This window comes from Chlorobium sp. (assembly GCF_021740465.1).
GTDB lineage: Bacteria > Bacteroidota > Chlorobiia > Chlorobiales > Chlorobiaceae > Chlorobium.
In genome coordinates this window covers 1-115,343 of sequence record NZ_JAIOZR010000006.1, presented here as the reverse complement: position 1 = coordinate 115,343, position 115,343 = coordinate 1, and the positions used below count along the sequence as shown (strand labels likewise).

Annotated in this window: 107 protein-coding genes, 1 pseudogene and 3 CRISPR repeat arrays (1 of these 111 running past the window's edge); of the genes and pseudogenes, 47 read left to right on the top strand and 61 right to left on the bottom strand. The window is 51.9% G+C overall.

Annotated elements, in window-relative coordinates; translation table 11 throughout:
- The 4 genes in view from K9G39_RS04570 to rsxA are tightly spaced (each overlapping or abutting the next) and all read left to right on the top strand, a layout consistent with a single transcriptional unit that may run on beyond the window.
- Nucleotides 1–469 carry the final stretch of an RnfABCDGE type electron transport complex subunit D gene (locus K9G39_RS04570; RefSeq protein ID WP_292003754.1) on the top strand. Its footprint begins 506 nt before the window's first position, so the window shows 469 of its 975 coding nt (coding positions 507–975); the start codon falls outside the window, past its left edge; it ends in the stop codon at nt 467–469.
- Nucleotides 466–1,011, top strand: coding sequence for an RnfABCDGE type electron transport complex subunit G (locus K9G39_RS04565; RefSeq protein ID WP_292003753.1), 546 nt, complete (start codon nt 466–468; stop codon nt 1,009–1,011). The genes K9G39_RS04570 and K9G39_RS04565 overlap by 4 nt, the downstream gene beginning before the upstream one ends.
- Nucleotides 1,008–1,613 (top strand): electron transport complex subunit E, encoded by a 606-nt coding sequence (locus K9G39_RS04560; protein ID WP_292003752.1) that lies wholly within the window; start codon nt 1,008–1,010, stop codon nt 1,611–1,613. The genes K9G39_RS04565 and K9G39_RS04560 overlap by 4 nt, the downstream gene beginning before the upstream one ends.
- Nucleotides 1,610–2,188 carry an electron transport complex subunit RsxA gene (gene rsxA, locus K9G39_RS04555; protein ID WP_292003751.1) on the top strand — a complete coding sequence of 193 codons (579 nt, stop codon included), beginning with the start codon at nt 1,610–1,612 and terminating at the stop codon, nt 2,186–2,188. The genes K9G39_RS04560 and rsxA overlap by 4 nt, the downstream gene beginning before the upstream one ends.
- A 55-nt stretch (nt 2,189–2,243) precedes the next feature.
- Here the strand turns inward: rsxA and mnhG are convergent, their stop codons facing one another.
- From mnhG to K9G39_RS04520, 7 genes are read right to left on the bottom strand one after another with little or no spacing between them, the layout of a single operon-like run.
- Nucleotides 2,244–2,591, bottom strand: coding sequence for a monovalent cation/H(+) antiporter subunit G (mnhG, locus tag K9G39_RS04550; RefSeq protein ID WP_292003750.1), 348 nt, complete (start codon nt 2,589–2,591; stop codon nt 2,244–2,246).
- Entirely contained in the window at nt 2,588–2,860 is a 273-nt protein-coding gene (locus tag K9G39_RS04545; protein ID WP_292003749.1) for a monovalent cation/H+ antiporter complex subunit F, read from the bottom strand. Before K9G39_RS04545 ends, mnhG begins: the two co-directional genes overlap by 4 nt.
- A complete protein-coding gene (locus K9G39_RS04540) occupies nt 2,857–3,330 on the bottom strand; it encodes a Na+/H+ antiporter subunit E (RefSeq protein ID WP_292003748.1) in 474 nt (157 codons plus the stop codon). Before K9G39_RS04540 ends, K9G39_RS04545 begins: the two co-directional genes overlap by 4 nt.
- Complete coding sequence (locus tag K9G39_RS04535; RefSeq protein WP_292003747.1) at nt 3,327–4,835, bottom strand: Na+/H+ antiporter subunit D; 1,509 nt, start codon at nt 4,833–4,835, stop codon at nt 3,327–3,329. The genes K9G39_RS04540 and K9G39_RS04535 overlap by 4 nt, the downstream gene beginning before the upstream one ends.
- Before the next feature lie 3 nt (nt 4,836–4,838).
- Complete coding sequence (locus K9G39_RS04530) at nt 4,839–5,198, bottom strand: Na+/H+ antiporter subunit C (protein WP_292003746.1); 360 nt, start codon at nt 5,196–5,198, stop codon at nt 4,839–4,841.
- Nucleotides 5,195–5,611: a Na+/H+ antiporter subunit B gene (locus K9G39_RS04525; RefSeq protein ID WP_292003745.1), complete on the bottom strand. Its 417-nt coding sequence runs from the start codon at nt 5,609–5,611 to the stop codon at nt 5,195–5,197. The genes K9G39_RS04530 and K9G39_RS04525 overlap by 4 nt, the downstream gene beginning before the upstream one ends.
- The gene (locus tag K9G39_RS04520) at nt 5,611–7,914 is read right to left on the bottom strand and encodes a putative monovalent cation/H+ antiporter subunit A (protein WP_292003744.1); all 2,304 of its coding nucleotides are present in this window, start codon (nt 7,912–7,914) and stop codon (nt 5,611–5,613) included. The genes K9G39_RS04525 and K9G39_RS04520 overlap by 1 nt, the downstream gene beginning before the upstream one ends.
- 239 nt (nt 7,915–8,153) lie before the next feature.
- Here K9G39_RS04520 and K9G39_RS04515 point away from each other — a divergent pair, with 239 nt between their 5' ends.
- On the top strand, nt 8,154–9,194 hold the full coding sequence (locus tag K9G39_RS04515) for an FAD:protein FMN transferase (protein WP_292003743.1): 1,041 nt from the start codon (nt 8,154–8,156) through the stop codon (nt 9,192–9,194).
- Here the strand turns inward: K9G39_RS04515 and pgi are convergent.
- Together pgi and K9G39_RS04505 are read right to left on the bottom strand one after the other, a co-directional pair.
- Nucleotides 9,179–10,828 carry a glucose-6-phosphate isomerase gene (pgi, locus tag K9G39_RS04510; protein WP_292003742.1) on the bottom strand — a complete coding sequence of 550 codons (1,650 nt, stop codon included), beginning with the start codon at nt 10,826–10,828 and terminating at the stop codon, nt 9,179–9,181. The genes K9G39_RS04515 and pgi overlap by 16 nt on opposite strands.
- 33 nt (nt 10,829–10,861) lie before the next feature.
- The gene (locus K9G39_RS04505; RefSeq protein ID WP_292003741.1) at nt 10,862–11,275 is read right to left on the bottom strand and encodes an ATP-binding protein; all 414 of its coding nucleotides are present in this window, start codon (nt 11,273–11,275) and stop codon (nt 10,862–10,864) included.
- A gap of 245 nt (nt 11,276–11,520) precedes the next feature.
- Here K9G39_RS04505 and K9G39_RS04500 point away from each other — a divergent pair, with 245 nt between their 5' ends.
- The 3 genes from K9G39_RS04500 (at nt 11,521) to K9G39_RS04490 (ending at nt 13,992) form a co-directional block, all read left to right on the top strand.
- Nucleotides 11,521–12,846 carry an ammonium transporter gene (locus K9G39_RS04500; RefSeq protein WP_292003740.1) on the top strand — a complete coding sequence of 442 codons (1,326 nt, stop codon included), beginning with the start codon at nt 11,521–11,523 and terminating at the stop codon, nt 12,844–12,846.
- 21 nt (nt 12,847–12,867) lie between these two features.
- Nucleotides 12,868–13,209, top strand: coding sequence for a P-II family nitrogen regulator (locus K9G39_RS04495; protein ID WP_292003739.1), 342 nt, complete (start codon nt 12,868–12,870; stop codon nt 13,207–13,209).
- Nucleotides 13,210–13,311: 102 nt separating this feature from the next.
- Nucleotides 13,312–13,992: a hypothetical protein gene (locus K9G39_RS04490; protein WP_292003769.1), complete on the top strand. Its 681-nt coding sequence runs from the start codon at nt 13,312–13,314 to the stop codon at nt 13,990–13,992.
- Between the two features lie 91 nt (nt 13,993–14,083).
- Here the strand turns inward: K9G39_RS04490 and K9G39_RS04485 are convergent, their stop codons facing one another.
- The 3 genes from K9G39_RS04485 to K9G39_RS04475 all read right to left on the bottom strand — a co-directional run bounded on the left by K9G39_RS04485 (nt 14,084) and on the right by K9G39_RS04475 (nt 16,588).
- A complete protein-coding gene (locus K9G39_RS04485; RefSeq protein WP_292003738.1) occupies nt 14,084–15,220 on the bottom strand; it encodes a GNAT family N-acetyltransferase in 1,137 nt (378 codons plus the stop codon).
- Between the two features lie 74 nt (nt 15,221–15,294).
- Nucleotides 15,295–15,498 (bottom strand): DUF2892 domain-containing protein, encoded by a 204-nt coding sequence (locus K9G39_RS04480; protein ID WP_292003768.1) that lies wholly within the window; start codon nt 15,496–15,498, stop codon nt 15,295–15,297.
- 28 nt (nt 15,499–15,526) lie between these two features.
- Nucleotides 15,527–16,588, bottom strand: a complete 1,062-nt coding sequence (locus tag K9G39_RS04475; protein ID WP_292003737.1) for a 3-deoxy-7-phosphoheptulonate synthase — start codon at nt 16,586–16,588, stop codon at nt 15,527–15,529.
- A gap of 296 nt (nt 16,589–16,884) precedes the next feature.
- On the opposite strand from K9G39_RS04475, the gene serA reads away from it, so the two are divergent.
- Nucleotides 16,885–18,465, top strand: coding sequence for a phosphoglycerate dehydrogenase (gene serA / locus K9G39_RS04470; RefSeq protein ID WP_292003736.1), 1,581 nt, complete (start codon nt 16,885–16,887; stop codon nt 18,463–18,465).
- A gap of 84 nt (nt 18,466–18,549) precedes the next feature.
- Here serA and K9G39_RS04465 read toward each other — a convergent pair whose 3' ends face one another.
- The 3 genes from K9G39_RS04465 to truA all read right to left on the bottom strand — a co-directional run bounded on the left by K9G39_RS04465 (nt 18,550) and on the right by truA (nt 22,693).
- Complete coding sequence (locus K9G39_RS04465) at nt 18,550–19,740, bottom strand: TRC40/GET3/ArsA family transport-energizing ATPase (protein ID WP_292003735.1); 1,191 nt, start codon at nt 19,738–19,740, stop codon at nt 18,550–18,552.
- Between the two features lie 196 nt (nt 19,741–19,936).
- Nucleotides 19,937–21,754 carry a LysM peptidoglycan-binding domain-containing protein gene (locus tag K9G39_RS04460; RefSeq protein ID WP_292003734.1) on the bottom strand — a complete coding sequence of 606 codons (1,818 nt, stop codon included), beginning with the start codon at nt 21,752–21,754 and terminating at the stop codon, nt 19,937–19,939.
- Between the two features lie 204 nt (nt 21,755–21,958).
- A complete protein-coding gene (truA, locus tag K9G39_RS04455; RefSeq protein WP_292003733.1) occupies nt 21,959–22,693 on the bottom strand; it encodes a tRNA pseudouridine(38-40) synthase TruA in 735 nt (244 codons plus the stop codon).
- Between the two features lie 138 nt (nt 22,694–22,831).
- Here truA and K9G39_RS04450 point away from each other — a divergent pair, with 138 nt between their 5' ends.
- From K9G39_RS04450 to cfa (K9G39_RS04415), 8 genes are all read left to right on the top strand, one after another.
- Nucleotides 22,832–24,745, top strand: coding sequence for an alpha-amylase (locus tag K9G39_RS04450; protein WP_292003732.1), 1,914 nt, complete (start codon nt 22,832–22,834; stop codon nt 24,743–24,745).
- A 57-nt stretch (nt 24,746–24,802) separates the two neighbouring features.
- Nucleotides 24,803–25,714, top strand: a complete 912-nt coding sequence (locus tag K9G39_RS04445; protein WP_292003731.1) for a PfkB family carbohydrate kinase — start codon at nt 24,803–24,805, stop codon at nt 25,712–25,714.
- Nucleotides 25,715–25,793: 79 nt separating this feature from the next.
- The gene (locus K9G39_RS04440; RefSeq protein WP_292003730.1) at nt 25,794–27,560 is read left to right on the top strand and encodes a sodium:solute symporter family protein; all 1,767 of its coding nucleotides are present in this window, start codon (nt 25,794–25,796) and stop codon (nt 27,558–27,560) included.
- A 7-nt stretch (nt 27,561–27,567) separates the two neighbouring features.
- On the top strand, nt 27,568–28,155 hold the full coding sequence (locus K9G39_RS04435) for a Maf family protein (protein ID WP_292003729.1): 588 nt from the start codon (nt 27,568–27,570) through the stop codon (nt 28,153–28,155).
- Between the two features lie 11 nt (nt 28,156–28,166).
- Nucleotides 28,167–29,123: a tRNA (adenosine(37)-N6)-dimethylallyltransferase MiaA gene (miaA, locus tag K9G39_RS04430; RefSeq protein ID WP_292003728.1), complete on the top strand. Its 957-nt coding sequence runs from the start codon at nt 28,167–28,169 to the stop codon at nt 29,121–29,123.
- Nucleotides 29,124–29,260: 137 nt separating this feature from the next.
- On the top strand, nt 29,261–29,875 hold the full coding sequence (locus tag K9G39_RS04425) for an STAS domain-containing protein (RefSeq protein WP_292003727.1): 615 nt from the start codon (nt 29,261–29,263) through the stop codon (nt 29,873–29,875).
- Nucleotides 29,876–30,092: 217 nt separating this feature from the next.
- Complete coding sequence (gene cfa / locus K9G39_RS04420) at nt 30,093–31,211, top strand: cyclopropane fatty acyl phospholipid synthase (RefSeq protein WP_292003726.1); 1,119 nt, start codon at nt 30,093–30,095, stop codon at nt 31,209–31,211.
- A gap of 74 nt (nt 31,212–31,285) precedes the next feature.
- On the top strand, nt 31,286–32,449 hold the full coding sequence (cfa, locus tag K9G39_RS04415) for a cyclopropane fatty acyl phospholipid synthase (RefSeq protein ID WP_292003725.1): 1,164 nt from the start codon (nt 31,286–31,288) through the stop codon (nt 32,447–32,449).
- 19 nt (nt 32,450–32,468) lie between these two features.
- Here the strand turns inward: cfa (K9G39_RS04415) and K9G39_RS04410 are convergent, their stop codons facing one another.
- Nucleotides 32,469–33,692 (bottom strand): DUF1343 domain-containing protein, encoded by a 1,224-nt coding sequence (locus tag K9G39_RS04410; protein ID WP_292003724.1) that lies wholly within the window; start codon nt 33,690–33,692, stop codon nt 32,469–32,471.
- A 430-nt stretch (nt 33,693–34,122) separates the two neighbouring features.
- Here K9G39_RS04410 and K9G39_RS04405 point away from each other — a divergent pair, with 430 nt between their 5' ends.
- Nucleotides 34,123–34,716, top strand: a complete 594-nt coding sequence (locus tag K9G39_RS04405; protein WP_292003723.1) for a YdcF family protein — start codon at nt 34,123–34,125, stop codon at nt 34,714–34,716.
- Between the two features lie 69 nt (nt 34,717–34,785).
- On the opposite strand, the gene K9G39_RS04400 is transcribed toward K9G39_RS04405, so the two are convergent.
- The 9 genes from K9G39_RS04400 to K9G39_RS04360 all read right to left on the bottom strand — a co-directional run bounded on the left by K9G39_RS04400 (nt 34,786) and on the right by K9G39_RS04360 (nt 41,421).
- A complete protein-coding gene (locus K9G39_RS04400) occupies nt 34,786–35,439 on the bottom strand; it encodes an undecaprenyl diphosphate synthase family protein (protein WP_292003722.1) in 654 nt (217 codons plus the stop codon).
- 32 nt (nt 35,440–35,471) lie between these two features.
- Nucleotides 35,472–36,350 (bottom strand): glycosyltransferase family 2 protein, encoded by an 879-nt coding sequence (locus K9G39_RS04395; protein WP_292003721.1) that lies wholly within the window; start codon nt 36,348–36,350, stop codon nt 35,472–35,474.
- Between the two features lie 278 nt (nt 36,351–36,628).
- Nucleotides 36,629–37,807, bottom strand: coding sequence for a hypothetical protein (locus K9G39_RS04390; protein ID WP_292003720.1), 1,179 nt, complete (start codon nt 37,805–37,807; stop codon nt 36,629–36,631).
- 13 nt (nt 37,808–37,820) lie between these two features.
- The gene (locus K9G39_RS04385) at nt 37,821–38,129 is read right to left on the bottom strand and encodes a hypothetical protein (protein ID WP_292003719.1); all 309 of its coding nucleotides are present in this window, start codon (nt 38,127–38,129) and stop codon (nt 37,821–37,823) included.
- Between the two features lie 58 nt (nt 38,130–38,187).
- Nucleotides 38,188–38,604 carry a hypothetical protein gene (locus K9G39_RS04380; protein ID WP_292003718.1) on the bottom strand — a complete coding sequence of 139 codons (417 nt, stop codon included), beginning with the start codon at nt 38,602–38,604 and terminating at the stop codon, nt 38,188–38,190.
- A 64-nt stretch (nt 38,605–38,668) separates the two neighbouring features.
- Nucleotides 38,669–39,058 (bottom strand): SDR family oxidoreductase, encoded by a 390-nt coding sequence (locus K9G39_RS04375; protein ID WP_292003717.1) that lies wholly within the window; start codon nt 39,056–39,058, stop codon nt 38,669–38,671.
- Nucleotides 39,059–39,099: 41 nt separating this feature from the next.
- The gene (locus K9G39_RS04370; RefSeq protein ID WP_292003716.1) at nt 39,100–39,786 is read right to left on the bottom strand and encodes a UPF0149 family protein; all 687 of its coding nucleotides are present in this window, start codon (nt 39,784–39,786) and stop codon (nt 39,100–39,102) included.
- A 162-nt stretch (nt 39,787–39,948) separates the two neighbouring features.
- The gene (locus tag K9G39_RS04365; RefSeq protein WP_292003715.1) at nt 39,949–40,578 is read right to left on the bottom strand and encodes a hypothetical protein; all 630 of its coding nucleotides are present in this window, start codon (nt 40,576–40,578) and stop codon (nt 39,949–39,951) included.
- A 123-nt stretch (nt 40,579–40,701) separates the two neighbouring features.
- Complete coding sequence (locus K9G39_RS04360; RefSeq protein WP_292003714.1) at nt 40,702–41,421, bottom strand: glutamine amidotransferase; 720 nt, start codon at nt 41,419–41,421, stop codon at nt 40,702–40,704.
- 122 nt (nt 41,422–41,543) lie between these two features.
- Between K9G39_RS04360 and K9G39_RS04355 the strand changes: the two genes are divergently transcribed.
- From K9G39_RS04355 to aroB, 3 genes are all read left to right on the top strand, one after another.
- The gene (locus K9G39_RS04355; protein ID WP_292003713.1) at nt 41,544–43,829 is read left to right on the top strand and encodes an ATP-dependent RecD-like DNA helicase; all 2,286 of its coding nucleotides are present in this window, start codon (nt 41,544–41,546) and stop codon (nt 43,827–43,829) included.
- A gap of 148 nt (nt 43,830–43,977) precedes the next feature.
- A complete protein-coding gene (locus tag K9G39_RS04350; RefSeq protein ID WP_292003712.1) occupies nt 43,978–44,553 on the top strand; it encodes a shikimate kinase in 576 nt (191 codons plus the stop codon).
- A 14-nt stretch (nt 44,554–44,567) separates the two neighbouring features.
- Entirely contained in the window at nt 44,568–45,668 is a 1,101-nt protein-coding gene (gene aroB / locus K9G39_RS04345) for a 3-dehydroquinate synthase (protein WP_292003711.1), read from the top strand.
- 303 nt (nt 45,669–45,971) lie between these two features.
- Here the strand turns inward: aroB and K9G39_RS04340 are convergent, their stop codons facing one another.
- From K9G39_RS04340 to cas2, 19 genes and pseudogenes are all read right to left on the bottom strand, one after another.
- Nucleotides 45,972–46,772, bottom strand: a complete 801-nt coding sequence (locus tag K9G39_RS04340) for a type III pantothenate kinase (protein ID WP_292003710.1) — start codon at nt 46,770–46,772, stop codon at nt 45,972–45,974.
- A gap of 17 nt (nt 46,773–46,789) precedes the next feature.
- Nucleotides 46,790–47,296 (bottom strand): hypothetical protein, encoded by a 507-nt coding sequence (locus tag K9G39_RS04335; protein ID WP_292003709.1) that lies wholly within the window; start codon nt 47,294–47,296, stop codon nt 46,790–46,792.
- Nucleotides 47,297–47,864: 568 nt separating this feature from the next.
- Nucleotides 47,865–48,668 (bottom strand): CRISPR-associated endoribonuclease Cas6, encoded by an 804-nt coding sequence (gene cas6 / locus K9G39_RS04330; protein WP_292003708.1) that lies wholly within the window; start codon nt 48,666–48,668, stop codon nt 47,865–47,867.
- 5 nt (nt 48,669–48,673) lie between these two features.
- Nucleotides 48,674–49,660, bottom strand: coding sequence for a type III-B CRISPR module RAMP protein Cmr1 (gene cmr1 / locus K9G39_RS04325; RefSeq protein ID WP_292003707.1), 987 nt, complete (start codon nt 49,658–49,660; stop codon nt 48,674–48,676).
- On the bottom strand, nt 49,657–51,096 hold the full coding sequence (gene cmr6 / locus K9G39_RS04320) for a type III-B CRISPR module RAMP protein Cmr6 (protein WP_292003706.1): 1,440 nt from the start codon (nt 51,094–51,096) through the stop codon (nt 49,657–49,659). The genes cmr1 and cmr6 overlap by 4 nt, the downstream gene beginning before the upstream one ends.
- A 15-nt stretch (nt 51,097–51,111) precedes the next feature.
- On the bottom strand, nt 51,112–51,786 hold the full coding sequence (cmr5, locus tag K9G39_RS04315; RefSeq protein ID WP_292003705.1) for a type III-B CRISPR module-associated protein Cmr5: 675 nt from the start codon (nt 51,784–51,786) through the stop codon (nt 51,112–51,114).
- Nucleotides 51,783–52,217 (bottom strand): type III-B CRISPR module-associated protein Cmr5, encoded by a 435-nt coding sequence (gene cmr5 / locus K9G39_RS04310; RefSeq protein WP_292003704.1) that lies wholly within the window; start codon nt 52,215–52,217, stop codon nt 51,783–51,785. The genes cmr5 (K9G39_RS04315) and cmr5 (K9G39_RS04310) overlap by 4 nt, the downstream gene beginning before the upstream one ends.
- Nucleotides 52,174–53,379 carry a type III-B CRISPR module RAMP protein Cmr4 gene (gene cmr4 / locus K9G39_RS04305; protein WP_292003703.1) on the bottom strand — a complete coding sequence of 402 codons (1,206 nt, stop codon included), beginning with the start codon at nt 53,377–53,379 and terminating at the stop codon, nt 52,174–52,176. The genes cmr5 (K9G39_RS04310) and cmr4 overlap by 44 nt, the downstream gene beginning before the upstream one ends.
- Nucleotides 53,367–54,947, bottom strand: a complete 1,581-nt coding sequence (locus tag K9G39_RS04300; RefSeq protein ID WP_292003702.1) for a hypothetical protein — start codon at nt 54,945–54,947, stop codon at nt 53,367–53,369. Before K9G39_RS04300 ends, cmr4 begins: the two co-directional genes overlap by 13 nt.
- 1 nt (nt 54,948) lies before the next feature.
- Nucleotides 54,949–56,016, bottom strand: coding sequence for a type III-B CRISPR module-associated Cmr3 family protein (locus tag K9G39_RS04295; protein ID WP_292003701.1), 1,068 nt, complete (start codon nt 56,014–56,016; stop codon nt 54,949–54,951).
- Between the two features lies 1 nt (nt 56,017).
- Entirely contained in the window at nt 56,018–57,841 is a 1,824-nt protein-coding gene (gene cas10 / locus K9G39_RS04290) for a type III-B CRISPR-associated protein Cas10/Cmr2 (protein ID WP_292003700.1), read from the bottom strand.
- Nucleotides 57,842–58,269: 428 nt separating this feature from the next.
- Entirely contained in the window at nt 58,270–58,695 is a 426-nt protein-coding gene (csx15, locus tag K9G39_RS04285; protein WP_292003699.1) for a CRISPR-associated protein Csx15, read from the bottom strand.
- A gap of 50 nt (nt 58,696–58,745) precedes the next feature.
- Complete coding sequence (locus K9G39_RS04280) at nt 58,746–59,591, bottom strand: hypothetical protein (RefSeq protein ID WP_292003698.1); 846 nt, start codon at nt 59,589–59,591, stop codon at nt 58,746–58,748.
- A 69-nt stretch (nt 59,592–59,660) separates the two neighbouring features.
- Nucleotides 59,661–61,196: direct repeats of the CRISPR family, unit length 35 nt; unit sequence GTTTCAATCCTCAGTGAGTGCAATTAGATATAAAG.
- A gap of 394 nt (nt 61,197–61,590) precedes the next feature.
- Nucleotides 61,591–61,917, bottom strand: a complete 327-nt coding sequence (locus K9G39_RS04275) for a helix-turn-helix transcriptional regulator (RefSeq protein WP_292003697.1) — start codon at nt 61,915–61,917, stop codon at nt 61,591–61,593.
- Entirely contained in the window at nt 61,917–62,237 is a 321-nt protein-coding gene (locus tag K9G39_RS04270; protein WP_292003696.1) for a type II toxin-antitoxin system RelE/ParE family toxin, read from the bottom strand. The genes K9G39_RS04275 and K9G39_RS04270 overlap by 1 nt, the downstream gene beginning before the upstream one ends.
- A 95-nt stretch (nt 62,238–62,332) precedes the next feature.
- Nucleotides 62,333–63,313, bottom strand: a complete 981-nt coding sequence (locus tag K9G39_RS04265; RefSeq protein WP_292003695.1) for a transposase — start codon at nt 63,311–63,313, stop codon at nt 62,333–62,335.
- 151 nt (nt 63,314–63,464) lie between these two features.
- Nucleotides 63,465–63,730: a CRISPR direct-repeat array (repeat unit 37 nt; unit sequence AGTTTCAATCCTCAGTGAGTGCAATTAGATATAAAGA).
- 485 nt (nt 63,731–64,215) lie between these two features.
- Nucleotides 64,216–64,401: pseudogene (locus K9G39_RS04260) on the bottom strand (hypothetical protein); the annotation flags it as partial.
- Nucleotides 64,402–64,548: 147 nt separating this feature from the next.
- Nucleotides 64,549–65,702: a CRISPR direct-repeat array (repeat unit 35 nt; unit sequence GTTTCAATCCTCTGTGAGTGCAATTAGATATAAAG).
- Between the two features lie 264 nt (nt 65,703–65,966).
- Entirely contained in the window at nt 65,967–68,162 is a 2,196-nt protein-coding gene (gene cas1 / locus K9G39_RS04255) for a CRISPR-associated endonuclease Cas1 (RefSeq protein WP_292003694.1), read from the bottom strand.
- 56 nt (nt 68,163–68,218) lie between these two features.
- Nucleotides 68,219–68,503: a CRISPR-associated endonuclease Cas2 gene (gene cas2, locus K9G39_RS04250; RefSeq protein ID WP_292003693.1), complete on the bottom strand. Its 285-nt coding sequence runs from the start codon at nt 68,501–68,503 to the stop codon at nt 68,219–68,221.
- Between the two features lie 394 nt (nt 68,504–68,897).
- Here cas2 and K9G39_RS04245 point away from each other — a divergent pair, with 394 nt between their 5' ends.
- Entirely contained in the window at nt 68,898–69,317 is a 420-nt protein-coding gene (locus tag K9G39_RS04245) for a secondary thiamine-phosphate synthase enzyme YjbQ (protein WP_292003692.1), read from the top strand.
- Nucleotides 69,318–69,378: 61 nt separating this feature from the next.
- Here K9G39_RS04245 and K9G39_RS04240 read toward each other — a convergent pair whose 3' ends face one another.
- Nucleotides 69,379–71,517, bottom strand: coding sequence for a glutamine synthetase III (locus tag K9G39_RS04240; protein ID WP_292003691.1), 2,139 nt, complete (start codon nt 71,515–71,517; stop codon nt 69,379–69,381).
- Between the two features lie 66 nt (nt 71,518–71,583).
- Nucleotides 71,584–72,111 (bottom strand): Lrp/AsnC family transcriptional regulator, encoded by a 528-nt coding sequence (locus K9G39_RS04235; RefSeq protein WP_292003690.1) that lies wholly within the window; start codon nt 72,109–72,111, stop codon nt 71,584–71,586.
- A 239-nt stretch (nt 72,112–72,350) separates the two neighbouring features.
- Here K9G39_RS04235 and K9G39_RS04230 point away from each other — a divergent pair, with 239 nt between their 5' ends.
- From K9G39_RS04230 to K9G39_RS04210, 5 genes are all read left to right on the top strand, one after another.
- Complete coding sequence (locus K9G39_RS04230; protein WP_292003689.1) at nt 72,351–72,545, top strand: hypothetical protein; 195 nt, start codon at nt 72,351–72,353, stop codon at nt 72,543–72,545.
- A gap of 125 nt (nt 72,546–72,670) precedes the next feature.
- Nucleotides 72,671–74,032 carry an FAD-dependent oxidoreductase gene (locus K9G39_RS04225; RefSeq protein WP_292003688.1) on the top strand — a complete coding sequence of 454 codons (1,362 nt, stop codon included), beginning with the start codon at nt 72,671–72,673 and terminating at the stop codon, nt 74,030–74,032.
- 258 nt (nt 74,033–74,290) lie between these two features.
- Nucleotides 74,291–75,346, top strand: coding sequence for an arsenosugar biosynthesis radical SAM (seleno)protein ArsS (gene arsS, locus K9G39_RS04220; protein ID WP_292003687.1), 1,056 nt, complete (start codon nt 74,291–74,293; stop codon nt 75,344–75,346).
- Complete coding sequence (locus tag K9G39_RS04215) at nt 75,334–75,969, top strand: TIGR04282 family arsenosugar biosynthesis glycosyltransferase (protein WP_292003686.1); 636 nt, start codon at nt 75,334–75,336, stop codon at nt 75,967–75,969. Before arsS ends, K9G39_RS04215 begins: the two co-directional genes overlap by 13 nt.
- Complete coding sequence (locus K9G39_RS04210) at nt 75,956–76,750, top strand: TIGR04283 family arsenosugar biosynthesis glycosyltransferase (protein ID WP_363319360.1); 795 nt, start codon at nt 75,956–75,958, stop codon at nt 76,748–76,750. Before K9G39_RS04215 ends, K9G39_RS04210 begins: the two co-directional genes overlap by 14 nt.
- Before the next feature lie 89 nt (nt 76,751–76,839).
- Here the strand turns inward: K9G39_RS04210 and K9G39_RS04205 are convergent, their stop codons facing one another.
- The 6 genes from K9G39_RS04205 to K9G39_RS04180 form a co-directional block, all read right to left on the bottom strand.
- Complete coding sequence (locus tag K9G39_RS04205) at nt 76,840–77,010, bottom strand: hypothetical protein (protein ID WP_292003685.1); 171 nt, start codon at nt 77,008–77,010, stop codon at nt 76,840–76,842.
- 168 nt (nt 77,011–77,178) lie between these two features.
- Nucleotides 77,179–77,469, bottom strand: coding sequence for a hypothetical protein (locus K9G39_RS04200; protein WP_292003684.1), 291 nt, complete (start codon nt 77,467–77,469; stop codon nt 77,179–77,181).
- A gap of 179 nt (nt 77,470–77,648) precedes the next feature.
- The gene (locus tag K9G39_RS04195; RefSeq protein WP_292003683.1) at nt 77,649–78,776 is read right to left on the bottom strand and encodes a glycosyltransferase family 4 protein; all 1,128 of its coding nucleotides are present in this window, start codon (nt 78,774–78,776) and stop codon (nt 77,649–77,651) included.
- A 498-nt stretch (nt 78,777–79,274) separates the two neighbouring features.
- Entirely contained in the window at nt 79,275–80,225 is a 951-nt protein-coding gene (locus tag K9G39_RS04190) for a DNA adenine methylase (RefSeq protein WP_292003682.1), read from the bottom strand.
- Nucleotides 80,226–80,227: 2 nt separating this feature from the next.
- Nucleotides 80,228–81,109 (bottom strand): NotI family restriction endonuclease, encoded by an 882-nt coding sequence (locus tag K9G39_RS04185; RefSeq protein ID WP_292003681.1) that lies wholly within the window; start codon nt 81,107–81,109, stop codon nt 80,228–80,230.
- 186 nt (nt 81,110–81,295) lie between these two features.
- Nucleotides 81,296–81,427 carry a hypothetical protein gene (locus K9G39_RS04180; protein WP_292003680.1) on the bottom strand — a complete coding sequence of 44 codons (132 nt, stop codon included), beginning with the start codon at nt 81,425–81,427 and terminating at the stop codon, nt 81,296–81,298.
- Between the two features lie 261 nt (nt 81,428–81,688).
- Between K9G39_RS04180 and csmH the strand changes: the two genes are divergently transcribed.
- Together csmH and K9G39_RS04170 are read left to right on the top strand one after the other, a co-directional pair.
- Nucleotides 81,689–82,285, top strand: a complete 597-nt coding sequence (gene csmH, locus K9G39_RS04175) for a chlorosome envelope protein H (RefSeq protein ID WP_292003679.1) — start codon at nt 81,689–81,691, stop codon at nt 82,283–82,285.
- Nucleotides 82,286–82,399: 114 nt separating this feature from the next.
- Nucleotides 82,400–83,881: a sigma-54 dependent transcriptional regulator gene (locus K9G39_RS04170; RefSeq protein ID WP_292003678.1), complete on the top strand. Its 1,482-nt coding sequence runs from the start codon at nt 82,400–82,402 to the stop codon at nt 83,879–83,881.
- A gap of 5 nt (nt 83,882–83,886) precedes the next feature.
- Here the strand turns inward: K9G39_RS04170 and dut are convergent, their stop codons facing one another.
- Entirely contained in the window at nt 83,887–84,333 is a 447-nt protein-coding gene (gene dut, locus K9G39_RS04165; protein WP_292003677.1) for a dUTP diphosphatase, read from the bottom strand.
- A gap of 73 nt (nt 84,334–84,406) precedes the next feature.
- Between dut and bshB1 the strand changes: the two genes are divergently transcribed.
- A complete protein-coding gene (bshB1, locus tag K9G39_RS04160) occupies nt 84,407–85,138 on the top strand; it encodes a bacillithiol biosynthesis deacetylase BshB1 (RefSeq protein ID WP_292003676.1) in 732 nt (243 codons plus the stop codon).
- 15 nt (nt 85,139–85,153) lie between these two features.
- On the opposite strand, the gene K9G39_RS04155 is transcribed toward bshB1, so the two are convergent.
- Nucleotides 85,154–86,095 carry an FAD-dependent oxidoreductase gene (locus K9G39_RS04155; protein WP_292003675.1) on the bottom strand — a complete coding sequence of 314 codons (942 nt, stop codon included), beginning with the start codon at nt 86,093–86,095 and terminating at the stop codon, nt 85,154–85,156.
- A gap of 95 nt (nt 86,096–86,190) precedes the next feature.
- On the opposite strand from K9G39_RS04155, the gene K9G39_RS04150 reads away from it, so the two are divergent.
- The 4 genes from K9G39_RS04150 to K9G39_RS04135 all read left to right on the top strand — a co-directional run bounded on the left by K9G39_RS04150 (nt 86,191) and on the right by K9G39_RS04135 (nt 90,619).
- The gene (locus K9G39_RS04150) at nt 86,191–87,873 is read left to right on the top strand and encodes an ABC transporter substrate-binding protein (protein WP_292003674.1); all 1,683 of its coding nucleotides are present in this window, start codon (nt 86,191–86,193) and stop codon (nt 87,871–87,873) included.
- A 116-nt stretch (nt 87,874–87,989) separates the two neighbouring features.
- A complete protein-coding gene (gene bchF / locus K9G39_RS04145; protein ID WP_292003673.1) occupies nt 87,990–88,466 on the top strand; it encodes a 2-vinyl bacteriochlorophyllide hydratase in 477 nt (158 codons plus the stop codon).
- A 26-nt stretch (nt 88,467–88,492) separates the two neighbouring features.
- Nucleotides 88,493–89,497 (top strand): chlorophyll synthesis pathway protein BchC, encoded by a 1,005-nt coding sequence (gene bchC / locus K9G39_RS04140; protein WP_292003672.1) that lies wholly within the window; start codon nt 88,493–88,495, stop codon nt 89,495–89,497.
- 12 nt (nt 89,498–89,509) lie between these two features.
- Nucleotides 89,510–90,619 (top strand): chlorophyllide a reductase iron protein subunit X, encoded by a 1,110-nt coding sequence (locus tag K9G39_RS04135; protein ID WP_292003671.1) that lies wholly within the window; start codon nt 89,510–89,512, stop codon nt 90,617–90,619.
- Between the two features lie 128 nt (nt 90,620–90,747).
- On the opposite strand, the gene typA is transcribed toward K9G39_RS04135, so the two are convergent.
- Nucleotides 90,748–92,574: a translational GTPase TypA gene (gene typA / locus K9G39_RS04130; RefSeq protein ID WP_292003670.1), complete on the bottom strand. Its 1,827-nt coding sequence runs from the start codon at nt 92,572–92,574 to the stop codon at nt 90,748–90,750.
- A 173-nt stretch (nt 92,575–92,747) separates the two neighbouring features.
- Here typA and ccsA point away from each other — a divergent pair, with 173 nt between their 5' ends.
- The 4 genes from ccsA (at nt 92,748) to K9G39_RS04110 (ending at nt 96,730) form a co-directional block, all read left to right on the top strand.
- A complete protein-coding gene (gene ccsA, locus K9G39_RS04125; RefSeq protein WP_292003669.1) occupies nt 92,748–93,632 on the top strand; it encodes a cytochrome c biogenesis protein CcsA in 885 nt (294 codons plus the stop codon).
- 101 nt (nt 93,633–93,733) lie between these two features.
- On the top strand, nt 93,734–95,005 hold the full coding sequence (gene hemA, locus K9G39_RS04120; protein WP_292003668.1) for a glutamyl-tRNA reductase: 1,272 nt from the start codon (nt 93,734–93,736) through the stop codon (nt 95,003–95,005).
- A 25-nt stretch (nt 95,006–95,030) separates the two neighbouring features.
- Nucleotides 95,031–95,972, top strand: a complete 942-nt coding sequence (hemC, locus tag K9G39_RS04115; protein ID WP_292003667.1) for a hydroxymethylbilane synthase — start codon at nt 95,031–95,033, stop codon at nt 95,970–95,972.
- On the top strand, nt 95,972–96,730 hold the full coding sequence (locus K9G39_RS04110; protein WP_292003666.1) for a uroporphyrinogen-III synthase: 759 nt from the start codon (nt 95,972–95,974) through the stop codon (nt 96,728–96,730). Before hemC ends, K9G39_RS04110 begins: the two co-directional genes overlap by 1 nt.
- A 103-nt stretch (nt 96,731–96,833) precedes the next feature.
- On the opposite strand, the gene K9G39_RS04105 is transcribed toward K9G39_RS04110, so the two are convergent.
- Together K9G39_RS04105 and hisN are read right to left on the bottom strand one after the other, a co-directional pair.
- Nucleotides 96,834–97,418: a hypothetical protein gene (locus K9G39_RS04105; protein ID WP_292003665.1), complete on the bottom strand. Its 585-nt coding sequence runs from the start codon at nt 97,416–97,418 to the stop codon at nt 96,834–96,836.
- The gene (gene hisN / locus K9G39_RS04100; protein ID WP_292003664.1) at nt 97,412–98,191 is read right to left on the bottom strand and encodes a histidinol-phosphatase; all 780 of its coding nucleotides are present in this window, start codon (nt 98,189–98,191) and stop codon (nt 97,412–97,414) included. The genes K9G39_RS04105 and hisN overlap by 7 nt, the downstream gene beginning before the upstream one ends.
- Nucleotides 98,192–98,369: 178 nt before the next feature.
- Between hisN and K9G39_RS04095 the strand changes: the two genes are divergently transcribed.
- Genes K9G39_RS04095 through K9G39_RS04080 form a run of 4 tightly spaced genes read left to right on the top strand, consistent with a single transcriptional unit; the run spans nt 98,370 to nt 101,858 of the window.
- A complete protein-coding gene (locus K9G39_RS04095; protein WP_292003663.1) occupies nt 98,370–99,911 on the top strand; it encodes an acyl-CoA carboxylase subunit beta in 1,542 nt (513 codons plus the stop codon).
- A gap of 14 nt (nt 99,912–99,925) precedes the next feature.
- Nucleotides 99,926–100,297 carry an OadG family transporter subunit gene (locus K9G39_RS04090; protein WP_292003662.1) on the top strand — a complete coding sequence of 124 codons (372 nt, stop codon included), beginning with the start codon at nt 99,926–99,928 and terminating at the stop codon, nt 100,295–100,297.
- 2 nt (nt 100,298–100,299) lie between these two features.
- Nucleotides 100,300–100,716, top strand: coding sequence for an acetyl-CoA carboxylase biotin carboxyl carrier protein subunit (locus tag K9G39_RS04085; RefSeq protein WP_292003661.1), 417 nt, complete (start codon nt 100,300–100,302; stop codon nt 100,714–100,716).
- A gap of 5 nt (nt 100,717–100,721) precedes the next feature.
- A complete protein-coding gene (locus K9G39_RS04080) occupies nt 100,722–101,858 on the top strand; it encodes a sodium ion-translocating decarboxylase subunit beta (RefSeq protein WP_292003660.1) in 1,137 nt (378 codons plus the stop codon).
- A 33-nt stretch (nt 101,859–101,891) separates the two neighbouring features.
- Here K9G39_RS04080 and K9G39_RS04075 read toward each other — a convergent pair whose 3' ends face one another.
- From K9G39_RS04075 to K9G39_RS04065, 3 genes are read right to left on the bottom strand one after another with little or no spacing between them, the layout of a single operon-like run.
- The gene (locus K9G39_RS04075; protein ID WP_292003659.1) at nt 101,892–103,985 is read right to left on the bottom strand and encodes a response regulator; all 2,094 of its coding nucleotides are present in this window, start codon (nt 103,983–103,985) and stop codon (nt 101,892–101,894) included.
- The gene (locus tag K9G39_RS04070; protein WP_292003658.1) at nt 103,985–105,301 is read right to left on the bottom strand and encodes an FAD-dependent oxidoreductase; all 1,317 of its coding nucleotides are present in this window, start codon (nt 105,299–105,301) and stop codon (nt 103,985–103,987) included. Before K9G39_RS04070 ends, K9G39_RS04075 begins: the two co-directional genes overlap by 1 nt.
- The gene (locus K9G39_RS04065) at nt 105,298–106,287 is read right to left on the bottom strand and encodes an AfsA-related hotdog domain-containing protein (protein ID WP_292003657.1); all 990 of its coding nucleotides are present in this window, start codon (nt 106,285–106,287) and stop codon (nt 105,298–105,300) included. Before K9G39_RS04065 ends, K9G39_RS04070 begins: the two co-directional genes overlap by 4 nt.
- 260 nt (nt 106,288–106,547) lie before the next feature.
- Between K9G39_RS04065 and hemB the strand changes: the two genes are divergently transcribed.
- Nucleotides 106,548–107,534, top strand: coding sequence for a porphobilinogen synthase (gene hemB, locus K9G39_RS04060; protein ID WP_292003656.1), 987 nt, complete (start codon nt 106,548–106,550; stop codon nt 107,532–107,534).
- 87 nt (nt 107,535–107,621) lie between these two features.
- The gene (gene aroC / locus K9G39_RS04055) at nt 107,622–108,815 is read left to right on the top strand and encodes a chorismate synthase (protein ID WP_292003655.1); all 1,194 of its coding nucleotides are present in this window, start codon (nt 107,622–107,624) and stop codon (nt 108,813–108,815) included.
- Here aroC and cysE read toward each other — a convergent pair.
- A complete protein-coding gene (gene cysE / locus K9G39_RS04050) occupies nt 108,806–109,624 on the bottom strand; it encodes a serine O-acetyltransferase (RefSeq protein ID WP_292003654.1) in 819 nt (272 codons plus the stop codon). The genes aroC and cysE overlap by 10 nt on opposite strands.
- 345 nt (nt 109,625–109,969) lie before the next feature.
- Between cysE and K9G39_RS04045 the strand changes: the two genes are divergently transcribed.
- From K9G39_RS04045 to K9G39_RS04035, 3 genes are all read left to right on the top strand, one after another.
- Entirely contained in the window at nt 109,970–111,247 is a 1,278-nt protein-coding gene (locus K9G39_RS04045) for a response regulator (RefSeq protein WP_292003653.1), read from the top strand.
- A gap of 65 nt (nt 111,248–111,312) precedes the next feature.
- On the top strand, nt 111,313–111,975 hold the full coding sequence (locus tag K9G39_RS04040) for a PAS domain-containing protein (RefSeq protein ID WP_292003652.1): 663 nt from the start codon (nt 111,313–111,315) through the stop codon (nt 111,973–111,975).
- 925 nt (nt 111,976–112,900) lie between these two features.
- On the top strand, nt 112,901–115,240 hold the full coding sequence (locus K9G39_RS04035; protein WP_292003651.1) for a PAS domain S-box protein: 2,340 nt from the start codon (nt 112,901–112,903) through the stop codon (nt 115,238–115,240).
- Nucleotides 115,241–115,343 lie beyond the last annotated feature (103 nt).

The following is a 115,343-nucleotide window of genomic DNA, read 5'->3' as shown; positions in this document are numbered from 1 at the left end:
TGCCGATTTCAACATGCTCGACGCCTTTTACGGCATAAGGCCTGGAAGCCTTGGAGAAACCTCGATACTGGCCCTGCTGCCCGGTGCGGGCTGGCTGCTCTACAAAAAGTATATAACCTGGCACATTCCGGTCACCTTTATCGGAGCGACGATGCTCTTTACCGGAATTTTTCATCTCCTTGATCCGCTCAGCTACGCATCACCGCTCTTTCACCTGCTTACCGGCGGCCTGGTGCTCGGAGCATTCTTCATGGCCACAGACATGGTCACAAGCCCCCTTTCGCTCAGGGGCCAGATCATCTTCGGTATCGGCTGTGGAGTGCTGACCGCCATTATCCGCCTCTGGGGCGGTTATCCCGAGGGGGTCTCCTTTGCCATCCTTATCATGAACGCCCTCGTTCCCCTCCTCGACAGATGGGACGTCAGCGAAATCAAGGCTAAAAAACAACAGTCCGTCAAAGCAGTATGAGACCCGTCATCTTTCTTACCCTGGCAGCCCTGATAAGCGCAGCGCTTCTGGCAACTGTAAGCGACTATACCCGTGAACCGATTGCTGCGGCAAAAGCCGAAATGAAACGCAAGGCAATCGAACAGATTTTCCCCTTCAGGGTTCACGGTATGAAAACCGTTACGAAGGGAAAAAGTGTTTTTTATGAGGTCTATGACAGCGAAAACACCCTCAGGGGCATTGCCGTCGAGGCCGATACCGACAAAGGGTACGGAGGCACCATAGAAATCCTGCTTGGCGTGTCGCCCGAACACCGGGTTATCGACTACAAGGTGCTTTCGCATCTTGAGACCCCCGGCCTCGGCGACAAAATAGACAAACCGAAATTCCGGAAGCAGTTTCATGAAAAAATTCTGGAGGGCAGCGTCTGGAAAGTAAAAAAAGACGGCGGGTTTGTCGATGAACTGACCGCGGCAACCATATCCTCACGAGCCATAACCGATGCAGTGCAGAACGGGCTCGAACAGATCAACGAACACTATTCCAATACTGCCGAACAATGAAAGAATCGCTGAATATTCTCACGCGCGGACTGATTCAGGAGAATCCGGTCACGAAAATGCTGCTCGGTCTCTGCCCCGTGCTTGCCGTCACCACCTCGGCGGTCAACGGGCTGGGCATGGGCCTTGCGACAACCTTCGTGCTGCTCGGCTCGAACATGGTCATCTCGCTAACCTCGAAGCTCATACCCGATACGGTACGCATCCCCTCCTTCGTGCTGATCATCGCAACCTTCGTCACCATTGTCGATATGCTCATCAAGGCATTCTCGCCCGAACTGAACCAGTCGCTCGGTATCTTCATTCCGCTGATCGTGGTCAACTGCATCATTCTCGGAAGGGCCGAAGCCTTTGCCAGCCGTTCGGGCCTCTGGCACTCGATGCTCGACGCCATCGGCATGGGAGCCGGCTTCACGCTCTCGCTGCTCCTGCTCTCCTCCATCCGGGAGATTCTCGGTGCGGGAACATTCTTCAATATCCCCCTTGTCGGTGAAGACGCATCCACGGTACTCGTCTTCGCCCTTCCGCCCGGTGCTTTTGCAAGCCTCGGAGCCATTATCGCCCTGATGAACGCCCTCGAAAAGAAAAAAGGAGCTGCAGCATGACCGAATATCTGCTTGTTATCGTCAGCGCGGTATTTGTCAACAATGTGGTTTTTGCCCGATTTCTCGGCATCTGCCCCTATCTGGGTGTTTCGAAAAAACTCGACACCGCTCTCGGAATGGGTTTTGCCGTCACCTTCGTAATGACCATATCGACGGCCATCACCTATGTGCTCTACTATGGCATACTCGTACCCTACAGGATCGAGTTCATGCAGACCGTCATGTACATCCTGGTAATCGCTTCACTGGTGCAGCTCGTCGAAATTGTCCTGAAAAAGGTGAGCAAGTCGCTCTACAGCGCTCTGGGCATCTATCTGCCGCTCATCACTACCAACTGTGCAATTCTCGGCGTGGCGCTGCTGGCAATCCAGGAGAAATACTCCCTGCTCCTTTCGGTGCTCTTCGCATTCTTTTCTGCCGTCGGATTCATACTGGCCATCGTCATTTTTGCAGGCATCCGCGAACGGCTTGAAGATGCCGATATTCCAAAGCCTTTCAGGAATGTGCCGATCGGCCTCATATCCGCGGCGATCCTCTCGCTTGCCTTCATGGGCTTTTCAGGTCTCGTGAAATAAGCCACCACGGCTTGCCTGCAAACGCCCCGCACAACCAGCCGGGGCATTTGCAGGTTCACTCCGAATCCTCACCCCTGTTTTTCATATCCTCGGCCAGTTCGTCGATTTTCGTGTGCTTCCAGAGCGGAACCCCGTCGTAATAGGCCGCCCTGCCGATGATATGAGCAGCAACGGGAGCGGTCAGGAACAGGAACACGATAATCGATATCGCACGTGCGGCTATGGCGATATCGAACCAGTAGAGAACCGTGCCCGCAAGCACGAGGCCGATACCGAGCGTCGAGGCCTTCGTCGTGGCGGACATTCTGGTGTAGAGATCGGGCATTCTGAAAATCCCGATAGCCGAAATCAGAATAAAAAACGTGCCCAGCAGCAGCAGTATGCCTCCGGCTGTCTCTCTCATTGTTTTTTCCCCTTTCCGAGATAAAAAGCGAACGCCACCGTTCCAAGAAAAGCGAGAATGGCGACGATGATGCCTACGTCAAGAAATGTTGTCGAATCGTTCTTAATGGAATAAACCGCTATGAATGCGATGGCGTTCGCCGAGAGAAGATCGAGCGCCACCACCCGGTCGGCTATCGAAGGGCCAATGACCAGTCGCATGAAAATGATCAGAATGGAGAGGCCGATAAGGGCCACCGCCGTATCCACCGACAGATCAATGATATTCATCTCAGCACATCGAGTAATCGTTTTTCAAGACCTTCTTTCAGCTCCTTGCGGAATGCATCGGCATTCCTGACGTACAGCGCATGAACATAGAGCGTTTTTCTGTCCGGAGAGACGTCGAGACTGAGCGTACCGGGAGTGAGCGTCAGCAGATTGGCAAAAAGCGTAATCTCCATATCCGTCCTGGCATCGAGAGGAAAAGCGATGATCCCCGGTTCCATGTAATCTTTCGGCGTCAGAATATCGAAAGCGACCTTGAGATTGGCAATGACCAGTTCCTTGATGAAAAAAAGCATGAACATGAAAACGAGCGGGATCTTTCTGAAGTACGCCTCCCCTCCCAATGCCGGACGCGATATCCATAGAAGCAGATAGCCGATGACCAGACCAGCGGTAAAAGAAGGAATGGTCGCTTCTCCCGTAAGCAGCGTCCATGCGATGGCCAGAAGAATGTTGTAAAGCAGATGGTTCATTCCATTCTCCCGAGTACAGGCGTGATGTATGCCTGCGTGTCAAGCAGCTGTGCTGCCGCAGTTTCTGCCAGGCGAAAAACCGGCTCGAAAAAGACTCCGAGAAGCACGGTCACGAGACCGAGCACGACAACGGGCGAAAAAAGAAGAAGCCTGCGTCCGAAGCCCATCGTTTCATAGCGGTTGCCTTCGACCTGAGGCTGCGGCAAATCCTTCCAGAAAGCTTCGTTCCAGATTTTCATCATCGAAAACAGCGTCAGCAGGCCGACCAGCAGCGCGATACCGGTAACAGCATACTCACCGGCCTGGAAACCCGCTTTTATGATGACGAATTTAGCCCAGAATCCCGAAAGCGGAGGAATTCCGGCAAGAGCGAGTGCGGGAATGAGAAACAGCATGCCGATGACCGGATGAGCGGCATACACCCCTCCGGCCTTTTTCAGGTCATAGGTCCCGGTGATGCGTTCTACGATGCCGCTGACGTAGAACAGGTTTGTTTTGGCTATGATGTTGTGCACGATATAGAACAGCGCGCCGGCAATGGCAAGCGGCGAATGCAGGGCGAGCCCGAAAATCATATACCCGATCTGGCTGATGATATGAAAGGAGAGCAATCTGCGGAAGTCGTACTGTGCAGCCGCACCGAGCACGCCACTGAGCATGGTCAAAGCCGAAGCGGCAAGTAGCACTTCATTGATGAAAACGGCTTCATGCGAAAAGATCGTCGTGAAAAAACGGATCAGGGCATAGACGCCGACCTTGGTGAGCAATCCGGCAAAAATCGCCGAAACCGCAACCGGCGGCGTGTGATAAGAGGCCGGAAGCCAGAAAAAAAGGGGGAAAACTGCCGCTTTCACTCCGAACGTTATCATGAACAGAACCGAAACGACGGCCAGCAGATTCTGTTGAGGAAGATACGGAGTTATCCGGGCAAGATCGGCCATATTGAGGGTTCCCGCCATACCGTACAGAATACCTGCCGCGGCAAGAAACACCGATGAGGAGAGCAGGTTGATGGTGACATATTTTATCGCACCTTCGAGCTGGACCGGAGTACCGCCAAGCACGAGCAGTACGAACGAAGAGATGAGCATGACTTCGAACCAGACATAGAGGTTGAAGACATCGCCGGTCAGGAACGCTCCGTTGATGCCCATCATGAGCAACTGAAGAAGCGGATAATAAAAAAACCTTTCGCGTTCCCGATCGATCGTGGCCAGGGAGTAGAGCACGGTGGTCAGCCCGATCAGAGCGGAAGCTGCAACCATGACGGCCGAAAGCAGATCAGCGGCAAGCGTGATACCGAACGGAGCCCTCCAGCCTCCGACCTGCAGCGTAAGCATGCCCTCTGATATGACGGCAGCGAGAAGCCCGCCCGCAACGGCAAGCAGCAGAAAGGACGACAGGATGCTGATAATGCGCTGGGTCGCTACGGAACGGCGGAAAAACAGCATCGTGATCGCGCTCAAAAGCGGAAAGAGTATGGGAATAATGAGAATCTGCTTCACCCCTCACTCCTTTGGCGGTTCATCGGTTGTCTTCATCATGTCAAGATCCTCGGTGCCAAGTGTCAGCCAGGTGCGCTTGAAAAGCACTATGGTGAATGCCTGAACGCCGAAGCCGATAACGATCGCCGTGAGAATCAACGCCTGGGGGAGCGGGTCGGCGAAACGGCCCGTCAGCATGCCGGACCCTTCGGGAACGAATGCAGGAATCCCCTTGGTCAGCCGGCCGACAGTGAAAATCAGGAGATTGGCGGCATGAGCGAGCAGAATAAGCCCGAAGATAACCTTGACCATATTCCTCCTCAGAATCAGAAAAATCCCGGCAGCATAGAGGCATCCTATTACAAGCGCTAAGAGCAACGTCATTGCAGGTCTCCCTCGGCAAGCGAAAAAATGATTTTCAGGGTTACTCCAAGCACAAGAAAATAGACCCCTGTATCGAAAACAAGCGGTGTGCCCACTTTTCCGAACAAGGCCGTACCCGTATCGAACCAGATACCCGTCATGACATTCATTCCGGCCGCAAGGGATGGCATCGTGCTCGATACGGCAAGCAGAAGACCTGCTGCGATCAGATAAAACGGATCGACTTTCAGCAGTTTCTCAGCCTCGGCGATGCCATTGGCGATAAAATACAGGGCATAAGCCGCTGCCGCCACAAGCCCTCCCACAAACCCTCCTCCGGGCTCGTTGTGACCCCTGAAAAGCAGAAACAGGGAAAACATCTGCAGAAGCAGAAGCAGATACCTGGAAGCTGTGGCGAGTATGATGGAATACATTATCGGCTCCCTCCTTTCAACGCAAGTTTCAGCATGGCGAACACCCCAATGGCCGCAACGGCAAGAACGGTTATTTCACCAAGCGTGTCGATAGCCCTGAAATCGACGAGGATGACATTGACGATATTCCGCCCCTTCCCTTCAGGCAGGCTCGCGCCTGCAAAATAACGTTTAAGACCGGAATCCAGCTCCCCTGAAACCGTAAACAGCACCATGAGCGCCATGAAAATGCCGAAAACAAAGGCTATTACGGCATCCCTCACCCGGGATGCCGTTGTGGAATACGATGTAAAACGGGGCAGCCGATAGAGTACCAGAACGAACAGGATGACGCCAAGCGTCTCGATGGCGAACGTGGTAAGAGCAAGATCAGGCGCCCCGTACAGGATGAAAATGATGCCTATCGAGAACCCTGTCACACCAAGAGTGATAACGGCTTTAAGTCTCGATGAGGAGGTGATCAGCACCAGAATCGATACCAGAATGATCGAGACGATGGCAACCTCATAGAAGGTGACATCGAGTGCAGGAATTTCAGGAAATGCGGAAAAACTTCCCGCAAGGGCCGAAACGCCAAGCGCAACCGCCGTAACGACAATGATCGTTATATAATTGCGAAGACTGCCGTTCTGCAGCATCCGGGTCTGCCACCTGGCAACCTTCAGCATGCCCGCAAGGGCGGCATCATACCATGAAGAGGGCTTCAGGACGGGCGGAATATGGCGTCCTTCAAGGTAAGGCAGCAATTTCACCCGGGCAGCGTAAAACAGCATGCCGCACAGCAGCGTCAGGAAACTCAGAAACAGCACCTCATTGAACCCGTGCCAGAGCTTGATCCTGAAGGTGAGCGTATCGGCAAGCACGCTGGAAGCGAGCCTGTCGAGCATCGCTCCCATGAAAAAATCAGGGAACAACCCGGCCAGCAGACCGAAAAAGGCAAGACAAGCCGGTCCGGCAAGCATGGCAAAGGGCGCTTCGTGCGGAACAGAGGGCAACCGGCGCATGGAACCGAAAAAAGGTCTTATACCTGCAACAAGGGTAATCATGACAAGCAGCCCGTTTGCGACGACTGCCGCGGCTATGAGATACCGGCCCCACTCCTCCAGTTCGAGAATCGAGGCATAGAGCGTCTCCTTTCCGATAAAACCTACAAGCGGTATGACGCCCATCATTGAAAATGATGCAAGTATTGCCGTAGCCATTGTGAACGGCATCGCCCTGCCCAGTCCACCCAGCACACCGGCGTCTCTGGTGCCTGCGGCATGGTCGATGGTTCCTGCAACGAGAAAAAGCGTGCCTTTATAGAGCGAATGCGCGATCAGGTAGATGAAAAAGGCTTTTATGGCCAGCCTGGATCCGATGCCGATCATCATGGTGAGGGTCCCGAGAACACTCAGGGTGGAATAGGCCAGCAGTTTTTTAAGGTCCATCTGATTGAAGGCGAGCAGGGCGGAACACACCATCGTAACCGCTCCGACAACAAGCAGGCTGTCCTGCCAGAGCGCAGTCCCGCCAAGCACATGGTTCATCCTTGCAAGAAGGTAGATTCCCGCTTTAACCATCGTTGCGGAATGCAGATAGGCACTTACCGGCGTCGGTGCCTCCATGGCATTGGGAAGCCAGAAATGAAAGGGGAACTGGGCGGATTTCGTGAACGCCCCGATCATGACAAGCAACGCTGCTGCAGGATAGAGCGGAGACGAGACGATCATGGCGTGCTGCGGGTAGAGTTCGGAGATCTCCATCGTACCGGATATGCCCGAAAGAAGAATAAGTCCGGCAAGAAGCGCCAATCCCCCTCCGCCGGTTACAAGCAGCGCCTGTATGGCGGATTTTCTCGACTGCTCTTTATGGTGGCTGAACCCGATCAAAAGAAACGAACTTATGCTGGTCAGCTCCCAGAAAACGAACATGGCCGCAATGTTGTCTGAAAGCACGAGACCGAGCATCGAGGTCATAAACAGACCTATATAGACGAAAAAGCGTGCGGCATGCTCATAGTGCTTCATATAGGTTCCGGCATACAGAAACACAGCCGCACCGACGAGGGTTATGATCAGAACAAACGTAAAACTCAGCCCGTCGAGAAGAAACGAAAGGTTTATCCCCAGGGAGGGAACCCAGAAAACGGTTTCTCTGAGCACCTCTCCTGCTGATATCCGCGGATAGAATGAAGAAAAGCTGAAAAACAGAAAAAGCGGAAACGAAACAGCAATCCATCCGAAAAAAGCGCGAAACCTCCTGTAAAAAAACGGAGCCGCGGCGGAAATGGCAAATCCGATCATCAAGAGGTAAAACAGCACGATTCCACTCCTGAAAATATGGGCTGCACACCGGTCGTATAATCATCAGATGCATAAACATAACGGCATCCGGCACAGCCGGATATATCTCCTGCTTTGCAGCCCGCAGGTTATTTTATCACCAACTATTTTTAATATAACAAGATACAATCAAAATAACCGTAAACCTGACATTGACCTGCATTTTTTCTTATTTTCGATCAACCGCTCTGTCGGACAACCATAGATACAATCTGTTCATGCTGACCCGTTCCACCCATCTTCGAACGATCCTGATTTTCTGCCTCCTCCCGCTCTTCTCCTGTGCCCCTCCGGAGGAAAATCTCCGCATGTACGAACAGGAAAAGGTGCTGATGGGCACTGCCATGAAAATTAAAGCCGAAACCACGAATATCGATGAAGAAAAAACCCGTGAAGCGTTCAACGCGGCATTCCGCAAAATTTCGGAACTGGAATCCGACCTGAGCGAATGGCGGGAAACAAGTCCGGTTTCAGAAGTCGCACAAAAAGCGGGAAAAGAGAAGGTTGCCGTTCCGCAACCGGTAGTAACCGTCACCCTTACCGCTCTCGATATAGCCCGGATCACTGATGGAGCTTTCGACGTCACCTTCCTCCCGCTCGGAAAGCTCTGGAACGTTAAAAACCGGAAAATTCCGCCTTCCGCAGACAGCATCGCCAAGGCAAAAGCAAAGGTCGATTATCGGCAGATTGAACTCGATACGCTAAGGCGAACCCTCTTTCTGAAAAAAGAAGGCATGAAAATCGGTTTCGGCGGCATTGCAAAGGGCTATGCCGCATGGCAGGCCGGTGAGGTGCTGCGCAGGCACGGCATCACGAACTTCATCATCAATGCCGGAGGCGATCTCTATGTCAGCGGTCGAAAAAAAGGGGGATTATGGACATCAGGAATAAAAAATCCTGATGCACAGGAAGAGAGGCCGGTTGTTGCCTTCAGGGTGAAAAAACCGTGCGGCATTGCCACAAGCGGCGACTATGAAAACTATTTCACCTGGAGGGGAAAACGGTACCATCACATCATCGACCTGAAAACCGGCTATCCGTCCGAAGGGTTGAAAAGTGCAACGGTTTTTTCCGATGATCCGGCAAAAGCCGACGCTTATGCGACGGCATTCTTCATCATGGGCAACAAAAAGGCCCTGCAGGTAATCCTGCAGGACCCTTCGGCAGCATTTATCCTGATCGACAGGGAGAACAGGTTACTCCGCAGCCCGAATCTTGGACACTACATCGAAGAATTCAGCGTTCAGGAAAGCTTCTGACGTTTTTCGCGATAGAGGTTGATCAGGGCGTTGGTTGAACCGTCATGGCCACACACCCCACCTTCTGCCTGCAGTTCGGGAAGAATCGCCCTGGCAAGCTGCTTGCCGAGTTCCACCCCCCACTGGTCGAACGAGTTGATCTGCCACACGACACCCTGCACGAAAACCTTGTGCTCATAGAGAGCGATCAGGTTGCCTATCGAGAAGGGATCGAGTTCGTCGAAAAGCAGCGTGTTTGTCGGACGGTTTCCCGGAAAAACCTTGTGCGGCACGAGCATCGCTATGGCATCGGCATCGAAACCCGCCCTTTCAAGCTCTTCGCGAGCCTCATCCCCGGTTTTCCCCCTCATCAGCGCCTCTGTCTGGGCAAAACAGTTCGCTATAAGCATATCGTGATGTTCCCCCAGCGGGTTCTGGCTCTTCAGCGGCACGATAAAGTCAGCGGGAATGAAGCCCGGGCCCTGATGCAGAAGCTGGAAAAAGGCGTGCTGGGAATTGGTGCCGGGCTCGCCCCAGATGACCGGACCGGTAGCATACCCTACAGTCATACCGTCGCAATCGACCCGTTTGCCGTTGCTTTCCATATCGAGCTGCTGCAGATAGGCTGGAAAACGGTGCAGATACTGATCGTAAGGAATCACGGCGTGAGAGCCGGCATTGAAAAAGTTGTTGTACCAGACTCCGAGAAGCGCCATGATGACCGGCATATTCTCTTCAAGCGGCGCATTGCGGAAATGCTCATCCATGGCATGAGCGCCCGCGAGCAGCTCCGAAAAACCTTCGAAGCCAAGATAGAGGGCTATGGAGAGGCCTATCGAGGACCACAGCGAATACCTGCCCCCGACCCAGTCCCAGAATCTGAACATGCTCGACAGGTCGATACCGAATTCCGCGACCTTCTCCCTGTTTGTGGACACGGCAGCAAAATGTCGGGCGATGTGCCGTTCATCCGCGGCAAAGGAGAGAAACCAGGCCCGTGCACTCAGGGCATTGGTAAGGGTTTCCTGCGTCGTGAATGTTTTTGAGGCAATAATGAACAGGGTTGTTTCGGGATCAACCTTTTTCAGGGTCTCGCTGATATGCGTTCCGTCGATATTGGAAACGAAATGCACAGCGATCTTTCCATGCGCGAACGGCTTGAGAGCTTCGGTAACCATATAAGGTCCAAGATCGGAACCCCCGATACCGATATTGACCACATCGGTTATCCGTTTTCCGGTAAACCCTTTCCATGTTCCGGAAATAACCTTTTCCGAAAACTCCTGCATCTGCCGGAGCACGCCGGTCACCTCTCCGGGCACATCGAGCCCGTCCACGACAAGAGTGTAACCCGGAGGCCTGCGCAATGCCGTATGCAGTACGGCCCTGTTTTCCGTAAGATTGATCGGCTCTCCCTCGAACATCCGCCGCCGCTTCTCTTCGACCCCCGCAGTACGGGCAAGGTCAACGAGCAGCTCCATCGTACGCGAAGTGATCCGGTTTTTCGAGTAGTCAAGAAGAAGCGAGCCCTGCCTCAACGAAAAACTCTCGAACCTCGACGGGTCCTCCTGAAACAGCATGCGCAAGGCAACCGGCTCAAGTTCCTCTCTGTGAAGCTGCAGGGCGTTCCATGCAGCGCTTTTCGAAATATCCATATCGTTGTAGTGTACCGGTTTAATTAAGAAAAATCAGCAGGGAACATAACGCAAGGTGAGTGAAAAGCCCGAAGCATCGGCTCGGGCATCCGCAATTTCGGCATAGCTCCGGATCAGGTGCACCCCTCGACCCGATGTTATATGCAGTCGATCGGGAGTTGTAGGATCCGGAAGATCGTCCGGCTGAAAGCCGGGGCCGCAGTCCCTGAAGGTTACCTCAAGCAGATTTCCGCCAGATTCGGCATTGAGGGATACGGTAACCGGAAGCGATTCGTTTTCATGGTTCCCGTGCATTACGGCATTAAGAAACGCCTCCTTGAATGTCAGCTCCAGCGTCGAGATAAATCCTGCACTGTATCCGGCTTCGAATCCGAATAAAACCAACGCCTGCTGAAGGGCGGCAAACTCTTCACCCCTGCTTTTCAAAACGACAGTATGGTTTTTCATCGAACGGACGACATGTGAACGAAATTCATGACACCTGCTGAATTTACCATTCTGCCCTGACCCCGGCAACTCCGCAACCACCCGATGTATAGGCTTAATTATTTAAGCTTATGCGTATTTTGAATTAAATAATTACTACTTATTTGTATATTTGCGTCATTATTTTATATTTAATCAGAAATTCAAAAAAGAATTTTCGTTGGAAACAGCAGTAACAGTCTTTCAAACAGTAAACAGTCATCGGTATGAAACGTCTTAAACTGAAGCCCAGGATGCTCCTTGCTGGCGCTCTTCTCGGTGCCGCGGTGTTCAGCCCGCCGCTTTTTGCAGCGGAGCCTTCGGCAGATGCCGTCAACGCCTATGCGATTGACAATTTCTTTCTCATGATTTCCGCCGTACTCGTCCTGTTCATGCAGGCGGGATTCGCGCTGGTTGAAACAGGCCTCAACGCAGCAAAGAACACCGTCAACATTCTCTTCAAGAACCTTATGGACATGGCGGTCGGCGCAATTCTATTCTACTTCATCGGCTACGGCCTGATGTATCCCGGCGAAATGTTCGCCGGCGGCTGGTTCGGATTCGGAGGAACAGGAATCAGTGCCGCGTCACCCGAAGTCGCCGGAGGAAACCTCTACCCGGCAGTTGACTTCCTCTTTCAGGTAGCCTTTGCCGCCACGGCAGCAACCATTGTTTCCGGTGCGGTTGCCGGGAGAATGCAGTTCAAGTCGTACCTGATTTATTCCGCAGTGATCAGCGGCCTCGTTTATCCGCTGAGCGGTTTCTGGAAATGGGGCGGCGGCTGGCTGAACACGCTCGGGTTCCATGACTTTGCCGGTTCCCTGCTGGTTCACGCGCTTGGCGGGTTCGCAGGTCTTGCCGGAGCGATCGTGCTCGGCCCGCGTATCGGAAGATTCAACGCCGACGGTTCTCCGAACGCCATGCCCGGCCACAACCTTGCGCTCAGCACGCTCGGTGTCTTCATTCTCCTGATCGGCTGGTACGGCTTCAACCCCGGCAGTCAGCTCGCCGTCGTCGGCGGTGACAACACCAATGCCGTCATGATGATTGCCACCAACACCACCCTTGCCGCGTGTGCAGGTTCGGTGATAGCCATGATGTTCGCCTGGATTCTTTTCAAGAAACCCGATCTGACCATGGCTCTCAACGGCATGCTGGCCGGTCTTGTTGCCATCACGGCGAACTGCGATGCCGTCACCTATAACGAATCTCTGGTTATCGGCGCCATCGGTGGCGTGCTGGTCGTACTCGGCATCAAACTGCTCGATATGCTGAAAATCGACGACCCTGTCGGTGCATGGCCTGTTCACGGACTGAACGGAATCTGGGGCGGTATCGCCGCATGGATTTTCGGCGGCAAGCCCATGGTGGCGCAGCTCATCGGCTCAACGGTTATTCCGCTCTGGGGATTTGGAACCATGCTTGTGCTTTTCCTTATACTGAAAGCGTTCGGCATACTTCGGGTCAACAAGGAGGACGAAATGAAAGGCCTGGATATTTCGGAGCACGAAGAGGAGGCCTACTATGGATTTGAAATCTTTACAACACAGTAACGTTAAAACCGGAGCTTACGCATGAAATACATTGTCGCAATGATTCAGCCCCACAAACTGCCCGACGTGAAGGCTGCGCTCGCGGAAGTAGGGGTGAGAAAAATGACGGTGACCAATGCTCTCGGGTGCGGCGCCCAGGGAGGATACACTGAAGTGTACCGCGGCGTACCAAGTGAGGTCAACCTTCTCAAGAAGGTGAAGATAGAGATCGGTGTCAATGACGAGTTCGCAGACAAAACCGTCAAGGCGATCGTCAAGGGAGCCAAAACGGGAGAGATCGGTGACGGAAAAATCTTCGTATTCGATCTTCCCCAGTGCATCCGCATCAGAACCGAGGAAACCGGACATGACGCCATAGGCTGAAGTTTTTTTTCACGCAACAACAACCAACGGGCAGCTCCGTTCCGGAAGAACGGAGCTGCCGGAAACAACATCACAACAACAGAAACAGGAGTACAAGGAATGATGAAGAAAACCGCAAAACTCGCAACCCTCGCCATAGCACTCTTTGCAGGACTGGGCAGCACCGCACAGGCTGAAGGATTCAAGATCGGTGCCGACGTGGTGAGCAGCTACGTATGGAGAGGCGGAGAGCTCGGTGACTCACCGGCAATCCAGCCTGCACTCTCCTACACCTTTCCCGGCATCGGTATCGTGGTAGGCGCATGGGGATCATACGCCATCTCCGAGAACGACGGCCAGAGATACAAGGAAGTGGATCTGTACCTCACCGTGCCTGTAGGCCCGCTCAGCCTGACGCTTACCGACTACTATGTACCGGTAGACGGCAATTCCGACAGCTTCGATTTCACCAGTGACGGGCCAAACACCCTTGAAGTCAGCGTCGGTTACAGCCATGAAAACCTGAGCCTCCTTGCAGCCATGTTCGTGGGCGGCAACGATTATGATAATGCCAAATATTTCGAAGCCGGCTATAAATTCTACGACAAGGACGGTTACAGTGCAAAAGCTGTTGTCGGAGCTGGTGACGAAGATTACTACGGCGATCAGTACGGTATCGAAGAAAGCGACGACATCGCACTGGTCAACACCGGCATCTCGGTATCGAAAGACCGCTACACCGCGTCATACATCTACAATCCCGATACCGAAAAGTCGCACCTCGTCTTCATGGCATCGTTCTGAACCGAAGGTAACTGTTCTTTTCTCCGTGTGTGTGTAACAGAAAAGGAGCCCGAAACGGCTCCTTTCTGTTTTTTTAATCCGGCAAGAAACGTCATGCAATCGTTTTCTCGTAGATCACATACTCCTTGTAGGGCTTTCCTCCGATCACCTTTGCGAGTTTGCTCATCGCCTCGTTGGACTTCAGCACCCAGCTCATTTCGCTGGCAAACACCCCGTGTTTGCCTCCATAATCGGCAATATGGGTGTTGAGAATGCTGTCGATTCCCTTGTTGCGATATTCGGGCAGCACGCCCATTGTTATGGTTCTGACGGTACTGATGTTGCGACTGTACCAGAGGTATTTGATAAATCCGGATAGCGAAAAGGGATTGCCGTTGACATGCTTCAGTGCCTGATTGATGTCGGGAAGCGAGAGTGAAAAACCGATAGTCCGCTTGTCGCGGTCTTCGACAAAGTAGATATAGTGGGGATTGGCAACAGGCTTGAGACTTTTTGCCATAAAATCGAACTCCCTGTCGGTCATGGGTACGAACCCCCAGTTCTTCTCCCACGCCTTGTTGTAGATATCCCTTACCCGTTCGATCTCCCGGTCGAAATCCTTCATATTCATGATCCGGATGGAGAGACCCTCGCGTTTCATGACATGAGCGGCGATCTTTCTGAGCCGCTGGATATCGATGATCGACTGGTCGATATACCAGGCCAGCAGCTCCTGCCCGGTATGGTGACCGGACTTCAGCACAAGATCGTTGTAATAGGGCGGATTATAGAGCATGAGAAACACCGGAGAGCTGTCGAAGCCTTTGACAAGCATGCCGCACTGATCGTTCATCGAGGGGCTGACCGGACCCCGCATGGTATCGAGCCCTTTCTTTTTCAGCCATCCGGCTGCGGCGCTGAAGAGCGCATCGGCAACCTGCTGGTCGTTGAAACACTCGAAAAAGCCCCAGAAACCGACACGGTCCTGATGCACTTCATTGTGACGAAGGTTTTCCACGGCGGCTATCGTCCCGGAAAGCTTTCCGTCCTTCCAGGCTGTAAACATTGCAAGGTCAGCATGATCGTAAAGCGGAAAAACCTCCCTGTCGAGGGTTTTCATGTAATCGGCAATGACCGGCGGAACCCAGTACCGGTTCAGTTCAGGGTCGTTACGGTAAACCTGCCAGGCAAAAGTGATGAACTGCTTTCGCTCTTTTCTGGTGCTGACCTGCCTGATTTCAATAGTCATGATGCTGTATGGTGCGATTGGAGAAAAAAAATCCCCCTCTAAAGGGGGATTGCAATTCTGCGGAACGAGACTCTTTATTTAAAGGCCTCTCCCGGCTGAACACCAGCAGCTTTCAGGATTTTGGCCAGCGGACAGAATCCGGTAAAGGCTGCCTGAAAAAGGTTGAGACCGACAAAGCCGGTAAACCAGAGCCAGTTCTGATTATGATAGACGGAAAGCAGGACGCTCACAAGCACAAAACAGCCGGCAAAAGCAAAAACAAGACGATCGATATTCATGGTTCTCATGGATTATATGTTAGGATGACTATACTTCTTTTGAAACGAGTTTTCCCATGACTTCAGCACCCTCGCGAAGCATCCGGGCTGTCTCCTCCCAGGAGATGCACTCATCGGTTATCGAAACACCGTACCGGAGTTTTTCAGGATCTTCAGGAAACGGCTGGTTGCCCGAACAGAGATTACTCTCGATCATGACACCGGCAATGCTCTTGTTGCCGACGGCTTTCTGTTCGAGGATGTTCTCCCAGACTTTCAACTGCTGGGCATGCTTCTTGCCGGAATTCGCATGGCTGCAGTCCACCAGGAGGGTTTGCGGCAGACCTGCCTTTTCAAGCAGCATTTCAGCACTTGCAATGCTTTGTGGGTCGTAATTCGGAACAGCTCCCCCCCTGAGCACAAGATGGCCACAAGGATTCCCTTTGGTGGTTATCACACTGCTGAAGCCATCCTGGTCAATACCCAGAAAACTGTGCGGGTGCATGGCAGAACAGATGGCATCGACGGCCACGCCAAGGCGGCCATCCGTGGAATTCTTGAAGCCGACCGGCATCGACAGGCCGCTGGCCATCTGACGGTGCGTCTGTGACTCGATGGTTCTTGCCCCTATAGCCGCCCAGCTCACCACATCGGCGACATACTGGGGTGTAATGGGATCGAGAAACTCGGTTGCCGCGGGAAGACCCAGGGCATTGATATCGATCAGAAGCTTGCGGGCGTAATAGAGACCGTGCTCGATATCGTATGAATCATCAAGATGAGGATCGTTGATGAAACCTTTCCAGCCTACCGTCGTGCGAGGCTTTTCGAAATAGACCCGCATCATGATACAAAGCTCGTTCTGCAGCTCCTTCCTCATCCCGGAAAGCTTCTCTGCATAGTCGAGAGCCGAATCCACACTGTGGATCGAACAGGGACCGACGATAACCAGAAGCCGCCCGTCCGTGCCGTTCAATATATGTTCAACTTCATGACGGCCCGAACAGACCGTCGAAGCAATATGATCGTCAACCGGCAACTGCTTCTTGAGTGCCCTCGGAGAAGGAAGCCGCTTGATCGTTGAGACTCTTAAGTCGTGTAACTGTTCCATCCGTAATACCGCGAAAATCTTTTTTTCTGTAATTTTATAGCTTTGGAAGATAAAAAAAACCCGAATATATAATCGGTAAATACACCAATAAATTCCAGCCCTCCCGGAAGGAGAGGGCAGTGCTTCCCGAAAAGCATTCCAGGGATCCCGGGAACCCTTCAGGCACCGATTTCCTTCGCCGCATAGCTGCAAAAAAACATATATTGACAAAAAACAGGCCCTTTTTTGGGAAGCCTGCATAAAACAAGAGAAAATCGTCTCTTACAGAGTTCCGTGAAATCTCAATCAGAAGCAAGATGAAAGTGCTGATCACTGACGGTGTTGACCGGCAATGCGCCGAAATCCTTGAACGAAACGGTTTTGATGTTACCGAAAAGCCGAAAATCAGCAAGGAAGAACTTAAGGAGATCATCGGAGAGTTCGACAAGCTCATTGTCAGAAGCGCTACAAAGGTGACATCGGAAATCATCGAATGCGGCAAAAACCTGAAACTGATAGGAAGAGCCGGGGCCGGAGTCGACAATATCGACATCGAAGCTGCTACCCGGCATGGAATCATCGTCATGAACACCCCGGGAGGCAACACTGTCTCGGCCGCCGAACATGCCTGCGGCATGCTCATGGCCGCTGCGCGCATGATCCCCCAGGCGACTGCGGAACTCAAGGCAGGACTCTGGAACAAGAAAAAGTTTACCGGCATCGAGCTCGAGGGTAAAACCATCTCCATCATCGGACTCGGCAAGATCGGGCGTGAGGTGGCATCCCGCATGCAGGCGTTCGGCATGAAAACCATCGCCTACGATCCCATGATCCCCGACGAGTATGCCGCGCATCTGAATATCGAACTGCTCCCCCTGCACGAGAATTTCAGCCGGGCGGACGTCATCACCATCCACTCGTCGCTGAACGAATCGACCCGGAACCTGATTTCCAACGAGACCTTCGCCCTGATGAAAGAGGGAGTGATCATCATCAACTGCGCAAGGGGCGGCATCGTCAACGAAGAGGATCTTGCCGACGCCATAACATCAGGAAAGGTCGCGGCCGCAGCTCTCGACGTCTTCGAGTCAGAACCGGTCAATCCGGATAATCCCCTGCTGAAACTCGAACGGGTTATTGTAACACCTCACATCGCCGCATCAACCAACGAGGCACAGCAGAAAGTAGCCGTTCAGATTGCCGAACAGATTGTCGAATGGAAACAGAAAGGCAAGCTTGAAGGCGCAGTGAATGCTTCGGCGGTCGAACTTGCGCAGGCTCCCGGGGTCGCCTCATATCTTATGCTGGCCGAAAAACTCGGTTCCACGCTTGCACAGATCACGCCACTCGAAGCCCACACCATGACCATCAGGACTTCAGGGGAGTATCTCCAGAAATACAGCGAAGTCATTGCCGCCGCCGCACTCAAAGGTTTTCTCGACGTACGTCAGTCAAGCGACACCAACTATATCAATGTCTTCACCATGGCCGCCGAAATGGGCATTACCCTCGAACAGAAATTCGAGAAGGAAAATCCCGACTACACCAATCTGATCCGGGTGGAACTTGAAAACGGAACGAAAAAACGCATGATCGGCGGAACCGTGTTCGGGGACAAGGCGATCAGGATCGTCATGATCGACCAGTTCCTCGTGGAGTTCAAACCGGAAGGAACTATCATCATCTACAACAACATCGACAAGCCAGGAGTCATTGCCAATGTAACCCAGCACCTCTTGCAGCACAACCTCAATGTCGCCTATGTGGCGCTGTCGAGGGACGAGGAAAAGCTGCTCGCCATGACGGCAATCGTTGTCGACGGCAATGTCGAGACAACCCTGCTCAATGAAATCAAACAGGTGGATGGCGTTTCCGAGGCCGCAGTCGTCTCGATCTGAAAATCTCTTCCTTACCAAAAAACCGCTCACAAAAAAACCTGCCGTGAAAGGCAGGTTTTTTTGCGTGTACCGAAAAGAGAACGACTACTGCTGTTTGGCAAAGTCGATGCTGAGCCACTTGTCTTCAAAGGAAGCGCCGGTGGATTCCATGCCGGCCAGAAAAATCGGCAAAGCCACGATTTTCTGATAATCTCCGATACGGATGGTAAGATCGTCGCCCATTTTGAGAATCTTGGGTTCCATGCCCATGTTCTCCATGAACGGCAGGCGGACACGAACCTTGTAGTGGCCTTCAGACACCTTGGTGATATTGATAGGATCCTCCTTGAAGAAAATGTCAAGGGGATTCTGGTCAGGATAGACCCTTGCGCCGACCTTGCGAAGCATCTCGAGACCGACGACCTCGTTTTCGAACAACGGCACTTCAGCAATCGGAATAGGTGCGAAAGCATCCTGAATCTGCTCGATATACTTCTGCTGGATACCGCGCCATCTCTGGAAATAGGGATCGCTGCTCTGGTCGGGCATAACCCGGTTGATGGTGATGCTGTCAACCGTGATACCGTAAAGATTGAGATAGGTCAATGCCCGCATAGACTCCTTGATGACCATTTTTTCCGGGTTCATGACCAGTCGAACCGTCGATTTCGAACCGTCGGCAAGAAGATCGATGATCCCTTCGGTTGAAGAGAACAGATTGTCTACTTTTTCGTAAACCTCCTCAGGAGCCACAAAATCGTCGATTTTCCTGATCTTTTTCGAAAGAGGCCTGATAACCGGCTTGACCATATATTTCTCGATATTGCGGATGAACTTGATGAACCATCCGAATGTTTCAGGCAGCGAAAGCAGTCGAAGGGTCTCGCCGGTAGGAGCACAGTCGACAACAAGAAGATCGTAGTCTTTCTGCTCCTCGTTGTACCTCTTGATGTAGGAGAGCGAAAAAAGCTCTTCCATGCCCGGAAGCACACCCATCTCTTCGGCATAGACGCCTTCAATTCCACGGGATGCCATCAGATGGGCAAAATGCTCCCTGACGACGTCCCAGTTCAGATTGAGATCACCGAAAACGCTGACTTCCTGAGCCCAGAGATTTTCCGCCACCTTGACAGGAGACGGGCCTAACTGAACATCAAGCGAGTCACCCAGGCTGTGCGCCGGATCGGTAGACATAATAAGGGTTTTGTACCCCATGTCCGCAGCTTTGAGTGCCGTGGCTGCGGCGACAGAGGTTTTGCCGACGCCCCCCTTTCCGGTAAAAATGATATTACGCATACGTTTTTTTTATTCTCATTTAGGATTGACAAAGCAATTCCGACAAACCACCCTTTTCCGTCAGTTAAGCAACCCGAAAAGGCTTAAGATAACAAAATTCTTGTTTAAAGGAACATGAGACCGGAACAATTAACACCCTGAAAAAAAAGCCGTCAAAAGCATAAATACCTTGCCGGAACGGAAGAGTAAAACCCTCTCAGCGCGAAGCCACCCTGAGTTTCTGACCAGGCTGAATTGCTCTCTTTTTTCCGATGCCGTTCCATTCCGCAAGGTCGCCGACACTGACTCCGTAACGATCGGCGATCGAGGAGAGTGTGTCGCCCTTCCTGACCTTGTGGTATTTCGCCTTCCCTGCCACAGTTCTCCGGGAAGAGGCTTTTCCTGCAGAGGAACCACTGACTCTCAGCTTCTGACCCGGAGCAATATTCATTTTGCCTTTCAGTCCGTTGAGAGCCCCAAGCTCCTCGACACTCACTCCGTACCGACGGGCTATCGAGGCGACCGTCTCTCCCCGTTCAACCCGATGCATCTCGATTTTTTCCTTCTTCCGTTCAGGCTTCCTCGCCGCCGGCGGTTCTTTGACCGCAACCGGAGCGGACAGGGAAGAGGGCTCAGGCGAAGCGGGAACGGATACCTGAACAGGCGTCTGGGGCTGGTTCATAACAGGAACAGGAACCTGTGCCGCTGCAACCTTTTCAGCACCCCCGTTTCCGGCAAAAACAACAAGCTGCTGACCAGGAACAAGAGCGGTACTTTTCAGATTGTTCCAGCGGATGATTTCGCTCGGCTCGCAACGGTAAAAACGGGCAATCATGCCGATATCCTGACCCGGACGGACAAAATGCACCTTGCGAACCTGACCTTCCGGAGTTGTCTGGCTGACAGCAGCAGGAGCGGAAGCTTCGATACTCTGCACCCTGGCAAGCAGCTGTTCGCGTTCGAGTACGCGTTTCGACTTGTATGCATAGATCTCCTTTTCACGACGCTGGAACTGGGAAACAAACCTCCGGGGAAGCCTGATCACATTCGGCGTGTAATCGGCAGCGGGTATGATACCGAGCTTGTACTGGGGATTGAGAAACTCCAGGTCCTGCATGGAGATACCGATAGTCTCATTGATCTGTTCGAAGGAGAGCATCTTCGATACCCTGAGCGTATCGACATCCTGATAGAGATATCCGGGTTCGACCGGACGGATATTATGTTCCCTGTAATAATTCATGATATAGTTCACCGCAATGAACGCCGGAACATATCCTCTTGTCTCTGCCGGAAGGTAGTCCCAGATAGCCCAGTAGTCCTTTGCGCCGCCTGCCCTTCTTATCGCCTTGTTGACGTTGCCTGGTCCGGAGTTGTAGGCAGCAAGGGCGAGGAACCAGTCGCCGTATATTTTATAGAGGTCGCGAAGATGCCGGCTTGCTGCAAGGGTCGCCTTGTAGGGATCGTAGCGGTCTTCGATAAACGACGAAGATTCGAGACCATACATCTTTCCGGTACCGTACATGAACTGCCACAATCCTTTCGCACCGGCCCGGGAAACTGCCGTCGGGTTCAGAGCCGACTCGACAATAGCGAGATACTTCATTTCCAGAGGAACGTTGTACTTGTCGAGATGCTCTTCGAAAAGGGGAAAATACAATTTTGAAAGACCGAGAATCTTGGCCGTACTGTTCCGTTTGTCAACAGCGTAAACCCTGATAAAACCCCTTACGTGCTCGTTATAGACAAGTTTGAAGGGTGTTTTACGGTCAAGGGCGGCAATTCGCGAGGCATAGACCGAATCGCTGAACTGCGGAACGAAGTGGGAGGTGAAAGCGCCCCGATCGGGCATTTTCGATGACGGAGAAAAATACTCGTCCTTGAAATAGGTCGCATAGACGAGGCTGTCGAGAATTTCCGCTACCGATGATTTGTCGGAGCGTGAGTCTCCGGCAAACGCCGGGTGAACGGAATTATGAACAAACAGCAATAAAAAGAGAAGCGTACCTACTCTATGGAAAAAACTGATTTTCACAGGAAATCCGGTATTAGGGGGGGATTAGAAAAAAATTCCATATCGGCAACAATACTCTTGTAAGAGGAACCGCTGTTTGGCAGCTCCTGGCGTTTCGAGGACGAGACAGAAGGAGCTCGCAGCAGATCAACAGCTATCCCCTGAAAAGTAAACATAAAAACAGTTCATGATTATTACAATAAATATCGGGGTATTTATACCCGATCAGTAGGTAACGTCCCACAAAAAAAGTCCGTTCGGTGCCGCCGGAACCTGCGGCACCCGATGCGGCACTCCGGATTCGAGAACTGCCCCGAACTCTTCCGGAGAGACGACTCCCCTGCCGACAGCAATCATCGCACCAACCAGATACCGTACCATGGAACGCAGAAAACGGTTTGCCCGTATCCGGAAAACCAGTGTGCCGTTCTCCCGCAGCCATTCACATTCCGTTATCCGGCACAAAAGGTCATCCTTGCCGGACGGCTCCCTGGAAAAAACGCGGAAGTCATGCACACCGGGAAGAAAGTCCGCGGCTCTCTGCATGGCCGCAAGATCGAGCACCCCGTTCGAACAGCCGGTAAAGCGGTAGCGTAAGGCTGAAGGCCGCTCGAGCAGAAAATACCGGTACTCCCGCTCTCTGGCACTGAAGCGCGTATGAAAATCGGGCGCAGCGACCTGTGGGTTGCTAACCCTGATTACAGAAGGAAGCAGCGCATTGCATGCGTGGGCCATCCGTGAAAGCTCCATTGCTGAGCAGGTCAAAAAGTTAACCACCTGCATCCGGGCATGCACCCCGCTGTCGGTTCTTCCTGCTGCCGTAAGCGCGATACTCTCCTGAAGAATCCGGGAGAGCACCCGTTCCAGCTCCCCCTGAACCGTAGGAATCACTTCGGACTGACGCTGCCAGCCGCAATAATCCGTTCCGTCATATTCAACATCCAGCCTTATGTTCTTCATAAAAGGGAAATCGCTATCTTAAGAGCGCCGCTGTCGGGGCGTGGGCGTGTAACATATATAATACAATTGCATGTGGCGCCCTTCCGTTTCTTTTCAAAAATGACAGGGGTTGGAAAACCCTTAAAGATAATACTACCTGTGCAGAGTACCCATCTCGAAACGCTCTTCGATCTCCTGCAGAAGCTCCCCTCCCTGCCTGAAGATCAGCCTTACTACATTCCGCAACTCTGGACCGGCAACCTCCAGGGGAGCGTCGCCGTGCAGCCGGGCACCTACTATGCCGGCATCATCGAGAGGATACTCGACCATCCGCAATCTCCCTCCGGAACTGAAAATGACCACCTGTGGAGCCGATCGGCAGTTGTCTACAACATGTTCGTCCGCCTGACCACGGCTTTCGATCACGACCTCGACCAGACCGTAAGTCCCGAACCGCTTGCCTGCGGCTTCAGGGAGACAGGAACACTCCTGAAAGCAATTGCACTGCTCCCCTATATCAGTTCCCTCGGAGCCAACACCGTCTATCTTCTGCCGCTGACCTCCATCGGCAAGGCAAACAGAAAAGGAAACCTCGGCTCTCCCTACGCCGTCAAGGACCCGATGGAAATCGATCCCATGCTCGATGAACCTGCGCTCGGGCTTACGTCGGATTTTCTCCTGAAGGCTTTTGTCGAAGCTGCTCACCTGCTTGGCATGAGGGTTGTCTTCGAATTCGTTTTCAGAACTGCAGCCATCGACAGCCGGTGGGTGAAAAGCCATCCTTCTTGGTTTTACTGGCTTTCCGGAACCGCAGACGGAAACCGATACGGACCTCCGGTTTTCGACACCGACACCCTGAACTCCATTTATGAAAAGGTTGACAAACATGACCTCTGTAACCTTCCGGCACCATCGCCCGAGTACACCGGCATGTTCGTTCCCGCTCCGGTATCCGTGGAAGAGCAGAGCGGAGCGATCGAGGGTAACGGCGAAAACGGAGAGCCCTGCCATGTAGCCAGCGCCTTTTCAGACTGGCCGCCCGACGACCGACAGCCGCCATGGACCGATGTCACCTATCTGAAAATGCACAACCATCCGAGCTTCAATTACATCGCCTACAACACCATCAGGATGTACGACACGGCCCTCGACAACCCTGAAACCTTCAATCGTGAACTCTGGGATACCGTTCTTTCGATCATCCCCCGCTATCAGGAAACCTTCGGTATCGACGGAGCCATGATGGATATGGGCCATGCCCTCCCTGGCCAGCTCAAGCGGATGGTTGTGGAATCGGCAAGAAAAAACAGGCCCGACTTCGCTTTCTGGGATGAAAACTTCGATCCCACACCCGAAGTGCGCGATGAAGGGTTCGATGCGGTATTCGGCTCCCTGCCCTTTGTCGTTCACGACACGGTGTTCATCAGGGGCCTCCTGAACTACCTCAATAAAACCGGCATTGCACTCCCCTTTTTCGGAACCGGTGAAAACCACAACACCCCGAGGGTATGCCACCGCTGGCCCGGCATGGAAACCGGCCGAAACCGTGCGCTTTTCGTTTTCACGCTCAGTGCAATTCTTCCCTCCATACCGTTCCTTCACTCGGGTATGGAAATCTGCGAATGGCACCCGGTCAACCTCGGTCTGAATTTCGAGGACAGCGACAGGACACGCTTCCCGGCAGAAAAACTGCCCCTTTTCAGCACGTTCAGCTTCGACTGGCAGAAAACCAACAACCTCGACCCCCTCAACGGGTATATCAGGAACATCCTCGCCATCCGCAGCCGGTATACGGAACTCATCGGGTGCGGCGATAAAGGATCGATAGTGCTCCCTTATGTCACCGAACCCGATCTTTTCGCAGTGCTGCGTAAAAACGGAAAACAGTCGCTGCTCTTCATCGGCAACAGCAACGGCGAGCAGCCGAAAACCGGCACCATCGAGTTCTCGTTCGGAGACGAAACGCTCTTCGAACTGATTGCAGGCGAGAACCACAAGGTATCGGACCATAAACTCACCGTTTCCTGCAAACCGGGGCAATGCATGCTTTTTGAACTCCCCCAACAGAATTGAATCCTGAATTCATTATCTTTGAACTTTTATCGTCAACCCTGAAAAACACTTACCATCATGTCAATTCTCGTCGTCGGATCCCTTGCATTTGATGATATCGAAACCCCCTTCGGCAACTCCCCCGATACCCTTGGAGGGTCATCAACCTACATCGCTCTTTCGGCAAGCTACTTCACCGACGACATCAATATGGTGGGCGTGGTCGGTGCCGATTTCACCGATGAGCACTTCAACCTGCTCCACTCCAGAAACATCGACACCAAAGGCATCCAGAAGGTCGATAACGGCAAAACCTTCCGCTGGGCAGGCCGCTACCATTACGATATGAACACCCGCGACACGCTCGACACCCAGCTCAACGTCTTTGCCGATTTCGATCCACATGTGCCGGAACAGTACCGGAAATCGGAGTTCGTCTGCCTCGGCAACATCGATCCGGAACTGCAGGTCAAGGTGCTCGACCAGATAACGGCTCCGAAAATGGTCATCTGCGACACCATGAACTTCTGGATCGAGGGCAAACCCGAAGAACTGAAAAAAACCCTTGAGCGCGTCGATATCTTCATCATCAACGACAGTGAGGCCCGCATTCTCAGCGGCGATCCCAACCTTGTGAAATCGGCGAGAATCATCCGCGCGATGGGCCCGAAAATCCTGATCATCAAAAAAGGCGAACACGGAGCCCTGCTCTTCACCGACAACGGCATCTTCGCCGCACCCGCATACCCGCTTGAATCCATCTACGATCCGACCGGAGCCGGCGACACCTTTGCCGGAGGCTTTATCGGCCACCTCTCGCGCTGCGAAGCCGTCACCGATCTCGAACTGCGCAAGGGGGTACTCTACGGCAGCGCCATGGCAAGCTTCTGCGTCGAAAAATTCGGCACCGATCGCCTTAACGCTCTCGACCTTCTGGAAATCGAGGACCGATACCAGAGTTTTCTTGATCTTTCGAGAATCGAGGGGTGAAGTGTCTTCGGAGAACCGATGACAACAGCGGGCGGCGGCGTATGCGCCGTCCTGCAGAATATAACCGCCGAAAACACCTATGGAACAGTTCACCGTTCTCGACTACGCGTTCATTGCCGGCTACCTGATTCTGACGCTGGCAATCGGCCTGATGTTTTCTTCGCGAGCATCGGAAAATGTCGGAGAGTTCTTCCTTTCCGGCCGCAAACTTCCCTGGTGGCTCGCAGGAACAGGGATGGTGGCAACCACGTTTGCCGCCGACACTCCTCTGGCTGTGGCAGGGTTCGTGGCCAAAAACGGTATTGCCGGCAACTGGGTATGGTGGACCTTCGTCTCGGGTGGCATGCTTACGGTCTTTTTCTTTGCCCGTCTCTGGCGGCGTGCCAACATCATGACCGACCTCGAATTCATAGAACTTCGCTACAGCGGCAAGGCTGCAGCATTTCTCCGGGGGTTCAAGGCACTCTATTTCGGCCTTTTCATCAATGCGGTCATCATCGGCTGGGTCAATCTCGCCATGTTCAAGATCATCCGCATCATGATGCCTGAACTGAACCCCGAACTCACCATCGTGGCGCTTGTAGTCCTGACCACCCTCTATTCCGGACTTTCCGGCCTCTGGGGCGTCTCGGTCACCGACGCCGTACAGTTTCTCATCGCCATGGCCGGCTGCATCATTCTGGCGGTTCTTGCCATGCAGCACCCTTCCGTCGCCGCCGCAGGAGGACTCAAGGGCGCACTTCCGGCATGGATGTTCGATTTTTTCCCGGCTATCTCCTCGTCCGCCGACTCACCCTCCATCGGACAAGGGGCATTCGCCCTGCCCTTTGCCTCATTTGCCGCCATGGCTTTTGTCCAGTGGTGGGCCTCCTGGTATCCGGGGGCGGAACCGGGAGGGGGCGGCTACATCGCCCAGCGCATGATGAGCGCAAAGGATGAAAAGCATTCGCTCCTGGCAACCCTCTGGTTCACCATCGCCCATTACGCCATAAGACCCTGGCCGTGGATCATTGTGGGACTGGCAAGCCTCGTCATGTTTCCGGACCTGCCGGCAGCCGAAAAGGAGGACGGGTTTGTCCATGTCATGAGAGCAATCCTTCCGCCCGGCCTGAAAGGATTGCTTGTCGCGGCATTTCTGGCCGCTTACATGTCGACCCTCGCCACGCACCTGAACTGGGGGACGAGCTACCTCATCAACGACTTCTACAAACGCTTCATCAGGCAGGAAGCCGATGCGAAACACTACGTCAGGGTATCGAAGGCCGTCACCGTGCTTACAGCGATCTTTGCACTCTACATAACCTTCTTCGTGCTCGAAACCATAACCGGGGCATGGGAATTCATCATCCAGTGCGGAGCCGGAACCGGCTTTGTGCTGATCATGCGCTGGTTCTGGTGGCGCCTGAACGCCTGGAGCGAAATCACCTCCATGGTTGCGCCATTCGCCGCATACAGCTGGCTGCACTTCATGACCGGCATCACCTTTCCGGTTTCGATTTTCATCATCGTCCTGTTCACCATATCGGCAACACTTCTGGTTACCTTTCTCACCCCACCAACCGAAGAGAAAACCCTCCAATCATTTTACCGAACAACGCGAGTCGGCGGAGTGTTCTGGAAAAAAATATCCGACACCATGCCCGATGTGGAATCCGACAAAGGATTCGCACGGCTTTTCGCCGACTGGTTCCTCGGCATCGTCCTGGTTTACTCGGCACTCTTCGGAACGGGAAAACTCATTTTCGGCGAACCCTTGCCGGCAGCGCTCTATTTCCTTGCTGCGGCGGTTTCCGGCTGGCTCATCTACATCGACATGAACCGGAGAGGCTGGAACAACCTGCAGTAACATGGCGATGGAAACACCCTTACTCATTCTGGCATCACAGTCTCCGAGACGCAAGGAGCTGCTTTCGCTGCTCGGCATGCGCTTCCGAACCCTGCCGGTCGATACCGAAGAAAGGTTCGATCCATCGAAAACCATCGAGGAGAATGTTGCCGCCGTAGCGCTGGAGAAAGCCGAAGCCGCATGGAAAATGCTGCACGATCCGCATGAGCGGGTAACGGTGATCGGCGCCGATACCGTTGTGGCTCTCAATGGGGAGATGCTCGGCAAACCCGACGGCTACAACAACGCCTTCAGCATGCTGCAAAGCCTGCAGAACAAAACCCATAAGGTTCATACCGGCTTCGCCCTGCTCTCTTCAGCCGGCGCCTACAGCGAATGCGTGACAACCAGTGTGGAATTCGAGCCGATGAACGACCGCGAAATCGCCGGCTATCTCGATCTGGTCAAGCCCTTCGACAAAGCCGGATCATACGGCATCCAGGATCCTCTCATGGCCTGTTATGTACGCCGGATCGAGGGGTGCTACTACAATGTTGTCGGCTTACCTGTTTCGCGCCTCTGCCTCGCCCTGAAGCGCATTTTCCCGGAAATCTGAATCCGGCTGCGATGTCATCCACTCAACCACAAAAACCGGTGCTGGTAATTCTGGGACCGACGGCTTCAGGAAAAACCTCCCTGGCACTGAATGTCGCCCGACGACTCGATGCCGAAATCATCTCCGCCGATTCCCGGCAAATCTACCGCGAGCTCACCATCGGTTCTGCAAAACCTCCCGAAAAGGAACTGCACGAAATCCCTCACCATTTCATCGATGAAAAAAACATCGGCGAATCCTTCACAGCGGGCGATTTTGCCGTTGAAGCGCAACAAAGAATCCTCGATATTCACCTTCGGGGAAAACGGGCAATCGTCGCCGGAGGTTCGACACTCTATCTCGAAGGACTCATCAGGGGCTTTGCCGACCTGCCTCCCGGTGATCCTGAAATCCGCGGAAAACTCTCCAGGGAGCTCGGCTCCCTCGGCAGCGAAAAGCTCTTCGAACGACTGAAAACGCTCGATCCCGTTCAGGCGGAGAGCCTCGATCCAACCAAAACCCGGCGACTTATCCGCAGTCTTGAAATTATCGCAATCACCGGACGTACCGTTACCGAGCTGCAGCAAACAAGGAAAGCCCCTGCCATCACCTTCCTCTCATACGGCCTCTCGATACCGCGCGCCATGCTCTACGAACGAATCGACGGAAGGGTCGATGAAATGATCCAGGCCGGACTGGTCGATGAAGCTGAATTATTGTATAAAAAGTATTATTCTCTCCTGAGGGAGGAAAAAGCCGACGCCCTGAAAACGGTAGGTTATCAGGAACTTTTCGATTACTTTGAAGGCCGAACGACTCTCGAAATTGCGGTTACGCTTATAAAACAGCATACCCGCAATTATGCAAAACGCCAGTTGACTTTTTTTAAAAATAGGCTTAATGTTAACTGGGTGGACGCTTCCGGAGATCCTGCTGCTATGGCGGCCCTTATCGAGGCCTGCTGCAGGGCGCCCGAAACACCATCCTGAACCACCGCACCACTTTCGTTCAGCTGCAACGCTCCGTTCCCGGCTGAACCTGACCGGAGGAGGCAGAAAACTGCCCCGTGATCGACAAAGGCTGCAGAGAGAACCGCTCTCTTCAAGACCTAACCAGAAGTACTGCCATGAAAAACTCGGTATCATCCCGCAAGGAGTTGACCATTCTGAAGATCGAGGAAGAAGTGTTCGATTTCCGGCACTCCAGCTGTTTCCGTCAAACCATTGAAGAACTCCTGCAGCACGAAAACAGCCGCAACCTCATCATCGATCTCTCCCAGGTCAAAGCCATCGACTCGAGCGGCATAAGCTCCATGCTCATTGCGCACCAGCTTTCGAACCAGAGTCAGGGGCTTGCGATCTTCGTCTCGCTCTGTCAGCAGATCAAGGACCTTCTCAAACTCACCAATCTCGACAAGCAGCTCTACATTTTCTCCTCCATCAACGAGGTCATGACCCTGATCGAACCCGCCATGAAAAACAAGCGGGGCAGCAGAGGCAAGGCGCATGTCCACGTCGATGAGGTTATCGACGACATCTGTGACGAAATAGTTTTGCTCGATGAGGTGATCCTCCCGGAGGACTCCATCGAGGAGGATCTTGCCGAAGAGGTGCATGACGGAGCTGATGTCGCCGAACGCGATCCCGATCAGGAAAGCTGCTGTTCCCAGAAAAAACGGGGGCGTCCGAAAAAAAACGAATCCACAGGAAAACCCAAAACAGGAAAAAAAAGCGCCGGCTGACCGATCACCGGAATCCCCCCTGCCCGATCAGAAAAAGTACTTTCGGCAGCATCCGCACACAAAACGTATCCCGCATCCCTTTATCCCCCTTCCGCTGAAAAGCACCCACTCCATTGGTAAATGAACTTTTTCACGGACTTTAACCGTTAAAGCTGACATATTCCCGTTCAGTACCGTCACATTGTCCAATATTCGTACAAGCGTACTCATTGCACTCATGGCGGAATCTTTTTTCAGGCGCAAGCTCCAAAGCCTTCTGGAAAGCGCGGGTATTCTTGTAGACGGCCCGAACCCCTGGGACATCCAGGTCCATGACGAGCGCTTCTATAAAAGAGTGCTTACCGAAGCCCATCTCGGAACAGGAGAGTCCTACATGGACGGATGGTGGGACTGCCCCGCCCTCGACGAATTTTTCTACCGTGTGCTTCGCAACGGTCTCGACAGACAGGTATCCGCAATGCCCCGTTTCATCGGCTCGATTCTCGGCAAGGCGGTAAACCTTCAAAACCCTGCAAGATCGTTCACCGTCGGCCAAACCCATTACAATATCGGCAACGACCTTTACCGGGTCATGCTCGACAAACGCATGATCTACAGCTGCGGTTACTGGAAAAACGTCCGCGACCTCGACGAGGCGCAGGAACGGAAGCTTCGTCTGGTATTCGGCAAACTCAGGCCGGAACCGGGCATGCACCTGCTCGATATCGGCTGCGGATGGGGAGGAGCCGCCAGGTTCGCCGCCGAAGAGTACGGAGTCAGGGTAACCGGCATCACCATATCGAGTGAACAGGAAAAACTCGCCAGAGAGCATTGCCGTGGCCTGCCGGTCGACATCAGGCTCATGGACTATCGGGCTCTCTCGGGAACCTACGACCGAATCTACTCCATAGGCATGTTCGAGCATGTGGGCCATAAAAACTACCGGACTTTCTTTCAGACCGTCCGCCGGGCGCTGGCGCCTGACGGCCTCTTTCTGCTGCACACCATCGGCAGCAACCGTACCGGCACCAATACCGACAAATGGACAAGCCGGTATATTTTTCCGAACTCCATGCTTCCGTCGGCCAACCATATCACCAGGGCCTCGGAAGGGCTTCTGGTGCTCGAAGACTGGCACGCATTCGGACACGACTACTCGATTACCCTGAAAGCCTGGAACGACAATATCGAACAGCACCGCCAGGCTCTCGGCAACGCATACGATGAACGGTTTTTCAGAATGTGGCGATACTATCTGCTCAGTGCCGCCGGCTCCTTCAGAGCCCGTCACGTGCAGCTCTGGCAGACTTTATACTCCCATAGCGGCATTGAAGGGCCGTTTGAAGTCCCCCGATAGACCCGAATTGTTGCACGGGGCGGAACCACTCCTGTTGTTTCTGTAAAAGGACAATCGATAACAATCCGTCAGCCATGGAATATCCATTGAACTCCATTCAGACACAGCATCGCACAGCAATGCTTGACAGCTTTTTTAAAAAGCAGCTTGAACTCATTTTCAATAACGCAGACATCCGTATCGACGGCAACAGGCCATGGGACATTCATGTCCATGACATCCGTTTTTTCCGTAGGGTAATCACGCAGGGAAGTCTGGGCCTTGGCGAGTCATACATGGAAGGATGGTGGGAGTGCGATGACCTCGAGGAGTTCTTTTTCCGCCTTCTCTCGGCTAAATGCGACAGAAAAGTCGTTACCCCCGAATGGTTGATCGGCAGATTGATCGGCAAAACCTGCAATCTCCAGCAACCTTCAAGAGCCTTTACGGTCGGAGAACATCATTACAATACAGGAAACGACCTGTTTAAATGCATGCTCGACAAACAGATGATCTACAGCTGCGGCTACTGGAAAGACGCAAATACCCTTGATGAGGCGCAGCAAAAAAAACTCCGCCTGGTCTTCGACAAACTCGGTCTCAGGGAAGGCATGAAGGTTCTCGACATCGGATGCGGCTGGGGGGGAGCGGCCGGATTCGCAGCTGAACACTATAACGTTTCCGTAACGGCGATAACGGTATCGTCCGAACAGGCCGCATTGGCCAGAGAACGATGCGCAGGACTGCCTGTCGCTATCGAGCTGTGCGACTACCGCAAACTGCAGGGAATGTTCGACAGAATATACTCGATAGGCATGTTCGAGCATGTCGGGTACAAAAACTATCGTACCTATTTCGAACTGGTCAGCCGTTGTCTCAAACCTGACGGGCTGACCCTGCTGCACTCCATAGGAGGAAACACGCCCACCACCAATGGCGATCCCTGGAGCTGCAAATACATCTTTCCGAACTCCATGCTTCCGAGTGCAAGCCAGATCACCGAAAACTATGAAGGACTCTTCAAGCTCGAAGACTGGCACGTTTTCAGCTACGACTACTCGCTGACGCTCCAGGCCTGGCATGAAAACGTCGAAAAACACTGGCAGCAGCTGCAATCCCGCTACAGTGAAACGTTTCACCGCATGTGGCGATACTACCTGCTCAGCTTTTCGGGAGCTTTCAGGGCGCGCACCATCGAGCTCTGGCAGATTCTGCTTTCAAAACAGGGTGTCATGGGGGAATACCGCGTACCGCGCTGAACACGAAAAGCGAAAAACACTACGGTTCAGGATAGATAAAACGTGCAGGATGCATTCGCCCGAACTCCCGCACATCCTTGCGGCTTGCCTCCAGAATAACCTCGATAGGCAGTTGTTCAAGAATCATCTCCCGGTAGCGCGGTGTTCCGGCAAGGCGGTCAAAAAAAACACCGCCATCCTTCATCAGTCCCAGACTCGACGGATAGAGCTTTTGCAGAGAGAGAAGCAGTGCCGCAGAGGTGGAAAACGGGGAGAACCGCTTCCTGTCCGAAACCCTCAGCCTCAAACCGGAACACTCTTCATTCCTGAATTTTCCGGACTTCGGAATAAACCGGACGGGAAAAAACTCAACACCCGGCAAGCGGAAGGCCTGAAGCTCCTCCAGAAGTCCGGCCGAATCGATGAACGGAGCGCCGAACTGCAGGAAAGGTGCGTCGGTTCCCCGGCCTTCGCTCACCACCGTGGCTTCGAGCATAACCGTTGCAGGATAGACAATCGCCGTCTCGACGTTCCTGATATTGGGAGAGGGACTCACAAAAGCGAACCCCGGAAGTTCGTCGCCGAACAGCTCCCTCCGGTATCCCTCCATCTTCACCACCTGAAGATCCAGCTTCGGAAAACGGCTCTTTTTCAGCAGCATGGCGATTTCGCCAACGGTCATGGCATGCAGAAACGGCACCTCGACAGCCCCTACAAATGATTCATACCCTTTCTCGAGCATGAACCCTTCCGGCGCAAGCGGAGAGAGCGGGTTGGGGCGGTCGAGCACCATAAAGGCCGTTCCGGCCTCCATGCAGGCCTCCATGGCAAGCTTCATGGTAGAAATATAGGTGTAGCAGCGGGCGCCGACATCCTGAAGATCGAAAAGCACGATATCGACGGTTTTCAGGAGAACAGCATCGGGTTTTTTCGATGATCCGTACAGGGAGTAGACCCTGAGGCTGTCTCCGATCAGCGTCCCCGCGGCTTTTTTTCCAGCCTCGACATTCACGGCAAACCCATGCTCGGGTGCCATGACGAACTTCAGGTCTAAGGCGTTCCGGAGAAGCATCGCGTAATTGCTGGCGCCTGTCGAAGTGAGGCCTGAGGCATTGGTAATGAGCGCAACCTTTTTCCCCTGCAGTTCACGGCATCCCGAATCCTCAAGTGCATCGATCCCCATTCTGAACGCCGCCCCCTGAAGCGGGCGGGCTGCAACAATGCAGAAGAGCAACAGCAATGAAAAAATCCTGTATCTTTTCATAAATTTACAACTGGGAGCCACGACACGATTAAAGAGCATCTCCATTTATTGTCATGAGCGGTTCGAACGCACGTGGAAAAGCGGGAACGGAGCCGGAGAACCCGGAGTCTGGATTACTGTCCATGAGGATTTCCTGGCACCGGAAAACGGGGCAGTCGGATCATGGAATAAACAAAAAGAGCTGTCCCGAAACACTCCCCGGCATTCCAAGGTAACATTTGCCTGAAAAAAGAAAAAAGATGCCGAAATCAGGTAGCGCTTCCCGCCAGAAAAAAAGGAATTCATGTATTTCCGTTACCGATTTTTTTTGCATGATATCGTAAAAAATGCCATCATCAACAAGCTTTCAGTGCCGGATACCGGTAGTTACCGTCTCTGAACCAGGATAGCCCACAATGAATCGGCGCATGAGCGATTTCCCGAAGCACGCATGATAAAAGCCTTTTTCCATTTCATCACGTTCGTCCTGCTCTCTCTTGCATCCCTTGCAGGAGTAGTATTCCTTTGCCTCGGCTTTGTGGTGTCCTTCCCTGCGCAGGAACCCGAAAAGGCCGACGTCATTGTGGTACTTGGCGGCGACAGCGGTCTGAGGGTGGAAAAAGGGGCTGAGCTCTACAAGGAGGGATTTGCCCCCAAAGTGCTCCTGACCGGCATCGACGCCCGCTTTTACCGGCCCGGACACCCCAACTGGAGGGAACGCCGCATGAGAGCGCTCGGTGTTCCCAAAAAAGCCATCAAGGTCGATACGGAATCCGAAACCACATGGGAGGAGGCCGTAAACGCATCGGAAACCCTGCATAAAAACGGATGGAAGAGCGCCATCGTCGTAAGCGATCCGCCACACATGCTCAGGATTCACCAGACATGGAGCAGGGTGTTCGAAGGTTCATCGAAAAAAATCATCCTCGTCCCGACCGAGCCCGACTGGTGGAACACGCTCCTTTGGTGGAAAAACAAAACCAGCTACCGCTTCGTCATCAGCGAGATCAAGAAAAACGCCTACTACTACGCCGTCTACCTCTGATACCCGGCCGCTGCGCTCCTGAATGACGACTCTTCATGGCAGGCAAATCGTATACGACCGGAACCCCTTTCACTCCCCGTAATTTCTTTTGATCTCCCTGAACGATGCCACGATTTGACGAATCTCGTCGACTTCCACATCATTAAACATCTTTTCCAGAAAGTACAAACGGGCAAAACCACTCTGCATCGGCAGAAAATTGCTCAACAGATTCGCTCCGCCAGTTCTGACAACAAGGTCAAGGGGTGTTTTTACCCACAAACCCTTCAATACATCGCTACACGTTCCGGCATGCCTCGCCGCATCAAAAACCTCTTCTACCGGATTATAAGCGACACAAAGATTGATCCGCCCCCCCGAGTTCCCTGCCGTCATCTGTTTTACGCGTTCCAGAGCATCCCGCAAATAACCGGGAATGATGCCCATATTTCCGACCGGCACGACTTTCAGACCAAAAGATTCAGCGATACCGGCCAGTAACGTTTCTGAAAAGGACGCCCCTGCCCGGCAAAACGCATCGACCTCATCGCCGGTTCTTTTGAAATTCTGCTCGCTGGACAAATAAATGCTGATTTCATGAACGCCCTCTTCAAGAAAACAGATAATGACTTCCTTCATGACAGTCCCCGCAAGCATATAAGCTCCGGCCGGGGAAACGTTGTTTGTCAGCGCCCAGCGACGTGTTCCGTCAGGAATGATGCCTGCATGGAAAGGCCCCGACATACCGGGATGGAAAGAGTTCCGGTCATATGGGTTCATGAGGCGCAGCTCCCATGTTCAAAACAGAGCACATGGTCAAAGCCGTCATAAAACGAAGCGTGCTGCTCCTGAAAAACGAACCCGTCATTTGCGACAAGGGGATGGACAACATACATTTCCTTGACCCGGGAATCATGCGAAAAGCAAACGGCAAAACGCTCAAGACCCTTTACCATGGCCCCTATCTGCCGTAATTTCGTCAAAACGGCAACATCCGGGCACCACTTTTCACAGATGCCGATCAAATCAAGCAATTCCCCTTTTTTTGTAAACCACAAATCCGATGCGTCATATCGGACATTGACAGGGCAACTGCCGATCGATCCTTGCTGCAAAACACAAAATATCATCTCATACAGGAAGCCGAAACCGGTGGTGTCGCCAAAGCGTTCGGTTATCGAAACATCGAACACTCTGAGTCCGCAGGCCACATCAGGAAGTGTTATGCCGGCTGCAATTTTCATCAGAGCCGCAGCAAACCTGTTCGCTGAAAGCTTGCAGCTTGGAATACCGGAAAAAGCATCACCATGCCATCTGTTCCCGATAACCATATCGACATTGTTCTTCATTTTCCACTCGATCATGCCGGGAATGTCTTTCGGGTCATGGGCGCCATCTGCGTCGAGCGTAACGACTGTCTGATAGCCGTTTTCCCTGGCTATGCGAAATCCTGCCTGTAATGCATGGCCAACCCCGCTGTTCCTGTCGATGGAATGAACCCTTACACCATGCAGCATGCAAATGCGCCGCGAATCATCAGTGCTTCCATCGTCAATCACAACAATATCGGCATCAAGCAATCCGCACTCATGCAACACCCGGCCCAGGCGCCTTTCGCCGTTATAACATGGAATGATGATGATACACCCGTTCATTCACGCCCCGTCAAGATTAAACGATCCATTACAACCGGCATACACTCCTTCTCGAACCGGCAGCCCGCACGGAGCACGATGACGATGCACTGCTGAAAATCCGCAACGACCTGTGCAGGGCCCTCGCATACGAAAACACTCGGCCCTCGCTTTGATGGATAGGTTTTCATTCGGCAAGATAAGGGATATGCAGAAGATATCTCCGGCTAAAACGGTTTCCCGTTCTGCAAAAAAGCGCGTCATGAAGCAGCCTTGATTCTGCCTGCCCGCTTTTTCTTTCAATACTTCACCGACAAGCCGAGGGTCAGTTCGTCCACCTGTTCAAAGGTAAGCGGCAGACGGCCTTTCCGGTAAGCGAAACCGATAGCATAGTTCCCTTTTTCATTCAGGGCGTAGCTGACATCGCCCTCGAACAGCCGCACATGACCGGGATAACCGCTGAAACCGTGCAGGTACTGCCAGTCGAACCCGATTCTTACGCGCTCAAGAAACAGCGGCCACAAATCGAGGTGCAGTTTCGGACCGGCCCTGAAAAAACCTTCGTCCCCGACAAGCCAGTATTTGTCGCCCCGTTCGATCACCCTGCCGCCTTCGGCATGCAGGATCGGCCTCCAGCGAAAATCGAAAAGTCCGCCGGGAAGCGATCGGCCGACACCCATGCCGATACCGGTATCGACTGGCTCCCATTGAGCCTCGAGGGCAAGTACTCCGCTTTCAAGATCGAAATCCGAAGCATAGGCGAGGTTCAGGCGCAAGTACTGGGCATCGAAAAATCCTCCGCCCATATATTCCAACTCTGAACCCAGCCGGAATGTCAGGGAGTTGACGTCCATACAGCCCGCATTGCTGTTTGAAACCCGGTCGAAAGAAACTCCGGGCACGAAGCTGTAGGCCGTCACGCCGCCCTTTTCCTCCGAAGGCGCCAAACCGGTTTCGCTCCGCAGCAGGTACATCGCCGAACCGCGTATCTGCCAGATATCGTTCCTGTTCTCGTAATCCTTCGTATAGGCCACCCAGGCCCCTTTCACGGTAGCGGGATCCTTGCTCTGGTCCATCACGCCGATATTCTCATAATCGCGGCGAACCAGCAGGCGCCCGTTGTCGGATACCGCCGGAGGAGACGACGCAGGCAGGCCACCGATGAAGCGCCTGACATCGGCAATCGGCATGCCTGCGGCATCGCCGATCAGCTCCCGGTACTCCTCGAGCCTGAAAGATATCTCCTCATCGAGCTTCCGGTCGAGCGCCTCCGACTCCTGGCAGTCTACCTTTCCGTCACGGTTCGTGTCGAGGCCGGCATAGGGAACCGTTATGGTACTCTTAAGCAGCGCGGTTATTTCACTGCCCTGTTCGATCAGGCCGTTTCCGTTGGCATCGAACTCCTCGACACTGCCGGCATAAACGGGAAAAGCGCAAAAAGACAGGCAAAACAAAAGAAAAACCGGACTCATTCTCATGATGCGATGCAATTTAACGGTTGGTTTTGAACTCTTCGGAAACGGCGTTCCAGATCAGCCAGGCGAGATCCTCGACGGTACGGCACCGCCCGACCTCTCCGGGAGTCAGGGCAAGAGAAAGCGGCCGGAAGCAATCGTTCAGGTCGGGAGTCAGAGCACGGACACCCGCGTCGGTAAAACGCAGATCCTCCCGCAGCCGGTGCTTCAGGAGAACCCCGGTGTGCCAGTTCGCAATGCCTTTCTTCCGGGCTATCAGCCTCTTCAGAACACCCGTCACCACACCCTTGGCGACAGGAACCGTATACGTTGCAGGACATGTCATAGGGATACTTGATTTGATTAACGAGAATCATGACCGGCACGAAGCCCGGCCTGCTCCATCACCGGTATGTATCTGCGGGATACTCCGTAACCACTATCACCCGAGCCGCAAACAGATAGAGGCACACAACGATCAGCGAGTAAAACGACACCCCGGAATAGAGGGCAAGTTGCCCGGAGAGCCAGTAGACGCTCCCGGAAGGACATGCGGAAGCGAAGGCGGAATCCGCAAGCAGGGTTTTCAGGCATCCGTCATAATAGAGGTATATGCAATGACGGCTCAACACAATCAGGAGAGCACAGCACGATGCCATGAAAAGAGCCGCCTGCAACACCCATTTTCTGAAGCAGGTCAGCATGAGCTTTGCATGGTCAGCAATAAAGAGATTCATGGATCCAACCAGCGCCACAGCCCACGTCTGTTCCAGGTATGCCGTTGCCATCCTCTCCTGCAAAAAACCTGCGACAGCGTCCATGGTTTTTTCCGGTTAGCCCCCCTGAAGATTCTATCGGAATGATTTCATTGCCTGCAAACAAAGTTCATCCCTTTTTCCCTGAAAATACGAACAAGAAGATAGCGCCGCAAACCGGAGGACGCAGGCCTGTATATCTCTCCACCGTTTCCGCATCGAGCTCCCAGGCCGGTCTGGTCTCGTGGCTGAGTCCTGCATTGTTGATCCAGATATCCACGCCGCCAAAACGGGCGAGCGCCTCCCGATGCAGCTGAAGCAGCCCTTCGCGTCGGCTCACATCCGCAGCCACGCCGCATACCCGGTCTCCGTAACGGCTGAACCGCTCGAGAGCCGCCTGGGTGGTAGCGGAAGAACTGCCGTTCACCATAACCCGGCAACCCCGCAAAAGAAACTGCTCCGCGAGCCCGAAACCTATGCCCCGAGAACTTCCGGTAATGACAACACTCGTTTCGCTCATGTCCGGGTATACATCATGGTTGAATCAGATCACTTGCAAACTTACCCTTTATCTTTATCGCGACGGCACTGACACTCCCGGCTGAAATCGTCATCCTGCCGGTCGTCAATCCCTTCCGATGAAGGACGCTCGACTGTTCCGGTTTTACCGCGGAACGGAGTCCAGAAGCGGTGTATCGCCCTGACGCATTCGGCAACGCCATCCCGGCACTGCAGCCACTGCACCTCATCGATATCGCGTTCATCCCCGATGTCGGCCAAAAGAAACACCGGCGCTATGACGGAGAACTCCGTATCCCCGTCGAAGAGCGGCTGCCAGGTTTCCCGAACCGGCCCGATGCCCAGAAGAAATCCCCTGGCCCAATTCTCGACCGCAGCCCTCTCCTCCAGGCTGTCGCTGAACGAACACCGCCCGAAAAGCGGCTGATAGCTTTCGGGATCAAGGAGAAGCACGCTTTCGACAAGATGCTTGTAGCGCACCATGAGCGAAAGCATTTTCTCCATCTCCTCTACAGAAGCGAAATCCGGGGGTGATTCGGCCTCAGGCCCCCACACCAGCGGAAGCCACTGCTCCGGCTGAAGTGGCTCAGGACCGGAAGCAAGGGCGGCAAAAAAACCGTCGAGCATGTCGAGATCCATAGCGCCCGATGGTGCCGACGCGGAAAGCAGGAAGGCCTCAAGTTCGCCAAGTTCGGCGCCGGTTACCGGTTTACTGGTGTTGTCTGTCATATGGCTGGAAAACCTGGCTTTAAAAAAAAAAACTGAACTTCCGGGGAGGACGGGCCATGATGCCCGGCATGTACCGCAGAGTATTCTGAAAACTAACGATTTGGCACCGAATTACCAGAAGCACTCCCCTGATAATGCCACCGGAACGGTTTGCAGGAACCCTCACCGGGGCAAAGCAGGGCGCATCGGGACATTCGGATCGGTAAAGCCTGAAAACTCGCAGATGAGAAAATAGAGCGGGCCGTTGAGGAGATATGCCGCCTGCATCCACCCCGGCACATGAATGCAGTTCACCAGAGGCAGGCCTGCGTAGTTTGCCGTGGCGATATTGCGGAAATGAAAATAGTTGTAAGCAAGTATTTCCGAACCGAAAAGCAGCGACCAGTAAAGCACCACGAAAAAAATCAGTTTGCCCCCCAGCGTGCAGTTCGGAAAAAGCCTGACCCAGTAGGAGTACATCAGGTAGACCCCGAACAGGCCTACAGCCCAGGCGAAAAGAGGATACACGGTATAACCCCCGATAAGCAGCATTTCACGGTTATAGCCGTACTGCCCTTTCGCGATGAAAAACCAGCAGCTGGCGACAAGCGAGGCGACCAGCAGGTGACGGACAGCCTGGCGCCTCCCGGTAACATAGAGATAGGGATAGAGCAGAAGGTAGACCGCAACCATCGTAAGATCGGCACGCACTCCGCTGAATCCCAGAGAGAGAAGTACTCCGGCACTGATAAGCTTGTCGGCAATCATGACGGGTTTACTGAAAGGAAGGGAGGCAGGAGGTGAACTGCGCATCGATGTTGATCCCCTTATAAACCGGGTACTAACCGGTTACTCAATCTGTTACTCCGAAATTTTTCAATTTAGCAAGCGAAAACGAGAAAACAGCTTGAAAGGGGCCTCTTTTTCCCGCAGACATCAGCAGTGCTGCCTCGCAATGGAGGCGAAATTGGTGAGCACCAGCCGCGCATCGGGAGTATCTCTTACCTGCAACAGCAGATCGTCGGAGCGGCTTCCCCCTTCGGCCCGGATATACTCCTGCATGACCGGAACCGTGTATTCGGGATGAAACTGTACGCCCCACGCACACAGCCCGACGCGGAACGCATGAACGGAATCGTGAGCGTTGCCGGCAAGAACGACGGCCTCCGAAGGCAGCTCGAGCACCGACTGCTCGTGAATGGCATGGGCATAAAAATGCGCCTCGACCCCGCTGAAAAGCGGATCGGCGGAGGCTTCTCCGGCAAGTGAAACCCGAACCGTGCCGATCTCCCGTCCACGAGGGTTATAGCCCACCCTGCCGCCGAGAGCACGACCGAGCAGCTGGTGGCCGTAGCAGATCCCGAGAAACGGCACCCCACCTGCAAGCAGAGAAGGAATCCAGTCCTCAATGGCTACACTCCAGGGAAGATTGTCGGTAACCATGGCATGCGATCCGGTAACGATCACACCGCAGCATTGATCGGGCGAAGGCAGCGGCTCGCCGCCTGCGACGTCTATAACCGCAACCGGCAGCCCGCACTCCCCCAGGGCCGCCCCTGTCCAGTCCTCGAAATCGCCGAAAGCCTGCAGGGTCGAACGGTAGGTCGTGCCTGCTTTTATGATGCAGAGGTTTTTCATGGCGCAATTGCTGTGCATGGCTGATGAAGCTGAAAGGGCGGAAGCTATGATTTTTCCGGTTACGGTACAATATGATACCGCTGCAGCATATTATTTTTGTACTATAACGGGTAAGCGAACCACCTTCATGCGAACGGCTTATGGAGATACACCCCAGAGAGACCGGTCAGGGCGAAACTCCCGGACATACCCTGGAACGGGTTTCCGGAACGGTTGAACGGATAACCTACCATAACGCGGAGAACGGCTTTTCGGTGCTGAAAATCCGGGCCAAAGGCAACCGCGAACCGGTTACGGTTGTGGGCACCACCCCGGCCGTATCGCCGGGAGAGCTTGTTGAGTGCGCGGGAAACTGGCAGAACAGCAAGGTGCACGGACTCCAGTTCAAGGCCGACCAGATTGCCGTGGTACCTCCAAACTCCGCCGAAGGTGTGGAAAAATACCTCGCATCGGGCATGGTAAGGGGGGTCGGTGCGTTCTACGCAAAAAAACTGGTTAAAAAATTCGGCACCGGCGTGCTCGACATTCTCGACAACGATCCTGAAAAGCTGCTCGATGTGGCGGGCATCGGCAAAAAAAGGCTCGAGATCATTACGAAATCGTGGGAGGAACAGAAAGCCATACGCGATATCATGGTGTTCCTCCAGTCGCACGGCGTAGGCATCGCGCGAGCATACCGCATATACAAAACCTACCGGGAGGAGGCCATCAGCAAGGTTTCCGAAAACCCTTACCGGCTCTCCCTCGATATCGACGGCATCGGTTTTCTTACGGCCGACACCATCGCATCGAAGCTCGGCATCGCCCACGACTCGCTTATCAGGGCCGAAGCCGGCGTCCGCCACGTGCTGCAGGAATTTGCCGCGAACGGACACTGCGCCGTACCCAGGGAGCAACTTGTGCGGAAAGCTGCCGAGGTGCTCGACATCGCCGTGGAGATAATCGAAGAGGCCATCGCCCTGGAAACGGGAAAGTTCAATCTGGTGCGCGAGGTAATCGACGCCGACGATGTTTTTTACCTTGCGCCTCTTCACCGGGCCGAAGAGCGCAGCGCCGCTGCGCTTGCCGCCCTTCTGCAGGGAAAGCCTCCGTGGAAGGAGATCGATTGCGGCAAGGCCATTCTGCAGGTTGAAAAGGAGACCGGCCTGCGGCTCTCCCCCTCCCAGAAAGAGGCTCTCTCCCTGGTGCTCACGAGCAAGGCCTCCGTCATCACCGGCGGACCCGGTGTCGGCAAGACCACGCTGGTCAATGCCATTCTGAGGGTTATCCGGAAAAAAACATCGAAAATCGCCCTCTGCGCACCTACGGGCCGGGCCGCCAAACGGCTCTCGGAATCGACCGGCATGGAGGCCAGAACCGTCCATCGCCTGCTTGAATTCGATCCGCTCACCGGCGGCTTCAAGCGAGGCCCCGGCAATCCGCTTGAAGCCGACATGGTGGTCGTCGACGAAACCTCCATGGTCGATATCGTACTGATGAGCCGCCTGCTCTCGGCCATTCCGGCAAAAGCCGCCCTGCTCATGGTGGGCGACTCCGACCAGCTCCCTTCGGTCGGCCCCGGAGCCGTACTTACCGACATCATCGCATCCGGCTGCGTTCCCGTAGTCACGCTTACCGAAATTTTCCGGCAGGCCGCCGAGTCGCAGATCATCGTGAACGCTCACCGCATCAACAACGGCGATATCCCGCTGAACTCCGAAGGCGATGCGCTCTCTGACTTCTATGTGGTAAGGGCGTCGTCGCCCGAAGAGATCCACCAGAAACTGATGCAGATGGTAACCGAACGCATTCCCGCACGCTTCGGCTTTCATCCGGTCAGGGATATCCAGGTGCTGACCCCCATGAATCGCGGCGGGCTCGGCTCAAGGGCCCTGAACGCCGAACTGCAGCAGGCCCTGAACGGCAGTGCCGAGCCGAAAATATCCCGCTTCGGAACCACGTTTTCCCCCGGCGACAAGGTTATCCAGATGGTGAACAACTACGACAAGGAGGTGTTCAACGGCGATATCGGCATGATCACCTCGATCGATACCGGAGAGAGCGAACTGGTTGCCGACTTCGACCGGCGTCCGGTGCGTTACGAATTCGGCGAACTCGACGAACTTGCGCTCGCCTACGCCACAAGCATCCACAAAAGCCAGGGCTCCGAATACCAGGCCGTGGTGATCCCTCTCGGCATGCAGCACTTCACGCTGCTCGAACGGAACCTGATCTATACGGCCGTCACGAGAGGCAAGAAGCTGGTGGTGATTGTCGCAGAGCCCAAAGCACTCGCCATGGCGGTCGCAAACAGGAAAGCCGGCCGACGCATGACAACCCTGGCCCGAAAGCTTTACCTGGCCAGGGAAAGCTCCGGAAAACAGCCTTCCCTGCCTCAGGCGGAGCCGCCCCTCCGACCAAACCGCCCGGATAGGCGGAACAAATAAACAGAGGTGCCTCGTAGCTTTCCCTTTTTTGCTATATTTGACGCATACGAAAACGTTTAAACTCTTTTTCAGAATGCCCCCGAGCCGGTTTTGGCGGTTGAAAACGCCGGAAAACGGCGGAAGGCGTTGCCGATAGCAGGCTTGAGTCATGAAGCATCACTCGCTTATCTTTCTCACCGGTTTCAGCGGTTCGGGCAAATCGACCATAGGGCCGCTGCTTGCCAACTCCCTCGGCTACGAGTTCCTCGACCTCGACCAGGCTATCGAGCAAAGCGCCCGGAAATCCATTACGAAAATTTTTGCCGAAGAGGGAGAACCGGCGTTCAGGATGATGGAACTGAAAACGCTGCAGCAGCTTGCCGTAAAGGAGGAGATGGTGGTGTCGCTGGGAGGCGGCGTACTTGAAAACGACGACTGCTTCGACTTCGTCCGGAAGCACGGAACGCTCGTTTACCTGAAATCAACCCCCAGGTCGCTCTCCAGACGGCTCTGCTTTAAAACCGACCGCCCCCTGCTCAGGGGAGAGAACGGGCGGAGGCTTTCGCGGGAAGAGATCGAGACGAAAATATCGGCCATTCTCGAAAAACGCGAACCGCGATACCTGGCGGCCGATTTCACCGTGCAGACCGACACCCGGCGAATCGGCTCAACGGTCGAGGAACTGACCAGAAAAATCAACCGCCATGTCCGCCAGGCAGAGCAGCAGGGCCGTAATAAACCGTAACCAGACAGACAATTGTGAACAGCAGTATCATCGTAGGAACCCCGGTACTTTCGGAAGCGGCAGAGCTGTACCGAAAGCACGGCCTTGCCCTGAAAACCGTTGTACTTTTCGACGAAAACACCCGACGCCTCTTCAGGGACAGGGTTATCGGCACCCTCGAGGAGCAGGGATTCCGGCTGCTCGAGCTTTCGGTACCGGCAAGGGAGACCTCGAAAAGCTTCAGTTCGGCGTACCGCCTCTACGGCGGCATGATCGAAGCCGGAGTCGACCGGAGCTGGAATCTTCTGGCCGTAGGCGGCGGCGTAGTGGGCGATCTCGGCGGCTTCATTGCGGCGAGCTACTACCGGGGCCTTCCGGTCGTTCAGTGCCCCACCACCCTTCTGGCCATGACCGACAGCGCCATCGGCGGCAAGGTTGCCATCAACCACCCGCTCGGCAAGAACCTCATCGGTTTTTTCCATATGCCCGAACTGGTGCTGATCGATCCATCCTTCCTCACGACCCTTCCCCGGCGGGAGGTGTTCGGCGGCATGGCCGAAGTGATCAAATACGGCTTCATCGCCGACAGCGTTTTTCTGGAATGGCTCGAAAAGCATTTCGACCGGATAACGGCTCTCGAGGAGCCCTTCATCAGCGAAGCGGTCCGGCGCAGCGCCTTCATCAAGGCCGATGTGGTGGAGAAGGATTTCAGGGAGACCACGGGGCTCAGGGCAACGCTCAATTTCGGCCACACCTTCGCACACGGACTCGAAAAGCTTGCAGAATACCGTCATATCCGCCACGGTGAAGCCGTCACAATCGGCATGGCCTGTGCGCTCTGTCTCTCGCACAATCTCGGCTACCTCCCAGGGGACGCCATGCGCTCCGGTCTCGAATTGATCTCCCGCTTCCGCTTTCCCCGCGGACTCCTCGAACGCCGCTTTCTTATGCACAGCGCGGAGGCCCTGCTTGAAAACATGTTCTCCGACAAGAAGAAACTCGACAGCAAACTGCGGTTCGTGCTGCTGAAAAAACCGGGAGAAGCCTTTCTTCTGGAGGAGAATGTCGAGGATCGCGAGGTGTTGCGGGCGATAGAGGATGCGCGCAGGTTCTTCACCACAGGGCGCCCGCAATAGCACAACTATTTATTGTCGTGAGAAGCACGAGCTCAAGCTCCGGTCAGGAGCGAGAGTGACAAAGCACGGACGGAGCCAGAGAAACCGGAATCCCGAATGCTTTCGGGATGAGGATTTCGAGTACCGCCCAACCAGAGCAATCATGCTTCGGAACAAGTAATGGGGCACCTCTATTTATTGTCGTGAGAAGCACGAGTGCAAGGCGGACGGAGCGCAGAAACCGGAATGTACACGTAGTACTTGAGGATTTCGAGTACCGCCCAACGCAGCAATCATGCTTCGGAACAAATAAATAGAGGTGCCCTAAAGGCAAGGCCGGTTAAGCTGGTAAAGATAGTGCGCCCCCCTGGCGACGGCATGCTCCACCAGCAGCGTCTCGACCCGGAGAAGCGGCGCGACCGCGGGGGCGTTGCCTCCCGTAGCCATCACGGCGGGCGCGACCTGGCCCTGATCCATGAGAGTCTTCATGATCCGGGCGGTCAGCCCGTCGATCTGCGACACACATCCCCAGAAAATCCCGTTTCTGATACACTCGGCGGTTGAACGGCCGAGAAGCTCCTCCGGAGGCGCAATCGCCACAAGCGGAAGCTGTGCGGTCCGCTCATGGAGCGAACGGGCCATCAGGTCGAGGCCCGGCATGATGAATCCACCGAGGTAGGATCCGCAGCCATCGAGCACGTCGAAGGTTATGGCGGTGCCGATATCGAGGGCGATGACGGCCTTTCCTGGAAAAAGTTGCCTTCCGGCGGCGCAGAGCGCGATCCTGTCGGCGCCGAACGATTCCGGAGAGTCGTACTGCAGGAGAAACGGCAGATTCAGGCGCGAGCCGACCTGCATCACGGTTCCGGGAAGCAGTTGCGCAAGCTGGCCGACAACGGCTGCGGACACCCCCGGCACCACGCTGCAGAGCACGGCATCCCGCATGCCGGGATAAGCGGCCCGGAAGGGATGGAGCAACTCCTGCAGCTGATCGGGCACAAAAAGGGAGTCCGTGGTAATCGTCACGGTATCGGCAACGAGACCGTCGAGAAAAACCGCAAAGGTGGTTGTGGTATTACCGGCTTCAACAACCAGAACCGCAGGCTCTTTACCCGAATGGAGCATATCGGATGAAGAGGAAATCAGGGCCGTTTGACGGGAACGCCGGTCTTCCCGGACAGCGCGGTCAGGAAAGCTTCGAAACCCTGAAGGTTTCTGGTCACGAAGAGCGAATCCTTCACCCTGGCCTTTCCGGCGACAACGAAAATTTTCGGCGGCGGGTTGTAGGTTATCGGCTCCTGGTAGATTGCCGTGATATCCTTGATCTTCAGCTTTTTCTCGTTGCCCCTGCGGTCGAGATAGAGCAGTTCCTCTCCGGCAATCCTTACGGAATCGCCGTCCTGGCCGTGCTCGCCGACAAAGCGGGTATTGTAGTAGTTCGGCCCTCCGAGCGCTATGGTCGTCAGGATGATCAGAAGCGTGGTTTTCCACAGGCATCCCAGATCGACCCCGTAGGTGAACTTGCCGTACCTGAAAAAAACAGCCCATCCGGCAGCGAGAAACAGCATGCCGAGCACCCAGGTGACGGTAAAGTAGGAGTCCATCCACCAGGAAGGATAGGTCATGGGGTAGTGGAAAACCTCGGGCATGGCGTTGGGCTTGATTTATTGAAAAATATCCTTCTAAAATAAAAAAAGCCGGTCAAATATCAGGAGATATTAACCGGTTATTCCAATTCCAATTCCAATTCCGATTCCTCAGGCACAATCCTCGGCCTCCCTCTTATCCCGACTACTGACTACCGGCTACTGACTTCACTCCCCCCTCCCTTTTATCCCGGCTACCGCCTACCGGCTACTGCCTACCTCTTCTGCCTTCTGCCTTCTGACTACCGACTACTGACTACCGACTACTGACTACTGCCTACCGACTACTGCCTACTGACTACTGACTACTGACTACTGCCTACCGACTACTGACTACTGCCTACTGCCTACCGACTACTGACTACTGCCTACCGACTACTGCCTACTGCCTACTGCCTACCGACTACTGCCTACTGCCTACTGCCTACTGCCTACTGCCTACCGACTACTGCCTACTGACTACCGACTACTGACTACCGACTACTGACTACTGCCTACCGACTACTGCCTACCGACTACTGCCTTCTGACTACTGACTACTGCCTACCGACTACTGACTTCCTCCCCCCGCTCACCGCCCACAATCTTCATCAACCTTCACCATACCGAACCCCTGCGAATTCCTTTCGCCGAATCCGCACTCGTAGCCCACTTCCATCAGCTCCGCCGGAGCTTCGAGACGGAAGGGCGCGAGCAGACCTTTCACTTTGGTTTCGTCGGGCCGACCCTCCTTGATGGTTATGAGCTTTTGAATCTTGCCGTTTTTGCGTTCCGCGTAGTCCTGATCGAGCGTGAAGCGGAAGGTGCTGTTGTCTGCAGCATAAGGCCTGCCGTGAAGCGCTTCATACTTGCGGCAGAGGTTCTCGCAGAGCACCCGTTCAAAATCTTCATCGTCGGGAAACAGATACTGGGCGTACAGAACGCCGGCACGCTTCGTGGCGCAGACAATGGGCGAGAGCGCAATAAAGCGCATGTCGCCCGATATTTCGGGAGCATCGAGCCGCCGGACGGTCTCGACCCTGAAGCGCTCTTTTCCTACAGAAACAAACGGCTCGTGCAGCAGCCCCACCACCAGATGCTCGATGAACTCGCTTTTCGGAGACGATATCGTCAAATGCAGCAGCCGCTCCCTCGTGCTCATGGTTCCATCCTGATGCATCTCCCACTTCCTCCGGTTGGCCGTGTACAGCGGCGAAAAGGTGAACAGCTTGAACGCCCTGTTCTGCAGCCGGTACCCTTCCGCATGCAGCCGTTCTGCATACTCGCTGGAGCTTTTATCGACGATGTTGTAGATGAGTGAGGATAGCAAATAGGAGTTATTGACCGGCAGCGTTATCGACGGATTGCGATGGGATAGTTCGAGGGTTATGCGCATTGCAATTAAGTTGTTACATCAACAGATGTTAAATAATGAGTAAGTAATCCAATATTTAGCTTATCTGTAACATCCTTATAAGCATTTGCGACTGTATCATGGCGATGCTTGTAAGGCAAAAACAAAATCCAACCATCATATTTATTATTATTTTTTGTAATACTTAAAAAATATTGCTTTGCATGTCTTTCAGTATGCCAGTCGGTTTTACTTTGAATAATCGGAGTTGCAATATATGCTCGTTTATCGTAATGATGCACATATTCCAATTTTCTTCTTTCAACAGCATAGGCTTCACCTATCACAGCAAGACATTCACTCCAAGTATTTTTAGAATTATTAGTTTTAAATAAACTAAAATCTTTTGAAAATGCCGTATATAAACAAGGCGAAAGAAAAGAAAAGTTTGGCGATAAAGATCTTAGAAAAACTGCAGGGTCATTTATTAAGGAAATACTTTTATCAGAACATTCTTTTATTCGAAATGATCCAAATCCATTTCTACATTTTGCTCCTAGACCGCCAAAAAATACAAGTGCATAAAAAGGATTCAAAATATCATTATTTACTGAAATCCTATCATCATAGGTAAATGTAATCTCAAACTCAATATCTATAGCTATAAATTTTCTTTTCTCTGCACCATACGCCAAATACTTAAATAGGTCTACGTTATGAATTTCACCATATTCATCATGATATTTTCTCAAAGGCATAGAAATCTTCTTTGTAGGGAGATTCCCTTGTAATGGCAAATTGGGATGAGAGACTCTGATATTTACTTTACTTCTCTCAGCATCATTACCACCACCACCAAATATTCTAGTCTCTTCATTTCTCAATTGCTCTATATTCATATTTCCATGCATAGCTCTCCACCAGAAACGGAGTGCTCCTTTGATCGATGGTGGTCGAAATTCAGGTTTATTACCATTCGCCCCGGCCAAAAACATAGGCGTCACAACTTCACACTTAAAGGTTACAGAGTTCATGATACTCCTCCAGTCTGAAAATCCTTCATATACCCGTATCCTACAGCTGTCTTCGCTCCGATACCATGCTGTTCAAGGGCTTTCTTTAACCATTCTTTTACGATAACTGATGGTTTACTGCCGGAAAACTTTCCGCGCCTTATTTCTTCATCATCTTTTTCTTTAATACCATAATGAAATTGAAAAACTGTGCCACTCTTGATAGTAAGAAATGGTATCTGTTTCGGATCGTGGTAATCGGCAGGAGGTTCATCCCCGCTATAATATGGCATATAGTGTGGGTTCATAATATCAACTTCTATCTTAGGCCTAGAAAGTAGAAATGCATCAAAGAACCAGACTCTACCCTGTCTATCCTCATTATAATGAGAATTGATTCCTTCAGTTTTTTTTGGACAGCCAAACACATCACAGAAGCTGTTATCCACAATCGCCTCCTTTTCATCCCGGCCAAACCTTTCTGTAATTATCCAACTTCTTACAATACCTTTTACTGCGCTTGCCGGAATATACGGTATACCATACACATGATGAAGAGTTATTGATGTATCATACACCGACTCATTGCCAAGCCCGACAATCAAGCGCCAGTCAATTTGGCCATCGTAACTTGATATAGAAAGATTCAATGCTTCAATGCTACGGCGATGGCGCTCAGCTATTTTCCCAAAATCAAGACTGCCGAAAAAAGAGGCCGGTTGATAGAGAAATCCATCTTTGTCAGTCTCACAAAATCTGAATTTTCGTTCTGCATATTTTGACTGCTCAAACAGTTTTTTTATCACACTCCTTTTCTTAATAGCGATTTTTTTTGCAGCATCATCTGTATTGCCCAAAACCTCTGGATTCAACTCTAACCAAACATTTTTTTCATGATCAGTTAATGGACGAGATATAGATAAATATTTTGCATTACCAGAAGTCACGATATTGCTACCTTCTTCATCTTCATAGCTCACTATATAACGCAAGTCATCTGTTATAGATGGCTTACAAAGCATATTCTTATAATCTTCAATTTTTACCCTACAATCAAAACGAGCCGCTTTATTTAGTTTTAGTGAAAAATTATCAAAAGCATTGTTTGAGTCAGCAAGAGCCTCTCGGGTATCTTTTGGAAGACATGTCTTGAGACGCACAGTCTGTTTGGTTACACAGTCTTGTATGCTCATCTCATTTTTTTGTTGAGAATCTTGAGTTTGTTGATGTGATTGAGATTTTACTCTCTTTTGGGATATCTTCTGCTTTAGCTTCCTATCTCGATATTCATCCAGATAAATTTGATTTTCTTCGACCCAGCAAATCTTGTTGTTATAGGATTGATTGAGATCATATCCTTTGTTGCAGATATCCCATACCTCTCCATCCTCAAATTTAACAGTGGCGACAATGATTTTACCAGATGAACTGATTATGGAAAACTTTCCTTTCTTCATATTACCCTATATTTATCAAGAGCTTAATCCCTTTGCAAACCGTTTTAAAAAAGCAAGATATGCAAACACCTCTCGTGTGACATCTCTGTATTGTTCCTGACCCACCTCGATTATTTTTTCTACCAACTCCTCATTATTTTCAAGTTTAATCAATTGTTTTTCATCATGCATGATCCAATCTGAAATATCTTCATATATAAAGGAAAGTGCATTTCTTGTTTTCTGAGTTCTCATATACATAAGTGCAGAACCCAACCCATTATGCCTGATTAGCATCGGAAGAGTGTTTATTTGCTCTGAGTACTTTTCCACACCATCACCGATTCTTTTGCATGCATGCCAATAAGCATACACTTCCCGATCATTAACATTGGGCGCTCTGCACTGCACTGTTTCCTGTCTTGATCTACCCTCATCCTCCTTAAATGCTACATCAGTGGGCATGTGTTGTTCATTCTTTTCTTGTAACTGCTCGGATTTTTTTTTAGGGTATTCTTTCCCGTCAATCAGCAACTTTATCACAGAACCGTGTTCCACAATCACCACACATTCTGTCCCGTGTAGCGATGTATCAGCAAACTCATAGGCAATAAGACTTATTGACTTGCCTCCTTCCATCAAAACACTGGAAAAAAAACGGTGTTCTGATTGAATTTCTTGCTCAATGACAAAAAGAGTAGCTTTTTTCATATATCGTCATCCTCCTCACCTTCGATCATGCCATCCACGAATCTGCGTAGCCATATGAGAAAAGCAAGCAGTTCATTGGTTGAGACTCGGTAGTCTGCTTTTTCCATTGCTATAACCTTAGCGACAAACTCCCCATCTTCAGCATCAACCATATCATTTTCACTGAGCCACTTCTCTAACTGATGATAGAACAAGAAATGCTGGTTCTCCCCTTTCTTCTTTGAAAACACAAATGCAAGAGTAGAACCCAAGCCGTTAGTCTTTATCCTCATAGGGGTTTTTCTCACCAAGCTTTTGTATTTCTTTTCAATATGCTTGTGCGACTCGGTAATCTCCCTCACATACATAAAAGCAGTTTCAGCCCTTTTTATAGCCAGTTCAAGCCTTCTATTCTCCGGCATCTTCTGTCCCTCCATTTTGAAGAACCCCACAATTAGCAGAGAAAACTCTTGTTCTTACCAAGCCCTTCCCAAGCGTCGCATTACCACCAATCTGAATTACTTCAGGCATTGCTGTTCTGAAAAACTCCATGACTTTGCTTTCCTCATCCGTACATCCTTCAAAGCAAGAACTACCATGGATCATGCTGAATATACCTTTCTCGTCCTCCTTTTCTTTAAAAATCGGACTTGCAAGTACAAGAGAATACAGTACACTTTCTGAAGGAAGATACTCTTCTGTGAAAAGCATGCCCTGCTCAACAGTCCCGGTCAAATTGCTGATTTTAGTACGGGTTATGACTTCTGTAGAAAGGTTTACGAAATCAGTAAAGTCCTCATTTTTCAGAACCACAACGTCAGTCATCAGTTTATTTCTCCAGAATGCATAACTGTCTGGTTCACCTTCGCATCTTGGCACAGGAAATAATTGTTCAGCAAGAAATTTCAACAGATACGCCAATTCCGGGTTCTCTTTATGCTCAATTTCAAAAGTATATTCTTCAAGTACAATTTTATTTGAGTCGTTTTTCAAAAACAAGCTGCAACGTCCTGACACATTTTCTGTACACTCCAAAGGAGTTGTTAATGCGTTCACCGCTAACGAATGGATGATTTCTTCACGATCTTTGAATTCCGTAAGCGACATATCGCGGTGAAACTGCTGTAAAACCTTCGGGCAGGTTACCCAGGCAAATACTCCTTTCATGGATTTTACAGGGAAAAGTAGCAGACGCGCATCCGTAAAACCTAACGCCCCCGCATGGCCTTCGCCAGCCGCTTCTTCTGGCCCAAAAATCAGGGAGATTGCCTTCTGATAATTTGTGAGTTTCACTGTTTTATCCTTATTTTTGCGAGGCTGACCCTTTTCATCCAGCCATACCTCATCAAGCAACAGACAAGATTCCTGCAACTTTTTCCCAGAATCATTTTTCATTACAAGCATGTATCTTTTGTCGCCATGAACCAGAACTGGAACAGAAAGATCCTCGAACGCCTGGCGGATAGCCCCTTTCAGGCTGGAGCCTTCAATTTTAGGAAACGACGTATGCCGTTCCCGCTGAATCGGCAAATCTACCACGCCGAGGCTATCACCACTACCGGCATGAAGCGGCGTTTCACATACGAGAAAAAGAGGATTCGCTATTTTATACATTGTTGTAATAAATTACTTTCTATGGGATAGATTTGCTTAATACTTTCATTTATGAATGCATGTGACTTTTTAGCAATTGTAACTGGATTTGAGCCAACGTCAACATAAAAGGCTTTTACTGGAATCTTATACTCCATAAAAAGACTATTGTGTATTTCATCAATGCTATTCTGAAGAGTTCTTTTTTGGTCATCGTTTAATGGAACCGCCGTAAACCCGTAGATATGAAGTTCATCAGGATATCTACCATTACACTCTTTAAGTCTCGCATCAAATTGTTCTCTTATATCCTTAAATGTATCAACTCTACGATCTATAATCTCATCCGTAGCGCACTGATGTTCCAGCACTTGATGTTGTCGCACAAGTTCTCTGCTTATTTTATAGGCATATTTTACTTCTCCAAGAATAAAACTTGAACGATCATCTGTCAGCATTGCAATATCTATCTGATTCCTGAAGTGAATATCTTCATTTATAACCAGTACTTCATTATCTGAAGAATGTGTTACATAGGAATATATTTTTCCCCCTGAGTTGTAAGGAAAATGCATTCTCCAGCCATTAAATATCAACTCCATAAGAGCCGAATTTACTTTAGAGCGATATCCTCCATCAGGAGTGTTCCGATCAACCTCAGCAAAGTCATCAATATCCACCCCCTCATAAAATGCCCTGAGCATTAAACCTATATCTGTAATCTTATTATTGCCTTTGCTGACTAGTTCAAGACCACAACCGCCAGCCCTCCTTAACTCACTCAAAACACACCACTCAAAACTAGATGTATCACATTGTTTTTTTACAGCAGAATCGATCCAATTTTGATCAAGATATGGGGCAACCTCATATATCATACCCCAGTCAAATCCGAAAGGAATCGGATCTATCTTAATTAATTCTTGAGTAATATTATCTTCATCGTCTTGATATTTATAATAAATAGGAAATTCGTATAACTGAGATATAAGAGTCAGAAAAGGTAGAACTCCCTTATATCCACCAGAAGCATTCAGAACTATTCTATGCTTACCACTCTCGCCATCAAACTGGGTTTTCCAAATCCTTCTAATTTCTACAACAAGATTTTTTAACCCTTCTGTCTTGAATCTTTTTGCATTATAAATCGATAAGCCTTTAATCATTTTCCCTTCAAAAACCTCTCCCACTTCATCATCGCCACTTAACACCTTTGTTTTCCCTTGCATAAGCGGACTATAGGCGGCTAAAAGCTCTGCGGCCAAGCGCGACAACACAGTATCCGTGCACAATAAATAAACTTCATAATCAGCCCCACAACCTATTTCCTTAATAATCCTTTCAAGAGTAGCCGTTTCAGCAGAACACTCTGCATTAGAAAAATGCAGCTGAAATCCGATTTTGGCAAAAAAAGCTCTAATTGAAGGAATGTCAAAATCTGTTCCTTCAGCATAACTACCCCCATATATCTCCCATGCATCACCAACTTCTTTTTTCAATGAAGAAAGAATTCCTCGAATACATTCGTCATATTTATTATCTAAATTTGAGAATAACGACAAACCAACCGTTGTAATTATACGCAGCATACTATGCTTCCATTGATAATTTTCCGATATAAGCAATCCCAAAACCTTCTTTTCCTCTTTCTTCTGAAATAGTTTTGCCATGATACTTGCCAATAGCATCAAGCATCTTCCCTTTACAGTAATAAACACTTCCAGCCGGAACCGCATATCGAAGCGGTTTGGGAAATTGCTTCCATTTCCCGTCTTCATACTTTGATTTCAAATTAAACCCACCAACAGGAACTGACCTCCCAACTGCTGCCGCAAGGATCTCGACATTTTCAAGTTTTGGATACCATCCATCTTTAAATATCGCCGGAGTCGCCAGATAAATCTTGAAGAACTCTTCACTTTCTTCGTTAACTTTCGGAAATGCAATACTAATACAACTATCTTTTGAACACGAAACCGATTTACCCTCCCCGCCTAATTTGATCAAGCTTGTCCTCGACAAATCTAGTCCCGAAAACTCGACAACCATCGAAAGCGAAGCATACAATGTGGCTGGACGACTCATATTAGTACGATACAGCTGCCCTGTATCAGCAGAAGAGGAGGTAAATCTGTCCCTGCCTATCCCGACTTTTGCCTCTTTACTGATAAAATCCTTAAGATGATAAGCTCGAATAATTTTTTCGCTTTGCAGATAACTCACCAGCTGCATCCTATCAAGCAACATATTATTAATACCCTCTAACGTTTTTCCTTTAGAAACTCCATCAGGCAGTGATAAAACATATTGGGTTGAGTTGTTCGAAACAGCGCAGTCAAAATCATTTACCTTCTTGCTCTCCAGAAGATGATAACTGTTTTTATCACGCCCATTTTCTTTCACACAATCCAAAGGCATAGGAAAAAGACTGTTTACATCAGACTTAAGGTAAATATTTTTTATCTCAAGCTTCAATGTAGGGTCATCTTTTTCTTGCCCAGCCTTTGCAAATTCATGATTATTAGCCGCGAAATAAGCCGTTCTTAATGCGCCATAAAAAACCGGTGGAAAAGGAGGAAATACTCCTTCCGCCCAAGATTCTTCCCCGATGGAAAAAGGCTTACCATCCCTGAAAAACAGGGTATCGAGAGCACTCAACCTAATTGCTTTGCACATCCTTCAGTTCTCTTTTAATAAAATCGCAAATATGGAGACACGAGAAAAAATTATCCATTTTAGCAGCATTCCTGTACAATCGGTTTATATCTTGAAAAAATATTTCAACATCGGTCTTTCTGGCTTCCCTCTCTTTTTTCCTCGAAGAATTTGCAAGCAATCGCCTCAACTCTATTCCCATTGCCTCTTTCGCATAATAAATCCCGTAGCTATCCAGCAATGGTCTGAACGACCTGTCTATATTTTTAATAAATGTATTAGAGTAACCGTCATCTTCGTCAAGAAGCCTCTTCACAACTGCATTCATTTTGTCGATTATTTGACCACCAACACCAGACTGATACCATTTATAGCGAATTGAAACTTTTTGTCCTGAACCTTTGAGTACCATCAAAGAAAACGCAGCTTTATTCTCGTCAATTTCTTTTGCCTCACGTTCTGCCTGTCGAGCGCACTTCAAAACCACACCCAGAGGTTCTTTATAATGAGCAATAGCGACCCCTGCTGAAAAAGTCAGTTTACTCTCACCATATTTTTCCTCAATCGGCGCTGAAACAATTTTATCGTATTCCTCACGAAGTTCACTCATCACCTTGAAAAGAGCGTTAAGGTTCACAAATCCCAGGAAGTCGTCCCCACCCGCGTAGACCGTTATACCTTTAGATGTATTGACAATCTCTTCTGCTTTGTTGGCAAATACCCCCAAGCGCTTTGCCAAGCTTTTCTGAAAAATTTCCAAATGAGCCTTATCCATAAGAAATTCACCTGACCAGACCTTGCCCATATCATCACCATCAAAGGTAATGAGGGCATAATATTTCTGAAACTTCTGATTGTGCTTTTTAAAAATTGCTTTTACCTTTTCATGCTCTACCTTGGCTTTCTCAAGTATAAATAGATCATAACCATGCTTGATAAAATAGTTTTCGGTCAGATTGTCCTCGTAAAAGAGCTGTTCATCAAACGCTTTTTTATCAAAAATACACTTGAATGCATCGAGCACCTTTTGATCTACGGGATATTGCTCTATTATTGCTAATGGTTGCGATAGAGATATTTTCGCAGTAGAAGGGAAACTTTTTTCTGTTTTGTAAAACCGCTTGACAAGGGATACCGCACTCAGCCCCTCTCCCGGATTTAGAAAATGTTCTTCTTTTGTAATCACCTGCGCTCCATCCTGAATAAATGTTGGCTTTACATTTTTAGCTGTTGAACGGTAAAAAAGAGCATTGCGCTCACCGTCAAGAGCACATTTTCGTGCTGCCAGCTCATTTATTTGTTTGAAATTGCGGGTATTTTTTACTGCTCCAAGCAGTTTTTGTATCTCATCATACTTTTCTTGATAATCATCCTCATGATCAAGTTTTAGCATAACCCAGTAGATTTCCAGAAAATCCTCGATCTGTGTTTTGGTTTCTGTTGGTTTGATCTGTCCAAGTTTTGTGCAATCAATTCGATGTTTTTGAACCTCATCAAAGCCGTTTGTCTCAGGTGCTTGACAAACACCTGCACTTGTGAATGATCGTAGTGCGATAGCTCTCCATTTGGTGCGTGCAGCTTCCTCAACTTCATTTGCAAATTTTTGGGGATCATCGCTAATGATCTTTGCGAGAAACCGGTTTGGCTTCGCCTGTAGGTCAGGATTGGGGATAATGATGTTTTTTTTACCTGCTTTCTCAACTGCTTCATCGATAATATCACCGAGAATAGCACTGCCAGCATAGAGATCGCGGGTTTTGCGGGCCTGGGCAATGAAGCTCTGGACGGGGCCTATAGTGAAAAGAAAAAGGTACTGCTGAGCGGACATAGCTTTCTGAGTTACGGGTTACTCCGAAAAGTCAAATACTGCCGGACAACAAAACGCGGGTAATGTGGGGGGAGGTATACCCTGAATATGCAGGTAGCGGAACTGATAGAAAAGTGCGGAACTGACGTAACAACGGGGCACGGTTCGTAATCAGTGTGTCAGCTTTATTGTACGTAACTTTTCAGTTAAAGGCAAGTGATCTGACGCACCTGAAGACAAAAAAACGTACTCTCATCGTTTTCTGCAGAGTTGCCGAGCTTTATTCATTCGGAAACAATCACCGAAGGGTCGAACTGCTCGATTTCTTCGGGACTGCATGGTATGATCAACCGATCATTGTCGTCATGATCGGAGGCTTGCAAGCGCTCGATGTCCGCCCAGAATATTTTCGTATTGAGGTGATCGAGCTTGTATCGCCCTATAGTGCATCAGCGCTTGTCCCTTGAATTATGGCGAACCTCTCGGAGGTTCATAATTTCGGCCACCTCGTATTTTTCCATCGAAGGCTTCGTTGACGGACACAGCCGCACCACATCAGGAAAATACCCCAACCGTCCGTGCAGTTCAGCCAGTACGACTGACCATATCAGGGAATATCCCGCAGGAACAACCACCAGAGGAGTTGTCTGCCATTCTTCCGGTGTCAGATCGATTTTTTCAAGAGCCTTCGCTATTGAGGGAACAAAATTTTCATCTTCGGGCACATTACCCAAAGAAACATCAAGCACCTCAACCGATTGCCAATGCATCAACTGTTCGATATTCTGCTTCTGTATCGGCAAAACTGGATGCCCTGAAAAATTCAGAACAAGTTGCCGGGAAACCGCTTTTACCTCTCGATTTAAGCTCATCATAAACTCCAGCCCATACCGTTCATCTCATTACATTGATTGAAAGTAGCCGCCTAATCCATGTACCTTACATCGAAAACACGAACATCCTTTGTCTCGGTGCTGATATACTGAAAATTTCTGCCGGTAGCGAGGGTGGCTATGGCTGCTGCAATACTGTTGGTTTTCTGCCCTCCTGTAATGTCAACGAGCATATCGGATTCTTTCACGTTTTCTTTTTCATTGCGCAGAAAAAAGTTTTCAACTGCTTTAAAAACTTCTTCAACATCTTCAAAATTCATCCCGCCCGACTTGATTTCATCAACCTGGATTGCAGGATAAAAAAACTGAACCACCTTGCGGAAATCACCGCTCATCGCCGAGGTTCCATGCGCTCCAGACGAAGTAAACAAAAGAACCTTTTTCAGACGACTCTTATGGTAAGAGATTGCCTTCAAGGGCATCTCCCACTTTTTACCGTCAAAAAATTCAAGAGCAAGTGATTTTTCATTGATTGATTTCGTGATTGCAGCAACTGCATCCTCCTGTTCTTTTGCCGTCGTTGCAACTGGACTGAGGAAAAGCCCAAGCACCTGTACTGGCTGGGGACTGCTCGGATTGACAGCAATAGTCACCTGATACCTCATAGCTTGTAAAATCCTCCATCTGAAAAAAGCTATGATCAGAAAAGATATCAGAATTTTGTATGAACATTCCAGGCAAACGGGCCAGCCACACCCACGCCATTGACAATTGAACAGGTCGGCAATACCATCAGGAATCCATCCGATTGCAAGCAGCAAAAGCGCAGCATACCCGAGGGCATACCAGCTCACATTTCTTTTTCCGAAAAAACTTTCAACTACTCGACCAAGCTCGTACGCCCGTATTCGTTTTTGAAACGGATTATCGTTTGCCATAAGCGATACTTTTTACGAATTCTTACCGGTACTGATTATTAAAAATGTCCATCCACACCCCCATAATCTACCAAAATCCTCAGTGAGTGCAATTAGATATAAAGAAGGGCAAGGCGAACCTGGTGAACTATAACACCCTGCGGTTTCAATCCTCAGTGAGTGCAATTAGATATAAAGTTCCTGCACCTCGAGTGCGGTGGCAATCTGGAAACGACCATGCGTTTCAATCCTCAGTGAGTGCAATTAGATATAAAGGCGGTGAATCCGCTCATTGATCTGATTTTATGACGAGGAGTTTCAATCCTCAGTGAGTGCAATTAGATATAAAGCTGCAGGATTCGTATCCCGAGCTCCTTCAGGCGTTAACCAAACGGGTTTCAATCCTCAGTGAGTGCAATTAGATATAAAGTGGGGAAAAAGCAGGATGACCGGAAGGTTTACCATCTGGCGGTTTCAATCCTCAGTGAGTGCAATTAGATATAAAGCTACAACTTTCCGAGCTGGGTGCCTGTCGTCGGTCTGTCAAGTTTCAATCCTCAGTGAGTGCAATTAGATATAAAGGTATCTCAGCCGGTACAGGTAAAAACTGAGGTCAGCCAGAGTTTCAATCCTCAGTGAGTGCAATTAGATATAAAGAGTGAAGCTGTTAAAAATCAATGGATTTCACCATTTGTTTCAATCCTCAGTGAGTGCAATTAGATATAAAGCGCACTTACTTTTTCGGCTATTGCGTTCGGCGGTCTTCTCCGTTTCAATCCTCAGTGAGTGCAATTAGATATAAAGATCCGGAAGAATTGCCGGTTCTGGGGAAACCGGAAGTATGAGGTTTCAATCCTCAGTGAGTGCAATTAGATATAAAGAAGGGCAAGGCGAACCTGGTGAACTATAACACCCTGCGGTTTCAATCCTCAGTGAGTGCAATTAGATATAAAGATTCGACCTTTGCTTTCCGCTTCCGTTTTTTAATGAAAGTTTCAATCCTCAGTGAGTGCAATTAGATATAAAGAACCCGACTCGATGGAACGATCGGGAACGGGAAAAATGTCCGGTTTCAATCCTCAGTGAGTGCAATTAGATATAAAGTTTCGGCGATGCCGGCACGCAGTTCGAAAATTACGCCGTCGGAGTTTCAATCCTCAGTGAGTGCAATTAGATATAAAGTTGCCGTGATAGTGGCAGCAGGAAATATCTCCACAGTGTGTTTCAATCCTCAGTGAGTGCAATTAGATATAAAGCTTAGCCAGAAGGTAGCTGGCAATTCTGCAGCTACGCAGTTTCAATCCTCAGTGAGTGCAATTAGATATAAAGTAAGGAGGTAGAAATTCTTTCCGAAATCGGGAAAGGCGTGTTTCAATCCTCAGTGAGTGCAATTAGATATAAAGGGATAAGCTTTTTTCGCAGGATGTTTTTGTTCCCCGTTTCAATCCTCAGTGAGTGCAATTAGATATAAAGTTGTGTGGATTTCAGCAAAGAGTACAAATCAGAGCAACACGTTTCAATCCTCAGTGAGTGCAATTAGATATAAAGTTCCATAAATCGGGGTGCTGTCATTTTTTATTAACCGCACAACGTTTCAATCCTCAGTGAGTGCAATTAGATATAAAGAGTGCCTCCGGAAACCCTTGACTGGCAAGGGCTGCCGGGGCCAAAATCGACGCTCATGGAAAAATCAGTGATGTCAAGGGACAATGGCCTGATTTTACTGCTGTACGGCACCTGTATCTTATGCATTTTTATTCAGTTATACAAAATCGACGCTCATTTTTTCGCACAAATCCCGTTAAACCTTTTTATATGTTCCCGAACAAACTCTCGACATACCGACGGAAGTTCAGCGCCCCCAATTCCGGGACGCTCCTTATTACGACAACTTTTCTCGCCCACGAATCAGAATCTGATTGACCGCCGATGCCGATATGCCGTCTTTAGTGCTAATAATAAGGAGCGTCCCGCTATTCCTACAGCACTTCCGAATCTGTGTTTTGAGAATGAAAACCATTCAGGCGTCAGCAGATTTCCGTTTTGGCTCCAACCTGATGACCAAATCACAACCGACGGCTTCAGCGTATTTCCTGAGGGTGGTAATGGACGGGGCATGTTTGCTGCCAGCCTCAAGTCTGGAGATTGCGCTCTTTGTCGTGCCTATTTTATTTGCTACAGCCTCTTGAGTCATTCCGGACTGCTTGCGTGCAGATAGCAATTCCCTGATCAGTGCGTACTTCGGCTCAAGGGCTTCATATTCCTTGCGGAATTCCTCATCTTCAAGATCCTTTCGTATAGCTGCCTCAACGTCATAACGTACCGGCTGATAGTTTAAGTCTTTCATTATTGTACCTCCTGCATTCTTTTTAGGGCAAGCCGCAGCTCTTTTTGCGGCGTTTTTTGGGTCTTTTTGATAAAGCTGTGCAGGATGATGATTTTTTTGCCTTTAACATAGCAGTAAAAGGCTCGACCGATACCATCCCGGCCTTTAGGCCTCATCTCAAATAACCCGCCGCCCATCGCTTTGGTGTGCGGCATCCGAACTTGTGGGCCGTATTCCATTACGAGCAGCGAAATACGCCTGTAATCCGCCTTGATGCTCGCAGGCCACTTTTCGATATCCGTCTCAATAGTTGGGTGAAAATATTCGATTTCGTAATGCATGAACAAAGTTAGCGAATATGGCAACTACTTGAAAGCGTTTTTCGAATAAAAAGTTCAGAAATCACAGCCCTCTCTCAATTCCGGGACGCTCCTTATTACTGCAACTTATTGCGACAACGCAGCAGAATCTGATTGACCGCCGATGCCGATATGCCAAGCAGACGAGCTGCTCCGGCGTACGACATGCCCAACTCCCCGACATACTCCCCTGCAAGCTGTTTGCGTACGGCTGAACACTGGCGAGTCCTGCTGCCTGCCTGCAAGGCCTGTTTCGATACCCCCTTCTCCCTGCAGAGAAGTTCCAGCCGTTCCCTGGCTTCCTGTTCCATTGGCACCGCCGGAAACTGCTCTTTCCGGCCGTCATCTACCTCATCGAGGATCTCCTTCACAAACTCGCCGCTGCCGAGTATCCGCTCATCGCTGAACTGTTTTTCGCCCCGCTTTCTGAGCGATTTCACTTCCGACCATCCTCCTATGGAGCGAATCAATCCTCCTCCGGTAAGTTCCGGCTGTCGCCCGAGACCGCTTTCGGATGCGACAAACTCGCGATATGCCTGACGGGCTGACGAATCTCTCTTGCCGAAGTACTCCAGCACGGCATTCCTGTTCTGCCATTCGTGACGGATACGGTTCAGCACCACCGCGTGACCGCTCCAGCGATACCTCTCCAGCTCTTCGATATTCCCGACCAGTCCCGCCCGTAACGGGTTGAGGTGGATATAGCTGACGAGACGCAGAAAATAGGGTTCTTCCTCGCAGATAATCGACTTGTAGCGGTTCTGGAACAGATGCCCGTGGCGTTTGTGCCTCCGGTTGAAGTAGGATGCATAGCCGGTCAGCAGCTTGCGCATGAAGGTTGACAGGCCTGCTGCTCCGCTCCGGAGCAGCATATGGGCATGGTTGCTCATCAATGCCCAGGCATAGACCGATGTTCCGGTTCCCGTTGCAACCAGCCCCAGTCGGGTAACGAAATACTCCCGGTCTTTGTCATCCTCGACAATGTTCATCCCTTCGATACCACGAACCATCACATGATGCAGCGTTCCCGGCGCATCAAGTCTCGCTCCTCTCGGCATAGCGCCTCGTGTCTAAGGTTATGCTGATTGCCTGCTCCCTCAGCAGCTTTCATACCTTCCGCTTTATAAATACAAATAATAAAGAGCGTCCCCTCATGCTGCGTGAGCATAAAGCTTCTGCGCCTGATGCCGAAAAGAAAACTGCTTGAAAGGTTTCAATCCTCAGTGAGTGCAATTAGATATAAAGGCTGAAATGCAGCAGCTTGTCGGTGAAAAGAGGTACGAAAGTTTCAATCCTCAGTGAGTGCAATTAGATATAAAGAATGGATTTAAATTAAAACCACTATGAAATTAATTAAAGGCGAGTTTCAATCCTCAGTGAGTGCAATTAGATATAAAGATCGGCAAGCAGAACGAACAGGACTTGCTTGATATGCGGGAGTTTCAATCCTCAGTGAGTGCAATTAGATATAAAGAGTGCCTCCGGAAACCCTTGACTGGCAAGGGCTGCCAGCGCAAAATCGAAGGCTCATGGAAAAATCAGCGATATCAACGGACAATGGTCTGATTTTACTACCGAACTTACTCTGTATCTTACGGAAATTACAGACGATATGCAATATCGAAGGCTCAGCATATCACAAAAAAAACCGGTAACATTATATACAACATAGCATTACGGCTAAAAAAACCGGTTTTTCAAAAACCGCATCCGGGAGCCTTCGACAAACCGGCACTTGTTCATATCGGCAGCTTGTAGGGATCGTACTGCATCCTCGTTCCGGCTATCACCTCCTGCATGATCTTTACCTGTTTCTCGATCTGCCGACGGAAGTTCAGGGCCCCCACCCATTCAGGGACGCTCCTTATTAATGTAACTTATTGCGACAACGAAGCAGAATCTGATTGACCGCCGAGACCGATATGCCGTCTTTAGTGCTAATAATAAAGAACGTCCCGCCATTCACATGGTTGCTCATCAATGCCCAGGCATAGACCGATGTGCCGGTTGCCGTTGTAACCAGCCCCAGCCGGGTAACGAAATACTCCCGGTCTTCGTCATCCTCGACGATGTTCATCCCTTCGATACCCCGAACCATCACATGATGCAGCGTTCCCGGCGCATCAAGTCTCGCTCCTCTCGGCATAGCTCCTCCTGTCTAAGGTTATGCTGATTGGCTGCTCCCTCAGCAGCTTTCATCCCTTCCGCTTTATAAATACAAATAATAAAGAGCGTCCCGCCATTCAATATAAAGTATACCCTGATGGCACGGCACGCGCTTTTGTTGAAGCAAGTTTCAATCCTCTGTGAGTGCAATTAGATATAAAGACCTCTTCGCGGTGGACGGGGAGAACTTCATCGTCGTGAGTTTCAATCCTCTGTGAGTGCAATTAGATATAAAGTTCCGCGGGTCAGACGAGCGCGCATGGAAACAACACAGTCTAAAAGGTTTCAATCCTCTGTGAGTGCAATTAGATATAAAGTAGAATCTAGCAAGAATAGCAGACTGAAGTATCATATAAGTTTCAATCCTCTGTGAGTGCAATTAGATATAAAGCATCAAAAAAATGCCGCGGTCCGATATCGCGACGAGTTTCAATCCTCTGTGAGTGCAATTAGATATAAAGAAGATTCTATCCCATGGTATTTACCTTCCTTATTGAGTTTCAATCCTCTGTGAGTGCAATTAGATATAAAGTTCTTCCTCCTTGGTCTCATGATCGTGCTGCTGGGTGCCTGGTTTCAATCCTCTGTGAGTGCAATTAGATATAAAGTGCCGCTCATAGGAGGGGCGGTTATCATGATTACTTTGGTTTCAATCCTCTGTGAGTGCAATTAGATATAAAGTTGCAAAAAAGCCGTCGCAGAAAAGGCGAAGCGGGAGCCTAAAAGTTTCAATCCTCTGTGAGTGCAATTAGATATAAAGGTAAAACTTTTTGTCGTGCCGGTATTATTTGCGGTTAGTTTCAATCCTCTGTGAGTGCAATTAGATATAAAGATATCACGAAGCTATCGGCGAACCAACTCCTGCATATGTTAAAGAGTTTCAATCCTCTGTGAGTGCAATTAGATATAAAGAGCAGCATCATCACAGTAGACAATCTCGCAACAGCAATCAGTTTCAATCCTCTGTGAGTGCAATTAGATATAAAGACTGAGCTGAGCCCTGCCTTAGAAGCTCTCTCCTCCAAGTTTCAATCCTCTGTGAGTGCAATTAGATATAAAGATGGCGCCAACGGCACCGACTAACGAAACGCCGCAAAGGTTTCAATCCTCTGTGAGTGCAATTAGATATAAAGCCGGCCTGCGACAGATGCGGAGGTGGCGGTATTCCAGGTTGTTTCAATCCTCTGTGAGTGCAATTAGATATAAAGATTGTATCCGGCACCGATGCATACGTCGAGGGTGTCATGTTTCAATCCTCTGTGAGTGCAATTAGATATAAAGAGTGCCTCCGGAAACCCTTGACTGGTAAGGGTTTCCAGCGCGAAATCGAAGGCTCATGGAAAAATCAGCGATGTCAAGGGACAATGGTCTGATTTTACTGCTGTACTGCATCTGTATCTTACGGAAATTACAGACGATATGCAATATCGAAGGCTCAGTATATCATCAAAAAACCAGTAACATTATATATAACATAGCATTACAGCTAAAAAAATCGCTTTTTCGAAAACCGCATCCGGGAGCCTTCGACAAACCGGCACTTGTTCATATCGGCAGCTTGTACGGATCGTACTGCATCCTCGTTCCGGCTATCACCTCCTGCATGATCTTCACCTGCTTCTCAATCTGCCGACGGAAGTTCAGCGTCCGGCCGGTGGAGCCGTCCCGCGATTCCTGCCACATGCGCGATTCGAATATTCCGATGTACTTCTTTCGGGCTTCGTTCGAAAGAAAACAGCCCGGCCTGTCCTTGCGGCAGTAGAAATCGCGTTCCTGCAGGAGACCTCGGTTCAGGGTATAGAGCACCAGCGAGTCGATTACCGTGCGGAACTCTTCGACCAGATCGCTGACCAGCGCCGGATTCCCTTTACGTTCGGAGTGCAGAAAGCCGATGTAGGGGTTCATGCCGCTCAGCCTGACCATGGAAAAAACGTTGGTGTGCAGCATCGAGTAGCCGAAACTGAGCAGGCTGTTCACCGGGTCGGTGGGCGGGCGGCGCACCCGCTGAAACGATGCGGTATGAAACGGCAGATCACGGCGGAAGAACAAGCCGTAGCACTCGAAGTAGAGCGCCGAAGCCTTGCCTTCAAGCCCGCGCAATACCTCGATATCCTCGCATGCAGCTGCTTTGACGGCAAGGTCGGCCATAATATCGAGATTCGAAGCCATTCTGGAGTGCGCCGCTCCGTCGCCATCCTGCAAGGCGTTCTTCCGGCGGCGGATCATGGCTCTGCTGTTCGAGATTTTCGCCTCGACGATGGCTTTGGCGGTTTCAAGCGCAAAGGGCTCGTCGATGGAGCGCAGGAACTGGAAGCGCTGCATCTCGGCATTGTCCGCCATGGTGGCTTCGAGCCTGCCGAAATAGCTGCCGTGCTGCGAGAGAAAGGTGACGGGAATCTCGTTCCGCAGGCAGTACTGCATGACCGGCGTGGTGAGGGCGACGTTGCCGAACACCACGACCTGCTCGATGCGGCGCACAATAACCTCGTTGACGACCGCACCCTCCTTTTCGATGCTGAACCGCTCTCCGTCCTTACGCATGATGCTCCCCTGCTCCTGCAGGTAGAGCGTGTTGAGAAAGGGCGAATAGAGCTTTTTGAGGGCCTCCCGCTTCTCTTTCAGCCGCTCCTCGTCCTGACGGGCCACACGATCGAGAAAGTCGTCAACACTCACCTGCTGTTTGTCGAGGCTTTCCAGCAGCTTTGCGCCGAACTCGGTTTGCAGCAGCTCGTTTTTCGACAGCTCGACCGTTTCACCCTGGTCGGTTTGCAGTTCGAACTGTGCGGCATCGTCAGTCATCGAATCGGGATCATCGGGTGCAACATGCAGGCTCTTTTTGCGCAGCCTGAACTTGCCGAGCTTGTCGTACCACTCCTCGGGATGCATTTTGGTTGGGATCACCAGCGAACGGATGAACAGGTAGCCAAGATACTTGAACCCTTCGGAAAAGGTGGTGATGCGGGTTTTCTCGTTGTTGAGTTCGAGCTGCAGCTCCGCAAGAGCGGTTTCGGAAAGCTTCAGGGCCGCCTCGGCTTTCGGACGGGTCTTGCAGAGCACCAGATAGTCATCGGCAAAGCGCACCAGCCTGAACCCCTCCTTTTCCATCTGTTCGTCGAACCGGTCGAGGTAGAGATTGGCCAGCAGCGGCGAAACCGGCGAACCCTGCGGCAACCCCGTCGTGTTTCGGATGCGGGGATTAAAGCCGTCAACAATTTCCGCCGTGAGCCAGCGGTGCAACAGGGCTATCAGTTCCGTGTCGTCAACCAGCTCCGCAAGCCGCTGGAACAGGAGGTCGTGGCGCACGCTATCGAAAAAGTTCCGGATGTCGGCATCGAGCACCCACTGGTACCCTTCGCGGTGCAGCCGTTCGATCTCGCGTGCAGCGCCCTGACGCGATATGCCGGGACGGTAGGCGAAGGTGCAGGAACCAAGTTCGGCTTCGATGATCGGGTTCAGCACGATGGCTGCGGCCGTCTGGGCAACTCGGTCCATCACGCCGGGAATGAGCAGCGTCCGCTCCCTGCCGTCGGGCTTCAGCATCACGAGTTTCAGGAGTGGACCCGGACGGTATGAACCGTCAAGAAGCGACTTCGAAAGCAACCTGAGGTTATCCTCCAGCCTGAGGGAGTAATCCTCGATGGATTTGTTGTCGTACCCCGGACGGCCGTCGTTCGAGGCTACCCTGTACCATGCCTGAAAGATGGTTTCGGGCATCGCCATCTGGTTGTAGAGCCATCCCATAAGCGTAAAGGGTCAACGTTATGAGTGCCGAGGGATACTACCCGGTCATCCCGGCATCAGGAAATGATGAACGGACTGGCGATTTCAAACGAGCGGTTGCCGTCTACATCGACAGTTTCAACACAATTCCGGCAGAGCCGGTAATACCGGATGCTGTCGAGCGGGTGCTTCGCATCCATCAGGCTCTGCAGCCGCTGACGAAGACTCGCATAATCCTCATCCGACAGAAAACATTCAAACACACTGTACTGCACGGATATGCCATACCCTTCGAGAACCTTGTGGATTTTCGTTCTCCTCCGGTCGTTTTCGATATCGTAGGTCACAAGTATGAATTGCATGGGCTGACGGAGTCAGGAATCAGTAGTCTGTAGTCTGTAGTCAGTAGTCAGTAGTCAGTAGTCAGTAGTTAGTAGTTAGTAGTTAGTAGTTAGTAGTTAGTAGTCTGAAAAAAAGAAAACTTTTCTTTACCGGCAGGATAGTTTGAAAAACTCTCTGAAAGAGCTGGAACACGAGTCGTTCATGACCATCAATAGAGGGTCCTTACAGTATTTATACATTTATATCCGAAGAAACAACATGTCCATCCCGCTCGAAACGAGACCGTAGCTCTCTTTCCCGGTCAGGATATACTCTCCCCCTACCCACCCAAAAGTAAATCGGTTTGCGTAACTTTAGGGCACCACTATGTTATGCAAGAGAAAATTTCCATGAACGACGATTCAACACACCGCGATGAAATCATACCACAAGGAACTCTGGATGCAGGTGCCGGCCAGAATGGACTTCGTCAACATTACCGGCGAGGTTGAGAAAGCGCTTCAGGAGAGCGGCATCCAGGAGGGGCTCTGCCTGGTCAACGCCATGCATATCACGGCTTCGGTGTTCATCAACGACAACGAGCCGGGGCTGCATCAGGATTACAAGCGGTGGCTCGAGGAGCTGGCCCCGCACGAGCCGATCAGCCGGTACCGCCACAACATGACCGGCGAGGACAACGGCGACGCACACCACAAGCGGCAGATCATGGGCCGCGAGGTTGTCATTGCCGTCACGAAGGGCAAACTGCATTTCGGGGCCTGGGAGCAGATATTCTACGGCGAGTTCGACGGGATGCGAAAGAAGCGGGTGCTGGTGAAGATTATCGGCGAATAGGGTAAAACAAGCGAGGGCCTGCAGATGCAGGCCCTCGCTTGTAGTATTGAACAGGTCTCTCTTAGTGCTCGAAAAGCATTTCCGAGTAGGTCGGCAGCTGCCAGCGGCTGCGATCGACCATCAGTTCGAGCCTGTCGGCAACCGCACGGACGGTGTTCATGAGCGGAAGCAGTTCGTCGGCACAGTAGTCGGCCTTGCCGAACTCGCTCTCGATGGTTTCAAGCATATCGACAGCCTCGTCAAGCTCGGCGGTAAGGTCGATCAGCGACGAGAGGTTCTCGGCAAGGTTCTTCAGGTGGTTTGCCTGGCTGGCAAGTGCCCCATCGGAAAGACCTATGGCCTCGGCTGCGGCAAGCAGGTTGTTGAACGAGCTGCCGATATCGCCCTGGTATTCCGAAACATCCGGAATGACGAGGGTTTTCAGCATGAGCTGCAGCGTACGAGCCTCGATGTCGATGCCTTTGACGTACCGTTCGAGACGGATGTTCAGACGCGATTCGATTTCCTGCTCGGTCAGGACGCCGTATTTGACGAACATCGCCCTGACGTCGGCTTTTTCGAGCGTGCGGAGAGCCTGCGGAGTGTTCTTCAGGTTCGGAAGGCCTCTCACTCTTGCGGCTTCCTGGAGAGCCTCGCTGTAGTTGTCGCCGGGGTAACGGATATCCTTCGTTGCGGTTATTCCTTCGCGGATAGCTTCGAGCACGGCGGAATCGCGGTCCTTTCCGGCTGCGATTTTCGCTTCGATGGCGTCGGTAAGCTCATCGAGAGCCTCGGCCATCAGGGTGTTGAGCACCATGTTCGGCACGGAAGCGGCCTGCGAGGAACCGACGGCCCGGAACTCGAACTTGTTGCCGGTAAAGGCGAACGGCGAGGTTCTGTTACGGTCGGTGTAGTCCTTGTTGAGCAGCGGCACCTGGGAAAGACCGAGGTTAAGCACCTGCTTTTCGGTTTTGAGGTCAACCTTGCCGCTTTCGATGGCATCGAGAACGGTTTCGAGCTGTTCGCCGAGGAACACGGTCACAACGGCAGGAGGCGCTTCGTTGGCACCGAGACGGTGGTCGTTTCCGGTGCTGGCGATGGACATTCTCAGTACGTCGGCCCGCTTGTGTACTCCCTTGAGCACGGCGATAAGGAAGACGAGGAAGTTTATGTTTTCGGTCGGCGTATCACCCGGATCGAGCAGGTTGATACCGGTATCGGTGCCGATAGACCAGTTGTTGTGCTTGCCCGAGCCGTTGATGCCTGCAAAAGGTTTTTCTGTGAGCAGGAGGGCGAAGCCTTTCTTGTCGGCGACCTTTCTCATAACCTCCATGACGAGCAGGTTGTGATCGACGGCGATATTGGCCTCTTCAAAAATCGGCGCAATTTCGAACTGGTGCGGAGCCACCTCGTTGTGACGGGTTTTGGCCGGAATGCCGAGAAGATAGAGTTCGTGCTCCACCTCCTGCATGAAGTCAAGCACACGGTCGGGAATGGATCCGAAATAGTGATCTTCGAGCTGCTGGCCTTTCGGAGGAAGCGCACCGAGAAGGGTACGACCGCACATGATCAGATCGGGACGCTCGGAGTAGAACTTCTTGTCGATAAGGAAATACTCCTGCTCGCAGCCTGCAAAGGTTTTGACGCGGGAAACGCCGGTGGAGCCGAGCAGTTCAAGAAGCCTGATAGCCGAATTGCTGACCGCATCCATCGAACGCAGGAGCGGAGTTTTGGAATCGAGAGCTTCGCCGTGGTAGGAAATGAAGACCGTCGGGATGCAGAGGGTAAGGCCGCTGCCTCCTTTCATGAGAAAAGCCGGGCTCGAAGGGTCCCATGCGGTGTAACCGCGGGCCTCGAAGGTTGTGCGCATGCCGCCTGACGGGAAGCTGGATGCGTCAGGTTCACCCTGAATCAGCTGCTCGCCCGAAAAACGCTCGATAGGGGTACCGTCGCGGTCGATCGACAGAAACGCGTCATGCTTTTCGGCCGTCGAGCCGGTCATCGGCTGAAACCAGTGGGTGTAATGGGTAGCACCCTGCTCCATCGCCCACTCCTTCATGCCGTGAGCGACCACACCGGCGATCTCGCCGGTAATTTTCTTGCCTGCACGAATGGTATCCTGCAGAGCCTTGAACTCATCCTTCGGCAGTCTTGCCCGCATGGCCTTCTGATCGAAGGTCATTGCCCCGAAATAACCTGAAACCGGCACTTTACTATCCATCTTCAAATGAACCTCCTTATTTTATTACCTTTTATACTATGAAGAGCGAAAATATAAAGCTAAAAACTATAATTTTCTTGATTTTTTCTCATCGAATGTAATCAATACCTGACGATCCTGCAGATTTTTCCGGACGATCTCGGCACTTATCTTCTTGTTTTTTTTCAGTTGCGACAGCACGAAGCTCGTGTTGGTTTCCAGAACTCCAGGCCAGCTCTGGATGCGCGAAAGAAACTGCTCGAGCGAACCCGTGTTGTGGGTCATGACCTTCAGGATGTGCGATCCTTCACCGGTCACGGAAAAACACTCCATAATCTCGTCCTCTTTCATGACATGCTCCATGAACGACTTGTAATGCTTCGACGAGTCGATCCGTACCCGTACAAACGCCTGAATGTCGAAACCCAGCGTCCGCTCGTCCACCTCCATGGTGAACCCGCGGATAATGCCGTTTTTCTGCAGTTTGTCGAGACGCTCGCTTACGGAGGGTATCGAAAGGCCGACGACTTCGGCCAGCTCGCTCAAGCGCAGCCTGCCGTTCTCTCCGAGAGATTCGATAATTTTAAGGTCGATCAGATCAAGATGTCCGGACATAACAGAACAGTATTTATTTCGCTTTTGTAGAAACTACACAAAAACAGGAAGTAACAAAAACTTTTTTCTTAAAAAATCACTGTTTTACCTCATATTTCCTAAAAAAATTAGGGAAACAGCTTTTTATAAAACACGAATAACCAACGCGACAGCAGTTATTTTAATCTTCTTGTCGTATTTTGTTACAATATACGGAGCAAAGGCGATCTCCCCTGCTGTAATTTGATTTTTTCCCGGTCATGACAGGCGAACAGAACGATACAAGAAATCTTCCCGAAACCATACCTTCCAAGCCGGTTGAAAAAACCGGATTTCCTCCCGTTCCACCGAGAGCGGCAATGGATGACCTGCGATTTATTATAAAGGAGTCCATCAGGCTCGGCGCAAGATGCATAACGGAACTGGACCGGCTGCTTTCAGAGCTTAAAAAATAAGCGGTCGAACGGTACTCTTTTCACATACCGGAAGGCCCTGTTATTCAGCGGAAAAAGTAATTTTTTATATTTGGCCTTTAATCCGGAGCCCCTTCATTATCCTTAACGATTAATATCTGAACACGGTGAAAATAGCAATCTTTGGTGCAGGTGTAGCAGGACTGAGCGCGGCCATTGAACTGGTAGACCGCGGACATACCGTAGAACTGTACGAAAAACGCAAGGTGCTTGGCGGAAAGGTCTCGGTCTGGAAAGACAGCGACGGTGATTCCATCGAATCGGGACTGCACATCGTTTTCGGCGGCTATCAGCAGCTTCAGCAGTACCTCAAAAAGGTCGGCGCTGCAGATAACTATATATGGAAAGAGCATTCGCTCATCTATGCCGAACCGGACGGAAAACAGTCGTTTTTCAAAAAAGCCAATCTCCCGAGCCCCTGGGCGGAAGTGGTGGGCGGCATGCAGGCGGATTTTCTCACCATGTGGGACAAGATCTCCCTTATCAGGGGGCTCTACCCCGCACTTGCCGGCAACGAGGAGTACTTCCGCAGCCAGGACCATATGACCTACTCTGAGTGGCACCGCCTGAGAGGCGCGTCGGAACACTCCCTGGAAAAACTCTGGCGCGCTATCGCGCTTGCCATGAACTTCATCGAGCCCAACGTCATCAGCGCCCGCCCGATGATTACCATATTCAAATATTTCGGCACGGATTATGCCGCAACCAAGTTCGCCTTTTTCCGTAAAAACCCCGGCGATTCGATGATCGAGCCCATGCGCCAGTATATCCAGACGAGGGGCGGCAGAATTTTTGTGGATGCGAAACTGAACCGTTTCGAGCTCAACAGCGACGAAACCGTCAAGCGGGCGGTGCTTCAGGACGGCCAGAAAATCGAGGCCGATGCCTACATCTCGGCCCTGCCGGTACACAATATCAAGAACATCGTACCGGGCGAATGGCTCAATCATGCCTACTTCCGCAACCTGCACGAGTTCGTCGGCAGCCCGGTCGCCAACTGCCAGCTCTGGTTCGACCGGAAGATCACCGCAACGGACAACCTCATGTTCTCGCAGGGCACAACGTTTGCCACTTTTGCCGACGTTTCAATCACCTGCCCCGAAGATTTCCAGAAAGGCATGGGCTCGGCACAGGGAGGAAGCGTCATGAGTCTCGTGCTTGCTCCGGCCCACCAGCTGATGGATCTGCCCAACGATGTGATCACGAAACTTGTGATGAAGGACATTCACGACCGCTTCCCGCTTTCGCGCGATGCGAGACTGCTCAAATCGACCATCGTAAAAATCCCCCAGTCGGTCTACAAGGCCGTGCCCGATGTTGACAAGTTCCGCCCCGACCAGGTGAGCCCCGTAAAAAACTTCTTTCTTGCGGGCGACTATACCTATCAGCACTACCTCGCCTCGATGGAAGGCGCAGCCCTCAGCGGCCGGCAGGTGGCCGAAAAGGTGCACACCCGCCTCGGCGCCTGAAGGCAAAGCGAATCAACCGGAACAGCATCCTTTTCGTCCCTTGAATCGGGAGATAAAGGGACGAAAAGGACAACAAGGACCCAAAGGACGAAACCCCGTTATCGGGGTGGTGCCCTATGCGCAGGGTTGCACCCTGAGCTACCGACATGTCGCTCCAATGAAGCTATCGTCTCCTGGCTCCCTGACTACCGACCCGAACGTTTTCGGACACTCCCGGCGTTACTGCAATGACAGTGCTGTAATCAAAACCATCCGCCCATGACCATACAACCATCCCTTCACAAACGCAAAAGCGCCCTTGCCGACGGCGGAGAACAGATTCGGGTGCTTGAAAAAACCGACTGCAGCATACCGGCTTTCGGCTCTAAACTTGCCGAAACCGGCCACGCTCCGCTCCGCCCCGATGGAACTGCCATTCTGCAGGTCAACACCGGATACCGCTGCAACCTGCTCTGCCGCCACTGCCACGTCGACGGAGGACCCGACCGGAGTGAAATGATGAACCGTGAAACCATGCAGTACTGTCTCGACGCGCTGAAAAAAAACAACATACAGACGCTCGACATTACCGGCGGGGCTCCGGAAATGAACCCCGAACTCCCGTGGTTTATCAGGGAGGCGAGAAAAATCATGCCCGAAGGCGAGATTCTGGTGAGAACCAATCTGGTAATACTCGTTTCAGGTGAAGAGTACCGGCAGTTTCCGGAGCTTTTCAGGCAGAACCGCGTTTCGCTCATCGCATCGCTCCCCTGCTACACCCGCGAGAATGTCGATGCCCAGCGCGGTAAAGGCGTGTTCGACCGCTCGATAGAAGCGCTCCGCATGCTCAATGCGATCGGTTACGGACAGGACGGAAGCGACCTTCAGCTCAACCTCGTCTTCAACCCCGGAGGCCCCTCCCTTCCCGGAGCGCAGCAGGCGCTCGAGGCTGATTACAAAAGCAGGCTCATGCAGGAATTCGGCATCAAGTTCAGCCATCTCTACACCATCACCAACATGCCGGTCAGCCGGTTCCTTGAATCCCTGCTCGAAGAGGGGCGCTACTGCAGCTACATGAACCTGCTCGAAGGACACTTCAATCCCGAAGCGGTAAAAAACCTCATGTGCCGCACCACGGTTTCGGTGGGGTGGGACGGCACCCTGTACGACTGCGATTTCAACCAGATGCTCGGACTGCCGATGCAGGATCCCGCGCCCGGCAACATCAGGGAGTTCGACGAAGAGCGGCTCCGCAACAGGCTGATCGCCATCGGACAGCACTGCTACGGGTGTACGGCGGGTGCAGGCTCGAGCTGCCAGGGATGCCTGTTATGATGCATGTCGGCAACAGCAGGCTGCTCATCGTTTTTACACGAAATCCGGTACCGGGTCGGGTAAAAACACGGCTCGCCGCCGAAACCGGGCCTGAAACCGCACTCAAGGTCTACCAAGTGCTCAGGGAGTACACCGCTGCGGTTACCCAGACGTGCAGCGCCGATCGAGCGGCGTTCTACTCGGATGAGATTCCTGATGCGGACTGTTTTCTCGAAGGCGAAACCCTCGCCTTTCTGCAGGAGGGCAACGATCTCGGCGAACGGATGCTCCACGCCTTCGAGCGCGGTTTTGCCGAGGGATTCACCCATATAGCGCTGATCGGCACGGACTGCCCGGACCTGCAGCGGGAAGTGCTCGAACAAGCCTTTGCCTCGCTCGAAAAAGGAGACGCCGTTATCGGCCCGGCGAAAGACGGGGGATTCTATCTTATCGGACTGAACAAAAGCCGGCCCGAGCTCTTCCTCGGCCGCTCCTGGAGCCACGGCAAAGTCCTGCAGGAAACCATCGACCGGCTGAACGAACACGGAGCGTCCTTCGAGCTGCTCCCTCAATTGCAGGATATCGACACCCTCGAGGATCTGAAACAAAGCAGGTTATGGGATTCAGCATATGAACTCCCTTGAGGAGGCGATGGTGGCAGAGTCGCAATGCATCAACAGAAAAGGTTTTCCAGCTCCGCAGGAGCAAAACAGTCATTATTTCAAAGCCATGTCCGATTCCGGCATCAGCATTATCATCCCCACCTGCAACGAAGAGGCCGGCATCGCCCGGACGCTGGAAACCCTGCTCGCCATCACCGGAAGATACGTAGACACGGAGATCATTGTCTGTGACGCGAGCAGTGACCGGACGAGGGAAATCGTCTCGACCTTCCCCGTCGTGCTCTGCCGGCCCGAAAAAGGGCGTTCCCGTCAGATGAACGCGGGGGCTGCCCTGGCCCGCCACGGCATTCTCTACTTCCTGCACGCCGACACCCTGCCGCCCGAAAGCGTTATCGACGACATTCTCGAAGCGGTTCGAGGCGGGAAACAGGCGGGATGCTTTCAGATGCAGTTCGACGACCCCCACCCCATCATGGCTCTCTTCGGGTGGTTCACCAGAGTTCCCCTTTCCATCTGCCGGGGCGGCGACCAGTCGCTCTTCATCACAAGAGAGCTGTTCCGTTCCATCGGAGGATTCAACCCGGACATGCAGGTTATGGAGGATATCGACATCATACAGCGCATCGAAAGCCGAAGCGCCTTTCACATCCTCGACAGCCATGTCGTCACCTCCGCCCGGAAATACCATCGAAACGGCATGCTCCGTCTCCAGGCGATTTTCGGCACCATCCATCTCATGTATGCCCTCGGCGCCGATCAGGAGAGCATTATCCGTTACTACCACGAAAATATCGAATGGTAAGCCAAGACGATGTGAGAGACGGAAGAACCGGGCAAAAAAAAAGCCCCGACGATTGTGCGGAGCTCTGTATGTGTCTAAACAGTAAAGGGTTATCTGTTTATGGAAACACCTGGTGAGTTCGTGCCTGCTGTATTCTGCACAAGGGATATTCCGTTTTTCGTCTCCTGCGGATTATAGGCTCCTTTTATGGTGCCCTTGTATGTGGTCGAGCAACCTGCCAGCGCCACCAGCATGACCATTAACAACGCATGGATCTTCATATTCGCCTCCTGTTTTATGTTGAAAAAAAAGTCAGACCGTGCACCAACGGCCTTGCACTCCTGTTCAAACCGGTTTATCGAATCCCCGAAAAACGCCCAGGACCGCCAACTCCCCTGCATCGTGCTGCTACTCGAAACACGCCTGAAACATCAGGTTTGGCTACAGGCTCATTCCTTAAACTTCTCGGCGGTATTACGGACAGTCTCACGCAAAGTACCCAGAGCACTTTCCACGCCATCCTTCACCTTTTCCCAGGCATCCTCTCCAGCCTCCCCAAGTTCCTTGAGCCTGACCTTTGCGGACGCGATCACATGCTCAAGTTCATCAACATGCCGGGCATATTTAAGACGGGTGTCGGCAGTAAAACTTTTGGCTTTCGCCTTGAACTCGACCAATCTGGCATGCGCAAGCTCAAGCTCGGCCTCGGCCTTCTGTTTGTATGCTTCTTTCAGGCTCATAATTCATCTCCTTTTGTCAATTGAATTGTTCCGGAAACATCAGACCTTCCTTATTACTCCTTTCTCCGGAAATTCAGAAGCGGACTGTTTTTTCCTCCGGTATAAAGTCATTCCGCCGATTCCGGTTATTTTCATGCATCGAGTCATCAGATAACCACAGGGTACGATCCGCCTCCGGATCAGCGAAAGACTATTGCCCTCTTCGGCTGTAAAGGGCCCGAAGTGCGTTTCAACTCCTTGTTCTGCATCTTTTCGGAAAAAGCGGAAAAATTCTTCTGGAGAAGGCTGTAGTAAAGCTCCTCGTAGTTACTCACCATCGTGTCTGCTGAAAAACGCCGTTCAAATTCCTCCTGGCAGGTTTTTCGCGACAGCTCCCCCACCTGATGAATGGCATTGATGAAGTCGAGCCTCGTATGGCAGATAAAGCCGGTTTTGCCGTGCGTAATCACTTCAGGTGCCGAGCCGCACCCTCTTACGATCACAGGAGTTCCGCAGGCAAGGGCTTCAATCATCACCAGACCGAAGGGTTCCGGCCAGTCAATGGTATTGAGCAGCGCTTTTGCGTTTTTCAGCAACTCAACCTTCCGGGTGTCGTCCACTTCACCCACATAGTCGATAAGAGGATGATCAAGCAGCGGCCTGATTTTTCTATCGAAAAAGCCCTGATCGGTCGGATCGATTTTGGCGGCTATTTTCAGGGGGATATTGCATGCCCTGGCAAGCATGATTGCCTGTTGGGGTTTTTTCTCCTCGGAAAAACGGCCCAGATAGAGAAAATAGTCCCCTGGCTTGTCGTTAAACTCGAAACCTGAGGGCGGATAGCCGTGATAAATGGTTTTTACCCAGTTGATATCCTCAACAGGACGGCGCTGCGAATCACTGATCGAGACATATGCCATATGCGGGTACAGGCCGAGCATTTTGCTGTAATCGCCTATATCAAGCCTGCCGTGCATGGTCAGAACGGTCGGCACCCGGACTTTATGGGCATAGGGAAGGGTCAGGTACTCGAGATGCGAATGAATGATGTCGAACTCCCGGAGCATGCTCTCATAAACCTTGCTGAGCATCATCATCGTAACAATGGTCGGCGAATGAGCTTTTCTTCCGAGACGAAGGCTTTCACTGATGGGGGCAACGAGCCTTGCCGTGGTTATGGAGTCACCCGATGCAAAAAGGGTGACGTCATGGCCTTTCGCTACAAGTCCTTCGGTCAAATGGTAGACAACCCGTTCAGTTCCTCCGTATTTTTTGGGGGGAACACGCTCTACAAGCGGAGCAATCTGGGCAATTCGCAGTTTTTTCATAAAACACCGATCCTTTCCCTTCAAACGGAGGGGGTTAACATTGTGTCTGTGTCATCAACAGGCGATTTGTGGTTCAGAACAACAATGACATCACAACTTCAGGCGATGATCCGGTTACTTCGGGAGTATCATGTCATGATGTTTGAAACCACAACTTCCGGATACCATTACCCGAAGGCTGAAGGGACAGAAGAAAAACTGCAGTGGTGTTGATAACATTGACTCACATTCGTTACCCCGACCTAACCGACTGCTGCAACAGATATTTCCACCTTCACGCAAAACTTGATTTTTTCATATACTTTGCACAACAAAGCAACAAAAAGAAACGTTCCATACTTCAGGAACACAGCATAAGTGTGCCTGGCGTCCCGGATCAGGAGACCCTGGGGTTATATTACCTGGAGAATATCGAGGGAAAGGAAAAACAGGAAGATCGTTCAGGTCCCGAAGGGGCGACTCAACTGCAGAACATCGCAATTCCCCAGCAAGCGGGTTTCAGTGTCCTCCCCCATAAACCACTTCCGGTTCATGCACTGCCGGATAGCTATCCATCCACGACAAATCCTTTCCGATAACCAGCTCCTCCATCGTCGCATTATGGGTATTGGTCATGGGAATAAGCCGCATCTGGAAACTGTGCCGCCTTGCCATCTGCTTGACTTCCTCGGCATTGTCGTAGGTCATGAGAAAATCACCTGCAACCGACTCGCAGATCTCGAATAATCGCTCATGGTCGATCTCCGAATGGCGGTAAAGCCGTTTCCCTGCTTTTTTGCCGCCTGCCGTATAGGGAGGATCGATAAAAAACACAACATCGCTCCTGTCCGCATATTCCTGCATGACCTTCAGACCATCTTCCTGCCGAAAATCGATACGTCCAGCAACTTCGTCGATGCCTGAAAAGCGTTTGGCAAGCGTTTGGGGATACCACCGGGAGCGGATGCCTTTTCCGTTTTCACCATGTTTGAGCAAACCCGATCCGCCGGCAAGAATACCGCCGTGAGAGGTACGGTTTCTGAGTATGGTATGGAAAGCTTTCTCCCTGATCTCCCCATTCTCTCTTGACAACTCTTCAAGAAGAGTCTCCCTGGTAAGATCGAAAGACTGTATGCGCCAGGCAAGCCATTCCGCCTGTCCGTCAACAACAGCCTGCCAGACTGCTGCAATATCTTCATCGAGCTCCACCATAACCGCTCGCTGCACAAGATTCTCGAACAACGCCGTCAGGCTGATGATGCCTCCCCCGGCAAAAGGCTCGACGAGAATAACGGGTTTGATCGGCTTTTGGGCAAACCAGTTCCTGAACACAGGAACGAACCATGTTTTACCTCCGGGATACCGGAATGGGCTGCGTTGAGGTATGGATGCAACATTGACCGGTTTCGGGTGTGCAACAACGGCATCCTGCATATTCGGGAATAAACTCTCCTGTCGGGTAAGGGTCATATTTAAAAGGGTTTATCCAGAGTTTTATTGCTCGGAGGAGTTTCAAGCTGATCGTCGAGCCTTTCCTGCAACAATTTCACAAAATCATCGACACTGCCCGGTACTGCCGTCGTTATCGAAAGCAATGCAGACTGAAACTCCGTGTATACCACATCGAGTTTTTTAAGCTGATAACGTTCATTTTCTCCATCAATTACCAGCTCAAGGTCATAAATAAACCAGGCAATATCGGCATCTTGCTTCTTGACCGGTTTCAGGGCAGGAAGCGTATCAAAAAAGCTCTTGTTGATGGCCACGGCCATTTTCTTACACCATGAATGCAGAATGCCTCCCTTAAACAACAGCTGCGGAGCAAGCCGTTTCCTCGATGACGAAAGAAAATCCGGACGAGGATAGTTCGGCTGCGCTGTCCAGTCCATTAAGGCATTGGCGTCCGGGTCTTTCATGTAGTATTCGAAAGGCTCCCGAACGTTTCCGGAAATATAGACAGCCTGAATCTCAAGAGCACCGAAGTCTGTCACCTTACCCTGCTTATCGTATGCGACAAGAACCACATCGATATTGCCTGCCGACTTTCCATTGGCATCGTTCAGGCGAACTTCCGTCAACGAACTCCATGACACGCCTTCCCCAAAAAAGAAAGATGCCGCATCATCGGTAATGATCCATTCGTCGCGAAAACGCACCGGACAGGTGATGACCGGTTTGCCGCTTTGCAGAATGCTGCAAACACCGAGAGGATTTTTTGCCTTGTCCTTGGTACAGTTTGGCACCTTGTTGTTGAAAGGGCAAAGGCGGTGTGAACGATACCGCCGCGCCCTGGCTGAACGGTCATCGACCCTGAAACCAAAAACCTCGGCAAGAGGGTGCAGAAATGTTTTCATGCTGTAAGTAACGTGATTGTTTTCTCTTGCAATATAGAAGCATCAAGCCTATAGATGCCACTTCTTTTTATTCCGAAAGCAGCGAGAAAAGTTTGCTCACTCCAATACTTTCGCAAGGTTGCAACCAGCGCAACCTGCATGCCGTCCCTCTGCGGAACTAAAAAAAGTAATTGCTGAATATGCCCGTCAGTAAACTATATCGAGGTTCTCTGCCGCCCGACTCTTCCGACGGCGAAAAAGGAAATTCACGAGGGCAAGCGCACCGGCGGCAAGAACGGGCGGCAAAAGCAGCAGTGGAAAACGTCGTATCGTGGTCATCGTATCGTATCGTTGGGTTCAGGTCAATTCCCGTAGATGGACTTTCAATTTGTTTTTTATATTACGGAAAAGGTACGGGATTATTGCGGGAAGCTGAAAAAGGATGGGCTTTATCCGCAAAGGGAAGGGCTTTGAGTTGACATACCGTGCCGGAAGATTAAATATTCAGTCTAATTGTCGTTTTTCTGAAACACGAGAATAAAGAGATTGTTATATTACAACAAAATCTAACCATACAATCCTTTAAACTCCTGACGAAATATGGCAGCAGAAGAACTGAACAAACCGGCAGCGGTAAAACCCGCTCCGCAAGAGAACCCGGCAAGCAACGCCGGCAATGGCGACATGGCAAGTCTTATAGGAAACATGGGAGTTCTCATAGACTCGACCATCGAATCGGTACAGGGCATGATAAGTTCGGTGAGCTCTGCTACCGGACAGATCATCGAGGGTGTTACCTCGACCATCAACTCGGAACCGGTCAAGGAGATCATCAACAACGTGAACTCGGTTTCCGGCCAGCTTATCGAAGGTGTAACGGCAACCCTGAAGTCCGAACAGGTACAGTCGTCGGTTCAGGAGATCGGAAAGCTCTGGAAGAACCTGCTTGAAAATCTCAACGCAACAGTAAGTTCCCTGAACGCCACGGTCAGTTCGGGCCAGGTGCAGCACCTGTTCGATAATGTAAGCGCGGGTCTCGGCCAGCTCGTCAATACGGTTTTTTCGCCGGGAATGTTCCCTGGTGCGATTTCGGACGAACGGCATAAGAAAGAGATCAAGCAGATTCCCTTCTCGCAGAAACCGGCAGCTCCGGCAGAAACTGCGCCTGCACCGGTAAAGGATATGCCGAAAGCCTGAGTACGCGGCTGATGTTCGAACCATTTGAAATCCCTGGTTGTTATAAATCTATCAGGGATTTCTCTGTCAGGAAATCGTTATCTCCCCACCCCTAAAGATTAAAAAGGATTTTTTGTGCAGACCGCAGAGAAAAGCAGCCGATACCCCGGTATAAAAGCGACCGGAACGAAAAAGTACCATGTACTTATTGCCGATGACGACGAAACGTCGAGAAGGGTAATAAGCCATTTTGTCAGCAAAATGGGTTATACCCCCCATGTGGTTTCGGACGGTGAAGAGTGTATCAAAAAAGCGGAAGAACAGGAGATGCATGTACTCCTGCTCGATATCACCATGCCGAAAAAAGACGGCTTCGATGTCACCATGCCGAAAAAAGACGGCTTCGATGTCATGAACCACCTGAAGGAGAACAATATCACCCTTCCGGTCATCATGGTAACCTCATCCCACGAAATTCCTCTTGCGGTCAAATGCATCAAGATGGGTGCGTTTGAATATCTCACCAAACCGGTCAGCATAGAACGTCTTGAAATCGTCCTGAGAAATGCCCTTTCAGGATCGCAGCTTCAGCATCAGGTGATCAAGCTGCAGAAAGAGCTGAAAAGCAAGGAGGTGTTCGGCCATATCATCGGAAAAAGCCAGACTATCCGCGATACCATGGAAGAAGCCATGCAGGTTATGGAAACCGACCTCAACGTGCTGATTCTCGGAGAAAGCGGAACCGGAAAGGAGCTGTTCGCCCAGGCGCTGCACAAGGGAAGCAAGAGAAAAAACGGCCCGTTCATATCGGTCAACTGCGCGGCTATATCCAACGATCTTGCCGACAGTCTTCTCTTCGGCCATGTGAAGGGATCGTTCACCGGGGCCAACAACGATCATACGGGATTTTTCGAACAGGCCGACAAAGGCACCATTTTTCTTGACGAAATCGGTGACATGAATTCCGATATCCAGGCAAAGGTGCTTCGTGCGCTGCAGGAGCATAAAATCCGGAAGGTCGGCGAAAAAACCGAAAGAACAGTCGATTTCAGGGTCATATCGGCTACCAACCGGGACTTTTCGGAAGCGATCATGAACAACCAGTTCCGGGAAGATCTCTATTTCCGTCTCGAAGAGTTCCCGCTCTTCATCCCTCCGCTCCGCGACAGGGGTGAGGATATCAAGCAGCTGGCGAAACACTTTCTCGACGAATTCGCAAGCGCCAACAACCTCGAACAGTTGCAGTTCAGCGAAGAAGCCCTTGCAAGCCTCATGGAATACAGTTGGCCCGGAAATATCCGGGAGCTGAAAAATGCCGTTCAGCGGGCCGCGGTAACCAGAAAAAGCAACATAATCGAGCTGCTCCAGACCCCCCGCATTCACGGGAAATCACCTTCCCAGCATGCCATCCTGCAGAAAAAGACGGAAGAGTGCCCCGCTCCTGTCGAATCCGCGCCGCTGCTCTCCCTTGAAGACCATGAGCGGGAAGCGATTCTGAAAGCCTGCGACGCATCGAAGGGAAATCTTACAAGAACCGCAAAGATGCTCGGTATCGGAAGGGCCACGCTGTACAGGAAGCTCGACAAGTTCCATCTGCAGCACCTGAAAAACGGATAGACGCCCTATACGGTTGAAATACCGGTATGGCCAAATCCTCCCTCGCCCCGCTGCGAACCCGAGAGCGAGTGAACTTCATCGAAGTCCACTCTTTCAACCCGTGCAACAACCATCTGGGCAATGCGGTCGCCATGACCGACACGGAAAGGCTCCTTGCCGTAATTGACGAGAATCACCTTTACCTCCCCGCGATAATCGGCATCGATGGTCGCCGGACTGTTCGGAAGCGATATCAGATGCTTCAGCGCCAGTCCGCTTCTCGGCCTGAGCTGGGCTTCATACCCTTCGGGCAGCTCGATGGCGAGTCCTGTCGGGACAAGCGCCGTCGAAAAGGGATCGACACAGAGCGGTTCGTCGAGACATGCCGAGATATCCATTCCGGCGGCATGTTCCGTAGCATAGACCGGCAGCACCGCGTTTTTGTTTACCCTGACAATTTTTACTTTCAGCATCGATACGGATTATTTTTATTGCTATACAATAGTCACTCTTGAGCCTGAATATAACATCCTGACGGAAGGAGTTTTGGAACAATCATCTGAAAAAGTCTATGCACTGGCATTCGGCGCGCATCCTGACGATGTCGAACTTGCCTGCGGAGCCACCCTGCTGAAAATCATGAACGAAGGGCGGCGTGTTGCGGTCTGCGACCTCACAAAAGGAGAGCTCGGCACACTCGGCAGCGTGGAAACCCGCAAAACCGAAGCGGAAAAGGCACGGCGTATCATGGGGTACACCGACCGCATGGGGCTCGATCTCGGTGACGGAAAACTGTTCTACAACGAGGAAAATCTCCATGCCGTCATCAGAATCATCCGCCATTTCAGGCCCGAGGCGGTTTTCGCCAATCCTCCCGACGAGCGGCACCCCGACCATATGAAGGCCTCGAAGCTGGTTGCCGATGCAGTCTACTACGCCGGCCTCAGGCAGCTCGTCACGGAACATAACGGCAGAAAACAGGATGCGCACCGCCCGCCACACCTCTTCTACTATCTGCAGTTCAAGCACGTGAACCCCGATATCATCGTCGATGTCAGCGAAACCTTCGCCCGGTCGAGAGCCGGCGTGCTTGCCTTCGGCTCCCAGTTCCACCGGGAAGGAGCCGAGCCGGAAACCCTGATCAACCGGAAGGAGTTCCTGACCGGGCTTGAAGCCCGTGCGCGCTATTTCGGCGAACAGATCGGCACCCTTTACGGCGAGGGGCTGTTGACCACAAAAATTCCGGGTGTGGGAAACTTCAGCGCCCTGTTCCCTTAGCCGGGCCTCCCTGCCCTAATTGTAGTCGGACTTCGGTTTCAGGGTTCCGCGAAGAAACCTGCCGGCATAGAGGGCAGCATGGCAACCTTCGGCAGCCACGATTACCGCCTGCTTGATCTCCTTGCAGAGCATGTCGCCCGCGGCGAAAACTCCCGGAGCGGACGTCGCGAACTCCCGGTCTACCTTCAGGCAACCGCACCCCGAAATCTCAAGAAGACCGCCGATAAAATCGAGAACCGGGGAGGAACCGCTGAGATAGATGAAAAATCCCTCAACCGGAAGCGGATCGGCAACGCCTTCAAGAGTGAGCGACTCGACCCCCCTCTCTCCGTTGACGGAAAGCACCTTGCTGTGATAGCGGATCTCCACGTTTTCCGCCTTATTGAGCAGTTCAGCCTCATCCTCCCTCACGGCAAGTTTCCCGCCCGGACAGAGCAGCATAACCTTCGAGGCGAAGCGGCAGAGGACGAGAGCTTCTTCGACAGCCTCCCGGTTTTTTCCGTAAACCGCAACAACCCTCCCCTTGTAGAATGCGGCGTCACAGGTTGCACAGTAACTTACCCCAAGACCCACAAGTTTTTTTTCTCCGGGAATCTCGCTGCTTTTGCCCATGGCGCCGGTCGCCAGAATCAGGGATTTCGCCCGGTAGAATTTTCCCGAAACCGTAAAAACCGTTTTTTCAGGCCCCTCGGGATCGATGCCGGTAACCTTGTCGCGCAGATAGAGGGCTCCGAACGATACCGCCTGACGCTTCATCAGCTCGAGAAGCTGCATTCCCGTCAGGGCATCGGGAACTCCCGGATAGTTGGCGATAGAGTGAGCCATGCCGAGCGCACCGGCATGCGGGTCCTTGTCGATAACCAGCGTCCTGAGTGCAGCCCTTGACGTATAGAGCGCAGCCGAAGAGCCTGCCGGTCCGCCGCCGACTATGATCACATCGTAGAGTTCGGTTTGCATAAGGCTTTTGGTTTTTCAATGAAGGATAGATTCTCTACATTTATTTTTCTGTTGAGAACACCCTTGGGCGACAACTTATTCCCGGTATGATAATCATGCGTAAAATACTTTTTTCAGCGCTTTTCCTGCTGCTCATCGTTACAGGAATTTCAGGCTGCCGGCAGGAGGGCAAAAATCTCCGCAGCGACCATATCGTTACGGGAATCTCCGCCGATTTCGATTACCTCAACCCCCTGCTGATCCAGCTTTCGCTCTCCCGGGAAGTCTGCACCCTTATCTATCCGTCGCTGGTCAAGCCGGAATACAATGAAGAAAACGGTTCGATAGCATACAAGCCATGGGCGGCAAAAAGCTGGGAGTTCTCCCCTGACGGGAAACGTGCGCTCTTTCACCTGCGTTCCGATGCGGTATGGGAAGACGGCAAAAAAGTGACCTCCGGCGATTTCAAGTTCTCCTACGGCCTCTATAAAAACCCGAAAATCGCCAGTTCACGCCAGCACTATCTCAACGACCTGCTCCTGCTTCCCGACGGCACCCCCGACATCGAACGCGCAGTCGAAACACCCGACGACTCGACCCTTGTCCTGCATTTCAACAAACCGCTGTCGAAGGATATCGTACTCGACCATTTCAATGACCTCATGCCTGTGGCCCGCCACATCTTTTCCGCAATACCTGCAGACGAAATCCGAAGCCGGGCGTCGGAACTTCCGGTAGTCGGCGCAGGACCTTTCAGGGTCAGGGAGTGGCGCCGTCAGGAAAAACTGGTGCTTGTCGCGAACCCCTCATCGGTGCTGCCCCACCCGGCCGCAACAGGAACCCTGACCTTTCTTGTGGTGCCGGAATACACCACGAGACTTGCCATGCTGAAATCGGGGCAGATCGATGCCCTGATCTCTGCCGGAGGCATTACCCCGAAGGACGCCGGGGAGCTGAAAACAACCAACCCGGATATTTCCGTCAAACCCGTCCATAACCGTTATTTCGACAGCATAGTCTGGCTGAATATCGACGGCGACCGCTACCGGAACTCCAGGGCAATCGCTCCCAACCGGTTTTTCGGCGACAGGATGGTGCGCCGCGCCATGACCTACGCCATCGACCGCCAGTCCATCATCGACGGATTCATGGGTCCCGACCATGCCGTTATCGTCAACACCTCACTCTCTCCGGCCTACAAGACCATCGCAAACACATCGATGGAGCCGTACGATTTCAACCCCGAAAAAGCACGGGAACTGCTCAGGGCTGCGGGCTGGGCGCCGGGACCGGACGGCATCCTGCAGAAAAACGGCCTGCGATTCTCCTTCGAGCTGGCGGCTCCCGTCGGAAACCCCCGCCGCAACTATGCCGCAACCATCGTACAGCAGAACCTGCGGGATATCGGCATCGACTGCCGACTGCGGTTCGACGAAAGCCTGATATTCCTGAAAAACCAGAACGAGTTCCGCTACGAGGCCGCGCTCTCGGGCCTGGCAGCCGAAACCCTCCCCTTCCAGCTCATCATCTGGGGAAGCGACTTCGCCAACCGGCCGTTCAACTCTTCTGCCTTCAGGAATCCCGAACTCGACCGTGTTATCGATGAGCTCAGCCGCCCGCTTGAAAGCGCCAGACAGGCGACTCTCTGGAAAAGCTATCAGCAGATACTCAATGACGAACAGCCGAGAACCTTTCTCTACTATTACGACGAACTCGAAGGTTTCGGCAAACGGCTCGACAATGTGAAGGTCAACCTGCTCTCGACCCTCTACAATGCCTACGACTGGAAACTGAAATAACTGCACTTCCGGCGTGGTGCGGCGGTTTGCCGCACCACTCTATTTTGCTATATTCGACTACTTTTTTACAAGGAACCTGGAACGAACCTGACCAGCAAAAGCTAAATCACTGTTTTATGCCCCGTTATACTCCGGAACAGCTTGCCAGAAGAAACGCTTCGCCCTGGACGAAATCCCAGGCAATTCTCGCCCCGATACAGTTCCTCATTTTCCTTGCCGGCCTTACGGTCACCTACCTCTACTCCCAGGGGCTATGGATCACCGACTTCTGGTGGGTGACCTTCTTCGTCGCGCTCAAGACCTTCATGCTCGTGCTGATCTTCGTGACCGGCGGTTTTTTCGAGCTTGAGGTGTTCGGCCACTTCGCCTTCGCCCCGGAGTTTTTTTGGGAGGATTTCGGCAGCGCCATCGCCATGATCGTGCACCTCTCCTACTTTATCCTGTTCTTCTGGGTCAAACCGGCCGAACATATTCTCATTCTGACAGCCTACCTGGCCTACCTCAGCTATCTTATCAATGCCGCACAGTTCGTGATCCGCCTGCTGCTCGAAAAACACAACGAGAAAAAACTCAAACAGCAGAAAATCGCCTGAAGCGGCGGCAACAGCAGCAATACACTATGAAATCAAAAGCCATTGTTTTCAGCGGCGTGCGCCAGGTCTCCCTTTCGGAGGTAACCCTGAAACCGCTCTCCTCAACCGATGTGCTTGTCGAAACCTACTGGTCGTCGATCAGTACCGGTACGGAAAAAATGGCCTACAACGGCCTGATTCCATCACCACCGTTCATCTATCCCTTCGTTCCCGGCTATGAAACCGTCGGCAGGATCATCGAGGCCGGAGAGCACGTCAACCAGAGCCTGATCGGCAAATTCGCCTATGTCGCCGGCTCGTTCGGATACACCGATGTCAACGCGGCGTTCGGCGGAGCTTCGCAGTACATCGTCTGTCCGGTCGACAGCCTCACCGTTCTCGATGCAATCGCAAATCCCCAGTGCGGCATTGCGCTGCCACTCGGAGCGACCGCCCTGCACATCGTCGATCTGGCGAAGGTCAAAGACAGCAAGGTGCTGGTGCTCGGCCAGGGAGCCGTCGGCATTCTGGCCACGGAACTGGCCCGCCATATGGGCGCAAAACTTGTTGCCGCCACCGAGCCTCACCAGAACCGCCTCCAGCTCTCCTCCGCCCACCTGAAAGTCAATCCCGACACCGAGGACGTTTCGGCCGCGCTTGCCGGTCACGAATTCGACGTCCTGATCGACAGCACCGGCATCATGAGCGCCATCGACACAGGCCTGCGATTCCTGAAATTCCACGGCGTGGTGATTTTCGGCGGCTACTACCAGCGGATGAACATCGACTACTCCCAGGCATTCCAGAAGGAGCTCTCCTTCATTGCGGCCCGTCAGTGGGCACAGGGCGATCTGGAAAGGGTACGCGACCTCATTGCCGGAAAAAAGCTCAACGCCGAAAAAATATTTACCCACCAGTGCCAGGTCGATGAAAACATCACCTCGGTTTACCTGCAGGCATTCAGCGACCCCGACTGCCTGAAAATGATTCTGCACTGGAAACCGGAGGCCGAAGAACAGGAAAACGCCTGTTATCTGGCCGGCAATACCTGAGGAAGTACCATCATGGCTGCAAGAACCATTGCGATCTACGGCAAGGGCGGAATCGGAAAAAGCTTTACCACCACCAATCTCAGCGCAACCTTTGCGCTGATGAACAAAAAAGTCCTTCAGCTCGGCTGCGACCCCAAGCATGATTCGACGACCTCCCTTTTCGGAGGCATTTCACTGCCCACCGTTACCGATGTATTTGCCGAAAAGAATGCCCGTAACCAGCCTGTAGCCGTCAGCGATATTGTATTCAGACGCAATATTGCAGGATTCAGCCAGCCCATCTACGGCATCGAACTCGGAGGCCCGCAGGTCGGGCGCGGCTGTGGAGGCAGAGGGATCATTTCCGGGTTCGACGTGCTCGAAAAACTCGGCATCTTCAAATGGGATATCGACATCATTCTCATGGACTTTCTCGGCGACGTGGTCTGCGGCGGCTTTGCCACGCCGCTTGCCCGTTCGCTCAGCGAGGAGGTCATCCTGGTCACCAGCAACGACCGGCAGTCGATTTTCACGGCCAACAACATCTGCCAGGCCAACAACTACTTTAAAACCGTGGGGGGCGAGTCGCGCCTGCTCGGCCTGATCGTCAACCGTGACGACGGCAGCGGCATGGCTGAAAAATATGCCGAGGCTGCAGGCATTACCGTACTGATGAAAATCCCCTACAACAGTGACGCCCGCGACCGGGACGACAGCTTCAATTTTGCCGTGGAACTGCCTGAAATCCGCGAAAAGTTCGACCGGCTGGCCACCCAGATCCTTGAAAACAGCATCACGCCATGCGAAGCCGCCGGGCTCGATTTCGAACAGTTCATCCGGCTTTTCGGAGACGTAAGCGAGGATGACCCGCTCCCGGCCACAGAGGACGAGCTGTTCGGACGGATCGGAGACGCGGCGACAGAAAAACAGGCTGTGGAGGAAAAACCGGGCAATGAAGACCTTCTCCTGACAGCCTGCATCGAGAGGCTTCCTGAAGCCGAGCGACAGGTCTACCGGATGACGGAGCTTGAACAGCGGAGTACCGCAGAGATCGCCGCCTTGAGCGGAATCGATGAAAGCGAGGTACTCGAACGGCTTTCACGTGCCCGGACTCTCCTGAAAAAACTCTTCTTCGAGCATTAAAAAACCATCAGGAAACTTCCTTTACAAGCGGAAGGGCTGCCTTTTCGGGGCAGCCCTTCCGCTTGTTTTCCATTTTCAGGGCGGCATGCTCACCGCGCCAGGAAAAGACCATCGAAAGGCTCGGCCGATCAGGCGTTTGCCTTTTTGGTCGCCTTCGCCCTCAGGTTCGAATCGAGGATTTTCTTTCTGAGCCTGATGCTCTGCGGCGTCACTTCAAGAAGTTCGTCATCGTTGATGAACTCGAGCGCCTGTTCCAGCGAAAGTATTTTCGGCGGAGTGAGACGAAGCGATTCATCCGTTCCGGAAGAACGCATATTGGAGAGCTTTTTCGTCTTGCAGACATTGAGCGTGATATCCAGACCCCTTGTGGACTCGCCCACAACCATGCCTTCGTAGACCCTGGTGTTGGGTGAAATGAAAAAAGTACCCCGATCCTCGAGATTGCTGAGCGCATAGGCAACGCAGGTACCGGCTTCGGAGACCACCAGCGCACCCGTCTCGCGTGAAGGCAGCTTGCCCTTGAAGGGCTGGTAGTTGTAGAACACGTGGGAAAGAATACCCTCTCCCTTGGTATCGGTGGTAAACTCGAGGTTGTAGCCGATCAGGCCCCTGGTGGGAATTTCAAACTCGAGGCGCACCATACCGCCGCGAAGGGTGCCCATGTGCGTCATCTCGGCCTTTCTGCGCCCCATTTTTTCGATGATCACGCCGGTATACTCGTCGGGAATATCGATGGTGACATGCTCGATCGGTTCGAGCAGCGTGCCGTCCTCGTCATGATGCATGATCACTTCAGGCCTTGCGATGGCAAGCTCATACCCTTCGCGTCTCATGGTTTCGATCAGTACCGAAAGGTGAAGTTCACCCCTGCCCGAAACGCGGAAGGTATCGGCACTGTCCGTCTCCTCGACGTCGAGGGCCACATTGGTCATAACCTCCTTCATCAACCGCTCGCGAATCTTGCGGCTTGTAACCTCCTTGCCCTCCTGACCGGCAAAAGGAGAGTCATTCACCGAAAAGAGCATGGAGAGCGTCGGCTTGCTGATTTCAAACGACTCGAGCAGTTCGGGAGCGTCAACTGCGGCAAGCGTCATGCCGACCGTGGCATCGGCTATGCCTGCAAGGGCTACAATGTCGCCCGAAGCGGCTTCCTTGACCTCGAATTTCTGCAGCTTGTCGAACAGGAACGCCTTGGTCACCGAACCCTTGCCGACAACCCCTTCCGGGCTGACGACGGCAAGCTGGTTGCCGGGGCTGACCTTGCCCCTGCGAATGCGGCCAATCGCTATCTTGCCGATATACTCGCTGTAGTCGAGACTGGTCACCAGCATCTGGAACGGGCCATCGTCATCCGCCAGCGGCGGAGGAATTTCCCTGATGATGGTATCGAGCAGAATGCTCATATCATGATCCTCGTCATCCATGCTGTACTTGGCCACACCGTTTTTGGCGGAGGTGTAGAGATAGGCGAAATCAAGCTGATCCTCCTCGGCGCCAAGGGCGATGAACAGATCGAGCACCTGATCGTGCACCTTCACGGGGTCGGACTGCGGGCGATCTATCTTGTTGATCACCACAATCGGCTTAAGGTGCAGCTCGAGCGCCTTGCGCAGCACGAACTTGGTCTGCGGCATAGGGCCTTCAAAAGCATCGACAAGCAGGAGAACGCCATCCACCATCTTCAGAATGCGTTCAACCTCGCCGCCGAAATCGGCATGACCGGGAGTATCGACAATATTGATCTTGTGGTCTTTGTATATTGCAGCAGCATTTTTCGAGAAAATGGTGATTCCCCTCTCCCTTTCCTGGGGATTTGAATCAAGCACGCGTACGTTTACCTGCTGGTTATCCCTGAATGCTCCCGTCTTCTGAAAAATCGCATCGACAAGCGTCGTTTTTCCATGGTCAACGTGAGCTATAATGGCTATATTCCTGATATTCTTTTTCCTGCTCATCTTTTTTCCTTGTAAATAAGTATATTTATCCCCCGAAGCGGCCCGAATATACAATTTTTTCTTTGTTTTTCTTCCATATTCTTCAGCCTCCGGCATGGGCCGGTGCGGGTTATCTCAAAACGAAGTTATCCCGCATTTTAACCGGAAATAAATTTCGATCGCAACCCAAGTACATGGACAGTATCGTTCTCAACAATATACCGCTGTTTATCCTTATACAGCTTGTATCCCTGCTCTATATCGTCACCACAGTCCTGTATGGTGCGCATTTCTTCAGGGACACCAAACTGGCCACGCGCTTCAAACAGCCCGCCCTGGCCCTGACCGTTCTGTCGCATGTGGTCTATCTCGGCCTGCTTACCTCTCTGGAAGGTTACAAGCTGAGCTATTCGACCTTCAACATCATGAGCATGGTAGCCCTGACCCTCGCTATCACCTATATCTTTATCGAGTTCACCACCAAAAGCGATAAAACAGGATTTTTCGTGCTCTCCTTCTCGGCGGGAGCCCAGCTCATCTCCTCGATCTTCACCGCGCAATCCTCGGGAGAGGGGCCTGCGTTCACCGGCCTCGGCATCGGAGTACACCTCATTGCGGCCATCTTCGGCTTCAGCGCCATCGCCATCGCAGGACTCTACAGCTTTCTCTACCTTCTGCTCTTCCGTCAGATACAGAAAAACCGTTTCGAGCTGCTTTTTCAGCGCCTGCCGAACCTTGAAGTGCTCGAGCGCCTTACCATGCACGCCGTCGCTTTCGGATTCATCTTTCTCTCGATCACCCTGTTTGCCGGCATCCTGGAGCAGAAAGCCTCAGGCGAAGCCATTACCCTTTTCGAGCCGCGTCTTTTCTCGCTGGTAATCATCTGGCTTATCTACGGAACCAGCATCTTTATCCGGCCTATCACAGGATGGGATCTGAAGCATATGGCTTATCTCTTTATCGCGCTCTTTGTCTTCATTACGGCGCTTATCCTGTTGATGACCTTTTTTTCGCCCTCATTCCATGGACTGACCCTGCAGAACGACCTGCAATATTTGCCGGAGCTTCACTTCATTTGACAATTATCGGCGTTTACGGTATATTAAAGTTTTACAGGTTCTTACTGCGACACAGATTTTCTTGCTTTACCACTTAATCTGCTCATTTAAACAAGCCTGCTATGAACATCATTTCAGTCGGTGTCAACCACAAAACTGCACCCATTGAAATTCGCGAAAGAATTGCTCTTTCAGAAGTTCAGAACAAGGAGTTCATTACCGACCTCATTTCAAGCGGTCTTGCTCACGAAGCGATGGTGCTGTCCACCTGCAACCGTACGGAAATTTATGTCGTACCGGCAATGTCGGAAGTGACCGGAGAGTACCTCAAGGATTACCTGATTTCCTACAAGGATGCCCGCAAGGAAGTCCGTCCCGAACACTTCTTCAGCCGTTTCTACTGCGGCACCGCCCGTCACCTCTTCGAGGTTTCCAGCGCTATCGACTCCCTGGTTCTCGGTGAAGGCCAGATTCTCGGCCAGGTGAAGGATGCCTATCGGATCGCCGCCGAAGTGCAGGCTGCCGGTATTCTCATCACCCGCCTCTGCCATACGGCTTTCAGTGTAGCCAAGAAGGTGAAAACCAAGACCAAGATCATGGAGGGGGCCGTGTCGGTCAGCTATGCGGCCGTCGAACTTGCCCAGAAGATCTTCTCGAACCTGTCGATGAAGAAGATCCTCCTCATCGGCGCAGGTGAAACCGGAGAGCTCGCCGCAAAGCACATGTGCCAGAAAAACGCACGCAACATCGTCATCACCAACCGGACCCTCTCCAAGGCCGAAGCGCTCGCCGAAGAGCTCGGAACCGGAAAAGTGCTGCCTTTCGAAAGCTACAAGGAGTACCTGCACGAATTCGATATCATCATAACCGCGGTCAGTACAAAGGATTACGTTCTCAGGGAAGCGGAAATGCACCAGAGCATGCAGAAACGCCGTCTCAAACCGGTCATTATCCTTGACCTCGGCCTCCCCCGCAACGTCGATCCCGATATTTCAAGACTGCAGAACATGTTCCTCAAGGACATCGACGCACTCAAGCACATCATCGACAAGAACCTCGAGCGGCGCAGGGCCGAACTGCCGAAAGTGCAAAGCATCATCGAGGAGGAACTGGTTTCGTTCGGACAGTGGATCAATACCCTGAAAGTCCGTCCAACCATTGTGGATCTCCAGTCGAAATTCATTGAAATCAAGGAGAAGGAGCTCGAACGGTACCGTTACAAGGTTAGCGAAGAGGAGCTGCGACGCATGGAGCACCTGACCGACCGTATCCTGAAGAAGATCCTCCACCATCCGATCAAGATGCTCAAGGCCCCGATCGATACCTCCGACTCCATTCCGAGCCGCGTCAATCTTGTCCGCAATATTTTCGATCTCGAAGAACCAAATCAATAACTTTCAATACAAATCTGTAACTGCTTTGAAAAAACAGCTTATTATCGGTACCAGATCCAGCCCTCTTGCCCTGTGGCAGGCAGAATTCACCAAAGCCGAGCTTTCGAGGCATTTTCCGGAACTTGACATTACCCTGAAGCTGGTCAAGACCACCGGCGATGTACTCCTCGATTCACCGCTCTCCAAAATCGGTGATATGGGTCTGTTCACCAAGGACATTGAAAAACATCTGATTGCCAAAGAGATCGATCTTGCCGTCCACAGCCTGAAAGATGTCCCGACCAGCACTCCCGAAGGACTCATCATCACCTCGTTTACCGATCGTGAGGATACAAGGGATGTCATTATCTCCAAAAACGGCGTCAAGCTTCTCGATCTGCCTCAAAATGCAAAAGTTGCAACAAGCAGCCTCCGCCGTATGTCGCAGCTGAAAAGCATGCGGCCCGATTTTGAAATCTGTGATATCCGGGGCAACCTCAACACAAGGTTCAAGAAATTCGACGAAGGCGAATTCGATGCCATGATGCTTGCCTATGCGGGAGTCTTCCGTCTGAATTTCAGCGACCGCATCTCGGAAATCCTGCCGCACGAAATCATGCTTCCGGCTGTAGGCCAGGGCGCGCTGGGTATCGAAACCCGTGTCGACGACGAACAGACAAGGGAGATCGTACGAATTCTCAACCATTCTACCACGGAGTACTGCTGCAGGGCGGAACGTGCGCTGCTGCGCCATCTGCAGGGCGGCTGCCAGATCCCTATCGGTGCGTATGCATCGTTCAAGAACGGCACGCTCAAACTCCTTGCCTTCGTCGGTTCGGTAGACGGCACCATCGGCCTTCGCGACGAGATCACCCGCACCGGCCTCACCTCTCCCGAACAGGCGGAGGATGCCGGTATTGCACTTGCCGAAGAGCTGCTCAAACAGGGTGCTGACAAAATCCTCTCGGAAATCCGTAAAACCTGCTGATGAAGAGTGTTCTCGTAACCCGACCCAAACATCAGGCGAAGTCGTTTGTCGAAGAGCTGGAACAGTATGGTCTGAACTCGGTTGTCTTTCCGGCAATCGAGATCAGGCCGGTTCCCGGCTGGCAGGTTCCCGATCCTGCATCTTTCAGCGGTGCCTTTTTCACCAGCCCGAACAGTGTTCAGTTTTTCATGGAACGCCTGCTTGCCGAAGCACCTGAGCAGCTTGAAAAGCTGCGGCATATACGGGTCTGGGCCGTAGGCAAAACCACCGCAAAGGATCTTGCCGTTCACGGTATCGAAACGGAACCGGTCCCGAAAATCGCCGATGCCGTCAACCTGATGGCCGAAATCGACGGCGAAGTGATCGAAAACCACTCGTTTCTTTTTCTCAGAGGCACCCTTTCGCTGGGCACTATCCCTGCCGTCATCAGGGAGCGGGGAGGAAAGTGCACGGAAATAACGGTTTACGAAAACATCAAGCCTTCAACAGAAGACACCGAAACCGTAAAACAGCTGCTCAAAGAGGGAAAACTCGACTGTCTGTCGTTTACCAGCCCCTCCACAGCCATTAACTTCTTCGAAGCCATCGGCTCCACCGCACTTCCCCAGGGAGTGCTTGTTGCCGCCATCGGAACAACAACGGCAGCAGCACTGGAAAAACTTGGCGTCAGGGTGGATGTCATCCCTCCCTATTTCGACGGCCCGAGCTTTGCGAAAGCCATTGCCGAAGCGCTTGCCGGGCACGCTGAACAGCCCTGAGAGCCTCAAATCCGCGCCTTCTTCAAAAAAAACCTCTTCCTGTCCGTACCCTTTTTTTCGGCGACCTGCTGCACTTCAAAAAAAAGATGCCACGCCAACCCGCTCAGGGGCGCCTTTGCGAAGGGCTCCCGGCCTGAACATCAGGGTCGTAGGGCGGATCGAGATCGGGATCGAAATCGGCGGCAGGAACGGAAAGATATTCCACAGCGTCGGACCTATCGGCCGACGGGATGCAGGCTGCGATTCCGGAGGACTCATCAGGAGAGAACAGCGCAAACTGGCGCTGGAAAAGCAGAGGATTTCTTCCTGCGACAACCCTTTCTGTCTGCCCGTAACCCCCCTCTTCAGGATCGCTCCCCTCACCCCGCCATTCGTCCGTGCCCTGCTTCAGGTTTCTTTTGCGTGCACCGGCAGCAATGGCATGAAGAAGCGTTATGGCCTGCTCAACACGATTGAGCAGCAAAACGGCTTTCTCATCGGCGCCATCGCGTAACAGCGATTCGAGTTCGACCTTCAGCTCATGCAGGCCACGGGCCGACTCGGCTCGCTGCCCTGCCAGTTCGCGAAGGAGCTCCCGCCTGAGCCGATCGGCATCGTTCGGGCGGACGGCCGGCCATCCGGTCGCCTGCATGACGATCACGAGAACCAGCAGCACGACTATGAGAAAAAGCAAAAGGAGATTCAGCATGGCTCTACACCCCTCCCCCTGAGGGTCTCCAGCAAAACGCTGCCGAGCGCTCCATTGCTGCTTACAAGTCCCTCGCCGTCGATAACGGTATCCCCCCGGTAATCGAAACAGCAGCCACCGGCTTCGGTAACGACAGGAATCACCGCAGCGCAGTCCCAGGGGCTCATGATTTTATCGACAGCGACTTCCGCCCTGCCGGAAGCGACCATCATGTGTCCGTAACAGTCTCCCCAGCCACGGACAAGCCCTGCCTGCAGGCGGAGCCGATCGACCGGATGATCTCCGGGAGGGTCGAGAAGGTACTCTTTTTCCGTAAAGACAACCGTAGCCTCCCCGATCGACGCAATTGAAGACACCGACACCGCCGAACCGTTCATCAATGCGCCGCACCCCCTTTCAGCATAAAAAAGCTGACCGAGAGCGGGAAAATTGATCACTCCGATTCTCATGGCCCCCTCCTCTTCAAGGGCGATCATAACCCCGTAAAGCGGAACACCATGAATGAATGAGCGCGTGCCGTCGATCGGATCGATAATCCATCGGCGACGGTTTGCCGAAGGCTTTTCTTCAAGCTCCTCTCCAAGCAGGCCGTCCTGGGGAAAACGGGATGCGATAGCTGAACGGATGAGCGCTTCGGCTGAGCGGTCGGCCTCCGTAACCGGGGTTGCATCTCTCTTTGAAAACACCTGAAGCGATTTCCGATTGAAAAAGCCGAGGGTTAACGTACCGGCGCGCTCGGCGGTCTCAAGCGCAAGCTGAAGCTCTGGAGTCATCGTTGAGGGTTCCTGTGGGGTAACATGTTTGAAAAAATAAAAATACATTCCTTGCCGGAGGACTGCAAAACTATCACAACTTATTTTCTATCTTGCGCATTGTTCGGTTGCCCTGCCGCAGGCGGAGTGACCCTGAAAAAAAATTCCGGTCCATTCACTATCCCGTTTTAAGCAGCACATGAAACGATTACTTGCCGAGCGAGAGCACGCTCGACTCGGAGGAGGAGAAAAGCGGATCACCGCGCAGCACAAGAAAGGCAAGATGACTGCCAGAGAACGCGTCGACCTCCTGCTCGACGAAGGCAGCTTCGAAGAGTACGATATGTTTGTCACCCATCGGACAACCGATTTCGGACTTGGAGACGAACACTATCTTTCCGACGGGGTCATCACCGGACACGGCACCATTGCCGGACGCCTTGTCTATGTCTTTTCCCAGGACTTCACCGTATTCGGAGGGTCGCTTTCGGAAACCAATGCAAAAAAGATCTGCAAGGTGATGGATCAGGCCATGAAGGTCGGCGCTCCTCTGATCGGCATCAACGACAGCGGCGGTGCGAGAATCCAGGAGGGCGTGCGCAGTCTGGCCGGTTACGCCAGCATTTTTCAGCGCAACATCATGGCCTCCGGCGTTATCCCGCAGATTTCGGCAATCTTCGGCCCCTGTGCAGGAGGCGCGGTCTACTCGCCCGCATTGACCGATTTCGTGGTCATGGCTGAAAAAACGAGCTATATGTTCGTAACCGGGCCAAAAGTCGTCAAAACCGTTACAGGGGAGACCATTTCCGAAGAGGATCTCGGAGGAGCTTCGGTGCACGCCACCAAATCCGGTGTCACCCATTTTGTCGGCGCCGATGAGCAGGAAGGCATCCTGCTCATCAAGAAACTGCTCAGCTACCTGCCGCAGAACAACCTCGAGGAAGCGCCCCTCTCCTTCTGCGACGATCCTCCCGACAGACTGGTCGATGAACTCAACACCATCATTCCTGAAAAACCATCCATTCCCTATGATGTCAAGGACGTCATTCACGCCATTGCCGACAATGGGGAATTTCTCGAAGTACAGCGACAGTACGCCCGAAACATCGTAACCGGCTTCGTCACCTTCAACGGCATATCAACCGGCATCGTCGCCAATCAGCCCAACTATCTTGCCGGCTGCCTGGACAACGACGCATCACGCAAGGCGGCACGGTTCGTCCGGTTCTGCGATGCATTCAACATACCGATAGTCACGCTGGTCGACGTTCCGGGATTTCTGCCCGGAAGCGCCCAGGAGTTCAACGGCATCATTACCAACGGAGCGAAACTGCTGTTTGCCTACGGCGAGGCGACCGTACCGAAAATCACGGTCATCCTCCGCAAGGCATACGGCGGCGCCTACTGTGTCATGAGTTCCCGTCACCTCAGGGGCGACATCAACTATGCATGGCCGAGTGCGGAAATCGCGGTTATGGGGCCGACAGGAGCCATAGAGGTGCTCTACAACAGGGATCTGAAAGCCTCGACGTCCGACGAACAGAGAGCGGCTTTCGTTGCCGAAAAGGAGACCGAGTACCGCGATAAATTCGCCAATCCCTATGAAGCCGCCCGATACGGGTATATCGACGACATCATCGAACCCAGAAACACGCGTTTCCGGATTATCAGAGCCCTGCAGACACTGGCCACAAAAAAGGACAGCAACCCTCTGAAAAAACATTCAACGCTGCCACTCTAAAACAGCTTTGCACCATGAATCTTTTTCTCTGGATAAACCTTGACCCCGGAGCGATCAGTACCGATCACCTGATGCTTGCCGTTATCGGGTACTCGGTTGTATTTCTCGCCCTGCTGCTGCTTTATCTGTTCTTCAGGCAGCTTCCGAAGCTGCTGGCCTTCAACCTGCGCAGAAAACTGCGCAAGGAGGGGGAACCCGAAAAGGCGGCAATGGCCGGAAGCGCCATACCGGGAGAGGTCAATGCGGCCATCGCCACGGCGATCTATCTCTATCTCAGTGAACTCCACGACCACGAAACGGCGGTATTGACCATTACAAAAGCCGCCAAAACCTATTCGCCGTGGAATTCAAAAATCTATAACGTTACTCATTTCAGACGTTTTTAACGATGAAGCACTACTCCTTCACCATCAGCGGGAACACCTACAGTGTTGACATAAAATCACTTGAAGAGAATCTTGCCGAAATAGAGGTTAACGGAACCCTCTACGAGGTAAAGCTCGGCAAGGAGATTCAAACGCCGAAAACCCCGAAACTGGTACGGTACACACCGCCCAAAGTGAAAGCCCCTGAACCGCTCACCACTCCGGGACTCAGCCTCATCAAGGCTCCTCTGCCGGGAACCATCATTGCTGTTTACGTACAGCCGGGCGCACCCATCAAACGCGACGCGCCGGTTCTCGTACTCGAAGCCATGAAAATGGAAAACAACATTTATGCGGAAAAAGACGGAATCGTGAAAACCGTTAAAGTCACAACCGGCGATACCGTCATGCAGGGCGACGTCCTGATCGAAATAGAATAAACATTATGGAAGGAATTCTCAGGTTTCTCAGTTATTCCGGCTTTGCAAATGTCACCGCCGGCCATGTCATCATGATTCTTGTCGGACTGGTTTTTATCTACCTTGCCATCCGTTACGAATATGAACCGTTGCTGCTTGTCCCTATCGGTTTCGGAATCCTGATAGGCAATACCCCTTTTCTGGAACATGCCGGACTGCAGCTTGGCATCTACGAGGACGGGAGCGTCCTGAACTATCTCTATCAGGGTGTGCTCAAGGGCATTTATCCTCCCCTGATCTTTCTGGGAATCGGCGCGATGACGGATTTTTCGACCCTTATATCCAATCCGAAACTCATTCTTCTCGGAGCCGCCGCCCAGCTCGGCATTTTCACCACCTACCTCGGAGCGCTGCTTCTCGGCTTTTCCAATCCCGAATCCGCATCCATCGGAATTATCGGGGGAGCCGACGGCCCGACGGCCATTTTCCTCTCTTCGAGGCTGGCTCCTCACCTTATCGGTTCGATAGCCATCGCCGCCTACTCCTACATGGCGCTGGTACCGATTATCCAGCCGCCGATCATGCGGCTGCTGACAACCGAAGATGAACGGAAAATAAAAATGAAGCCGCCGAGATCGGTTACGAAACAGGAAAAAGTCCTGTTCCCTATTTTCGGGCTCCTGCTGACCGGCTTTCTTGCCCCCGGCTCGCTTCCCCTGCTCGGCATGCTGTTTTTCGGCAACCTGCTCAAGGAGTCGCTGGTAACGAAACGGCTTGCCGATACGGCAAAAAACGCCATGATCGACATCGTCACCATAATCCTCGGCCTGACCGTCGGAGCCTCTACGCAAGCCACGACATTTCTCACCGGGCAGTCGATGCTTATCTTCGTTCTCGGTGCGCTCTCCTTCATGGCCTCCACGGCCGGAGGCGTGCTTTTCGCCAAAGTCATGAACGTTTTTCTTTCCGAAGAGAACAGGATCAACCCGCTTATCGGAGCCGCAGGCGTTTCGGCTGTCCCGGACAGCGCGAGGGTCGCCCAGATGGAGGGACTTAAAGCCGATCCTTCGAACCATCTCCTGATGCACGCCATGGCGCCCAACGTCGCCGGAGTTATCGGCTCGGCGGTGGCAGCCGGCATCATGATGAGCTTTCTGATGTAACACGGCGAGGCGCTGCAGGGAAAAAAGAAGCGCTCAGACGAACTGCATGATTTTCTGCCGGATGAGCAGGCGATCGACAGGCTTGACGAGATAGGCGTTCATACCGCGCTGAATCGCCTCCTCGATAATGGCGCTGTCCGACTCACCGCTCATGGCTATAATAGGAACCGAACGATTGATCGAACTGCCAGTCCGGATACGCTTGGCGACCTCGAGGCCGTCAAGCACGGGCATCTGGATATCGAGCAGGATCAGGTCCATCGGCATTTTTTCAAGAATTTCCAGCGCATCGATTCCGTTGGAAGCCTCGACCACACTGGTGATGCCGAGATGCCGCAGCATGCCTCTGACCGCGGTACGATTGACCGACGAGTCGTCCACCAGCAGGACGCTCTTGTCGGAAAGGTCCTTCTTCTCGAATCGATTGTTCTTTAAAGAGAGTGCGGCTGAAAGAGCGGAAACCAGCGGCTGGAGCATTAAAGGAAGGGAAAGCAGCTCCGCTATACCTGATTTTTCAGCCCTCCCGAAATACAGATAGGAGGGTTCACCCGAATAGGCGACAACAGGCAGGGAGGCATTGACCCCGTTGTAGCCGTTCAGAAGGTTGATCAGCCCGGAGCCGTCGTTAAGGGATAAATCCATCTCGCAAAGCAGCAGATCATAGTGCACGGCCGATATTTTTCCGAGCACCTCCCCTCCGTCTTCAGCTTCTTCCGTCTCTACGCCAAGCGGTTCGAGCAGAGTCGTAACCCTCTTTCTGTGTTCGGCGTCATGATCGGCCAGAAGAATGCGCTTACCCTTGAAATCCGGCCTGTTGTCGCTGTAGAGCTGCCCTTCGAACCGGGCCAGTTCGTCCTCGTTGATAACCGGAAAGCTCAGGGTGAACTCCGTATACTCGCCCTGAACCGATTCGCAGGCAATATCACCCCTGAACAGGCGCATGACCCTCCTGCAGTAGGCAAGCCCAAGCCCGGTGCCCCCCTTTTTACCGGAAGTAAAGAACGGATCGAAAATCCTTGTGAGATTATCCTTTGAAATACCGGGGCCGGTATCCTTGACGATAACGCTGTTCATGCGTTCACCCCTGCGGGTTTTAATGAAAATCCCCCCTTTGGGATCGAGCCGCAAAAAATAGAGGGCATTCATGACAAGGTTGAAGATCACAAACACATACATCGCGTCAACTCCCCTGAACATGAAATCCTCCTCGCTTGAAAAATGCACCTTGCGACGCTCTTCATCGGATTCATACCCATACTCATCAAGTGCCTTGCGGGTGACTGTCGCAGCCGAAAGGTAGGTGCTTCCGCTCCTGAACGGGTCTTCATTTCTGACCTCTTCGAGAATCATATCGATGACCTGCACACCCCTGTTCACCGCCATCTGCCCCTGCGCTATACCCGCATAGATCTTTCCAAGAACCTCTTCGCTGATCTCGCCGGCAGCTCTGCCGGAATAGCATGCCGGCAGCTCGTCCTGTATTGCATCGAGGTTATAGCGCACCTGCCCCAGCGGGTTGCGCATTTCGTGCGCAATGCCGACGGCAAGAGCCTGAAGCGCAGCATTTTTCTCCTGTGCAAGCTGTCCCTTGCGGTTACTGTAACTGAACATATAACCTGCTACGATGGTAAAAAAGATGACGATGGCGTATAAGGGAATATTGAACTCGGGAGCCAGCTCAAATCCGGGAGAGGCCAGAACAAAGAAAAGCAACGCCGCAGCAACACCGATGAACAGATCGATAGCGAAAATGAGCCAGTTCGGCACGAAGGTAATGAGAACGAACAGCATGAATATTTCCCAGTACAACCACAACTCATGAAAATTATTCATGAACAGGTAGACCGTAAAAATAAACGGGAGCACAAAGATGATAGTGAAATGCCAGTAATAGGGGAACAGTGGTTTTACCTTTGTCGGCAGCCGGTTACGGAAAACCACCGAAAGGGAGAGCAGGGTTGCCGCCATGCGCAGATAAAAATTCTCATAGGGGAGATGAAATCCGTACTTGAACAGAAAAAAAAACAAAAAATGGGCAGGAGCACCGAGAAGCGCCGCAGAACGAAGATTGAAATCGGATATCATCGTCCCCTCTTCGAATGCATTTCTGAGGTAAGAGCGGATCATCAGAACAACTCTCCTGTCATGAGGTGTTTTACGCTTTCTTCAGCTGCGGCGAAACACGCCTCGATGGAGGCACCCCTCCGAAAATCACCAGTAACATAAAGACCGGAAAAAGAGGCGAGCTTGTCCTGCAATTCGGAAAACAGCCTGAAATGGAACGGCGAATAAGCGCATAAACCGGGCGAAAGATACTTGTAAATCATGGATGTACGGATATTCTCCGCAATAGAAAAGAATGGCAATACTTTTTTTTCCGCCTGAAATATAACATCTTCGGCTTTCGATTCAGGATTTATTTGCGCTCTTGCCGCTTTTCCGCTGAAGGTATAGCGGACAAGATCGAGGTCCAGGATGCCGTAGGCCCCGGCATTGCTCAGGGGGGAGGTGCCGTCAAAAACCATGGCTCGCTGCTCTTTGCGGAAAACATTATCGCGATATGCCGCAATGGCAACCGAGACCGGATAGTATCTGACACGATCGAGAATCTCCGCCGCCTCCGGAAGAGAGCCGCCGAGCAGTGCCGACAGCTGCACCGCCGGAAGCGCCGTGATCACCCGGTCGTAGGAAACCGATCCGCCCGAACCGTTGCATGTATAGGCGACATCAACTCCTCCCCCTCTATCGCAGCGGGAGAGCCGCTCCACCCGGTGGCCGGTACGGATGGCGAGAAGTCCCGACCGGTCGGCGGCAAAAGCCTCCAGAAGCTGATGCATTCCGCCCTTGAGCTGCTCGTAGCTGTCGAGGACAAGAGCAAGATTCGACCCGAAATTACCCGGATAGCACTCATCGGGTTCGGCACCGTTCATTCTCACCGTTACGGGGCGTATAAGATGATTGGCACATCGAGGCGGAAAACAATCCGCAAGCGAAAGGTGATCGAGCTTCTGCGAAACATCGTTGAAAAAAGGGGTTCGAAGCATCCCCTGCGAATTATCCTTCATCACCGCCCTCACCCAGGGATAGAGCACGGATACACCCCTCAGACCGGCCAGTTTCAGGAATCCGAAAAGATTCGAAAGCTGCCGGCTTTCCTTGGTCATGCTCACCACCTTTCCGTCGATGACCTGCGAGGTGTTGAATCCGAAATACTCGAAGGGGAAATCGCCGGTATCTCGAACAAACCCGCGAAACCGGCGGTATTTCCTTCCGATATTCTTGCCGCCGAAATCAACCCATCTGCCATCCATGCGTTCACTGCCGATTCTGCCGCCAATTGCAGGCGCCGCCTCGTAAAGATCAACAGGAATACCGGCCTTATTGAGATAGTAAGCCGTTGCGATACCTGAAATACCGCCCCCGATAACAGCAACCCTGCTCATTGACGTACACCCTGAATGAGATCGACTTTCGCATCGAACTGCCTTTTGATTCTTGTCCCTATTCTGCCGGACCTTATGCGGTGAGTCGCATAACCCTCCTTGCTCATGAATACACAGGCTTTCAAGGAAGCTTCGGCACAGAGTTTTCCCCACTGATAAATCTGGCAGATGGCGTACGATGACTGTTCATCGCTCTGGCCGGTCCAGGCGAAATCGCTGTATGCCCTCAAAATAACCGGAGAGGTCGATTCGATATAATTGTAGAAACGGGTATCGTAGGAGAGCAGCGTCATGCCGCCGTCAAGAGGCAGTTTCCCGGCGATATGCGTCGTTGCAATGGCAGCCTGCCGCATCGCTTCAAGAATCAGCATCCCCTGAACATGATCGGATTCATGGTCGAACCTGAACTCATCGATACCTTCAAACATATTGAAATAGAGAAATCTTCCATCCTCCCAGGGTATTGAGAGCAGGGAGTTTTTTTCGGTTTTCTTGTGGATGCAGCGGATATCGAGAGATCCGGGAAGATGATCGCCGTCCGATACGGCAAGCGGACTCTGGAGAAGCCCCCGCAGGTTCATGGGCAGTTTTCTGATCAGCGCCGCCGCTGTCTCCATGTCCGGCAGCGAAGAGTGCCTTCTGGAATTGAGGGTGCCCATCAGTTGCAGTTTACCTGCAATATCCGGGTGAACACCTGCATAGGCACCCGAAAGATACATTTCACAGGAGCGACCGAGAAGAAAGTGATAACCCGCAACCTCCTCCAGCGAAGAGACCCTGACGGCCTGCACCGAGGCAGTGTCGGGTGGAAGCTCGTCGTCTTCAAAAACAAGCGTATATGGTTTAAGTCCCGGTCTGTCGGTTAAAAACGACTGCCGTCTGTTTTTGCGTTCGATATTGAGCAGTGAAGGACGACCCTTCAACAAAGGCCTGAACGGGAGCATCTGGCCTTTCCCGGAAAACGATTCGATAACTGGCTTGTTCATGGGGTATTAATTATTATTTATTTGTTGCTGTTTGTTGCTTTTGAGTGAAAAAAAAAGAATACTCAATCTTCTTTACAGAAGAATAAAGAATATATAAGTCCGAAAAAAAACGGTTCCTTTATTAACAATGGTTTAATAAAATATAACGATTCATGAAGCCGGGAACAGCGGAGTTACCCAGGAATTTACCTTGCGACCTTTCCTGAAGTTCACGGTTTTTCGTATTTTAAGGCTTTTTCAAACCAAACCTGACACAGACCATGAGCCAGCTCGATCTCCTCAATATTGTCCACCGCCCCAGAAGGCTTCGCAAATCCGCGGCAATCAGAAACATCGTACAGGAGTGTACCCTGTCGGTAAACGATCTTGTTTTCCCGCTGTTCGTCTGCCCCGGCACCAATGTTGTGGAAGAGGTGGCGTCCATGCCCGGAAGCTTCCGTTACTCGATCGACAATGCAGTCAAGGAGTGCCAGGAACTCTGGGATCTCGGCATCCAGTGCATAGACCTCTTCGGCATTCCGGAAAAGAAAACCGAAGACGGCAGTGAATCCTACAACGATAAGGGAATCATCCAGGAAGCCATCAGGGCCATCAAGGCAAAGCTGCCCGACCTCTGCATCATGACGGATGTCGCACTCGACCCGTTCACTCCGTTCGGGCACGACGGTCTGGTCAGGGACGGCATCATTCTCAACGACGAAACCGTGGAAGTACTCTGCAAAATGGCTGCATCGCACGCCAATGCCGGAGCTGACTTCGTTTCGCCCAGCGACATGATGGACGGTCGTATCGGAGCTATCCGCGAATCTCTCGACGATGCCGGATTTTCCGATGTCGGCATCCTTTCCTATGCAGCCAAATACGCATCGAGCTTTTACGGCCCGTTCCGCGATGCCCTGCATTCCGCACCGCAGTTCGGCGACAAGACCACCTACCAGATGAATCCCGGCAATACCGACGAAGCCATGAAAGAGATAGAACTCGACATCATGGAAGGCGCCGATATCGTCATGGTGAAACCGGGCCTTGCCTATCTTGACATCGTTTACCGCACCAAGGAACGTTTCGATGTGCCGGTCGCAATATACCATGTTTCAGGAGAGTACGCCATGGTGAAGGCTGCCGCGGAACGCGGATGGATCGACGAGGAAAGGGTGATGATGGAATCACTGCTCTGCATGAAACGGGCAGGCGGCGACATGATTTTCACCTACTACGCCAAAGAGGCCGCAAAAAGACTGCGCTGAAACCTCCCGGGCGGGAAGATTGCCCGCATCTCTATCAGGAAGCCCGGCTGTCCAGTATAGCCGGGCCTTTTTACTACCTACACACTCATGATACGATACCTTACAGCAGGAGAATCTCACGGACCCGCCCTTGCGGCAATTGTCGAAGGACTTCCGGCAGGCATACCCGTTACGCAGCACGATATCGACAGTCAGTTACTGCGCAGGCAGCAGGGGTACGGCCGGGGAGGAAGAATGAAAATCGAGAGCGACAAGGCCGAAGTGCTTTCCGGCATCAGGTTCGGCAAAACCATCGGTTCACCGGTAACCCTGCTCGTCAGAAACCGTGACTGGCAGAACTGGACCGTCACCATGGCACAGTTCGAAAAACCTGAGCAAGATGTGGCCAAAATAACCGTACCAAGACCCGGCCATGCCGATCTTGCAGGAAGAATAAAATACGGTTTTGACGATATCCGTCCGGTTATCGAGCGTTCATCGGCACGGGAAACCGCAGCCAGGGTTGCAGCAGGAAGCCTCTCCCGCGTTTTTCTCAGAGCACTCGGCATAGAAATCGGCAGCTATGTATCGGCAATAGGCCCCGCCAGCGAAGCGGCCTGCACCCCTGCCGTCGAAGAACTCCTCGCCAACGGAGCAGAATCACTCTCCATCGAAGCCGACCTCTCGCCCGTGCGCATGCTCGACAAGAGAGCGGAAACCGGCGCAATGGCCGCAATTGACGAAGTCAGCAATCAGGGCGACACACTCGGAGGCATTATAGAGCTGTTCATTACTGGGGTTCCGATGGGTTTCGGCAGCTATGTGCAGCACGACCGGCGTCTCGATGCGGCGCTCATTGGCGCACTTCTGTCCATTCAGGCCATAAAGGGTGCCGAAATCGGCCACGCTTTCGATAATGCCCGAAAACCGGGATCACAGGTTCATGACGAATTTACGCTTTCAGCCAGGGACGGGCTTGCAAGGAGAAGCAACAGGGCTGGCGGCCTCGAAGGAAGCATGTCGAGCGGCCTGACCATTCATCTCAGGGCCGCCATGAAACCGATCTCTTCGCTTGTATCACCCCTGCAATCATTCGATCTCGAAACCCTGCAGCCGACCCTGTCCCGCTTTGAACGAAGCGACACCTGTGCGGTGCCCGCGGCCGGAGTGGTTGCCGAAGCGGCCCTGGCGCCGGTAATCGCCAACGCGCTGCTTGAAAAACTCGGTGGCGACCATCTGGATGAGATCAAAAACAGGCTTGAAGCCTGGCGCCGGCATGTAGCGGAGACCTTTCAGGCCTGAACTCCGTTCGGGCCTTTTTTTTCGCGGCTTGTCAGCTTCTGGTCCATTTCACGGGAAGGCTCGGCAACCTCTGTCCTGCCTACAATTTGAGCCGGAACTCCAGCCACGGTGTAATGAGGCGGCACATCATCAAGCACAACGCTCCCCGCCCCGACTTTCGAGCCTTCGCCGATCACGACATTGCCGAGTATCTTCGCTCCGGCCCCGATCAGCACCGATTTATGAACCTTCGGATGCCGGTCGCCGCTCTCCTTGCCGGTACCGCCAAGGGTCACCTCGTGCAGGAGAGAAACATTGTCATCGACAACAGCGGTTTCACCGATCACCAGACTGGTCGCGTGGTCGAGCAGAATCCCCTTGCCGATAACGGCCGCAGGATGAATATCGACGGCAAACACCTCCGACATCCGGTTCTGAATGAAATACGCCATGGTCTTTCGACCCTTCATCCAGAGCCAGTGAGCAAGACGGTATGCCTGCAGCGCCTGATACCCTTTCAGAAAGAGCATGATCTCGAAGTAGTGTACCGCAGCCGGATCGCGCTGCTGGGTCGCCACAAGGTCATAGATCGCATTCTCCACCTGCTCGGGGCTCTGGCGGTAAAAATCCTCGAACAGCCCCTGCAGCACAAGCGGAGGAAAATGCTTTGAACCGAGCTTTACCGAAAGCAGCATGGCAAGCGATGAACCGAAATCATCGAACCTCAGGATATGCTGTTCGAGAAATATGCTGATTTCAGGATCACGGCCGCACTCGTTGGCCGCCTCGGCGACAATCGCCTTCCAGATATTGGTGAACTCCATGCCCATACGTTTATTCCATATTTCCTGTCTGAACCCTGAACCTGATTACCTGTTACCGGAGAGCGCGGCAAAAGCTCCCGCTCAACTCTTCTTCCCCGGCGCCGCTTTACAGACATGAAAAGGTAATCGGCATGTAAAAGGTTCATTTTGCCGATACTTACGGCTCACAAACTAAAAAAAAATCCGCAATGATAACGAATAATAACGTTCATGGAGTGCAAACGAAAACTGCCCGTTAGGAAGCCCTCCGGATAAAGCCGGCATGACTGGTTCCATCCGGAAAAACTGTCGGGATTTTTTTATATTCAGGGTTAATTACCGGAAGAACAAGACCCCATCAAACCAGGCCCCATGGTATTTCAGGAAAACAAAAAATCCGGGAGCGCCGCTTCCGGCAAACGAAAAAAAACAGCGGTCAACAACGGGCTGCAGCGCCTGAAAAGCGAATTCCTCAACAATGTTTCCCACGAAATCCGTACCCCCCTCAACGGGATAATCGGCATGACCCAGTGCCTGCTCGACACCCCGCTCGATGAAAAACAACGCTATTTTGCTGAAACAATCCGCTCAAGCACCTCCACCCTGCTCAAGCTCACCGATACCATTCTCACTTTTTCAAAAGCAGTATCGGGCACCATGCAACCCGAAAAGCGAGCATTCAGGCTCTCCTGGCTCCTCTCCTGTATTGCCGAACCGATCTCCCTTTCGAGCCTCGGAAAAGGTCTTGACTACTCCTGGAATATTCAGGAAGATGTGCCGGATTCCCTTTACGGCGATCCGGAAATCCTTCGGCAAGTCCTGACGATCCTTGCAGAGAATGCCGTAAAATTCACACAACAGGGAAGCATAAAACTATCTGCGGCTGTGGAAAAAAAGCTTGCCGATACCGTTGTTCTGCGCTTTTCGATAACCGATACAGGAATCGGCATTCCAGCGGAAAAGGCCGCCGGAATATTCGACACCTTCACCCAGGCCGACACATCATCTACCCGGCGTTATGAAGGGATTGGCCTCGGATTGACCCTCTCCAGAGAACTCGTAAAGCTCCTTGGCGGTGAAATCGGGGTTGAAAGCAAGGAAAAGGAGGGCTCCTGCTTCCGCTTTACGGCATCTTTCGGCATACCGGAAGAGAACGCATACAATTCCTGCCGAAAAACAGAACGGGCTGATCCGGCCATGAACTGCGCAACACCTCCGGCCCGAAATCCGGAAAACAGGAAATCCTCCGGCGATATTCCCTCCTCCGCGGCAGACGATCCCCGGATTCTTGTCGTCGAGGACAACCTGATCAATCAGCAGGTAACGCTCATGATGCTCAAAAAGCTTGGATTGAGGGCCGATGTGGCAATCAACGGCACGCAAGCCGTAAAAGCTGCCGCACAGAAAACCTATGGGCTGATTTTTATGGACATTCAGATGCCTGAGATGGACGGTCTTGAAGCAACCCGGTTGATACGCGCCAGCGCAACCGGAAAGGATATTCCTGTTGTTGCGCTGACCGCACATGCCATGCCTGATGACCAGGCGGGCTGCTTTGAAGCGGGAATGAATGATTTTCTCTCCAAACCCCTTCATCACGAAGCTTTGGTCCGGGTCCTGAAGCAATGGCTGCCGGCATTTTCTCCTTAATCGGTGTTTTCATTTTTCTATCTCTCCCTTTTTCCATGACGTCACCAGAAAACCATCCACAGCCGATGAATGCACGCTATAGCATCAACTCCGGATTTCCCGACCGGTTGAGAACTTACATTCTGAAAAAACACGGCTCCATCAACGCGTTCTGCAGGGCCGCCGGAATAAAATATCCCGCCCAGATGACGCCATATCTTTCGGGCAAATGCTTTCCCGGAAAAAAAATGATCGCGAGGCTGGAAAAAGACGGCGCCGATATACACTGGCTCATGGATGGTCATGAAAGCAATCATGCGACGCCGGATCTGAGTAATGCTCTGTCGTTATCGCAGTACCGTATGGACATCGACAGCCTGTTCAGGCAGGTACGGATGCACATCAGCAGATTCTCGGCTTTCTATAAACCGGTTATCGATGCATATGCCGTCCTCGATCATAATGAAAACATCGTTGATCTGAGCGGCTCACTCGAACAGTACCTGGGATACAAAAAAAATGCACTGACAGGAACCTGTCTTCAAAACATCATTCACCCGGAAGATTACCCCTGTGTAAAAAGAACTCTCGGAGGCGAAAAACCGGACGAATCCATAGTTGAATTCAAATCGAAATTCAGGACTGGCGAAGGCACCTATATCGATGCCGAATGGTGTCTTGCAATAAGCACAAAACCAATGAGTGATCTCTACGAATATGCCATGATCATGAAAGGCTCCGATAGATGACAACTCCGGCATATCACTGCAAAATACCCGCACCGGAGCACGGAACGGCTTCAGAAAACAATGCTCATCGCAAACCCGTAAACGAAAGCGGCTACAAGTGGAAAACCATTAAATAAACTGCTGGTCGATGACGAAGAAGCCATCCTCAACATCACAAGAAAAATGCTGGAAAGTTTCGGTTACAGGGTGCTCACAGCAAAAAACGGAGAGGAGGGCTCTGCGTCTGGAGGCGACGCATAAGGAAAATATCCACATGCTCCTCACCGACATACTTATTCCCGGCATGAATGACACTGAACTGGCTGAATCGCTTTCATAAAAACGGAATGATCTGAAAATCCTCATTCATGTCTGGATTTACATCGGGATTAACGGTACATGACGAAAAACTGAAGGGAAACACGCAGGTCCTCGAAAAACCTTTTTCCATGACCACAGTAGCAAACAAAGTGCGTGAGGGACTTGACCTTCCGTAACCAACCAGACAATCCTCTCCTTCAAAACAGGTGGACATACCCTGCAAAACCTTGGCCATCGTAATATTTCAAATACACTAAAGCCCATCTCCTGCCTGAACGAATATGCCATGATCATCAATACACCAATACAGCCTTATGGAAACCCGAAAAAAAATGGATATTCAAGCCACAGAAATAACGTCAAAACCCTTGGAAGAAACAGCATTTATACGTAAAGTATCGGTACGACCAAGCAGCTCAACAGCAACAAAAAAACAATCCCCTTATAAACAAAAAACACTCTGTTCAAACGCAGGCCGCGATAATACAAAGATGCCTGAAAAAACCCGATCATGCTTATCCGGGCGCTCCTCATGCCGGTATATCTGAAACGGGAAAACATAGAAAGAAACCCATCGATGACCTCATGCCCTGATTGATTCGGTTACTCTTAAACACATTTTCCAATGACAAAACTGCCCTCCCTCCATGAGCAGCTGCAACCTGTCAATAAAACAGCCACGAACAACGTCCGGCTGCAACAGGATGAACATGCGCACCAAGAAAACGGAAATCAGTACAAAATCATTTTTGACACGATCAGGGATGGGATTTTTGTCCATAAAATTTCCAAAAACGGCCAGACGTACCCGTTTGAACTGGTGAATCCCGCAGCATGCAGCATGACCGGTTATACCGAGGCGGAATTACTGCAGATGAACCCGGGTGACCTGCTTGAAAATGAGGATTCGAAAACCCTTTGTATCGAGGAGTATCCGGATGATTTACATAAACATAACTCACGTTTGCTCGAAGCGGTAATGCTGCGCAAAAACGGGAGCCGTTTTTTTACGGAAATCAGTGTCACCAAAGTCATCCTTGGCGGAGCCCCATGCCTTGTTTGCTCTGTACAGGATATCACCCTTAGCAAGGCAACGAACCGGAATCTGGCAGAAAGCAATAGCAGACTGCAACTCATCATGGATGCCGCCCATGCCAGCATCTGGGAGTGGAATATGCAAAACAACGTCAATATATGGACGGACGAGTTATTCCGACTGTACGGCCTTGAACCCGATTGTTACGAGGCATCCTACGATGTTTGGCGGCAATCGATCGTACCTGAAGACAGGGATGAAACGGAGCGAAACATCGTCGAAGCGTCGAAAAAGGGTGTTGAATTCACAGCCGAATGGCGTGTCCGTCCTACTGACGGAACCGAACGCTGGCTCATGTCAAAAGGCACGCCTTTCAGAAACACAGAGGGCAAGGTAAACCGCTACGTAGGAATCGTTATTGACGTAACGCAACTCAAGCTGGCTCAGATGGCGGAAATAAAAGAACAGTCGTTCCGCAAAGCCATTATTGAAAGTATTCCCGGAACGTTCTACATGCTTGACGCAAACGGGCGATATGCAGGCTGGAACGCTTATCAGCGTGATGAAATCATCGGCAAACCGGAACACGAGATGCCCGAAGCCGTGGCGATTGAAAGCATCCATCCTGAAGATCGAACGCTGACGCAGGAAAAAATTACAAACGTGCTGAAAAACGGAAGCGTTGAAATCGTGGAAGGGAGAGTACTTCTTCGCGGCGGACCTGCATTCCGCTGGTTTCTGATGACCGGCCGGCGTATTGTTTTCGACGGTAATCCCTACCTGATCGGTATCGGTATCGACATCACTGATCGTAAAAAAATCGAGGATGTGCAGACATTTCTTGCCCGAACCAGCTCGGTAAGAACATCCGAATCGTTCTTTAAGGCTCTGGCAGGATACCTTGCTGATTGCCTCGGCATGGACTTTGTGTGCATCGGACAACTCGATAGCGACAAATTACGCATAACAACACTTGCGGTTTGGCAGGATGGCCATTTCAAGGAGAACCTGTCCTATGCCTTGAAAGATACGCCCTCCGAAAATATCCCGGAAAAAGAGATCTGCATCCACACTCACGGCGTCTGCGGTTTATTCCCGCATGACCCGCTGCTCCAGGATCTCAAGGCGGAGAGTTACATCGCGACAACCCTCTTTGATCACCAGGGATGCCCGATCGGCATAATCAAGGTCATAGGAAAAAATCCGCTTGAAAACAGTCATCTGGCCAAAACTCTCATGAAACTGGTTGCCATGCGCTCTTCAGGAGAACTGGAACGCCTTAAAGCAGAAAATTCCTTACTGAAAAGTGAAAAAAAATACCGTGAACTGTTTGAAAGCGTACCTATAGGTTTATATCAAAGCGATCTGGAGGGACACATCATAACCTCCAACCAGAACTGCCTCGATATAGCCCGCTGCGCGATAGAGAATCGTGATGCATTCTTTTCCCAGAATACCCGGGCAAGCTATATTGACGCGGAAGATTCCGAACGGTTCAGAAACCTGCTCCTGACACAGGGATATGTCAACGGCTTCGAGGCAAGATTCAGGCGCTATGACGGCACCATCGCCTGGCTCAGCAACACGGCTAAACTCATACATAACGAAACGGAGAGAGTGGATGTCATCAGCGGCTCTTTCATCGATATTACCGAGCGAAAGCAGGCTGAGGAAGAAAAAACCAAACTTGAAACCCAGCTTCAGCAGTCACAGAAAATGGAGATTGTCGGACGCCTGGCAGGAGGCATCGCTCACGATTTCAACAACATGCTTGGGGTCATTCTCGGCAATGCGGAACTGGCCCTGACATGTGAAACCCTTGATAAAACGGTAATAAACAATCTTCAGGAAATCGTTAACGCAGCCAATCGCTCCTCAAATCTCACCGGACAACTTATAGTGGACCCTGATTTTCAGACAAAGGTTTAAGGTGGTAACTTGCCCAAAAAAGGGACAAGATATGAGCGAAAAGCACCGCAAAAGTTTTACGGCACAATTCAAGGCCAAAGTGGCGCTTGAGGCGATCAGAGGA

What these genes read in the sequence shown, in the direction of transcription:
- K9G39_RS04565 (WP_292003753.1), top strand. Translation starts at nt 466, where the DNA reads ATGAGACCCGTCATCTTTCTTACCCTGGCAGCCCTGATAAGCGCAGCG.
- K9G39_RS04560 (WP_292003752.1), top strand. Translation starts at nt 1,008, where the DNA reads ATGAAAGAATCGCTGAATATTCTCACGCGCGGACTGATTCAGGAGAAT.
- rsxA (WP_292003751.1), top strand. Translation starts at nt 1,610, where the DNA reads ATGACCGAATATCTGCTTGTTATCGTCAGCGCGGTATTTGTCAACAAT.
- mnhG (WP_292003750.1), bottom strand. Translation starts at nt 2,591, where the DNA reads ATGAGAGAGACAGCCGGAGGCATACTGCTGCTGCTGGGCACGTTTTTT.
- K9G39_RS04545 (WP_292003749.1), bottom strand. Translation starts at nt 2,860, where the DNA reads ATGAATATCATTGATCTGTCGGTGGATACGGCGGTGGCCCTTATCGGC.
- K9G39_RS04540 (WP_292003748.1), bottom strand. Translation starts at nt 3,330, where the DNA reads ATGAACCATCTGCTTTACAACATTCTTCTGGCCATCGCATGGACGCTG.
- K9G39_RS04530 (WP_292003746.1), bottom strand. Translation starts at nt 5,198, where the DNA reads ATGACGTTGCTCTTAGCGCTTGTAATAGGATGCCTCTATGCTGCCGGG.
- K9G39_RS04525 (WP_292003745.1), bottom strand. Translation starts at nt 5,611, where the DNA reads ATGTATTCCATCATACTCGCCACAGCTTCCAGGTATCTGCTTCTGCTT.
- K9G39_RS04515 (WP_292003743.1), top strand. Translation starts at nt 8,154, where the DNA reads ATGCTGACCCGTTCCACCCATCTTCGAACGATCCTGATTTTCTGCCTC.
- pgi (WP_292003742.1), bottom strand. Translation starts at nt 10,828, where the DNA reads ATGGATATTTCGAAAAGCGCTGCATGGAACGCCCTGCAGCTTCACAGA.
- K9G39_RS04505 (WP_292003741.1), bottom strand. Translation starts at nt 11,275, where the DNA reads ATGAAAAACCATACTGTCGTTTTGAAAAGCAGGGGTGAAGAGTTTGCC.
- K9G39_RS04500 (WP_292003740.1), top strand. Translation starts at nt 11,521, where the DNA reads ATGAAACGTCTTAAACTGAAGCCCAGGATGCTCCTTGCTGGCGCTCTT.
- K9G39_RS04495 (WP_292003739.1), top strand. Translation starts at nt 12,868, where the DNA reads ATGAAATACATTGTCGCAATGATTCAGCCCCACAAACTGCCCGACGTG.
- K9G39_RS04490 (WP_292003769.1), top strand. Translation starts at nt 13,312, where the DNA reads ATGAAGAAAACCGCAAAACTCGCAACCCTCGCCATAGCACTCTTTGCA.
- K9G39_RS04485 (WP_292003738.1), bottom strand. Translation starts at nt 15,220, where the DNA reads ATGACTATTGAAATCAGGCAGGTCAGCACCAGAAAAGAGCGAAAGCAG.
- K9G39_RS04480 (WP_292003768.1), bottom strand. Translation starts at nt 15,498, where the DNA reads ATGAATATCGATCGTCTTGTTTTTGCTTTTGCCGGCTGTTTTGTGCTT.
- K9G39_RS04475 (WP_292003737.1), bottom strand. Translation starts at nt 16,588, where the DNA reads ATGGAACAGTTACACGACTTAAGAGTCTCAACGATCAAGCGGCTTCCT.
- serA (WP_292003736.1), top strand. Translation starts at nt 16,885, where the DNA reads ATGAAAGTGCTGATCACTGACGGTGTTGACCGGCAATGCGCCGAAATC.
- K9G39_RS04465 (WP_292003735.1), bottom strand. Translation starts at nt 19,740, where the DNA reads ATGCGTAATATCATTTTTACCGGAAAGGGGGGCGTCGGCAAAACCTCT.
- truA (WP_292003733.1), bottom strand. Translation starts at nt 22,693, where the DNA reads ATGAAGAACATAAGGCTGGATGTTGAATATGACGGAACGGATTATTGC.
- K9G39_RS04445 (WP_292003731.1), top strand. Translation starts at nt 24,803, where the DNA reads ATGTCAATTCTCGTCGTCGGATCCCTTGCATTTGATGATATCGAAACC.
- K9G39_RS04440 (WP_292003730.1), top strand. Translation starts at nt 25,794, where the DNA reads ATGGAACAGTTCACCGTTCTCGACTACGCGTTCATTGCCGGCTACCTG.
- K9G39_RS04435 (WP_292003729.1), top strand. Translation starts at nt 27,568, where the DNA reads ATGGAAACACCCTTACTCATTCTGGCATCACAGTCTCCGAGACGCAAG.
- miaA (WP_292003728.1), top strand. Translation starts at nt 28,167, where the DNA reads ATGTCATCCACTCAACCACAAAAACCGGTGCTGGTAATTCTGGGACCG.
- K9G39_RS04425 (WP_292003727.1), top strand. Translation starts at nt 29,261, where the DNA reads ATGAAAAACTCGGTATCATCCCGCAAGGAGTTGACCATTCTGAAGATC.
- cfa (WP_292003726.1), top strand. Translation starts at nt 30,093, where the DNA reads ATGGCGGAATCTTTTTTCAGGCGCAAGCTCCAAAGCCTTCTGGAAAGC.
- cfa (WP_292003725.1), top strand. Translation starts at nt 31,286, where the DNA reads ATGGAATATCCATTGAACTCCATTCAGACACAGCATCGCACAGCAATG.
- K9G39_RS04410 (WP_292003724.1), bottom strand. Translation starts at nt 33,692, where the DNA reads ATGAAAAGATACAGGATTTTTTCATTGCTGTTGCTCTTCTGCATTGTT.
- K9G39_RS04405 (WP_292003723.1), top strand. Translation starts at nt 34,123, where the DNA reads ATGATAAAAGCCTTTTTCCATTTCATCACGTTCGTCCTGCTCTCTCTT.
- K9G39_RS04400 (WP_292003722.1), bottom strand. Translation starts at nt 35,439, where the DNA reads ATGTCGGGGCCTTTCCATGCAGGCATCATTCCTGACGGAACACGTCGC.
- K9G39_RS04395 (WP_292003721.1), bottom strand. Translation starts at nt 36,350, where the DNA reads ATGAACGGGTGTATCATCATCATTCCATGTTATAACGGCGAAAGGCGC.
- K9G39_RS04390 (WP_292003720.1), bottom strand. Translation starts at nt 37,807, where the DNA reads ATGAGAATGAGTCCGGTTTTTCTTTTGTTTTGCCTGTCTTTTTGCGCT.
- K9G39_RS04385 (WP_292003719.1), bottom strand. Translation starts at nt 38,129, where the DNA reads ATGACATGTCCTGCAACGTATACGGTTCCTGTCGCCAAGGGTGTGGTG.
- K9G39_RS04380 (WP_292003718.1), bottom strand. Translation starts at nt 38,604, where the DNA reads ATGGACGCTGTCGCAGGTTTTTTGCAGGAGAGGATGGCAACGGCATAC.
- K9G39_RS04375 (WP_292003717.1), bottom strand. Translation starts at nt 39,058, where the DNA reads ATGAGCGAAACGAGTGTTGTCATTACCGGAAGTTCTCGGGGCATAGGT.
- K9G39_RS04370 (WP_292003716.1), bottom strand. Translation starts at nt 39,786, where the DNA reads ATGACAGACAACACCAGTAAACCGGTAACCGGCGCCGAACTTGGCGAA.
- K9G39_RS04365 (WP_292003715.1), bottom strand. Translation starts at nt 40,578, where the DNA reads ATGCGCAGTTCACCTCCTGCCTCCCTTCCTTTCAGTAAACCCGTCATG.
- K9G39_RS04360 (WP_292003714.1), bottom strand. Translation starts at nt 41,421, where the DNA reads ATGCACAGCAATTGCGCCATGAAAAACCTCTGCATCATAAAAGCAGGC.
- K9G39_RS04355 (WP_292003713.1), top strand. Translation starts at nt 41,544, where the DNA reads ATGGAGATACACCCCAGAGAGACCGGTCAGGGCGAAACTCCCGGACAT.
- K9G39_RS04350 (WP_292003712.1), top strand. Translation starts at nt 43,978, where the DNA reads ATGAAGCATCACTCGCTTATCTTTCTCACCGGTTTCAGCGGTTCGGGC.
- K9G39_RS04340 (WP_292003710.1), bottom strand. Translation starts at nt 46,772, where the DNA reads ATGCTCCATTCGGGTAAAGAGCCTGCGGTTCTGGTTGTTGAAGCCGGT.
- K9G39_RS04335 (WP_292003709.1), bottom strand. Translation starts at nt 47,296, where the DNA reads ATGCCCGAGGTTTTCCACTACCCCATGACCTATCCTTCCTGGTGGATG.
- cas6 (WP_292003708.1), bottom strand. Translation starts at nt 48,668, where the DNA reads ATGCGCATAACCCTCGAACTATCCCATCGCAATCCGTCGATAACGCTG.
- cmr1 (WP_292003707.1), bottom strand. Translation starts at nt 49,660, where the DNA reads ATGAACTCTGTAACCTTTAAGTGTGAAGTTGTGACGCCTATGTTTTTG.
- cmr6 (WP_292003706.1), bottom strand. Translation starts at nt 51,096, where the DNA reads ATGAAGAAAGGAAAGTTTTCCATAATCAGTTCATCTGGTAAAATCATT.
- cmr5 (WP_292003705.1), bottom strand. Translation starts at nt 51,786, where the DNA reads ATGAAAAAAGCTACTCTTTTTGTCATTGAGCAAGAAATTCAATCAGAA.
- cmr4 (WP_292003703.1), bottom strand. Translation starts at nt 53,379, where the DNA reads ATGTATAAAATAGCGAATCCTCTTTTTCTCGTATGTGAAACGCCGCTT.
- K9G39_RS04300 (WP_292003702.1), bottom strand. Translation starts at nt 54,947, where the DNA reads ATGCTGCGTATAATTACAACGGTTGGTTTGTCGTTATTCTCAAATTTA.
- cas10 (WP_292003700.1), bottom strand. Translation starts at nt 57,841, where the DNA reads ATGTCCGCTCAGCAGTACCTTTTTCTTTTCACTATAGGCCCCGTCCAG.
- csx15 (WP_292003699.1), bottom strand. Translation starts at nt 58,695, where the DNA reads ATGATGAGCTTAAATCGAGAGGTAAAAGCGGTTTCCCGGCAACTTGTT.
- K9G39_RS04280 (WP_292003698.1), bottom strand. Translation starts at nt 59,591, where the DNA reads ATGGCAAACGATAATCCGTTTCAAAAACGAATACGGGCGTACGAGCTT.
- K9G39_RS04275 (WP_292003697.1), bottom strand. Translation starts at nt 61,917, where the DNA reads ATGAAAGACTTAAACTATCAGCCGGTACGTTATGACGTTGAGGCAGCT.
- K9G39_RS04270 (WP_292003696.1), bottom strand. Translation starts at nt 62,237, where the DNA reads ATGCATTACGAAATCGAATATTTTCACCCAACTATTGAGACGGATATC.
- K9G39_RS04265 (WP_292003695.1), bottom strand. Translation starts at nt 63,313, where the DNA reads ATGCCGAGAGGAGCGAGACTTGATGCGCCGGGAACGCTGCATCATGTG.
- cas1 (WP_292003694.1), bottom strand. Translation starts at nt 68,162, where the DNA reads ATGGGATGGCTCTACAACCAGATGGCGATGCCCGAAACCATCTTTCAG.
- cas2 (WP_292003693.1), bottom strand. Translation starts at nt 68,503, where the DNA reads ATGCAATTCATACTTGTGACCTACGATATCGAAAACGACCGGAGGAGA.
- K9G39_RS04245 (WP_292003692.1), top strand. Translation starts at nt 68,898, where the DNA reads ATGAAATCATACCACAAGGAACTCTGGATGCAGGTGCCGGCCAGAATG.
- K9G39_RS04240 (WP_292003691.1), bottom strand. Translation starts at nt 71,517, where the DNA reads ATGGATAGTAAAGTGCCGGTTTCAGGTTATTTCGGGGCAATGACCTTC.
- K9G39_RS04235 (WP_292003690.1), bottom strand. Translation starts at nt 72,111, where the DNA reads ATGTCCGGACATCTTGATCTGATCGACCTTAAAATTATCGAATCTCTC.
- K9G39_RS04230 (WP_292003689.1), top strand. Translation starts at nt 72,351, where the DNA reads ATGACAGGCGAACAGAACGATACAAGAAATCTTCCCGAAACCATACCT.
- arsS (WP_292003687.1), top strand. Translation starts at nt 74,291, where the DNA reads ATGACCATACAACCATCCCTTCACAAACGCAAAAGCGCCCTTGCCGAC.
- K9G39_RS04215 (WP_292003686.1), top strand. Translation starts at nt 75,334, where the DNA reads ATGCCTGTTATGATGCATGTCGGCAACAGCAGGCTGCTCATCGTTTTT.
- K9G39_RS04210 (WP_363319360.1), top strand. Translation starts at nt 75,956, where the DNA reads ATGAACTCCCTTGAGGAGGCGATGGTGGCAGAGTCGCAATGCATCAAC.
- K9G39_RS04205 (WP_292003685.1), bottom strand. Translation starts at nt 77,010, where the DNA reads ATGAAGATCCATGCGTTGTTAATGGTCATGCTGGTGGCGCTGGCAGGT.
- K9G39_RS04200 (WP_292003684.1), bottom strand. Translation starts at nt 77,469, where the DNA reads ATGAGCCTGAAAGAAGCATACAAACAGAAGGCCGAGGCCGAGCTTGAG.
- K9G39_RS04195 (WP_292003683.1), bottom strand. Translation starts at nt 78,776, where the DNA reads ATGAAAAAACTGCGAATTGCCCAGATTGCTCCGCTTGTAGAGCGTGTT.
- K9G39_RS04190 (WP_292003682.1), bottom strand. Translation starts at nt 80,225, where the DNA reads ATGACCCTTACCCGACAGGAGAGTTTATTCCCGAATATGCAGGATGCC.
- K9G39_RS04185 (WP_292003681.1), bottom strand. Translation starts at nt 81,109, where the DNA reads ATGAAAACATTTCTGCACCCTCTTGCCGAGGTTTTTGGTTTCAGGGTC.
- K9G39_RS04180 (WP_292003680.1), bottom strand. Translation starts at nt 81,427, where the DNA reads ATGACCACGATACGACGTTTTCCACTGCTGCTTTTGCCGCCCGTTCTT.
- csmH (WP_292003679.1), top strand. Translation starts at nt 81,689, where the DNA reads ATGGCAGCAGAAGAACTGAACAAACCGGCAGCGGTAAAACCCGCTCCG.
- dut (WP_292003677.1), bottom strand. Translation starts at nt 84,333, where the DNA reads ATGCTGAAAGTAAAAATTGTCAGGGTAAACAAAAACGCGGTGCTGCCG.
- K9G39_RS04155 (WP_292003675.1), bottom strand. Translation starts at nt 86,095, where the DNA reads ATGCAAACCGAACTCTACGATGTGATCATAGTCGGCGGCGGACCGGCA.
- K9G39_RS04150 (WP_292003674.1), top strand. Translation starts at nt 86,191, where the DNA reads ATGCGTAAAATACTTTTTTCAGCGCTTTTCCTGCTGCTCATCGTTACA.
- bchF (WP_292003673.1), top strand. Translation starts at nt 87,990, where the DNA reads ATGCCCCGTTATACTCCGGAACAGCTTGCCAGAAGAAACGCTTCGCCC.
- bchC (WP_292003672.1), top strand. Translation starts at nt 88,493, where the DNA reads ATGAAATCAAAAGCCATTGTTTTCAGCGGCGTGCGCCAGGTCTCCCTT.
- K9G39_RS04135 (WP_292003671.1), top strand. Translation starts at nt 89,510, where the DNA reads ATGGCTGCAAGAACCATTGCGATCTACGGCAAGGGCGGAATCGGAAAA.
- typA (WP_292003670.1), bottom strand. Translation starts at nt 92,574, where the DNA reads ATGAGCAGGAAAAAGAATATCAGGAATATAGCCATTATAGCTCACGTT.
- ccsA (WP_292003669.1), top strand. Translation starts at nt 92,748, where the DNA reads ATGGACAGTATCGTTCTCAACAATATACCGCTGTTTATCCTTATACAG.
- hemA (WP_292003668.1), top strand. Translation starts at nt 93,734, where the DNA reads ATGAACATCATTTCAGTCGGTGTCAACCACAAAACTGCACCCATTGAA.
- K9G39_RS04110 (WP_292003666.1), top strand. Translation starts at nt 95,972, where the DNA reads ATGAAGAGTGTTCTCGTAACCCGACCCAAACATCAGGCGAAGTCGTTT.
- K9G39_RS04105 (WP_292003665.1), bottom strand. Translation starts at nt 97,418, where the DNA reads ATGCTGAATCTCCTTTTGCTTTTTCTCATAGTCGTGCTGCTGGTTCTC.
- hisN (WP_292003664.1), bottom strand. Translation starts at nt 98,191, where the DNA reads ATGACTCCAGAGCTTCAGCTTGCGCTTGAGACCGCCGAGCGCGCCGGT.
- K9G39_RS04095 (WP_292003663.1), top strand. Translation starts at nt 98,370, where the DNA reads ATGAAACGATTACTTGCCGAGCGAGAGCACGCTCGACTCGGAGGAGGA.
- K9G39_RS04090 (WP_292003662.1), top strand. Translation starts at nt 99,926, where the DNA reads ATGAATCTTTTTCTCTGGATAAACCTTGACCCCGGAGCGATCAGTACC.
- K9G39_RS04085 (WP_292003661.1), top strand. Translation starts at nt 100,300, where the DNA reads ATGAAGCACTACTCCTTCACCATCAGCGGGAACACCTACAGTGTTGAC.
- K9G39_RS04080 (WP_292003660.1), top strand. Translation starts at nt 100,722, where the DNA reads ATGGAAGGAATTCTCAGGTTTCTCAGTTATTCCGGCTTTGCAAATGTC.
- K9G39_RS04075 (WP_292003659.1), bottom strand. Translation starts at nt 103,985, where the DNA reads ATGATCCGCTCTTACCTCAGAAATGCATTCGAAGAGGGGACGATGATA.
- K9G39_RS04070 (WP_292003658.1), bottom strand. Translation starts at nt 105,301, where the DNA reads ATGAGCAGGGTTGCTGTTATCGGGGGCGGTATTTCAGGTATCGCAACG.
- K9G39_RS04065 (WP_292003657.1), bottom strand. Translation starts at nt 106,287, where the DNA reads ATGAACAAGCCAGTTATCGAATCGTTTTCCGGGAAAGGCCAGATGCTC.
- hemB (WP_292003656.1), top strand. Translation starts at nt 106,548, where the DNA reads ATGAGCCAGCTCGATCTCCTCAATATTGTCCACCGCCCCAGAAGGCTT.
- aroC (WP_292003655.1), top strand. Translation starts at nt 107,622, where the DNA reads ATGATACGATACCTTACAGCAGGAGAATCTCACGGACCCGCCCTTGCG.
- cysE (WP_292003654.1), bottom strand. Translation starts at nt 109,624, where the DNA reads ATGGGCATGGAGTTCACCAATATCTGGAAGGCGATTGTCGCCGAGGCG.
- K9G39_RS04045 (WP_292003653.1), top strand. Translation starts at nt 109,970, where the DNA reads ATGGTATTTCAGGAAAACAAAAAATCCGGGAGCGCCGCTTCCGGCAAA.
- K9G39_RS04040 (WP_292003652.1), top strand. Translation starts at nt 111,313, where the DNA reads ATGAATGCACGCTATAGCATCAACTCCGGATTTCCCGACCGGTTGAGA.
- K9G39_RS04035 (WP_292003651.1), top strand. Translation starts at nt 112,901, where the DNA reads ATGACAAAACTGCCCTCCCTCCATGAGCAGCTGCAACCTGTCAATAAA.